Genomic DNA, 115,343 nt, shown 5'->3' with positions numbered 1-115,343 from the left:
TCGACGCCGTGTCCATGGCACTGCTCGTCCTGCTGGAACGGCTCACCCCGACCGAGCGGGCGGTGTACGTCCTGCGGGAGGCCTTCGCCTACGGCTACCGGGCGATCGCCGAGGTGCTCGACCTGACCGAGGCCAACTGCCGTCAGCTGCACCGCAGAGCGGTACGACGGGTGGGCGAGCCCGAGTCCCGCTTCGCCGCCGCACCCCGGCGCCGGGAGGAACTGCTCGCCTCCTTCGTCACCGCGGCCCGGGAAGGCGACCTCGCCGGGCTGGAGAAGCTCCTCGCCGCCGACGTCACCTGGTGGAGCGACGGCGGCGGCAAGGTCTCCGCGGCCCTGCGGCCCGTCCAGGGACGCGACAAGGTCATCCGCTTCGCCCTGGGCGCCTGGCAGAAGTGGGGCGCGGACCTGCGCTTCGCGACCGCCGAGGTCAACGGCGCGACCGGGGTCGCCCTGTGGGCCGGCGACACACTCGCCGCCGTACTCACCTTCGACGCACGGGACGGGCTGATCACCGACCTGCGGGCCGTGCTCAACCCCGACAAGCTGGAGTTCGTACGCGGTCAGCTCGCCGCCTCCTAGCCGACTGTCACATTTCCCGGGGGCTGCCCGGTCCCAGCTGACGAGGGGCGCCCCGACCGGGGGCGTCCGGCCTTCGAAGGGACTGACCAGCATGACCACGATCCTGGTGACCGGCGGCACCGGCACACTCGGCCGGCTCGTCACCGAGCGGCTGCGCGCGGACGGACACGAGGTGCGGGTGCTCAGCCGGCACGCACAGCCGTACGCCGTCGACCTGCGCGAGGGCGGTGCCGCGCTGGACGCCGCCGTCGCGGGCGTGGACACGATCGTGCACTGCGCGTCCTCGCAGACCGGCGGGGACGAGAAGGCGGCGGCACACCTGATCGCGGCGGCACAGCAGGCGGGGGTGCGGCACTTCCTCTACATCTCGATCGTCGGTGTCGACCAAGTGCCCTTCCCCTACTACCGGATCAAGCTCGCCGTGGAGAAGCAGATCGAGGAGTCGGGGCTGGGGTGGACCGTGCTGCGGGCGACCCAGTTCCACGATCTGGTGGTGCGGGTGCTGCGGGCGATGGCCAAGTCGCCGGTCATGCTGCTGCCCGCGGGAATGAGCGACCAGCCCATCGAGGTGGCCGAAGTCGCCGACCGGCTGGCCGAGTTGGCGGCGGCACCGCCCGCGGGACGGGTGACGGACATGGGCGGGCCCGAGGTGCGTTCCTTCGATTCGCTGGCTCGGGCCTATCTGAAGGCGAGCGGCCGCAAGCGGGCCGTGCTGAATGTGCGGCTGTTCGGCAAGGCGTACCGCGCGTTCCGGGCGGGCGGACATCTCGCGCCCGGACACGCGGTGGGCAAGGGCACGTTCGAGGAGTACCTGGCGCGCCGACACGGTTGAACGCCGAGCGGATCCGGCGGGGCCGCGACCAGCCGCGTCGGCACCGTGGCCGACCGACAGCCCCTCCCCGCGCTCCCAGTACTCCCAGCGGAGCGCTCAGCGAGGCGCGAACAGGTCGTCCTGTGCCCTGTCCCGCGCCGTCAGCAGCGCACCGCGCAACACCGCGCCACCGCCCAGCACGCTGTGGCGCACCTCGGTCGGCAGAGGTGACATACGGCGGACTCGCTGCTCCACGCGCGCGGCGAGACCGTCCCCGCCCGCCTGGCCGACCTCACCCCCGAGGACCACGCACCCGGGGTCCAGGACGGCCACGACCGAGGAGACACCCACGGCGAGCCGGTCCGCCAGGGCATCCAGGAAGCCGTCCGTGCCCGCCCTCACCAGCGCCGCCGCCACCGGTTCGGCCCCCTCGGCCGCTCCCGTCACCCCGTGCTCCCCCGCCAGCTCCGCGATCGCCGCCGAGCCCGCCAGCGAGTGGAACCCCCCGTCGCACCCCGTCGCCGAGGGCAGACCCCCCGTCCCCGGCACCGGCAGGAACCCGATCTCGCCGGTCCCACCGGAAGCGCCCCGCCGCAGCGCGCCGTCGAGCACCACCGCCGCCCCCGTGCCGTGCCCCAGCCACAGCAGGACGAAGGTGTCGCGGTCCGCCGCCGCCCCCTCCCGCTGTTCCGCCAGCGCCGCGAGGTTGGTCTCGTTCTCGACATGGACCCGGGCCTCCGGGAGACGTTCCTGGAGGGCGGCCACCAGGCGGCGGTGCCATGCGGGCAGGCCGGTCGAGTTACGCAGCTCGCCCGTGACCGGGTCGATCAGGCCGGGTGCCCCGATGGCCACGGTGTGCAGCCGGTCCACGCCGGCCTCCTTGGCGGTGCGCTCGACCAGTGCCACCGCCTGCTCCACCGCGGGCCCGGTGCCCGCGTCGTCGCCGATCGGCACCGACGCCTCGGACAGCACCCGGCCCAGCAGGTCGGAGACGACGACCGAGACACCCTCGGTGCGGATGTCCAGCGCCGCCAGATGCGCCAGGTCCGCGACGATGCCGTACACCTTCGCGTTCGGGCCGCGCCGCTGCTCGCCCGACTCCCCGACCACCTCGATCAGGTCGGCGGCGATGAGGCGTTCGACGAGATCGGCGACGGTGGGGCGGGACAGACCGGTCAGCTCCTTCAGCCGGCCTGCGGTCAACGGGCCTTCCCGCTGGAGCAGTCGCAGGGCGAGCCGGTCGTTGATGGCCCGGGCGGTGCTGGGGGAAGCAGGCATGCCGGGATCCTTCCAGATCAGCGTGGCCACAGGCCCGTGGCCCTTAATCCTCTATCTATCAGGCAGGCTCCCTGATAGTTTACGTCGGCGACAGGGGCCGCAGCGCGCGAAGGGGCGGGAGAATGAGCCAAGTGGTGTACGACCAGGGACAGGTGAGGCGGGCGCGGTACGCCGTGGCGGCCGTCTTCGCCGTGCACGGTGCCGTCACCGGTTCGTTCGCGACCCGGGTGCCCTGGATCCAGGACCACTCCTCGGTCAGCGCCGGCCAGCTCGGCCTCGCCCTCGCCTTCCCCGCACTCGGCGCCTCCGTGGCCATGCCGCTGGCCGGCAGCATCAGCCACCGCTTCGGCGCCCGGAACGCCCTGCGCGGCCTCATCTCCCTGTGGACCCTGGCCCTCGTCCTGCCCGCCCTCGCCCCCGACCTGCTCACCCTCTGCCTCGCCCTCTTCGTCTACGGCGCGACCGCGGGCATGGCGGACGTGGCCATGAACGCCCTCGGCGTCGAGATCGAGAACCGCCTCGGCCGCTCGATCATGTCCGGCCTGCACGGCATGTGGAGCGCCGGCGCCCTGGTCGGTTCGGCCGCCGGCACACTCGCCGCCCACCTGGGCTCGGACGCGCGTCTGCACCACGCGCTGGCGGCGGGCGTCCTGACGCTCCTCGGCCTGCTGGCCTGCCGCTGGGTGCTCGACCTGCAGCCCACCGAGGACGAGGAACCGCCGCCGCGGTTCGCGCTGCCGCCGAAGTCCGCGCTGCTCATCGGAGCCGTCGGATTCTGCGCGGTCTTCGCGGAGGGCGCGAGCCTCGACTGGTCCGCGGTCTATCTGCGGGACCAGCTGGAGACCTCGGCCGGGCTCGCCGCCGCCTGCACCACCGGCTTCACCCTCACGATGGCGATCGCCCGCATCGCCGGCGACCGGATCGTCGACCGCTACGGCGCGGTGCGCACGGTCCGCACCAGCGGGTTCCTCGCCGTGCTCGGCGGGCTGCTCATCGTCGTGGCGAACCATCCGGCGGTGGCCATGGGCGGGTTCGCGCTGATGGGGCTGGGCATCGCGGTGGTCGTCCCGCTGTGCTTCGCCGCCGCGGGCCGCAGCGGGTCCAACCCCAGCCTGGCGATCGCCGGTGTCGCCACGATCACGTACACCTCCGGGCTCATCGCGCCGAGCGCGATCGGCACCATCGCCCAGGCGACCAGTCTGCTGGTGTCGTTCGTGCTGGTGACGCTGCTGGCGAGCGGGCTCGTGGGCTTCGCCGGCGTCCTGCGCACCGCCGACCGCGACCGCCCGAGGATCAGTCCGCCGGCCGCAGCAGTTCCCGACCGGCAGCCCTGAACCGGTCGCTCCACGGCGCGGGACGCATCGTCGCGAAGTCCAGCCGGACAAGGACCCGGGCACCCCGCGCGTACGTCACCGAGCCGTCCCGCGAACAGAAACGGAAGCCGTACGTCAGACCGGTGTTGCCGAGCCGCTCCAGCCAGAGGTGGACGGCGTACGTGCCCGTCCTGGTCACCGGCGCCTCATAGCTGATCCGCAGCTCCTTGACCGCGTTGCAGGCATCCCCCGCCACCGCCCAGTCGCCGTCGAAGTGGATGCCGTGCTCCTGCCACAGCTCGGTCCAGGCCCGCTCCACCATGAGCGGATAGCGGGCGTTGTGGAGCAGGCCGAGGGCGTCCAGGTCGTCGAAGTGGACGGTGACGGGGATCAGCCGGCCGTAGGACGGGACGGGGGCGGCTGTCGGGGCTTCGGCGGTCACGGGTGGTGCTCCAGGGGCGTACGGCGGGGTCCGACCCATATTAAGCGGGCGCTCAGCATGATGTCGGACCCGGGCGGTGACCAGCGGGGAACCCGGGCCGGGGAGGGAGCGTTGTCGTGGGAAGAGCCGCGGGGCGAGCCCCCGCGGCGAAGGGAATGAGGACCACGTCATGAGCGAGAAGGCCCGGATCCTGTTCGAAGCCCTCGACCTGGACCGGAACGGCACCCTGACCCGGGACGAGGTGATCATCGCCCTGCGGTCCAAGGGACCCACCCTGGCCGCCTCGGGAGACCTGCCGTCCTGGGGTCTGGGAGACGCCGACGCCTCCTCCGCACTGTTCGACGCCGCCGACCGGAACGGGGACTCGGTGGTGACGCTGGAGGAGTTCACGGCGGTGGTGGACCGCCGGTTCGGCTGGAGCTGACACCATCCCGCGGGCTCCCCTTGCCGGCCGTCAGGACCGGGCGGTCTCGGCGTCGCTGTAGTGCTGGGTCACGTTATTTACAGAGCACATGGCCAAGGCGCTGTCGCGCACAAGGGCGGTGGGTCCCAGGAGTCGTTTGCGGCAGCGCCGCCAGAGGCGCCGGCCGCGTCGGCGTCGGATGTCGCTCAGCGCGCCAGGTCGTAGGCGTACGACGGGGTGAACGTGCCCGGCGCACCCTTGCAGCCGTCCGACTCCCCCGGCAGCTTCACCCACAGATAGCCGTCGATACGGGCCTCGCCGGTGTTCAGGGTCGGGGTCCGGCCGAGCTTGCGGCCGTCGGGGTCGCACCACTCGCCGTCGGCCGGTGCGCCGTTGCCGTTGCGGCTGGTGTCGATGACCGCGCCGAGGCTCGCGGGACCGCCGAGGGCGTCGAGGACCTGCCGGTCGTAGGCGATCTCGTCGGCGGTGCGGTGGAAGTTGGAGACATTGCTGAACACGCCGTCGGAGGCCGCGGCCGAGGCGGCGCCCGCCTGGCGCAGCAGGTCGGCCTGTTTGGCCGGGGGGTTCCAGCCGGAGTGGCCGGCGTCGAAGTAGACCCGGGCCTTGGGATTGGCGGCCTTCAGGACCCGGCCGGCGCGGGCCAGCGAGGCGAAGCGGTCGGCGCGTTGACGCCCCGACAGACACGCGGACTGGGCTATCGAGTCGGGCTCCAGGATCACCACGACGTCGTCCGAGCCGAGCCCGGCGGCGAACCTGTCGATCCAGGCGTCGTAGGCGTCCAGGTCCGGTGCCCCGCCCTGGGAGGCCCCGCCGCAGTCGCGGTCCGGGACCGCGTACGCCACCACCACCGGGACCCGGCCCAGCGCGGCACCGCCGGAGGTCACGGCACGCACGCGTGCCGTGATGGTGGACGGCGTGTAATCGGCGAACCAGACGGCGGCCGGCTGGTCGGCGATACGGGACGCTATGACGTTCTGACGCGGGTCGCCGGGGTGGTCACGGACCCAGTCGAGGACCCGGGACTGGGGGTGGCGGTAGAGGCGGGGGGAGACGGCGGCGGTCTCCTGCTTCGGCTCGGCCTTCGTCGGAGAGGGCGTCGGGCTCACGGACCTCTTCTTCGGAGAGGCGGACACGGAAGCCGACTCGGTGGCCGAGGGGGACGGCGACGGCGCGGGAAGCGGGACTTCCAGGGCCGGTGAGTCCGTCACCTCGGGGCGGGCCTCGTCGGAGCCGCGGCCGTCGTCGAGCGCGGACATCATCCCGGTCACGGTGCCCACGGCGACCACGACGGAGGCCGCCGCGACCATGCCGCCCCGCCGGGCGGCACGCCTGCGCTCGGCCCTGCGTTCGGCCAGGCGATGGGCACGTTGGCCTGGCACCTGCTCATCCCCTCCCCGTTCTCCCCTGCCGTCCGCCTCCCGGGCGCCGCTACGGCTCTCGCCACAGCGGGAGCGTTCCCCCGTTCTGGGGAAGCGTCGGGCCCGCCGGCACTCCGGCCACCCTAAGCCTGGGACCCTGCCTGCATGCCGCAGTTGGAGCAGTTCGTCACTTCTGTCGACTCCGTCGTCTCCCGGATGCGCGCCCTGGACGAGGCGCTTCCGGAACGGGACGGGATCGCGGTCTTCAACCGCGTCTACCTCGCCGTCACCGAGGCGGTCGACCGGGGCATCGACACGGGCCGGTTCGCGGACGCACAGGCGGCGATCACGCTGGACGTGCGGTTCGCCGAGCGGTATCTGCGGGCGGTCGGCACGGTGGCCGCCGAGCGCCGCCCGCCCGCCTGCTGGCGGCCGTTGTTCCAGTACCGCCGGCATCCCGGGGTACGCCCGCTGCAGTTCGCGCTCGCGGGCATCAATGCGCACATCGGGCACGACCTCGCGCTCGCCGTCGTGGACACCTGTCGTACGCTCGACTGCGAACCCGTCGACGTGGAGGACGAGTTCGACCGGGTGGGCGATCTCCTCGTCTCGCTGGAGGAGCGCATCCGCGAAGATCTGATGCCGGGTCCCGATCTCCTCCAGATCGCCGACCCGCTGACCCATCTGCTCGGCGCGTGGAGCCTGGAGCGCGCCCGGGACGCCACCTGGACGGCGGCGCGTGCGCTGTGGGCGCTGCGTGGACTGCCCGATGTCGCCGAGGAGTTCACGGAGCGGCTGGACACGGCGGTCGGGTTCGCGGGACGGATGCTGCTCACCCCGCTGCCGGACTGAACCGGCCCGATCGGGAACCGGACGCCCGCCGAGCCGCTCTGGGCACACGTGGCGGTTCTTCTCCTGCTGACCCTGACCTTCGCGCCGTTGGTGACCCCGTTCGTGGTCGTGGGCCTCGCCCTGGCCCTGGCCAAGCGGGCCTGGGACCGAGAGCTCGGCAGCGGGCTGCGCCTGCCCGACGCCGTGTCGTGCGCACTGCTGGCGGCGCTCGCCGGCACGGCCGCCCTCGGCGCCTACGCGTACGGCGTCATGCAGGGCTTCTACATCCTGGACCCGGACCAGATGTGTGCGGCCGCCGGTGCGCGCGGCGACGTCGTGGAGACGCGGATGGCCCTGCCGGTCAGCGTGCGGTGCGTCACCTCGGCCGGCGAGGGAACCGAACTCGTGCCGAGCTGGGTGAACCCGGTCGTCCACGGCGGCCTGGTGCTCTGTGTGCCGGCCGTCGGGACGGCGGTCCTTTCGGGAGTCCGCCGTCGACGGGCTCAGTCCTCCGGCAGTTCCACCGGTGCGATCTCGTCGTAGACGTCCCCCGGACCGGGGTTCGTCGCGTCGGTCGCCCCGCCGAAGTGGTGCATGACGCCCCAGACCGCGTTCAGCGCGGTCTGGATCGCGCCCTCGGCCCAGCCGGCCGTCCAGGAGATGTCGTCGCCCGCGAGGAATATGCCCCGCTTGTCCGCGGGCAGCCGGTCCTGCATGAAGTGGGTGAACAGGCGCCGCTGGTAGCGGTAGTGGCCGGGCAGGTTGGCCTTGAACGCGCCCATGAAGTAGGGCTCGTTCTCCCAGGACACCGTCACCGGGTTGCCGATGATGTGCTTGCGGATGTCGACCTTCGGATAGATCTCGCCGAGCGACTTCAGCATGACCTCCATCCGCTCGTTCGCGGACAGCGGCAGCCACTTCAGGCTGTCGTCGCACCAGGTGTAGGAGAGGCAGATGACGGCGGGCTTGTCCGGGCCGTCGTCGAGGAGGTAGGTCCCGCGCGTCATACGGTCGGTGAGGGTCATCGACATGACGTCACGGCCGGTCTCCTCGTCCTTGTCCAGCCAGAACGGCCGGTCCACAGGGACAAAGAGCTTGCTCGACTCCATGTAGTGGGTGCGCTCGATCGCCGTCCAGTGGTCGATCGGGAAGAGCGAGTCGTCGCAGGCGATCTTCGACAGCAGCATCCAGGACTGCGCGGTGAAGACGGCCGCCTTGTAGGTGCGGATGTCGCCGTTCGCGTCCGTCACGGTGATCTGGTTGTTCGCCGTGCGGTGCAGCCGGGTCACGGCCGGGCGGGGTTCGGCGTTCGGGTGCAGCTGGGCCAGCGAGGTGCCGTAGGGCCAGTGGACGATCTTCTCCGGCGTGCGCTCCCACAGCCGCAGCGGCAGCTGCTGGGAGCCGCCGATGATGCCGCGGTGGTGGTCGTCGGCCTCGGTGTAGACGACGCGGAGGATCTCCAGGATGGAGTTGGGGAAGTCGGTGTCCCAGCCGCCGGTGCCGAAGCCGACCTGGCCGAAGATCTCGCGGTGCCGGAAGGACTTGAAGGCCTCGGAGTCGCAGAGGAAGCCGTAGAAGGTCTGGTTGTCGAGCTTCTCGACGAGCTTGGCCCAGATCTCCCGGATGCGCGGGACGTCCCGCTCGCGCATGGCCTGGTTCATGTCGGAGAAGTCGGCGCCCTCTTCGAGGCACTTGTTCCAGGCGGCGGCGACGTCACGGTAGACCTGCGGCAGGTCCTCGATGGTCTCGGCGTAGTGCGACTCGCCCTTGAGGTCGACCACGGTCGAAGGGGTCGCTTCCGCAAGGGGGTTGGGGAACGGCCGGGTCTTAAGACCCACCAGGTCGATGTAGTGCTGGAGGGCGGTGGAGGACGGCGGGAAGCGCATCGCGCCCATCTCGGCCGTCAGGGAGCTGTCGCAGCCCTCGAAGCCGACGGTCCGCAGCCGGCCGCCGATCCGGTCGGCCTCGTAGACGACCGGCTTCAGGCCCATCTTCATCAGCTCGTAGGCGGCCACGATGCCGGACAGCCCGCCGCCGATCACCGCGACCTCGGTGCCGTGCTCGGTCGCCGGTATCTGGCCGAGGCCCGCCGGGTGGGCGAGGAAGTCGTCGTAGGCGTACGGGAAGTCCGGGCCGAACATGGTGATCGGCGGCTGCTGCTCGTCGGCGTGCTGGACGGCGTTGGGCACCGTGGACGTCATGGGGTACGGACTCCTTGCGAATGCTGCGAAGAATGCGGGGGTGTTCAGACGTAGAGCTCGGGCCGCCGGTCCCGCAGATACGGGTTGGCCTCGCGGGAGGCGGCGAGGAGGGCCGGGTCGGCGTCGGCGAACACCAGTTGCTCGCCGCGTCCGGCGCGGGCGCGGGCGATCCCGTCGGGGCCGGCGAGGACGGAGAGCCCGACGAACTCGAACTCCCCTTCCTGGCCGACCCGGTTGACGTACGCGACGTACATCTGGTTCTCGAAGGCCCGCACCGGGATCATCGACTCGGCGACGAACTGGAACGGGTGCATCTGGGCGGTCGGGACGACGAGGAGGTCCGTGCCGGCGAGGGCGTGGGCGCGGACGTTCTCCGGGAACTCGACGTCGTAGCAGATCAGCAGCCCGACCTTCAGTCCGTTCAGCTCGGCCTGCACCACGTGCTGCTCGCCCGGCGTGAAGTGGTCGCGCTCGAAGCAGCCGAAGAGGTGGGTCTTGCGGTAGTTGGCAAGACGGTCACCGGTGGCCGAGATCAGCTGGGCGGAGTTGAAGACGGAGCCCGAGGACGCCTCCGGGTAGCCGTAGGCGATGGCCACCCCGTGCCGCGCGGCGATCTCCGCGACGGCGTCCGCGCTGTCCCCGTCGGCCGGCTCGGCGAGGCGCGCGATGTCGTCGCCGATCGCGTACCCGGTCAGGAACATCTCCGGCGCGGCCAGCAGGGCGGCACCCGCGGCCGCGGCACGGTCCGCGGCCTCGTCGAGGACCTTGAGGTTCCCGTCGACCGAGCCGGGGCGGCCGGAGCTCTGGAGCAGGGCGGTGCGCATGCGTGATCCTCACCGGGCGGAAGGGGTGGTTGTGGAGGCCGTCCAAGAGGCCCTCTAGACGGTACGGGCGGCTGACCAGGCCGGACAAGAAGGAGCCGTTGCGCGCCGGTGAGCGGTTCATTGCGCACGAGGCGGCTTGGGCGGCGATTCGTTGCGTCGGCCGGTCAGGGCCAGGGCGGTGACCAGGTAGGGCACCGCGAGGATCACGAAGACGGTGCTGTGCGCGGCCCGCGCGCCGAGCAGGGCGTACGCCGCGAACGTGACGACCGTCAGGAGTTCGGTGCCCAGGCTCGCCACCGAGGTGAGCGTGGCCCGGCGGGCGTCGTCGATGCGGTGCTGAAGGCGCACGTCGGCGAGGACCTCCGCCAGCTGGAAGCCCCCGAAGGCGAGGCCCACGAGCGCGATCCCGGCCGGGGTGCGGACCGCGGCGCCTACGGCCATCGCCAGCGCGGAGCCTGCCAGCAGCCACGCCATGCCGGTGGTGCCGAGGCGTTCGGCAGGTCCGGCCAGCAGGCTCGCCGCGGTGACGAGCGTCCAGACGAGCAGGATCAGATAGGGCACGGTCGCCTCGGCCACGCCGGTGTCCCGGGCCAGCAGGGGCGTGTACTCGTCGAGCGCGCCCCACACCGCGGCGACGGCCGGGATCAGCAGCAGGGCACCACGGACGGAACGGTTCCCGCGCGCCTCCCAGAGCCCGGTCCGCAGGGTCGCCCACCAGCCGTCGCCGCCCGGCTCCCGCCCCGCGCGGTGCTCCGGGAGCCGGGTGGCCGCCAGGGCGGCCAGTACGCAGGCGAGGACGCTGGCCGCGCCCACGACCGGATAGCCGCCCAGCGCGAACACCGGCCCGGCGAGCCCGATCGACGCCATGGTGGCGGCCAGCCGTGCCGCCCTGACCCGCCCCATCACGCGTGCGTACCGGTCGGCGGCCCCGAGCCGCTCCAGCTCGTCGTAGGCCAGCGCCTCCAGCGAACCGGAGCAGAGCGCTCCGCCGACGCCCCACAGGACGAAACCGAGCGCGAAGGCCCAGTACGACGGGACGATCACCCACAGCGCGAAGCCGACGGCGTTGAACAGCGGGCCGACCCACAGCAGCAGCCGGCGGGAGACGGCGTCGGCCAGGGCGCCGGAGGGCACCTCCAGCACGACGGCGGTGATCGACCAGAGGGCGAACAGGGAGGAGATCTCCCAGAGCGACATACCGGTGTCCGCGAACAGCAGCGCGTACACCGGGTAGAACAGGACGAAGTCGTCGAGGAACGCGTAGCCGTACAGCGTGGTCGTCAGCCGGCGGATGCCGGTCGCAGGCACGCGTGTGCGTGAGAGTGACATGAGGCCTTCCCGGAGGGGCGGATTCGGACGTCGTCGGTACGGCGTCCGAGGCGGCCCTCGGGAGGCACGGCTGGTGGATCAATGTCGCCAGGTCATGACGCCGATGTTAGGCAGTTCCCGGCCCGCTGCCCAGTGAAAATGTGGTGATCACGGCGGCGTGGTCGGACGGCCAGTCGTTGTCCTCGACGTCCGGCCAGGTCCGGGGGGTGCCGCTGACGTGGGTCCGGGAATCGAGCACCCGCAGTCCCCGGTGCAGGACGAAGTCGATACGGTCCTGTGGCTCCGGGCCGTCGCCGCCGTCCTCGCGCCCGGCGTGGATCGGCGACCAGGTGTGTCCGGGCGCCCGCACGGGGTCGGGGTGGGCCTGGCGGTAGGAGTCGGCCAGGCCCGCGTCCTCGGCCGCCTTGGTGACCGGCCACTCGATGTCCGGCCAGTCCAGGTGGGAGGGGGTGTTGAAGTCCCCGACGAGGACGACGGGCCCGGAGTCGCCGAGCCGGCCCAGGGCGTCCCGCATCTGGGACAGCCGTACCCCCTCGTGCTCCGCCGACCTCACATAGGGCCCGTACTCCGCGTAGTCCAGGTGAACCGTCCATACGTCCACCTCGGCGCCCTCGGCCACCCGGATCCGGGCACCCGCCGCCCCGTAGAAGCCCACGTCCGGATCGCCGAAGGTCTCCGTGATCGGATGCCGGCTGATGACGCCGAGGTTCTCCCCGGCCCGGTGGTGGTGCCAGCCGAGCGCCTCGGCGAGCTCCTGCGCGGCAGTCCCGTACGTCTCCTGCAGCCCGACCACGTCCACCCCGGTCTCGGCGATGACCTTGAGCTGCTTGGCCCGGTGGTCGTCGACCTTGGTGCCGCCGCACCAGAGGTTCCAGGTCATGACCCGGAGGCGGTACGGCAGCAGGGCGCGCAGGGTCGAAGGGGTGACGTCCTCCAGGCTGGCCAGGACGGTCCGGCCCGGCGCCGCCCCGATCGGCGCGAGGGAAGGCACCGCGAGCACCGCGCAGCCCGCCGCCTCTGCGGAGGCGACGCCGGTCTCGGTGTCCTCCACGGCGACGCAGGCCGCGGGGTCGGCACCCAGCAGACGGCAGGCGGCGAGGTAGGGATCGGGCGCGGGTTTGGTGCTCTCGGTGTCGTCGGCCGTGACGGACACCGCGAAGCGGCTCGCACCGAGCGCTTCGAGCACCGTGTCGGCCACGGCCCGGGGTGAGGCGGTGACCAGTGCGACGGGTACGCCCTCGTGGGCCAGGGCGTCGAGGAGGGCGAGCGCGCCGGGGCGGGGCACGATGCCGGTGCGGACGCGCCCTTCGAACTCCGCGTGGAGCGCGTCGGCGAGTTCCGCGGCCGGGGTGCCCGTCGCCGCGGCCAGCCAGCCGGCGGTGTGCTCGACCGCGCGTCCCAGCACCTCCGGACGGTCCGCCTCGGTCAGGGTCCGCCCGGCCACCTGTTCCACCGCCGCCCACCACAGCCGCTCGGTGTCGACGAGCGTGCCGTCCATGTCGAACAGCACGGCCTGGAGCGGGAGTCGGCTCACAGCGAGCTCCGTTCGGCGACCAGCACCGGCCGCTCCGGCAGCGACACGCTCACCGCGGCCCCCGCGCCGAGTCCGGCGGCCTCGTGCGCGGGCAGATCGGCCTTGACCTCGGTGCCGTCGGCCAGCCGGACGGTGACCCGGACGGCCGCCCCGAGGAAGGACGTGGCGAGCACCCGCGCCTTGCCGTCGTCCTCGGCGCTCACCCGCACGGACTCGGGCCGCACCAGCACATCCACCTCGGTCGCCAAGGGCACGCTCCCGTCGGCGGGCAACCGCTGCCCGAGCACGTCGACCACTCCGTCGGACAGCCGCCCCGGGATCCGGCTCATCGTGCCCACGAACTCGGCGACGAAGGCGGTGGCGGGCCGGCCGTACAACTCCGCGGGAGCCGCGCACTGTTCGAGCCGCCCGGCATGCATCACGGCGACCCGGTCCGCCATCGACAGGGCCTCCTCCTGGTCATGGGTCACGAACAGGGTGGTGATCCCGAGCTCCTGCTGGAGCCGCCGGATCTCCTCGCGCAGGGTGAGCCGCACCTTGGCGTCGAGCGCCGACAACGGCTCGTCCAGCAGCAGCACCCGGGGCCGCAGGGCGAGTGCCCGGGCCAGGGCGACCCGCTGCTGCTGCCCGCCGGACAGCTGGTGCGGGTACCGCCCGCCCTTGTCGCCGAGACCGACCAGTTCCAGCAACTCCGCGGCGCGCGCCCGCCGTTCGGCCGCGCGCACCTTCCGCATCCGCAGTCCGAAGGCCACGTTGTCGACCGCGTCGAGATGCGGGAAGAGGCTGTACGACTGGAACACCATCCCGGCGTCCCGGCGATGGGCGGGCACGCCCGTGACGTCCTCGCCGTCCACCAGCACCTCCCCGGAGTCGGGGTGTTCGAACCCGGCGAGCATGCGCAGCGCGGTGGTCTTGCCGCAGCCGGAGGGGCCGAGCAGGGCGAGGAGTTCGCCCGGCGCGACGGTCAGGTCGAGTCCGTCGAGGGCGACGGTCGGCCCGAACTCCCTTCTGAGACCCCGGAATTCGACGGTGGCCGCATGGTCGAGCGTCTTCATTGGTTCATCCCCGGGAAGTAGTACGGGCGCGTCCGCCGAGGCCGGCCAGGACGAGGAGCAGCGCCCACGTCACCAGCAGGCTGAGCACGGACACGGCGACGGAGAGCTGGGCCTGCGAGCCGCTGACGTTCACGATCCACACGGCGAAGGGCTGGAAGCCGAGCAGCTGGGCGACCGTGAACTCACCGAGCACCAGCGCCAGCGTGAGGAAGGAGGAGTTGAGGAGAGCGCCGCGCAGATTGGGCAGCACTGCCTGGACCAGAGCCTGCGGCCAGCTCGCCCCGCAGCTCCGGGCGGCCTCGACGAGGGTGCGGACGTCGACGGCCCGGAGCCCGGCGTCCAGGGCGCGGTAGACGAAGGGCAGCGCCATCACGACGTAGGCCAGGACCAGTACGACGGGGAAATCGGGGTTCTGGATGGCCACGAAGGTCTGGAAGAGCGGGGTGCGCGAGAGATGCTCGGGGCCCCACTTCAGGACCGTGATGATCCCGGCGACGAACGCGATCGGCGGCACGACCAGCGGCAGTGAGCACACCACCTCGACGACCGGCCGCAGCCGGGGTGCCCCGAGCCGCAGGGCGACCGTGGCGGGCACCATCAGCAGCAGGACCACGACGATGGTGGCGAGGGCCAGTTCCAGCGAGAGCAGCAGGCTGGAGACGAAGCCGTCGGTGGAGAAGATCTGGGTGTAGGCGTCGAAGACGATCCCCTGCCCCGGCACGTCGACCGAGAAGACGATCGACGCGGCGAGCGGCACCAGGAAGTACAGCCCGGCGAGGCCGTACACGCCCCACCGCCACAGGTTCAGGCGAGCCATCGGGCGCTCCTTCGCTGAAGGGGCAGATACACGGCCATGACGAGGCCCGCGATGAGGACCATGTCGAGGCTGAGGGCGAGCGCCACGTTCTCCTGGCCCACCAGCACGTTGCCGGAGAGCGCGTCGGCGATCTGGAGGGTGATCAGCGGGATCGAGCTGCCCACGATCGCGGCGGCGGTGGCGTACGCGGCGAAGGCGGTGCCGAAGAGCAGCACGAGCCCGCCGAGCAGCGAGGGTGCGAGGACGGGAAGGGCCACGTGCCGCCAGTACTGCACGGAGGTGGCCCCGTTGTTCTGCGCCGCCTCGCGCCACTGGACGCGCAGCCCCTCCAGGGCCGGGGTGATGGTGAGGACCATCAGCGGGATGAGGAAGTACAGGTAGACGATCACCAGTCCCCAGAAGCTGTACAGGTCCCAGCCCTTGTCCGTCAGGCCCAGGTGGCGGGTCAGCACACCGGCGTTGCCGAGCGTGGCGACGAAGGCGAAGGCCAGGGGGACACCGCCGAAGTTGGCGAGGACGCCGGAGGCGGTGAGCACGGCCTCGCGGAAGGCACGGTGCCGGGAGGTCACCACGGCCTGGGCGAGCGGCAGTCCGAGGGCGGCCGCGAGGACGGCGGACACGGCGGACAGCTTGACGCTGCCGAGGAGGGCGGTGAGGTAGGCGCCCTGCACCGAGGCCGTCAGGTTGGCCGTGCTGAACGCGCCCGTGGCCTTCGCCGTGAACGCCCCGTCCAGGATGGCCCAGGCCGGCAGCCCGAAGGCGGCAGCGGTGAAGACGAGCAGCGGCAGCACGGGAAGCCAGCCGAGGGACCGGCGCCGCCGCTTCACCGCAGCGGTCGGCGCCGAGTCCACCCGTACGGCGGTGGCCGTCATCCGGAGACGGCCTTCGCCCAGCCCTCGCCGAGGACCGTCTTGGCCTTGTTCTGCTGGGCCTCGGTCGGGAAGGCCGGGGTGCCGGAGACCTCGGGCAGCTTGGCGGCGGCGGTCTTGTCGAGGGTGCCGGCCTTCTCCATGGCGGTCATCAGGGCCGGGCGGGCGTATCCCGCGAGCCACAGGTTCTGGCCCTCGGCGCTGTAGAGGTACTCCTGCCACAGGCGGGCGGCCGCCGGGTGCGGGGCGTCCTTGTTGATGGCCTGGGAGTAGTACTGGGAGAACTTGCCGTCGCCCGGCACCGACACCTTCCAGTCGACGCCCTTGGACTTGAACTCGTCGGCGTACCCGGCGTTGAGGTAGTCCCAGTCGATGGTGATGGGCGTCTCGCCCTTCTCGACGGTGGCCGGGGTCGCCTCGACGGGCGTGTAGTTGCCGTTCTTCTTCAGCTTCTTGAAGAAGTCGAGGCCGGGCTGGATGTCGTCGAAGGAGCCGCCGCTCGCGAGCGCGGCCGCCCAGACGCCGCCGAAGGCCGAACCGGACTTGGTGGGGTTGCCGTTGAGGGCGACCTGGCCCTTGTACTGCGGCTTGAGGAGGTCGGCGAAGGTGGTGGGGCAGGCCTTGACCCGCTTCGCGTCGCAGCCGATGGAGATGTAGCCGCCGTAGTCGTTGTACCAGCGGGCCTGTGCGTCCTTCTGCCCGTCGGGGATGTCCGCGAAGGACGCCACCTTGTAGGGCGCGAGCAGCCCCTGCTGGGCCGCGCTGATCGCGAACGAGCTGCCGAGGTCGAGCACGTCGGGGGCGCGGTCCTGCCCCTTCCGGGACGTCACGGCGTTGATCTCGTCCTGGCTGGAGCCGTCGGGGTTCTCGACGGCGACCTTGATGCCGTACTTCTTCTGGAAGCCGTCGATGAGGGCTCCGTAGTTGGCCCAGTCGCGGGGCAGCGCGATGGCGTTGAGCGTGCCCTCCGCCTTGGCGGCCTTCACCAGGGCGTCGAGTCCGCCGAGGTCGGCGGCGGAGGTGGCGGTGGCGGCGTTCTTGCCGTCGGCGGTGGTCGAGGAGGTCTCGGGGGCGGCGCCGCAGGCGCTCAGGGCAAGGGCGGCGATGACGCCGAGGGCGGCTGTTCTCGGCAGGGACACGGTCACGGCTTCTCCAGGGGACGCGCGAGGTGCAGGAGCCAAAGCAGAGAGAACTTGTCTGAACAAGTTGGCCTCAGTAAGTCCGCCGCTGGTGTCACGCTCGTAAACACTGGCGAAACGCTGACCCTTGAATTCCCGCACAATCCGGCTCGCCCTCGATACCTCTGAGATGTCGACTAGGCTGGTCACGCTGTGCACAGCAGTCGACTCAGAGGGGAACCATGCCGGCGCGACACGAGGAGATCGCCGACGAACTGCGCCGGGCGATCGACCGCGAGGAGTACACCGTCGGCAGCCGGCTGCCCGCCGAGACCGACCTCGCGGCGCACTACGGCGTCTCGCGCGGCACGGTCCGCCAGGCCGTCGCCGCGCTGACCGCCGAGGGCCTCATCGGTTCCCGCCAGGGCGCCCGCCGCGTGGTCCTGGCCAGCCGCCGCAGCCAGAGCTTCGCGGAGCTCCGCAGCTTCGCCCAGTGGGCGCGCGCGATGGGCCGGGAGGCGACCGGACAGGTGGTCGCCCAGGAGTACCGTCCGGCGACACAGGAGGACTCGGTACGTCTCCAACTGCGCGTCGGCACACCCGTGTTGCACGTCCTGCGGGTGCGCGGCCTGGACGGCGAGCCGGTGTTGCTGGAGCGGACGGTGTACGCCGGCTGGATCTCCCCCGCGGTGGAGTCCATCGAGCCCGACTGCCCGTCCGTCACCCAACGCCTGTACGACGACACGGGGTTGGTCTTCGCCTACGGCGAGCACGTCATCGACGCGGTCGCGGCGGGCGCACAGGACGCGGAGCTCCTGGAGATCCGCCGCACCAGCCCGCTGCTGCGGGTCCGCCGGGTGACGACGACCCGCGAGGGGCGCCCGGTGGAGTGGTCGGACGACCGCTACCGCTCGGACGCGGTGAGCTTCAGCGTGCACAACTCGATGGACAACAACGCGCTGGCCCGGAAGACGGCGGAGTGAACGCGGGCGGGCCGCGGTGAGGCCGGGTGCTCAGCCGGAGGCGGCGGCACCCACACAGAACTCGTTGCCCTCCGGGTCCGCCATCGTCACGTGGTGGCCGTCGAACTCCGCGACGATCCTGCCGCCCGCCCCGGCCAGCCGCTCGGCCTCCGCTCTGATCCGCGTCCACCGCTCCTGCGGGCTGCCGTGCCCCGGCACCCGGATGTCCATGTGCAGCCGGTTCTTGACTCTCTTGGGCTCCGGGACCTTGAGGACGGTCAGCCGCGGGCCGACGCCGTCGGGGTCGCACAGCCATGCCGCGTCGCCCTCGGATTCGTCCTCCGGCAGGTCGAACTGGGCGAGCCACTCCGCACGCGTGGCGAAGGGCGCAGGCGGCGGCTCGTCGATGTAGCCGAGGGCCGTCTTCCAGAACGCTGCGACCAGCTGCGCGTCCGCGCAGTCGAGGGTCAGATCGATACGGGCTGCCATGGGTCGAACCGTACTGCCGGCCACTGACAACCGGTCCGTGTCAGGCAGGCGGCCGCTCGGCTGAACGTCCCCTCAGGCGGGCGCCCCCGACGAGAACCTCCGCAGCAACGGCGACAGCACCAGCACCGACTTGGTCCGCTCCACGAACGGCTCCCCCGCGATCCGCTCCAGGACCCGTTCGAAGTGCCGCATGTCGGAGGCGAAGACCTGCACGACCGCGTCCGCGTCCCCGGTGACGGTGGACGCGGCCACGACCTCCTGGTACCGCTCCAGACCCCGCCGGATGGTGTCCGGCGAGGTGTTGTGCCGGCAGTAGATCTCGACGAACCCCTCGGTCTCCCAGCCGAGCGCCGACGGGTCGACCCGGACGGTGAAGCCGGTGATGGCCCCCGTGGCGCGCAGCCGGTCCACGCGCCGCTTCACGGCGGGCGCGGAGAGGCCGACGATCTGCCCGATGTCCGCGTAGGAGCGGCGGGCGTCCTCGGCGAGGGCGTGGACGATGCGTTCGTCGAGATCGTTGAGCACGGTGAGTGGATCAGCTCTCAGGTGTTGCGAGACGGGAGCGGCGACAGCCGTATACGAAGTAGAACACGAGCCCGGCGGCCATCCAGGCCCCAAGGACCACCCAGGTGACGGCGGACAGGCCGACCGTCATCCAGACGCAGAACCCGAGCCCCGGCGCGGGCAGGACCGGCGAGCGCGGCACCCGGAAGGTGCGGGGCATGTCCGGCCGGGTCCGGCGCAGCACCACGACGGCGATGTCGACCAGTCCGAAGGCGAACAGCGTGCCGATGCTGGTGGCGTCGGCGAGCTGCCCCAGCGGGACGGCGGCGAGGACACCGCAGAACAGCGACACGATCACCGGGTTGGCACGCGACGCACCGGTCTCCGCATCCACCCGCCCGAACACCTTGGGCACGAGCCCGTCCCGGGACATCGCGAAGAGGATGCACGTCTGCCCGTAGAACACGGTCGGCACCACGCCCGCGATGGCGACGACCGCGCAGGCGGCCGGCAACCTCCCCCAGAAGCCCTGACCGGTGACCTCCCGCATGATCTGCGCGAGCGCGGCCTCGGAGTCCCCGAACCGCTGCCACGGCTTCGCCCCGACGGCGACCGCGGCCACGAGCACGTACAGCGCGGTCACGATGACCAGCGACAGCATGATCGCGGTCGGCAGGTCCCGCTGCGCGTTCTTCGCCTCCTCGGACCCACGCGCGCCACCGAGCAGAAAGACCATGGCGAGGAGTACGACGATCAGCGCCGGCAGATCGAAGAGGCCACCGTCCCCGGGCGGCGCCGAGAGCGCGTCCGGGATGGTGACCCCGACGGTCCCGTCGAGCAGCTCGTTGAGGTACTCGCCCCAGCCGACGGCCACGGCGGCGACCGAGACCCCGTATTCGAGGACCAGACAGCATCCGCACACCCAGGCGAGGGTGACGGCGGGGCCGGCCTTGGGCACGGCCTCACCGAGCACCACGAGTATCCCGGTGCCGAGGGTGGCACCGATGCTGATCATGGTCAGCTGCCAGAGCCCGAGGGAGCCCCGGAGGCTGCCGCCCTCGCCCTGTCCCCCTTCGGCGACCAGTCGCGTATGCCGCACAAGGAGGGCCCGTTCATTGCGCCGGCGACCTGCACGCCGCGAGGGGCGCGGGGCGGTATCAACCTGCGGCTACCGCCGCGTGGGCGCGACCAGCCACAACCGCCCCGCAGTTTCCCCACGACCTCAGTCTCGGCTCCCCCGGCGGAGCGCCTAGCTCCAGCTGGCGTGCAGCGGCTTGCCCTCGGCGTAGCCGGCCGCGCTCTGGATGCCCACGACCGCCTTCTCGGCGAACTCCTCCAGGGAGCCCGCACCCGCGTACGTGCACGACGACCGCACGCCCGCGATGATCGAGTCGATCAGGTCCTCGACGCCCGGCCGGGCCGGGTCGAGGAACATCCGGGAGGTGGAGATGCCCTCCTCGAACAGCGCCTTGCGGGCCCGGTCGTACGAGGACTCCTCGGACGTGCGGTTGCGCACGGCACGCGCCGACGCCATGCCGAACGACTCCTTGTAGAGCCGCCCGTTGGCGTCCTGCTGCAGGTCGCCCGGGGACTCGTAGGTGCCCGCGAACCACGACCCGATCATCACGTTGGACGCCCCGGCGGCCAGCGCCATCGCGACATCGCGCGGGTGCCGGACACCGCCGTCGGCCCAGACGTGCTTGCCGTACTTCTTCGCCTCGGCGGCGCACTCCAGGACGGCCGAGAACTGCGGCCGGCCCACGCCGGTCATCATGCGGGTGGTGCACATCGCGCCCGGGCCCACACCGACCTTGATGATGTCGGCACCGGCCTCGATCAGATCCCGCACACCCTCGGCGGCCACGATGTTGCCCGCGACGATCGGCACCTGCGGGTCGAGCGCCCGCACGACCTTGATCGCGCTGATCATCGACTCCTGGTGGCCGTGGGCGGTGTCGATGACGAGGGTGTCGACGCCCGCGTCGAGCAGCTGCTTGGCCTTGCCGGCGACGTCCCCGTTGATCCCGACGGCGGCGGCGATCCGCAGCTTGCCCTGCGCGTCCACGGCCGGCGTGTAGAGGGTCGCCCGCAGCGCGCCCTTGCGGGTGAGGATGCCGGCGAGCCTGCCGTCGGCGTCGACGGCCGGTGCGTACCGCCGGTTGGCGGCGTCGAGCCGGTTGAACGCCTCGCGCGGGTCGATGCCGGCGTCCAGGAGCAGCAGGTCGCGCGACATGACGACCTCCAGCTGCGTGAAGCGGTCCACGCCGGTCAGGTCCTGGTCGGTGACGACACCGACAGGCCGCTGGTTCTCGTCGACGACGACACCGGCGTTGTGCGCCCGCTTCGGCAGCAGGGCGAGGGCGTCGGCGACGGTCTGGTGCGGGGCCAGCACGATCGGGGTGTCCAGGACGAGGTGGCGGCTCTTCACCCAGGAGACGACCTCGGTGACGACCTCGATCGGGATGTCCTGCGGAATGACCACCAGGCCACCGCGCCGGGCCAGCGTCTCGGCCATCCGGCGTCCCGCGATGGCGGTCATGTTGGCGACGACCAGCGGGATCGTGGTGCCGGTGCCGTCCGGCGAGCTGAGGTCCACACCCTGACGCGAGCCGACCGCACTGCGGCTCGGGACCATGAAGACGTCGTCGTACGTCAGGTCGTAGGGAACCGGAGGTGATTCTACGTGCTGACCCGTACCAGGCTCAAGGAAACGCATAAGTCTCACATTTTCACGCGAAACGGCGCAGGTCACTCCCACAAGGACACAGCAAAACGCCCCCGCGTTCGTATGTTCCTCCAGTGAGGTACGGGGGCTCCGGTGTCAGGCAGTGGAACCTGCCTTACCCCGAGAGCTTACCCGAAGGCGCCCGACGAGGGCCGACGCTCGCCGTACCGCACCTTGGGGTCCACGACCCCCGCTGGTGGAGAGTGCGACCAAGGGCCTCCCGATCCACCGTCGACGGTCATGCAATTCCCCCAGACCTGCTCCGTCGTCCCCGCTCGTTCGCGCGGTTCGGGTGCGTGGTGCGGAGTCGGGCCGCCAGGCCGTGAGGTGTCCGGTCCGAGGCGGGCTGCCCGGAAGAGCGCCGTCCGCCTGGCCGTCGCAGAGCAACTCAGCGTTCCCGATGGGGACGGCAATGAACTTCTGTCTGGGGAATTGCGCAACGTTCCACATCCCCACCTGGCGAACCTTCGGGGTGGGAGGTGGTGGCGCCGGTCAGCAAACGAGCGATCAGGCTCTTGCTCGACCAGTAGGCGTCCGAGAGCGAAGTTCGCGCAGCCGCGGCCGCCGCAACCCCTCCTACGCGAACGGGGCACACTCGTTGCCGCCATGAAGCTACGCCCTCTGGTATCACCAACGAGCTCGTTAGCCAATCGGGGCTCAGAACGGCCGCGGGCATGTTCAGGCCCACTGCGCCGTCGACTTGGCGGTCAACGGACGTCATGTCCGACTCTCCCGCGGCCACGGCCACTCGGCCAGGAATGGTCGCACCTCGACCTCGCGAATGCCGGCCCATGCCCCCCTCGGCGGCGCACTTGAGCGCCATGTCGAGGTCTGGGGTCTCGGTGATCCAGAAGCCAGCGAGAGGTGGTGCGGGGTCAGTCGGGGGTCGGGGGGTCCCCGGGCATCCGCCGGACCTCGTCGAGCACTGCCTCCAGGGACGAGACCACCCCGTCCGCTACTGCCCCGCGCAGCAGTTCGGTCTGCCGTTGGTTGCCGGCGTACGCAAGGCTGCGAACCCCGACCGCCCGGGCGGCCGCGAGGGCGACCGGGTTCGAGCTGAGCAGTAGCGCGTTCTCCGCTGAAACGTCCATGTCCTGCAAAGCACGCTCAATGGTGCTCCGGAATGCGTCGAGATACGGGGGGATCGACCGGCGGCCGTAGACGTGGCCAACCACCGACGCCAGGTCTCGCGAGTGGAGATAGCGCAGCACCGTCTGCTCCGAGCAGTTACCCAAGACGGCCAGCCGCGTTCCCAGCGCAGACCAGGTGCGCACCAGTAAATCGGCCCACGGCGTCGGAAACGCGAAGGCTGCCGCAGCCAGCTCCTCCCGCGTCAGGAGCTGTTCCAGTTCGTCCAACTCGGGTCTGTTGGAGTGGCTGAGGGCAAGAGTCCGGAGCACCTCATAGGGGTCGCTGATGTCGGTCAGCCGCGGCTCGAACAAACCTGCTTGTGCGGCACGCCTGTGGAGGCGGTCGGCGAGCGCTTCGGCAGGTTGGCCGGCGAAGAGCCTGCAGATGACGGGATCGAAATCAACGAGGACGGCTCGGGCACGGGTGACCACCCTGCGAAGGGAGAAGGTTTCGATCACGAGCGCGTTTAATGCGGCACGTTGGGCCGGGTCGTCAAAACGTGCGCCGCCGAAGGTAACCAGTCTCGCGAACGTGACCCCTTGGAGGCTCGCCCTGGCACGGAAGCGAGCGTCCTCGAAACTCAGATCGGAAGCGAAGGTCGAGCCGTTCAAGGAGACATCGTCGTCGAAGCGGGCTTCCTCGAAGTGCGCGGGTCCGAGGAAGGTCGTGCCGTCGAACGAACCCCTTGCCTCGAAGTGCGCGGTCTGCCACGACGCCTCTTCGAACGTGCTTCCGTTGAAGGACGTGTCCCCACGGAAGTTCGTTTCCTCGAAGTGCGCGGGTCCGAGGAAGGTCGTGCCGTCGAACGAACCCCTTGCCTCGAAGTGCGCGGTCTGCCACGACGCCTCTTTGAACGTGCTTCCGTTGAAGGACGTGTCTCCACGGAAGGCCGCCCCCTTGAAGGAAACGGATGCGTGGAAGGTCACGCCGGTCAGCGCGACGGAATCTTCGAAGCGGGACCGGGCGAAGTCCGCGCTTGCGTGGTAGGTAGCTTGATCCATCGACACGTCGCCGAGGACCGAGATCTCGTTGAAGGAGACCAGTCCGTGGAACACGGCCTGACCGAAATCACAGGCCCTGGTGAAAAACACCCTGGAGAATCGTGCGGCACCGTGAAACACCGCGCTGCGGAAATACGCATCATCGACGAACACGACCTCGCGGAAGTCGCAGTCCCCGGTGAACACGGCATCGCCGAAGTCCGCCTGCCCCAGACGCACATGCCCCTCCGAGTCCCGTACTGCGTCGAGGAGTTCGCCCAGCAAGGAATGGTCGAAGGTCGTGCCGCTGAAGTCGACCGGCGCGCCGGGAGCAAGGGTCCTAAGATAGGCCGATCGGGCCGCCGGAGGCAGGTGCTCCAGGCAGGTCTGGTGTCCCGGCACAACACGACCGCTGCAGCCCTCGGTGCTCCGGACGGAGACGTCGGCCGGACAGCGCAGCAACAGGGGCGCGAGGTCGGTTGGTTCAATGCGAACTTTCACCGACCGCGCCAGGTCCCAGCTCAGACGTTGAGGGTCGGCACTCCAGAACCAGCCTTCAGGCCCCCTGGATTTGGCAGTGTCGAGCGGACGGAACATCCGCTCGACATGCGGACCGAGCGTCTCGGTGATCTGGTGCAGCACACGGCGGGACACAGCCAGGGACAGCATTTCCTCGCCCTCTGCCGCTGCCATCTCGCCGAGTCGGTGCTGGAACTCCGGTGCGCGGACCATACGGGTCGCCGCGTCCTGCTCCCCGTCGCCCGGATAGTCGCTCGTGGTCGCGACCGCGGCGCCCAGGACGGCAGAGCTACCGAGCCCCCCGAAGTCGGTCACAGCGCCGGGAAGTTCGGAGAGTAGGCGGCCCAGGTCCCAGAGAGCGAAGCGGCCGTAAAACTCGAGGAGTAGGTCGGATTGGACCGGCCCGCGCTGTGCGAGGATTCGACCACGCTCGATTTCGTGGTGACGCATGATGTCGTCCAATACGTTCGCGACCCGGTTCACAGCTTGGCTGGACCGCTCCTGATGCTTCAGCTTCAGGTCGATGGCCATCCGTAGGGGTGCGTGCAGATGGGGCAGTGCCGTCAGGACGACCTCTTCCTCCTGATTCTGCGACGGCACGGTCATGTACCGGCTCAGCGTGATCCGGAAACTCTCGTCCTGGAGAAGTTCGTGTGCGGGTCGTGCCAGGAGTCGGCCGCGCTGACGGTGCTCCTCGACGATCAGTCCTTCGAAGCCGCCTGCCCGGGACAGTGGTGCCCCCAGCAGTTGTGGCCGTCCCTGCGGCGGGAAGGGGGCGTCGATCTCCACCTCAAAATTCTTCTGGCCTGGATGGGCATGTCCGCCGAGTCTTACCGGGTCGCCCATCCTGGAGAGGGCATCAATGTCCACAGCCAGCGTCCCGCCCGAGCCAGCAGCCCCCCAACGCAGCCGCCGCAGCCCCCGCGCCTCCCATGTCTGCGCGTCGACCAGGTCGTCAGTCGCCAGGAGCAGGCCGGCGCCAAATTTCCTGCCATCCTCCTTCCAGATACGCGCCGCGCCGACTCCCCTGCCATCGACGCGCACCAGGTGATTTGTCCGGTCGGCGATATGTGCCCCCAGGCAGGTCAGCACCAGCCGTGGAGTCAGCATCAGGCCGATAGCATCGAAGCCCGCAGCGGCCGTCACTACCGTGACCAGACGGCCTTCGAGCCCGGCACCACGAACAGCACCCCCGCTCGCCCTCCACCGCGCGGCGAACGCCTCCTTCGCTCCCACCCGACGCCGTCCGCCCGCCCCCCGAGCCACCCTGACCGCCGTGAACTCCCTGGTCGCTCCCTGCTGCCGCTCGAGGTAGTCCCACACCTTCTGTCGAACCAGTTCCCGTACGGCGGCCACCTCGCTGCGGCGTTGGGAGCCCAGGAGCGCCTCCCGTACACCAGGGAGGAAGTCGAAGGACAGGTCGGTGGCCGGGGCGGGTGCCGAAGCCGTGCCCCAGGGCTCGAAGAGCCCGCCGAGGGCGACTTCGGCGAGGTGGCCCTGTTCGGAGTCGGGGAGCAGGGACCGTCGCACCAGTGTCATGACCGGGAGGGTCAGCGGGACGGCCGCCAGATAGGCAGCGAGTTGTTGGGCGAGGGGTGAGGCGCCTGCGCGGAAGCGTTCGACTGCCTCCAGCCCGTCGGGCCCGGTGTCGGTCACCGGAGGCCGGGGCGAGGGATCGCAGAACGATCTGATGTCCAGCTGGAGGCAGGACATGAGCTGGCGGCTGGAGTCCCCGGCAACCACTCGAGCGAGACGCGTCAGGCTCTCGGGGGATGCCGAGACCATCGGTACGACCCCCGCCGGATTGCTGCGGCGACGGCGCAGGCGTGCGCGAGGGCCGGTGGCGGTGTGGTGCCAGGAACGGGTGGCCGACGCGGGCCGCTCCGCGCCAAACCGGAGCGGTACCGGGCGTACTGAGGTCCGGGGCCACAGGCGTTCAGGCAGGACGTTGAGGACGGCGACCGCATTGTGTCCGCTCCAATGGGCGAGTACCTCGTGCAGCGCTCCGCCGCGCCAGCCGTCAGCCACGGTGTCCGTCAGGACCAGGATCAGCCGATGCCCGGCGGGGTCGGCAAGCTCCGACGGGCCGCGGGGCGGGGCGCCCCGCCGGTGGGCAACCATCGGAGCGGCGTTGTTCTCCGTGCCGGACAGGTACCAGGTCCGTACGTCCCGGAAAACGCCACTGCGGGTCAGCGTCCGGCGCAGTTCCTCGGCAAGGTCCTGCCACAGCAGCATCGAGTGGTGGGTGTCGACGACCAAGGCCAGGTCCAGCCAGGCGCGCTCGGCCGACAGATGGACCGGGGTCGGCAACCGGCACTCAACGGTGCGTTCCACGGTCGCCTGTTCATCGAGTTGATCGCCGGTGCCGCCGATGGCGCGGCGTCCCACGGGCCTCAGGGCACGCATCAGGGCGAGGGGCTCTGGCAGCGTGTCCGCCCGTGGCACGCGCAAGGGTACGCCCCAGCGGCCGTCGCCCTCTGCGTCCTTCCCGGCCGGGGCCCGGCCGGGCGGGAACAGCTGCGCGTCGGGTTCCCGCCCGGACTCTGCCGATCGCTGGTTCAAGTCGGGCGGCTGCGTGGCGATGGGAACGGCCGGCTCGACGCCGGGCGGTTCCGTCGTGCGGCGGGGGCGGGAGGCGGCGTCCACGCGCGCCGCCAGCCACAGGATGTCCGCGACCTCCTCCACGCCGACTTCCGTCCGGTCCTCGGCGAACGCGGCCAGCAGCTCCTCGATCACGGCGCGCCCCGGATCCGGCCGGCCCGGCACAGTTTCCCGGTCATGCAGAGGGTCCTGTCAGGTGCTGCATCACGGTTTCGAGGAATCGCTTACGATCCTCCTCGGCCCCCCAGGTCCTGCTCAGCCGGAGCTGAATGGCGTTGAGGAGCTGGTCCGTCGCCAGGTCCCCGTCCGCGCTGCGCTCCAGGAAGTCCGTGAGGAGCCGGTCGTATTCGGATCCCTCCGGCACGTCCACGCCGAGCCGCTGACGGATGATCCGAGCCAGCTTGTCACGGCCGGGTGCTTCGAGATTGAGCCGGACGCAACGGCGCAGGAAGGCCGGGGGGAACTCGCGTTCGCCGTTGCTGGTGAGGACGACGATGGGGAAGTAGCGGCACTGCACGCGCCCGTCCCGGATGCGTACGAGGTCGTCCGGTGCGTCGGCGGTCGCGATGTCCACCTCGGGTGTGTCCGAGGACAGTCGGGCCAGTTCGGGGATCTCGAAGCCACCGTCCTCGAAGAGGGTGAGCAGGTCGCCGGGCAGGTCGATGTCGCTCTTGTCGATCTCGTCGATCAGCAGCACCCTCGGCTGGTCTTGGGGCAGCAGGGCTGTGCCGAGGGGGCCAAGACGCAGGAAACGGCCGATGGAGGACGCCGGGTCCGGGCTGCCGTCCGTGGAGGTGGTCTCGGTCGTGGTCACCGTCGCGGTGGTCGTCGTGGCGGTGGTGCGGGACGCCGCCCCCCGCACCAGCTGCTCCAGGTTGGCTTCCTGGAGGCGGCCGATGGCGTCGTACAGGTACAGGCCATCACGCCGGACGGTGCGGCTGGTGATGGGCCAGTGCAGTACAGGACCAAGGCCCAGATCGGCGGCGATGCTGTGGGCGAGCGTCGACTTGCCGACACCGGGCTTGCCGGTGACCAGAAGCGGGCGGCGCAGATACAGAGCGGTGTTCACGACGTCCGTCTCGGCCTCGTCCGGAACGTAACCCGCACCCCGTTCCAGCGTCCGGTCCCACGCCTGGCCCTCGCAGCCGGGCGGCCGATAGGCGGGGTCGGGTGTGCCGGGGTAGTCGCGCCACGGCGGCGGTGGTGTCTCCTGCAGGCGCGCGAGCCGCTCGGCCGGTTCGCCGGCCCCCCGGTAGAGCCACCAGTCTTTCGCCGTCGCCTCCATCGGGGCGCCCCCTGGTTCCTTCTTCGGTTCCTTCATCGCTGGGCCGCCGCCCGGGCCGGGTCCTTGGCCGGTGAGCCGCGCAGGGACTGTGTCTCCACCATGCAGTCGGGATCGTCCCACAGCAGGGTCAGACCGCTGTCGGCCGTGAGACGCTCGAGGCGCAGTTCGTGAACCCGTTGCGGTAGTGCCAGTACGTTCGCCGTCGGTCTGCCCTCGTCGTTCGGTTCCAGCAGACGGGTCAACTCTTCGCGCAGATCGGCGTCATCCGCCGCCGGTGTGCCGCCGCGCCACCACACGGCCGCCGGTACGCCGCTTTCCAGCACCGCGTCGAGCAGGTCCTCCGTCTGCGCGCCGGACAAGTCCGCCACCAGGCAGGCCGGTGTCCTGCCGCTGCGCAGGCGCACGCCTAGGTCGCCCCTCAGCTGTGCTTCCTTGACCAGGCGCACCGCCTCCGGGTACTTGCCGCCCTGGGTCCTCAGCCAACCCCACTTGCGTTCCCATGCCGCCTGGGCGTTCTCCCGCTCCTCCGGGCAGCGGACGACCACGTGGTGCAACACACCCAGCGGCCTCATCCGGCCGCCCCGTCCGGCGGGTACCTCCCACCGGTCGAAGGCGATGTCGAGCAGCTCGAAGGGCACATGGAACTCGACCCGTTCCACCTCGGAGCTCCGATCCCCCTCACCGATCGCTCCCAACTCTGCTTGCAGGAGCTTGAGCTGATGGCCGAGCGCCTCACGGACCTCATCGAAACGCAGCGGACACTCGCCGGACTCCCACACAAAGGTGACGGTCTCACGCCGCCGCCACATGCGAACCCGATAGGTCTCCTCGCCGACCGGATCCAGCCTCAGGTGCAGCACGGTGCTGCAAGGGGCAGGCGGGGGCGGCGGCAGAGCCGCTACATCAAGCCGGTCCCGGGTCTCCTCGACCCAGTTCAGCAGTCCCTGCGCCCACGCGCTGTCCGCCGGTCCGGCTCGGTCGGCGAGAAACCGTACGAACGGCACGGTCAACGGCATGCCCGAGTTCCGGCCCTGCCGTTCGTCAAGGTCCCGGGCGATGTCGATCAGACTGTCTCCCGGCAGTCCCTCCCGCACCGGCGTGGTGCAGCCAGCGGCCCGGAATGCCCAGGCGTAGGCATCATGGGTGTGCCGGGGCAGGGCGTGGCCCGCGAAAGCCTCACCCAGTCCATCCCAGGCCCGCTGGTCGAGCCGGGCGGCCTTCGGCGCGTGCGGCATGCCATCGTCGAGAAACGAACACGCGTCCCAGCCACGGTCCTTGATGAACTGCGGGAGCTGCCAGGCCTCACCGCGTCGGCGCAGTTCTTCGAACCGGCCGTGGACGGCACGCCCGATGTCCGCGAGGTCGCTGACACAGTCGGGCAACGAGCGACCGGCCAGTTCGTCAAGCAGGGCCTCGGTGAACTGGCCCGCCTGGCGTTCGGTGTCGTTCTTCGCCGCCTCGCCGGGGCGGGAGGCGTACAGCATGAACTGCCGTCGACCGACCTGGACGTTCCCGCTGCCGTAGTCGTTGCTGCCGAAATTCAGTCCGCTCTCGCGCGAGTCGATGCGGCAGGCGTCGACGAGGACCGCCTGGAGCGGAAAGCGTGGATATTGCACCTTGTCGGTGTCCCACCAATTGAGCGCCGAGTCGAGGTTGAGATGCCGGACCTGGCCCACGTCGGCATCGGCGCACGCCAGCATCATGTCGCGCCGAGGGCTGAGGAAGCCGTGGCCCGCCCAATAGATCCACAACATGTCGCCGTCGCACTGGGCCAGTTCGACGAGCAGCGCGTTCTTCACGTTCTCCTCGGTCGCGGGCCGCCACAGCCTGCTCAGAGCCGTCAGCTCGGGGGTGGCCGACCAGTCCAGTTCCTCGGCGGCCACCGGGGACAGCAGCAGCCGGACGTTGCCGGGCGGCACCTTGGCCGAGCCAGTGAGCCACTCGGCGAAGCGCAGGGCATCGCTCGCCGCTCCCCTCAGGTCCCAGGTCGGGTCGATCGCATACCGCTCCACTCCCACGACCAGCGCGAAGGTCCGCTCCGGGCACAGCGTCGTGGGAACCAGGTCATTCGGGGCGCTCACCTCAGCTCCGCCACGGCCCCGGCGATGCGGTCGTAGACGGCGTCGATCTTCCAGTACGCGCTGTGGCTCGGCGGGAAAGGCTGTCGACTGCTGACCTCGTGGTCGGTGACGCGGGGATCGTCCCGGAAGACGGGCTCGGCAACGAAGGAGAGGAGGTCCTGACGGTCGTAGATGTTCAGCCAGCGGGGGAATCCCTCCGGAAGCCGTACGGCGCCCGGCGACAGTCCCGCCAGGGCCCCGAGTTCATGCAGGAAGGGAGCCTGGGAGCCGACGGTGACCAGGAGCCGGGGGCCGGCCACCGGCTCCCCCCGCGCGGCACTCTGAGCCAGCAGATCGACGAGCGCGACCCCGCCGAGACTGTGCCCGATCAGCACGGACGGGCTGTCATCCTCGCTGATCCGGCCGCGCAGATGCTCTCTCAGCGCCTCACCCCTAGCCTGGTAGCGGAGAATGTCACCAAGGGCCGGCGTGGCCGACTCGGTGAGTCTGCCACGCCAGAGGTTGAGAGCCGGCTGGGTCGTCGCGCGCATCGCGAGCTTCGTCAAGACCGCCGCCGCCCTGCCGCCCGGCACCCTGGCATCACCGCCGAGCCGAGCCGTGAGCACGGCGACCATGCGGTCCCGTTCGGCGCCCGTGCAGTCGGCGTCGATGTCCGCGGCAGCGAGGGACGCACCTACCAGTGCCCTGGCCACGGCAACCGCCAACTCGCGAGCGGCGGGCTCCTGCACGGCCCGGGCGGCGGCCCGGGCGGCTTCCGTCGAAGCACCGATGTCGGCCAACGCCCCGGCGTAGTAAGGCTCCAGGCCGGTCACGCGCAGCAGATCGCCGAGCTCGTCGCCCTCGGCCAGGTCCGCCGGGAGTTTGACCAGCAGGTCCAGAACCTCGGCACCCGCCGGACGTACGCCCGGCATACTGAACCCCGCCCTGGTGTCAGCCTCCACGTAAGCCAGCACCCGCAGTTCGCAGCACGGATCAGCAAGCAGCAGCGCCCACTCCGCGGCCTCCCGATCAGGCGGCGAGACCGTGGAAAGCTCGTCGCCGGCGCCACGTGTACCACTCCGACCGGGTATGGAACGACCTCCCATACTCAGGGCCGCCCCGAACTCCTCACCCCAGAAACAGGAGGAGACGGCCGCCTCCGGGAAGCGTCCAGTGAGGCGTTCGCTGATCCTGGCGAAAAGCTTGTCATGTCGTTCCCGCCGCACACCGGTGCCGTGGACAAACAGAAATCGCATCGCGCGCCGTCCCCCTTGTACATCCCGCTCGTAGGGGACGATAGCGCCAAGGTAGTCAACAAGACCCAGGAAAGGGCAGGTTCAGGAGATCCCTAAAGGACCAGGCGCCCGAACCCGCCTGGAAGGGGCCACCGTTCCTGTCCGATGCACCCTGCCGGTCTGTGGGGGAGTGTCGAGTGGTGTGTCACGTTCACCAGTGCGAGACGTCGTCTCAACGCATCGTTCGCATGCCAACTAGCCACCGGCCAGAGTGTGTCCGAGCGGGCCGACCACGTCGGCTAGCGCACCCGGCGGCGTCAGCAGATCGGCCTCGCCAGCCCAACCAACCCGTCCACCGACAGGTCGTACGCGGGCTGGATGTCGTTGAGGAAACGCACGTGCTGCACATCCCAGTCGATCAGAGGTGGCCCCCGGACAGGTCAGCCAGGGGGAAGAGCACGTACTTCATTGTCCCATGTCAACCGGAATGCGATGCCCGGGCAAAACATCCAGGCAGGTCAGAGCCCTACTTGGAGGATCCTCCGAGAGCAAGCGCCACAGTGAGCGCCCCAGCCCCCGAGAACACCTCCCGCGCGACCGCCCATTCGTCCGGCCGCGCCTCGGCGTACCGCTCCCAGTTCCGTACGACGACGATCCGCTCCTCGGCGGCGCCCTCGGGCCACAGTCCCGGGTCGGAGAGGACGTCGGCGAGCGCGTCCCAGTTGCGGCCGAAGTAGTCCGGCAGTCGCAGGTCCCGGGCGCAGCGGTCCATCAGGCTCGCCTTGTCCGTGACTCCGTCGAGGTCCAGCGTGGCCACGACGTCCGTCATCTCAGTACCGCCCTGAACGAGTCGTAGTGATCATCGGTGTAGTAGATCTCGCCGCCCCGCCCCGTGACAATGCGCCGGGCCCCGCGATCGCGCGAGCCCGGCGTGGGGACGGTGTATTCGTGGTAGTAACCGCGCTTGTGCGCGGGCAGCAGCCCCTCGAAGTTCCCGAAGACGCTGCCGTCCTTGGCATAGGGGTAGGGGCCGCCCTCGTCGATGAGGGCGAGGGTCTCGCGGGCCTGGGCGGGCAGCCGCGCCTCCTGGACGGTGGCCATTCCGGCGGCCCAGGACGGATCGTCCCGGCCGGCCTCACCGGAGGCACACCCGGCGAGCAGTACGAGGAGACAGACCAGCACCCGGGGGACGAACCGCAGCAGCATGCCGTCCACGCTGCCACGGCCGCCCCCTCATGACCTTCCGTCAGGGTCCGTCCGGGTCGGAGCGGTTCAGCGCCGGCTTGGGCGTCGGCCCCGCCGTCATCAGCACATCCGCCGCGGAGGTGTCCGTCACCAGGCTGGTGACGAGTCCGGACCGCAGCACCGCGTCGATCGCCATCGCCTTGCGCGCCCCGCCCGCGATCGCCACGACCTCGGGGATCCGACGGAGCTGGTCCGCCTTGACGGTGATGCACCGCTCGCCCAGGTCCCGGCCCACCCGGCGACCGTCGGCGTCGAAGAGGTGCGCGGAGGTCTCCGCGGCGACGCCGAGGGTCGAGTAGTGCGCCCGCTCCTCCTCGCTGAGCATGTCGTACACCGTCGAGACACCCGGCCCCCAGGAGCCGATTGACACACAGGCGACCGTGACCTTGTCGAAGTACTCGAAGGCCCGGGCGATCCCCGTCTGGTTGCGCAGCGCGGCCGCGGTGGCCGCGTCCGGCAGCAGCATGGGCGCGTAGATCGGATGGGCGTCGCCGCCCGAGACCTGCGCGGCCCGCCGTACCGCCTCCACCGAGCCGCGCTCGGCGGTCCCGGCGTCGTACACACCCGTCAGCTGCACCACCGTGCACGGCGGCAGCCGGTCGAGAGCCGCCGCCATGTGGATGGTGGAACGGCCCCATGCGAGTCCCAGGACATCGCCCTCGTTCACGAGCTCGCCGAGCAGGTCGGCGGCCGTCTCGCCGAGGTTCTCGGGGTCGGGAGAGTCCTCCGCCTCGGCCGGGGACTCCACCACGACGGCATGCCTGAGGCCGTACCGGGCACGGAGCGCGTCCGAGCGCTCGGCGTCCAGTTCGGCCGGCACACGGATCTCGATGCGCACGAGATCCCGTTCGAGGGCGGTCTCCAGAACCCGGGCCACCTTGAAGCGGCTGACGCCGAACTCCTCGGCGATCTGGATCTTGGACTTGCCCTCGAGGTAGAAGCGGCGGGCCATCGCCGCCGCCTGCACCAGCTCAGCGGGTCCCATCCGCATGGCTGACCGGCCCGCCGACATACCCGACACGGCCATCTCCTCACTGCTGTTCACACTCTGGATTCGCCGTTCATCCTTGCAGATCCGGCGGACTTGATCAGCCCTGATGGGAGCCGTTCACGTTCCTGTGGCTCAGTGGCCGCATGCCCAGCTCGCCTTGGCGGTCGCCTCCTCGGCTCGGGTGCGCAGTGCACGTACCGCCTCGGCCGGGTCGGACGCGCTGTACACGGCCGAGCCGGCGACGAAGACATCGGCGCCCGCGTCCGCGCACTGCTCGATGGTGGCGGCCGAGACCCCGCCGTCGACCTGGAGCCACAGCTCAAGGCCGTGCTTGCTGATCAACTCGCGGGTGCGGCGAATCTTCGGGAGCATGATGTCGAGGAACGCCTGTCCCCCGAATCCCGGCTCGACCGTCATGATCAGCAGCATGTCGAGCTCGGGGAGCAGATCCTCGTAGGGCTCGATGGGCGTCGCGGGCTTCAGCGCCATGGAGGCACGGGCGCCCTTGGCCCGGATCTCCCGGGCGAGCCGGACCGGAGCGGCGGCCGCCTCGACGTGGAAGGTGACGGAACCCGCCCCCGCTTCGACGTACTGGGGCGCCCACCGATCGGGGGCCTCGATCATCAGATGGCAGTCCAGCGGAGTGTCCGTCGCACGGGCCAGGGACTCTACGACCGGCACACCGAGCGTGAGGTTCGGGACGAAATGGTTGTCCATGACGTCGACGTGGAGCCAGTCGGCTCCCTCCACCGCCTTCGCCTCGTCCGCGAGGCGGGCGAAGTCTGCGGACAGAATGCTGGGGTTGATCTGCGCGGCCATAGCCCAAGCCTGCCATGCCCTCCGGGGGTTGGCCGCATGGGTACCAGGTGGGTACGGTCATTTGTCCGGTGCGGGCCGTATATGGCTGGTCGCGCCCGCGCGGCCGAGCCGCAGATGTCACGGTCCCGCGCCCCTTACGGGGCGTGGTTGCGGGGGTTGGTATGAGTGACAAGCGTGGGATCGGGCACCTCGTGTGCGGACGGCGCGCCAAATGGGTCGTACTGGTGCTGTGGCTGGTCGCCCTGTTCCTGACGGCGCCCTTCGCCCAGAAACTCACCGACGCCCAGGACAACGACGCCGCCTCCTGGCTGCCCGGCTCGGCGGAGTCCACCCAGGTCCTGGAGATCTCCAAGGACTTCAGGCCCGAACAGATCCCCGCGGTCGTCGTCTACGCCCGTGAGGACGGCCTGACCGCCCAGGACCGGGCGCAGATCGCCGAGGACGCCCGGCAGCTCGAGGAACTGCGCGCACACGGCATCCGCGGCGCGGAGACCCAGGGCCCCGTCTACGACCGCGAGACGGACCCGCGCGCGGCCCAGATCTTCGTACCGATCACGATGGACGAGAAGGGCTGGGAGGAGATCGCTCCCGCGGTCGACTCCATCCGTGATGACGTCGGCGAGGGCGGCGACGGACTGGCCGTGCACATCACCGGCCCGGGCGGCACCTCGGCGGACTTCTCCGAGGCCTTCGAGGGCATCGACTCCACGCTGCTGCTGTCGGCCATGGGCGTGGTCATCGTGATGCTCCTGATCACCTACCGCAGCCCCAGTCTCCTGCTGGTCCCGCTGCTCTCGGTCATCGCCGCCCTGTTCACGGCGCAGGCCCTGATCTACCTCCTGGCGGAACACGCGGGCCTGACCGTCAACGGCCAGAGCGCGGGCATCCTGACCGTCCTGGTCTTCGGCGCGGGGACGGACTATGCCCTGCTCCTGGTCGCCCGCTACCGCGAGGAACTCCATCGTCACGAGGACCGCCACGAGGCGATGGCCCTGGCCCTGCACCGGGCGGGCCCGGCGGTGATCGCCTCCGGTGCGACGGTCGTCCTGAGCATGCTGGTACTGCTGGCCGCGGAGATGAACTCCACGCGTGGGCTGGGCCCGGTCGCGGCGATCGGCGTGGCGGTGGCCCTGCTGGCGATGCTGACCCTGTTCCCCGCCCTGCTGGTGATCTTCGGCCGCTGGATCTTCTGGCCGGTCGTCCCGCACCACGGCGACCCGGACCGCATCGAGACCGGCCTCTGGGCCCGCATGGGCCGCCGTATCGCCCGCCGCCCCCGCATGGTCTGGGCCGCCACCGCCCTGATCCTGGCCGTGTGTTCGCTCGGCCTGATCCAGCTCCGCGCCGAGGGCATCAGTAACGCGGACGCCTTCACCGGCAAACCGGACTCGATCGTCGGCCAGGAGGTCTCGGCCCGCTACTTCCCGGCCGGCGCCGGCGACCCCCTGGTCGTCATCAGCAACGAGGCCCAGGCCCGGCAGGTCGGCGAGGCGGTGGCCGCCACCCGGGGCGTGGTCCCCACCTCCCTCGGCCTGCCCCCGGGCACGAAACCGTCGAACGAAGGCAAGGTCCTCTTCGAAGCGACGATGACCGACCCGGCGGACAGCGAGGCGGCGAAACAGACCGTCGAACGCGTCCGTGACGCCGTCCACGCGATCCCGGACGCCGACGCCCAGGTCGGCGGCGGTACGGCCTCCCTGCTAGACATGGACAAGGCGACCACGCACGACAACATCCTGATCATCCCGCTGGTGCTCGTCGTCGTCATGCTGATCCTGTGCGCCCTGCTCCGCGCCCTGATCGCCCCGCTGCTCCTGATCGGAACGGTGATCCTGTCCTTCGCGGCGGCTCTGGGGATCAGCGCCCTGGCCTTCAGGTACCTCTTCGACTACGCGGGCGAGACAACGGACTTCCCGCTCTTCGTCTTCGTCTTCCTGGTCGCCCTGGGCATCGACTACAACATCTTCCTGACCACCCGGATCCGCGAGGAGGCGGCCCGCCAGGGAACGCGTCCGGGCGTGGTCACGGGGCTGGCGGCGACGGGCGCCGTCATCACCTCGGCGGGCCTGGTGCTGGCGGGCACCTTCGCCGCCCTCGGCACGCTCCCGATGGTCGGCTTCGCGGAGATCGGCTTCGCGGTGGCGCTGGGCGTGCTCCTGGACACGTTCATCGTGCGTTCGGTCCTGGTGACGTCGCTGTTCCTGGACGTGGGAGCGAAGGTGTGGTGGCCGAGCAAGCTGGCCGAGGAGGACGGCGACGCACCGGTGGTGACCGAAGCGGAAAGGGTCTCCCAGACCCCCTAGGGGCGCGGCGCCGTCAGGGGCGCGGCGCCGTCAGGGGCGCGGCGCCGTCAGGGGCGCGGCGCCGTCAGGGGCGCGGCGCCGTCAGGGGCGCGGCGCCGTCACCCCGTCCGACGGATCAGCGCCAGATACATCGCATCGGTCCCGTGCACATGCGGCCACAACTGCACATCAGGCCCTTCGCCGAGCCCGGGAACCCCCGGCAGCAACGGCCGCGCATCGATCAGCTCGGCGTCCGGCCACTGCTTGAGCACGTCCTCGACGACCGCCCGGGTCTCGGCCAGGTGCGGCGAACAGGTCGCGTACCCCACGACCCCACCGACCCGCACCGAATCGAGCGCGGTCTTCAGCAGGCTTCGCTGCAACGGCCCGAACCCTTCAAGGTCCTCCGGCCGCCGACGCCACCGCGCCTCGGGCCGCCGCCGCAACGCCCCAAGTCCGGTGCAGGGCACATCCATGAGCACCCGGTCGAAGCTCCCGGAACGCCACGGCGGCTTGGTCCCGTCCGCGGCGATGACCTGATACGGCCCCGGATTCCCGTCCAGCGCCTTGGCGACCAGCCCGGCCCGATGCGGCTGCTTCTCGGAGGCCAGCAGCACGGCCCCGCGCTCCGCGGCCAGCGCGGCGAGCAGCGCGGCCTTGCCCCCCGGTCCCGCACACCCGTCGAGCCACTTCTCGTCGCGCCCTTCGACAGGCGCGTTGGCGAGCGCGAGGGCCACCAACTGGCTGCCCTCGTCCTGCACCCCCGCACGCCCCTCCCGTACGGCGTCGATGGCCCCGGGCTCGCCGCCCTCCGCCAGCCGCACGGCATACGGCGACCACCGCCCGGAGACGGCGGCCTCCTCCCGCAGCAGCTCCTCGGTGGTGGCCCGGCCGGGCCGGGCGACGAGAGTCACCTCGGGCCGCTCGTTGTCGGCCTCGAGCAGCTCCTCGATCCCGGCCCGCGGCCCGCCGAGCGAGTCCCACAGCGCGGAGACGACCCAGCGGGGGTGGGAGTGCACGACGGCGAGATGGTCCTCGGGATCGTCCTCGTAGGGTGGCGCGACACGCGCGATCCACCCGTCGAGGTCGTCCTGCGCGACCTTGCGCAGCACGGCGTTCACGAACTTCGCCCGCCCGTCACCGAGCACCACGCGCGCGAGCTCGACGGAGGCGGAGACGGCGGCATGCGTCGGGATCCGCGTCCCGAGCAGCTGATGAACACCGAGGCTCAGCACATCGAGCACCGGCGGGTCGACCTCCCGCAGCGGCCGGTCGACACACGCGGCGATGACAGCGTCGTACGTCCCCTGGCGCCGCAGCGTCCCGTACACCAGCTCGGTGGCCAGCGCGGCGTCCCGCCCGTCGAACTTGTCGGGTCCCTCCTTCTCCCGCGCCTTCCGCAGCAGCGGCGGCAGCACGAGATTGGCGTACGCGTCCCGCTCGTCCACGGCCCGCAACGCCTCGAAGGCGAGGATACGGACGGGGTCCTTCTTGGGCCGACGGTAGGGCTTGCCGGACGGGCGGGGCCCACGGGACTGCTCACTCACGAAAAAGGTGCTCCGGATGTATCGACGGGACTGACACCAAGCGTACGTCCCACTCGTGCGCCGGTGACCAGGCGAGGGGCTCGGAGGGGGCGTCGGAGGGGCGGGGACGGACCGCCGGGGAGGTCGGACAGGGGCTGCCGGAAGGTCACTCACGGGGATGCCGGAGCCCCCTGGCCCGGCCCGGCCCACCACAAGGTCACGCACCGCCTGCCGGAGGCCCCCGCGCACGGCCTGTCGGGCAGAGCCGGTTGCGAAGGTCGGCCGCGAGCCATCCCGGAGGTCGACCGCGAGCCGTCGCAGGGGTCAGGCGCCCAGCGTCTCGCCCTCGCCGATCCGCACGCCACGCGCCCAGTCGGCGGCCTTCATCGGCTTCTTGCCCTGGGCCTGCACCCACAGCAGCTCGACCGCGTAGGAGCCGGTGCCGACGTGGACGTTGTTCTTGCCGACGGCCAGCTGCCCGGGGGCCAGGCCGGTGCGGTCGGGCACCGGCTGCACCTGGATGAGCTTGAGCCGTTCGCCGCGGAACACGGTCCAGGCACCCGGCGCAGGCGTGCACCCGCGCACGACCCGGTCGACCCGCAGCGCGGGCGTGGCCCAGTCGACCTGCGCGTCCTCGACGGTGATCTTCGGGGCGAGGGTGATGCCCTCGGCAGGCTGCGATACGGCCTTCAGGGTGCCGTCCTCGATCCCGTCCATGGTCGCCGCGAGCAGCCCGGCGCCGGCGAAGGCGAGCCGGGTGAGCAGGTCGCCGCTGGTGTCGGTGTGCCGGATCTCCTCGGTGACGGTGCCGTAGACGGGCCCGGAGTCGAGGCCCTCCTCGATCAGGAAGGTGGAGGCACCGGTGATCTCGTCGCCCGCCATGATGGAGTGCTGCACGGGTGCGGCCCCACGCCAGGCGGGCAGCAGCGAGAAGTGCAGATTGACCCATCCATGGGCGGGCACATCGAGCGCCACGCGCGGCAGCAACGCCCCGTAGGCGACGACGGGACAGCAGTCGGGCGCGATCTCCCGCAGCCGCTCCAGAAACTCCGGGTCCCGCGGCTTCACGGGCTTCAGCACCTCGATGCCCGCCTCCTCGGCCCGCTCGGCCACCGGACTCGCGATCAGCCTGCGTCCACGCCCGGCCGGCGCGTCGGGCCGCGTGACGACGGCGGCCACCTCGTGACGCCCGGAGGCGATCAGGGCGTCCAGTGCGGGAACGGCGACCTCGGGGGTACCGGCGAAGACGAGCTTCATGGGTGGGTTCGGGCCTCTCGGGCGGGGGCGGTGCGGGCAACGCACAAGTCTATGACCACGGAAGGAAATACCGCCGACGGCGAGCTCGGCCGAGGACGTCACCGGCACCGAGGCGCGCACTCGCCTCCCGGGGCGCACGCATATGCCGCTGCGCCCCCAATGCGTGACCCGTGGAGCGATCCCGCGTTGGTCAAGAAAGAGTTGACCACTTCGGGCCGCAGTCGCGGCCCGATCCTTTTCATCGCCGGTTCGAGAGGCTTGTTCATGGCCGACCACGCAACCCACGACGCCCAGGCTCGGGCCAGCCTGCACTTGCTGGTGCGGGACATCGAGCGGGTCCGCCGGCAGGTGGACGCGCTGCGCACACTCACCGCCCAGCTGGGGAACGTCTACCGCCCGCGCCGCTCCGGCCCCTCCACGGGCTTCGTCGTCTACGGACGCGCTCCTGCCCCGACGGTCCGTCTCGCGCAGGAGCTGCGGGACAGCGTCGAGACCCTGGTGACGGCCGCGGTCGACTTCGACCGCTCGCTCGGCTTCTCGTGGGACGCGGTGGGCTCGGCCCTCGGCGTCACCAAACAGGCGGTTCACCGCCGCTACGGCGCCCGCCGCGCCGCAGCCCAGGCCGCCGCCGAGGCCGAGCGCGCCACGGACCCGTCGGCCACCCGCACCGTCAGTGTCAACACCGGCATGCCCACCATGCCGACGGTCCCCGCGGCCCGCTCCATGCCGACCCAGCCCACAGCAGGCAGCCCCACCCTCCGGGACGAGGTCAGACCCACAGCCTTCCCGGGCCCCCGCAACGGCTGACACAAGGGGGGTTCCCCGCTCGCACTGCCCGCCGACGCCGACCGCCCCTCTTCGGCCTGCCATCCGGCAGCGGGCCTGCCCTCGGGGCTGCCACCCGATACCGGACCTGTCCCTCGGGTGCCGCCCGAAACCGGGCGCGCCCTTCCAGGCTGCCACTCGACGCCGGCCTTGCCCCCTTCGGGCCGTCCTGCAAGGTCGGCCCCTGCCCTCTCAGCTGTCCTGGGCCACCAGTTCCTGCCCTCCCGGGACGCCCTGGGAGGGCAGACGCATGCTGGGACGGCTCCGAGTGAGCAGTTGGTGATCCTGTCCTCCCCCGCCCAACCCACCCACCGCCAACGGCCCGCCGCCGACAGCGCTCCCCGCCACCCCACGGGAACCACCCGCACCTGACGACGAAGCAGCACGGGTGCTGCGGACGGGAAATCCAAACCCCAACCCGCCCACACCCGTCACCCGATGTCAGGCGGATCAATCCGCACCCGCACCGCAACCTCTCCACTCCCCCGGGCCATCCGCGCAGCCTGCGCAGCCTTCAACGCGGAAGCCAACGCCGCGCCCTTCCCCGGCGGCACCCGCACCAACGCCCGCTCCCACTGCTCCCCAGGCGGCGGCGCCCCCACTCGTCGCGGCCCCCGCACAGCCGTCACCGCCATGGGCACAGGCCCCAACACCTCCGCCTCCTCCGGAAGTTCCACCGCCCCGAGAAACGCAGCGACCGCCTCCCCCGTCCCCGACACCGCCGCCATCCGGGACACCGGCGGAAACCCCAGCTCCGCCCGCTCGGAGAGCTCCCGCACCGCATGCCCCACGGGATCCCACCGCACCAACGCCTGCACAGGCCGCAACGTGGGCTCGGCAACGACCACCACGGTCCCCCCGGCCCCCTGCGGCCGCACCAGCGCCGCCGCGGCGATCCACCGCCGCAGCGCATCCTCCCCGGCTCGCAGATCGGGCCGCCCCAGCATGGCCCACCCATCGAGCAGCAACGCCGCCGCGTACCCGCCCTCGGCCACCGGCTCGGCCCCCGGCGTACTCACCACCAGCGCAGGGGCCCCCGGCACGGTGTCCAGCACATGCTCCCGCCCGGACGTCCGCACCGGCACGGCCGGAAACGCCCGCCCCAGCTCCTCGGCGGTCCGCCGAGCCCCGACCACCTGAGCCCGCAGCCGGAACCCCCCGCACTCGGCACAGTGCCAGGAACCCTCCGCACGCCCGCACCACCCGCACTCAAGGGCGTCCACACCCTCCTGAGCCTCAAGCGGCCCAGAACAGTGCCGACACCGCGCAGGCGCCCGACAGTTGGCACAGGCCATCCGCGGCACGTACCCCCGCCGCGGCACCTGCACCAGCACCGGCCCGTGCTTCAGCCCCTCCCTGACGGCCTGCCAGGCAAGGGTCGGCAGCCGAGCGGCGCGTGCGGCTTCGTCCCGGGCCAGATCGCCGTCCCCGACGGTCCGTACGAGCGGCGCGGCCCCCCGCACCTGCTCCCGCGTGGCGACGAGCGGCAGAGCCCACCCGCTCTCCACGAGCTGCGCGGCCTCGACGGTGCAGCTCCAGCTCCCCAGCAGAAACCCGCACCTGTCCAGTGCGGCCCGCAACAGCAGCACCTCACGGGCATGGGGCTGCGGGGCGTGCGGCTCGCTGTGGCTGTCGTCGCCGTCGTCCCAGATGGCGACCAGCCCGAGATCCCGCACGGGCGCGAACATGGCGGCCCGAGTCCCCACGACGGCCCGCACGGTCCCCCGCCGCACGGCCAGCCATTCCCGATACCGCTTCTCGGGCCCGGCATCAGCGGTCAGAACGGCATGCCGCCCCTCCCCCAGCAGAGAGGTCAGCGCGGCGTCGACACGGGCCACGGCCCGCCCGTCCGGCACCACCACCAGCGCCCCCCGCCCGGACGCCAGCGTGGCGGCGACGGCCCGCGCCACCTCCTCGCTCCACTCGGGCCCGGGCAACGCATTCCAGACGGCCCGAGGCGCCCCTCCAGAGGCCAGCGCCTGCAGGAACGCTCCCCCGCGCTCGTACCGCCCCCAGGACCCGACCTCGGGCATCCCCGGCGGCGGCAGAGCCACACCCGAATCCCGCTGCTCGGCCCGTGCACTGCGCGGCGGCACGGCGAGCTGCAGCACATCGGCGAGACTCCCCGCGTACCGATCGGCGACAGCCCGGGCAAGCCCCAGAAGCTCCGCGCTGAGCACCGGCTCCGGCGACACGACCTGAGCCAGCGCGGCCAACGGCCCGGCGTAGTCGGACTCGGCGACGCGCTCGACGAGAAACCCGTCGATCAGCCCCCCACCCTCACGCCGCCCGTCCCGAACCCGCCCCCGCCCGGCCCCGAACCGGACCCGAACCCGCACCCCGGGCTGCGCCTCGGCATCGAGCTCCTCAGGCACGGCGTAATCGAAGTACCGGTCGAGATGCAGCACACCCTTGTCGACAAGCACCCGAGCAACCGGCAATTCCTTGGCCAGCGCGGCCCCCCGCCAGGTCCGCGGCTTGGCCCGCGGCACCTTCGCCTTCCGCACACTCTCCCGAATGAACGCAAGCTGCTCAGGCCCCGCCCCCTCACCCCCGCCAACCTGCTCGTCCTCGCTGCTCACCCTTGCATTCTTACCAAACAGCACTGACAACCAGCGCCGTCCGAACGCACCGAGGCCCGGCGCCCCCAAGGGGACACCGGGCCTCACAAAATCCGTGGCGCCGAGCCTTACAGCCCCGCCGCCTTGCGCAGCGCGTCCACGCGGTCCGTCTTCTCCCACGTGAAGTCGGGCAGCTCACGGCCGAAGTGGCCGTACGCGGCGGTCTGGGCGTAGATCGGGCGGAGCAGGTCGAGGTCGCGGATGATCGCGGCCGGGCGGAGGTCGAAGACCTCGTCGATGGCCTTCTCGATCTTGTCGGTGTCGACCTTGGCGGTGCCGAAGGTCTCGACGAAGAGACCGACGGGCTCGGCCTTGCCGATGGCGTAGGCGACCTGGACCTCGCAGCGGGAGGCAAGGCCCGCCGCGACGACGTTCTTCGCGACCCAGCGCATGGCGTACGCGGCCGAACGGTCCACCTTGGACGGGTCCTTGCCGGAGAAGGCACCGCCACCGTGACGGGCCATGCCGCCGTAGGTGTCGATGATGATCTTGCGGCCGGTGAGGCCGGCGTCGCCCATCGGACCGCCGATCTCGAAACGACCGGTCGGGTTGACCAGGAGACGGTAGCCGTCGGTGTCGAGCTTGATGCCCTCGTCGAGGAGCGCCTTGAGCTCCGGCTCCACGACGAACTCGCGGATGTCGGGAGCGAGCAGCGACTCCAGGTCGATGTCCGAGGCGTGCTGCGAGGAGACCACGACGGTGTCGAGGCGGACGGCCTTGTCGCCGTCGTACTCGATGGTGACCTGCGTCTTGCCGTCGGGACGCAGGTAGGGGATCGTGCCGTTCTTGCGGACCTCGGACAGACGGTTCGACAGACGGTGCGCCAGGAAGATCGGCAGCGGCATCAGCGTCGGCGTCTCGTCCGTCGCGTAACCGAACATCAGACCCTGGTCGCCCGCGCCCTGCTTGTCCAGCTCGTCCTCATCGCCCTCGACCCGGGACTCGTACGCCGTGTCGACACCCTGCGCGATGTCCGGCGACTGCGCGCCGATGGACACCGACACACCACAGGAGGCGCCGTCGAAGCCCTTCTTCGAGGAGTCGTAGCCGATCTCGAGGATCTTGTCCCGCACCAGCTGGGGGATCGGCGCGTACGCCTTGGTGGTGACCTCACCGGCCACGTGCACCAGACCGGTCGTGATCAGGGTCTCGACCGCGACCCGGGAGGCCGGGTCCTCCTTCAGCAGGGCGTCGAGGATGGTGTCGCTGATCTGGTCAGCGATCTTGTCGGGGTGACCCTCGGTCACGGACTCCGAGGTGAACAGACGACGGGACACAACGCTCCCTGGGGTTGCAGCGGCTGCTGGCTGATCATGGGCGGACGGGCTCGGGGGCTGCGCCCGGCATCGTCCGAGAACAGTTTATCGGTCGCGCTCGGCCACGGGCTCACCTGTCTCGACAGTCGGGAGCGCTGTGACCTGCGGCACGGGCATTCTGCCCAATCCCGAGCGGGCTTGGCCAGGGGCGCCACACCTCAATCTGCCCTGCTCGACCGGCGCTCCACCCGCCGAGAACCTTCACTTCAGGCGCTCGACCACCAGATCCCACACGATTTCGGCCAAGGCCTCCTTCGGACCGTGCGGAACCGGTGTCTCGGTGCCGTCGGCGCCCAGCACCACTGCTTCGTTCTCCTCCGCCCCGAAAGTCTTGCGCTCCCCCACCTCATTGACGACGAGGAGGTCGCAGCCCTTGCGGGCGAGCTTCGTGCGGCCGTTGGCCAGCACGTCGTCGGTCTCGGCGGCGAATCCGACGACGACCTGGCCGGCGCGGGCACGGTCGGCCGAGATCTCGGCCAGGATGTCCGGATTCCGCACCAGGACGATCGGGTCGGGGTCCTGGCCGTCCTTCTTCTTGATCTTTCCGGCCGCGTATGTCTCCGGCCGGAAGTCGGCGACCGCGGCGGCCATGACGACCGCGTCGGCGTCCGCGGCCGCCTTCAGGACGGCTTCCCGCAGCTGTACGGCCGTGCCGACCGGGACGACGTCCACTCCTGCGGGGTCCGGCAGCCCGGTGTTGGCGGAGATGAGCGTCACACGCGCCCCGCGCGCGGCGGCGGTACGGGCGAGGGCGTACCCCTGCTTGCCGGAGGAGCGGTTGCCGAGGAAGCGGACCGGGTCGAGGGGCTCACGGGTGCCGCCGGCGCTGACGACGACATGCCGGCCCCTGAGGTCGGGCTCGGTGACACCGCGGGCGAGGACCCGGCGGCAGACCTCGAAGATCTCTCCCGGGTCGGGCAGCCGGCCCTTGCCGGTGTCGACGCCGGTGAGACGCCCGACGGCCGGTTCGATGACGACCGCGCCCCGGCGGCGCAGGGTGGCCACGTTCTCCTGGGTGGCCGGGTGCTCCCACATCTCCGTGTGCATGGCGGGCGCGAACACGACCGGGCAGCGGGCGGTCAGGAGCGTGTTGGTGAGCAGGTCGTCCGCGAGACCGTGGGCCGCCTTGGCGAGCATGTCGGCGGTGGCGGGGGCGACGATCACCAGGTCGGCGTGCTGCCCGATCCGGACGTGCGGCACCTCGTGGACGTCGTCCCACACCTCGGTCGAGACGGGGTTGCCGGAGAGGGCGGACCAGGTCGCCGCGCCCACGAAGTGCAGCGCGGAAGCGGTGGGGACGACGCGCACGTCATGGCCCGACTCCGTCAGCCTCCGCAGCAGCTCACAGGCCTTGTACGCGGCGATGCCACCGCTGACCCCCAGCACGACCCTCGGCTTGTCCACCAGGTCTCCCATCCCTAGAACCTTGGACTCCATGCTGCATCACAGCGGGGGACGACCCCCGCACCCCCGCGCAGACCACAGGCCCGACAGTCGCGCTGCCGGGCCTGTGGAAAAGCCAGCTCAAAGCCGGAAATACTACTTACTGCGCCGGGCCCTCGACGGCCTCGGACGTCAGCAGACCCGCGTTGATCTCGCGGAGCGCGATCGACAGCGGCTTCTCGTGCACGTGGGTGTCGACGAGCGGACCGACGTACTCGAGGAGGCCCTCGCCGAGCTGCGAGTAGTACGCGTTGATCTGGCGCGCACGCTTGGCCGCGTAGATCACGAGGCTGTACTTCGAGTCGGTGGCCTCGAGGAGCTCGTCGATCGGAGGGTTGATGATGCCCTCGGGCGCGGTGATGGAAGAGGACACGCTCTGCCTTCCGATGGGTGGGAAAGATTCACAGTGGATGACCGGGCCTCGAACGATCAAGGATCGAACGATCAGGCACGATCACACAACGTCCATCAAGGCTAGCAGCTCGCGCGCCACGTCCTCGACGGAGGTGTTGACCAAGGTCACATCGAACTCGGGCTCGGCCGCCAGCTCGACCTTCGCCGCCTCAAGACGGCGCTCGATCACCTCGGGCGGCTCGGTGCCACGTCCCGTGAGCCTGCGCACGAGCTCCTCCCAGGAGGGAGGGGCCAGGAACACCAGCTGGGCGTCCGACATGGACTCGCGGACCTGCCGGGCACCCTGGAGGTCGATCTCCAGCAGGACCGGCTCACCCGCCTCCAGCCGCTCCAGCACCGCGTTGCGCGGAGTGCCGTAGCGGTTGCCGGCGAACTCGGCCCACTCGAGCAGCTCGCCGTTGGCGATCAGCTTGTCCATCTCCTCGTCGCTGACGAAGAAGTAGTGGACACCGTGCTTCTCGCCGGGGCGGGGCCCCCGGGTCGTCGCCGACACCGAGAGCCAGACCTCGGGGTGTTCCTTGCGCATATGGGCGACGACCGTGCTCTTGCCGACCCCTGAGGGGCCGGAGAGCACGGTCAGCCGCGGACGTTCACTCATGCAGCGATTATTCCAGCAATCCCGGAGTGCCCGGGACTCCCGGTCCGGACTGCGCCGGACTCAGGAACCGGTGCTGCCGAACTCACGCTCCAGAGAAGCGATCTGGTTCGAACCGAGACCCCGCACGCGGCGGCTCTCGGAGATGCCCAGACGCTCCATGATCTGCTTGGCGCGGACCTTGCCCACGCCCGGCAGGGACTCGAGCAGGGCGGAGACCTTCATCTTGCCGATGACGTCGTTCTCCTGGCCCTGCTTGATGACCTCGTGAAGAGAGGCGCCGGAGTGCTTGAGTCGATTCTTGACCTCGGCCCGCTCCCGGCGAGCCGCGGCGGCCTTTTCGAGCGCGGCTGCGCGCTGTTCAGGGGTAAGGGGCGGAAGAGCCACGCCTACGTCACCTCGGATGTTGAACTGTCGGATACGGACCGGTGAGGAACCTAGTCGCCCCACACCTGGCGAGCCACGAGCAACACGCTTGCCCGTTGACTCTGCTCGGAGACTAGCGGCCAAGTCCGCCAGAGTCAGCGAGAACAGCGGAAAAGTCCTGGTCAGCCTCCGTCAGGCCGGACATTTCAGACATACTGCCCCGGATTTGAGGATGTATTCAGCCTCAAGTCACCCTGGAAGTACTCATCGGAGGTCTCCCGAGCCCGTCTCGAACGCCCCGCACGACCGTCATGCGACCGTCATACGAGCGCCACGGCAGCCCTGGTCTCCTCCGCGAACCGTTCGGCGGCCCCCCGCAGCGCGCCGACGTCGGGCCCGTGCCGCAGAACGCCCCGGCTGACGTTGGGGACGACGTTGTGCACCACGGCGCCGAACACCTTGGGAAGGTCGGCCGGAGTGGCCCCCTGGGCGCCGATACCGGGCGCGAGGAGCGGACCGTTGATGTCGAGGTCGTAGGACGACAGATCGCCGAGCGTGGCCCCTACGACCGCGCCGAAGGACCCGAGCGGCTCCTCCCCCGTGTTCTCGGCCGCCAGGTGCCCTAGCATCGTCGCGCCGACGTTCCGGCCGTCCGCGCGGATCGCGTGCTGCACCTCGCCGCCCTCGGGGTTGGAGGTCAGCGCGAGCACGAACAGGCCCGCGCCGCTCTCCCGGGCCAGCGCGACCGCCGGCGACAGCGAGCCGTAGCCGAGGTACGGCGAGACGGTCAGCGCGTCCGAGAACAGCGGGGAGTCCTTGTGCAGGAAGGACTCGGCGTACGCGGCCATGGTGGAGCCGATGTCGCCGCGCTTGGCGTCCATGACGACCAGCGCGCCGGCCGCCCGCGCCTGCTCGACCGACTTCTCCAGGACGGCGACACCGCGCGAGCCGAAGCGCTCGAAGAACGCGCTCTGCGGCTTCAGTACGGCGACCCGGTCGGCCAGCGCCTCGACGACTGTGCGGCTGAACCGCTCCAGACCGGCCACGTCGTCGTTCAGACCCCACTCGCTGAGCAGGGAGGCGTGCGGGTCGATGCCGACGCACAGCGGCCCGCGCTCGTCCATGGCGCGACGGAGGCGTGCGCCGAAGGGTGCATGAGAGCTCATGCCGTCTTCCTTACGTCGGCGCCGACCGCGTCGGCGAGCGTGGCGTACGGGCTCGTGCGCAGGCGTGCGGCGAGCCCCTTGTGGATCGCGCGGCTCCAGAAGGGCCCCTCGTAGATGAACGCGCTGTAGCCCTGTACGAGCGTGGCACCGGCGAGGATGCGCTGCCAGACGTCCTCGGCGTCCTCGATGCCGCCGACGCCCACGAGGGTGATCCGGTCGCCCACGCGCGCGTAGAGGCGCCTGAGCACCTCCAGGGAGCGGGCCTTGAGCGGGGCGCCGGACAGGCCGCCGGTCTCCTTGACGAGCGAGGGTTCGGATGTCAGACCGAGGCCCTCGCGCGCGATGGTGGTGTTCGTCGCGATGATCCCGTCCAGACCGAGCTCGACGGCCAGGTCGGCGACGGCGTCGACGTCCTCGTCGGCGAGGTCGGGTGCGATCTTCACCAGGAGCGGGACGCGGCGCGAGGTGACCGTACGGTCGGCGGCCTCGCGGACGGCGCTCAGGAGCGGCCGCAGCGCCTCGGTGGCCTGCAGATTGCGCAGCCCGGGCGTGTTCGGCGAGGAGACGTTCACGACCAGGTAGTCGGCGTACGGCGCGAGCCGCTCGGTCGACTTCACGTAGTCCGCGGCGGCCTCGGCCTCGGGGACGACCTTGGTCTTGCCGATGTTGACGCCCACGACCGTCCTGAAGACGGGCGTACGGGACGCCAGGCGGGCCGCTACGGCCAGCGAGCCCTCGTTGTTGAAGCCCATGCGGTTGATGAGCGCGCGGTCCTTCACGAGCCGGAAGAGGCGCTGCTTGGGGTTGCCGGGCTGGGCCTCCCCGGTGACCGTGCCGATCTCGACGTGGTCGAAGCCGAGCATCGACATGCCGTCGACGGCGACCGCGTTCTTGTCGAAGCCGGCGGCGAGCCCGAAGGGACCGTGCATACGCAGCCCGAAGGCCTCGGTGCGCAGTTCCTCGTAGCGGGGCGCGAGCGCGGCGGCGACGAAGGTGCGCAGCACCGGGATGCGGGCGGCGAGGCGGATCCAGCGGAAGGCCAGGTAGTGAGCCTTCTCGGGGTCCATCCGTTTGAAAACCAGACGGAAGAAAAGCTTGTACATGTCGGTGTCCTCTTGAAGCCTTGTGAGCCCCACGAAGCGTGAGCCTCATGAAGAGGGGGACACCGTTTCCGGTGTCCCCCTCGTCGGCTGCTAGTCGCGGGCCGCGGTCAGGTGTTCCGCGTGTTCCTGGAGCGAGCGGACGCCCACGTCACCGTGGTTGAGGGCGTCGATGCCCTGGACGGCGGCGGCGAGCGCCTGGACCGTCGTCAGGCACGGGACCGACCGCGCCACGGCCGCCGTACGGATCTCGTAGCCGTCGAGGCGGCCGCCGGTGCCGTACGGGGTGTTGACGATGAGGTCGACCTCGCCGTCGTGGATGAGCTGGACGATGGTCTTCTCGCCGCCCGGGCCGGTGCCCTCGAACTGCTTGCGCACCACCGTGGCCTTGATGCCGTTGCGCTTCAGCACCTCGGCGGTGCCGGAGGTGGCGAGCAGCTCGAAGCCGTGGGCGACCAGCTCGCGCGCCGGGAAGATCATCGACCGCTTGTCGCGGTTGGCGACGGAGATGAACGCGCGGCCCTTGGTGGGCAGCGGGCCGTAGGCGCCGGCCTGCGACTTGGCGTACGCCGTGCCGAAGACGGCGTCGATGCCCATGACCTCGCCGGTGGAGCGCATCTCCGGGCCGAGGACCGTGTCGACCCCGCGGCCCTGGACGTCGCGGAAGCGCGACCACGGCATGACCGCCTCCTTGACGGAGATCGGCGCGTCGAACGGCAGCTCGCCGCCGTCGCCGTCGGCCGGGAGCAGCCCCTCGGCGCGCAGTTCGGCGATGGTCGCGCCGAGCGAGATCCGGGCGGCGGCCTTGGCCAGCGGCACCGCGGTCGCCTTCGAGGTGAAGGGGACGGTGCGGGAGGCGCGCGGGTTGGCTTCGAGGACGTAGAGGATGTCGCCGGCCATCGCGAACTGGATGTTGATCAGGCCGCGCACGCCGACGCCCTTGGCGATGGCCTCGGTCGAGGCCCGCAGCCGCTTGATGTCGAAGCCGCCGAGCGTGATCGGGGGCAGCGCGCACGCCGAGTCGCCGGAATGGATGCCGGCCTCCTCGATGTGCTCCATGACGCCGCCGAGGTAGAGCTCCTCGCCGTCGTAGAGGGCGTCGACGTCGATCTCGATCGCGTCGTCGAGGAAGCGGTCGACGAGGACCGGCCGGGAGGGGCTGATCTCCGTCGACTCGGCGATGTAGGAGGCGAGACGGGTCTCGTCGTAGACGATCTCCATGCCGCGGCCGCCGAGGACGTACGACGGCCGGACGAGGACCGGGTAGCCGATCTCGTCGGCGATGGCCTTGGCCTCGGCGAAGGTGGTCGCGGTGCCGTGCTTGGGGGCCGGGAGGCCCGCCTCGGCGAGGACCCGGCCGAAGGCACCGCGGTCCTCGGCGGCGTGGATCGCCTCCGGGGACGTACCGACGATCGGCACGCCGTTGTCCTTGAGCGCCTGCGACAGGCCCAGCGGGGTCTGGCCGCCGAGCTGGACGACCACGCCGGCGATCGGGCCCGCGAGGGACTCCGCGTGGACGATCTCCAGCACGTCTTCCAGCGTCAGCGGCTCGAAGTACAGGCGGTCGGAGGTGTCGTAGTCCGTGGAGACGGTCTCGGGGTTGCAGTTGACCATCACGGTCTCGTAGCCGGCGTCGCTCAGCGCGAAGGAGGCGTGGACGCAGGAGTAGTCGAACTCGATGCCCTGGCCGATGCGGTTGGGGCCGGAGCCGAGGATGATGACCGCGGGCTTCTCGCGGGGCGCGACCTCGGTCTCCTCGTCGTAGGAGGAGTAGAAGTACGGCGTCTTCGCGGCGAACTCGGCGGCGCAGGTGTCGACCGTCTTGTACACCGGGCGGATGCCGAGCGCGTGCCGCACCTCGCGGACGACGTCCTCGCGCAGACCGCGGATCTCGCCGATCTGCTGGTCGGAGAAGCCGTGGCGCTTGGCCTCGGCGATGAGGTCCCGGGTCAGCTCCGGCGCCTCGGCGAGCTCGTCGGCGATCTCCTTGATGAGGAAGAGCTGGTCGACGAACCAGGGGTCGATCTTCGTGTACTCGAAGACCTCCTCCTGCGTGGCGCCCGCGCGGATGGCCTGCATGACGGTGTTGATCCGGCCGTCGGTGGGCCGGACGGACTCCGCGAGCAGCGCCTGCTTGTCGCCGGGGTCGCCGACGAAGGTGAACTGGCTGCCCTTCTTCTCCAGCGAGCGCAGCGCCTTCTGGAAGGCCTCGGTGAAGTTGCGGCCGATGGCCATGGCCTCGCCGACCGACTTCATGGTCGTGGTCAGCGTGGAGTCGGCCTGCGGGAACTTCTCGAAGGCGAAACGCGGGGCCTTGACGACCACGTAGTCGAGCGTGGGCTCGAAGGAGGCCGGGGTCTCCTGCGTGATGTCGTTCGGGATCTCGTCGAGGGTGTAGCCGACGGCGAGCTTGGCGGCGATCTTGGCGATCGGGAAGCCGGTCGCCTTGGAGGCGAGGGCCGAGGAGCGCGACACGCGCGGGTTCATCTCGATGACGATCACGCGGCCGTCCTCGGGGTTCACCGCGAACTGGATGTTGCAGCCGCCGGTGTCGACGCCGACCTCGCGGATCACGGCGATGCCGATGTCGCGCAGGATCTGGTACTCGCGGTCGGTCAGCGTCATCGCCGGGGCGACGGTGATCGAGTCGCCGGTGTGCACGCCCATCGGGTCGAAGTTCTCGATGGAGCAGACGACCACGACGTTGTCGTGCTTGTCGCGCATCAGCTCCAGCTCGTACTCCTTCCAGCCGAGGATGGACTCCTCCAGGAGCACCTCGGTGGTCGGGGAGAGCGTGAGGCCCTGGCCCGCGATGCGGCGCAGCTCCTCCTCGTCGTGGGCGAAGCCGGAGCCGGCGCCGCCCATGGTGAAGGACGGGCGGACGACGACCGGGTAGCCGCCGAGGGTCTCGACGCCCTTGAGGACGTCGTCCATGGAGTGGCAGATGACCGAGCGGGCGGACTCGCCGTGCCCGATCTTCTTGCGGACCTCCTCGACGACGTCCTTGAACAGGTCGCGGTCCTCGCCCTTGTTGATGGCCTCGACGTTGGCGCCGATCAGCTCGACGCCGTACTTCTCCAGCGTGCCCGCCTGGTGCAGCGAGATCGCCGTGTTCAGGGCCGTCTGGCCGCCCAGGGTGGGCAGCAGGGCGTCGGGGCGCTCCTTGGCGATGATCTTCTCGACGAACTCCGGGGTGATCGGCTCGACGTAGGTGGCGTCGGCGATCTCCGGGTCGGTCATGATCGTCGCCGGGTTGGAGTTGACGAGGATGACCCGCAGGCCCTCGGCGCGCAGGATGCGGCACGCCTGGGTGCCGGAGTAGTCGAACTCGGCGGCCTGGCCGATGACGATCGGGCCGGAGCCGATGACCAGGACGGACTGGATATCGGTGCGCTTAGGCACGCTGGCCCTCCATGAGCTGTACGAAGCGGTCGAACAGGTAGGCGGCGTCGTGCGGGCCCGCTGCCGCTTCGGGGTGGTACTGGACGCTGAAGGCCGGGCGGTCGAGCAGTTGGAGGCCCTCCACCACGTTGTCGTTGAGGCACACGTGGGAGACCTCGGCGCGGCCGTAGGGGGTCTCGGAGACCTTGTCGGTCGGGGCGTCGACGGCGAAGCCGTGGTTGTGCGCGGTGACCTCGACCTTGCCGGTCGTACGGTCCTGCACCGGCTGGTTGATGCCGCGGTGGCCGTACTTCAGCTTGTAGGTGCCGAAGCCGAGCGCGCGGCCCAGGATCTGGTTGCCGAAGCAGATGCCGAAGAGCGGGGTGCCGCGCTCCAGGACCGCCTGCATGACGGCGACCGGGTGGTCGGCGGTGGCCGGGTCACCGGGGCCGTTGGAGAAGAAGACGCCGTCCGGGTTCACGGCGTAGATGTCCTCGGCGGTGGCCGTGGCGGGCAGGACGTGCACCTCGATGCCGCGCTCGGCCATGCGGTGCGGGGTCATGCCCTTGATGCCGAGGTCGACGGCGGCGACGGTGAACTTCTTCGTGCCGATCGCCGGGACGACGTACGCCTCCTTGGTGGCGACCTCGGCGGAGAGGTTCGCGCCCTTCATCTGGGGCTGCTCCTGCACCTTGGAGAGCAGGGCCTCGTCGCGGACGCCGGCCCACTGCTCGCCGGAGAAGATGCCGACGCGCATGGCGCCGCGCTCGCGCAGATGGCGGGTCAGGGCGCGGGTGTCGATGCCGGAGATGCCGACGACGCCCTGCCGCTCCAGTTCCTCGTCCAGCGAGCGCCGGGAGCGCCAGTTGGAGGGCACGCGCGCGGGGTCGCGCACGACGTAACCGCTCACCCAGATCCGCGCGGACTCGGGGTCCTCGTCGTTGACCCCGGTGTTGCCGACGTGCGGGGCGGTCATCACGACGACCTGGCGGTGGTACGACGGGTCGGTCAGGGTCTCCTGGTAGCCGGTCATGCCGGTGGAGAACACGGCCTCGCCGAAGGTCTCCCCCACGGCCCCGTAGGCGCGGCCGCGGAAGATCCGGCCGTCCTCCAGGACGAGTACCGCAGGAGCCTTCGAGGCTCCCCTAGTGGAGGTCGTCATCGTGCGCCTTCCGTTTCCGTCTTCTTGTTGATCATGGAGTTAATGACGTCGACCCACTCGTTGTGCTCGGCCGCGCGGTCGGAGCGGAACCCGGAGTCGATCAGCCGCTCCCCGTGCTGCCAGGTCACGACCAGCAGCCCGCCCTCGGTGAGGACCTTGCCGGCGATGCCCTTGTCGAGCCGGGCCTCGCGCAGCGCGGCGACGGGCACGAAGAAGTCGGCCGCACCGGGGCGTACGACGTCCAGTCCCGCATCCGTCAGCGTGAGCTCGACCCGGCTGCGGGTGCCGAGTCCGTGCGCCACGATGCGGTCGAGCCACTGCCCGGCGGTGGTGGAGCCGTGGTAGCGGCCGCTCATCGTCAGTTTCGCCGCACCGAGGTCTTCCGGCGCGTCGAGGAGCTCGGGCAGATCGCCCTGGAGCGTGCCGCGCCACTTCCAGCCCTCGCGCATCAGCCAGTAGATGAGCGCGACGAACAGCGCCAGCCCGACGAGCCAGCCGACACGGGCGGCCCAGTCGGTGACCTCAGCCGATTTCTGCTCGGCGGCGAGATCGGCGGCCAGCAGGATTACAGGTGCAGGTGTCACGTGAGCTTCCCGTCGACGAGCGTGGCCTTGCCCCGGAGCCACGTGTGCGTCACACGGCCCGGCAGCTCACGCCCCTCGTACGGGGTGTTCCGGCTGCGCGAGGCGAAGCCCGCGGGGTCCACGTCCCCACGGTATTCCGTGTCGACGAGCGTGAGGTTGGCGGGCTCACCTGCCGAGACGGGACGGCCGTGACCCTTGGCCTGCCCGATCCGGGCGGGCTTGAAGGACATGCGGTCGGCGACCCCGGCCCAGGTGAGGAGCCCGGTGTCCACCATGGTCTCCTGCACCACTGACAACGCGGTCTCCAGGCCCACCATCCCCATGGCGGCCGCGGCCCACTCGCAGTCCTTGTCCTCGTGCGGGTGCGGGGCGTGGTCGGTGGCGACGATGTCGATCGTGCCGTCGGCGAGCGCCTCGCGCAGGGCGAGCACGTCGCGCTCGGTGCGCAGCGGCGGGTTCACCTTGTAGACGGGGTTGTACGTCCGGACCAGCTCGTCGGTGAGGAGCAGGTGGTGCGGGGTGACCTCGGCGGTGACGTCGATGCCGCGGGACTTGGCCCAGCGGACGATCTCGACGGACCCGGCGGTCGACAGGTGGCAGATGTGGACCCGCGAACCCACGTGCTCGGCGAGCAGGACATCCCGGGCGATGATCGATTCTTCGGCCACCGCGGGCCAGCCCCCGAGCCCCAGCTCGGCGGAGACGATGCCCTCGTTCATCTGGGCGCCCTCGGTCAGCCGCGGCTCCTGCGCGTGCTGGGCGACGACCCCGCCGAAGGCCTTCACGTACTCCAGCGCGCGCCGCATGATCACGGCGTCGTCGACGCACTTGCCGTCGTCGGAGAAGACGGTGACACCGGCGGCCGACTCGTGCATGGCACCCAGCTCGGCGAGCTTCTTGCCCTCCAGACCGACGGTCACGGCGCCGATGGGCTGCACATCGCAGTACCCGTGCTCCTGGCCGAGCCGGTAGACCTGCTCGACGACACCGGCGGTGTCGGCGACCGGGAAGGTGTTGGCCATGGCGAAGACGGCCGTGTAGCCGCCGGAGGCCGCCGCGCGCGTGCCGGTCAGCACGGTCTCGGAGTCCTCACGCCCGGGCTCGCGCAGATGGGTGTGCAGGTCGACGAGCCCCGGCAGCAGCACCTTGCCTCCGGCCTCGACGACCTCGGCGCCCTCGTCGGACAGGCCGACGCCCACCTCGGCGATCGTCGAACCGTCGATCAGCACGTCCTGCGGCTCGCCGCCGAGCACCTTCGCACCACGGATCAGGATCTTGCTCATGGTCTTACTTCTCCTCGGTACGGGTGTGGCTGACGGCGGGCTCATTGCCACCCAGCAGCAGGTACAGAACGGCCATCCGGATGGAGACTCCGTTTGCGACCTGCTCCACGACGGTGCAGCGATCGGAGTCGGCGACCTCGGCGGTGATCTCCATGCCGCGGACCATCGGCCCCGGGTGCATCACGATGGCGTGCTCGGGCATCCGCGCCATGCGGTCGCCGTCGAGTCCGTAGCGCCGCGAGTACTCGCGCTCGGTCGGGAAGAACGCGGCGTTCATCCGCTCGCGCTGCACGCGCAGCATCATCACCGCGTCGGACTTGGCAAGCGTGCTGTCGAGGTCGTACGACACCTCGCACGGCCAGGTCTCGACGCCGACCGGCACCAGGGTCGGCGGGGCGACGAGGGTGACCTCGGCGCCGAGGGTGTGCAGCAGGTCGACGTTGGAGCGGGCGACGCGGCTGTGCAGGACGTCTCCGACGATCGTGATGCGCTTGCCGGACAGGTCCTGCCCGATCCCGGCGTCCCGGCCGATGAGCCGGCGGCGCATGGTGAAGGCGTCCAACAGGGCCTGCGTGGGGTGCTGGTGGGTGCCGTCACCGGCGTTGATGACGGCCGCGTCGATCCAGCCGGAGGTGGCCAGGCGGTACGGCGCTCCGGAGGCGCCGTGCCGGATGACGACGGCGTCGACGCCCATGGCCTCCAGGGTCTGGGCGGTGTCCTTGAGGGACTCGCCCTTGGAGACGCTCGACCCCTTGGCGGTGAAGTTGATGACGTCGGCGGAGAGACGCTTCTCCGCGGCCTCGAAGGAGATCCGCGTGCGCGTGGAGTCCTCGAAGAAGAGGTTGACGATCGTGCGGCCGCGCAGGGTCGGCAGTTTCTTGATCGGCCGGTCGGCGACCCGGGCCATCTCCTCGGCGGTGTCGAGGATCAGGACGGCGTCGTCGCGGGAGAGGTCGGCGGCCGAGATGAGATGACGCTGCATCTGTCAGGCTCCGTAGGGAAGTTCGGGAGATTACGGGCAAGTACGGGCATGCCGAAGGACGGCATGCCGCTCGGCTTGCTACGGGGTCTGCTTTGCGCCGAGCAGCACGGTGTCGCGACCGTCCTCCTCGGCGAGCTGGACCTTGACCGTCTCCCGCAGCGACGTGGGGAGGTTCTTGCCGACGTAGTCGGCGCGGATGGGCAGTTCGCGGTGGCCGCGGTCGACGAGGACCGCGAGCTGCACCGCGCGCGGACGCCCGATGTCGTTCAGGGCGTCGAGGGCGGCGCGGATGGTGCGGCCCGAGAAGAGCACGTCGTCGACGAGGACGACGAGCCGGCCGTCGATGCCGTCACCGGGGATCTCGGTGCGGGCCAGCGCGCGCGGCGGGTGCATGCGCAGGTCGTCCCGGTACATGGTGATGTCGAGCGAACCGACCGGAACCTTGCGGTCGGTGATCTCCTCCAGCTTGGCGGCGAGCCGCTGGGCGAGGAAGACGCCCCGGGTCGGAATGCCGAGGAGCACCACGTCGTCGGCGCCCTTGGCGCGTTCGACGATCTCGTGGGCGATGCGGGTCAGTACCCGCGCGATGTCAGGGGCCTCGAGAACGGGCCTGGCATCGGACTGCTGCGAGTCGTGCGTGTCCATAAGAAACGGACCTCCTTCTCCGCCTCACGGGACGGACCTTAAAGGACGTCGGAATTGCGCCATCCACGGTAGCAGGCCGGGTCGACCACCTCGATCACCCCCCTGGCCTAATCGGCCACCACCCGCACGGAAGCGTCGGTGTGGACCATTCGGCTTGACGCACCAGAGTCACGCTGCGTAACCTCACAGTGAGTTACCAGACGCGCGGCATGGAAACAAACCCAGTCGCGTAGATCCAGTGTCCGGGGAGCTATATGTCCAGCGAATACGCCAAACAGCTCGGGGCCAAGCTCCGGGCCATCCGCACCCAGCAGGGCCTTTCCCTCCACGGTGTCGAGGAGAAGTCCCAGGGACGCTGGAAGGCGGTCGTGGTCGGTTCGTACGAGCGTGGCGACCGTGCCGTGACCGTGCAGCGTCTCGCCGAGCTGGCGGATTTCTACGGCGTACCCGTCCAGGAACTGCTGCCGGGCACCACGCCGGGCGGCGCCGCCGAGCCGCCGCCGAAGCTGGTCCTCGACCTGGAGCGGCTGGCCCATGTACCGGCCGAGAAGGCGGGCCCCCTGCAGCGCTACGCGGCGACGATCCAGTCGCAGCGCGGTGACTACAACGGCAAGGTGCTCTCGATCCGCCAGGACGACCTGCGCACACTCGCCGTCATCTACGACCAGTCGCCCTCGGTCCTCACCGAGCAGCTGATCAGCTGGGGTGTGCTGGACGCCGACGCGCGTCGCGCGGTCTCCCACGAGGAGAGCTGAGCCGCCTCCCGCCTCAGCAGAAACGTGCCGCCGGGGTGGCCGGAACTTCACGGTTCCGGCCACCCCGGCGGCTTTCTGCGCGCTTCGGGGGCCGCGCGGGTACCGCAACGCCAGAGGGCCCGCAGCACTCACGCTGCGGGCCCTCTGGGCATGTCGTACCCCGGGTCGTACCTCTGGCGGCCTCTCAGGCCCCGCCGTGGCTCACGCCTCGTCGCGGCGCAGGGACGGCTTCAGGTCCTTGAGCCGGCCGAGGAGGCCGTTCACGAACGCCGGCGACTCGTCCGTGGAGAACTCCTTCGCCAGCTGCACCGCCTCGTCGAGGACCACGGCGTCCGGGGTCTCGTCGACCCAGATCAGCTCGTAGGCACCGAGCCGCAGGATGTTGCGGTCGACGACCGGCATCCGGTCGAGCGTCCAGCCGACGGAGTACTGCGAGATCAGCTCGTCGATGCGCTTGGCCTGTACGGCGTAGCCCTCGACCAGCTGCATCGTGTACTCACTGACCGGCGGCTGCCGGGTGTCGTCCCGGGAGAGCCGGATCCAGTCCGCGAGGACCGTGAGGACGTCGGCGCCGCGCTGGTCGCCCTCGAAGAGGATCTGGAAGGCGCGCTTGCGGGCCGTGTTGCGGGCAGCCACGGTTAGCTGTTCACCCGGCCGAGGTAGTCGCTGGTGCGGGTGTCGACCTTGATCTTCTCACCGGTGGTGATGAAGAGTGGGACCTGGATCTGGTGGCCGGTCTCCAGGGTGGCGGGCTTGGTGCCACCGGTGGAGCGGTCGCCCTGCAGGCCCGGCTCGGTCTCCTGGACGACGAGCTCGACCGCGGCGGGCAGCTCGACGAAGAGCACCTCGCCCTCGTGCTGCGCGACGGTCGCGGTGAAGCCCTCGATGAGGAAGTTCGCGGCGTCGGCGACCGTCTTGCGGTCGATCATCAGCTGGTCGTAGGTCTCCATGTCCATGAAGACGAAGTACTCGCCGTCCATGTACGAGAACTGCATGTCGCGCTTGTCGACAGTGGCCGTCTCGACCTTGACGCCGGCGTTGAACGTCTTGTCGACGACCTTGCCGGACAGCACGTTCTTGAGCTTGGTGCGCACGAAGGCGGGGCCCTTGCCGGGCTTGACGTGCTGGAACTCGACGACGGACCAGAGCTGGCCGCCTTCGAGCTTGAGCACCAGGCCGTTCTTGAGGTCGTTCGTGGAAGCCACGGTTGCGGAATCTCCTGGACTGACGTGGACGACCCCGGGGCAAGCGCTCCTACAGCGCGAGCAGCTCCTTGGTCGTGATGGTGAGTAGCTCGGGTCCGCCGTCCGCCTCGGGGCGTACGACGAGCGTGTCATCGATCCGGACACCGCCCCGGCCCGGGAGGTGGACCCCCGGTTCGACGGTGACCGGCACGCAAGCGTCCAGTTTACCCATGGCCGCGGGGGCCAGCTGCGGGTCCTCGTCGATTTCGAGCCCCACGCCGTGTCCGGTCAGCTCCAAAAGCCCCTCCGCGTATCCCGCGGAGTCCAGCACCTGCCGTGCGGCGCGGTCCACGTCGCGGTAGGCGGCGCCCGGCGCGAGGGCCTCACGGCCGGCCCGCTGGGCAGCGAAGACGAGGTCGTACAGCTCGATCTGCCAGTCCGCCGGGGACGTACCGATGACGAAGGTGCGGCCGATCTCGCAGCGGTAGCCGCGGTACCGCGCGCCCAGGCACACGGAGAGGAAGTCGCCCTCCTCGACGCGGCGGTCGGTGGGGCGGTGGGCGCGTCTGCCGGAGTTGGGGCCGGTGGCGACGGAGGTGGGGAAGGCGGGGCCGTCGGCGCCGTGGTCCACCAGGCGGCGTTCCAGTTCGAGGGCGAGGTGCCGCTCGGTGCGGCCGACCAGGATGGATTCGAGGAGCTCGCCCAGCGCCTGGTCGGCGATCTCGGCGCCGATGCGGAGACAGGAGATCTCCTCCTCGTCCTTGACGACCCTGAGCTGTTCGACGGCTTGTCCGAGGTCGCCGAGGCGGAGGCGGGGCGCGACCGAGCGGATGGCCCTGTGCCGGGTGACGGTGAGGTGATGCTCCTCCAGGGCGAGGGAGTCACCGCCCTGAGCTGCCGCGAGGTCGGCGGCGGCGACGGCGGGGTCGCCTGCGGAGCCGGGGAGCGTGTGGAGGCGGAGTGCCTCGTCCGGGCGGGATTCGGGCTGGCGGTCGTCGGGTGAGCCGACGCACACCAGGAGGTCCTCGGTCCTGCCGAGGAGCAGTACGGCGCCGGACGCTCCCGCCAGGTAGCGCACGTTGGCCGGGTTCGTGACCAGGGCCGACGTGCTGCCGACCGCGTTGCAGCGTTCCCTCAATCTGGCGCGGCGGGCCGCGTAGACCTCTGACATGACAGCAGCGTAGGAGTTCCGCAGGTGGGGCGCCGTTCGGGAGAGGCCGAGTGGGGCAGGGGTGCGTTGTCGTCTGCGGGCCGGTGGGGGCTGGTCGCGCCCACGCGGCGGTAGCCGTACATCGATACAGCCCCGCGCCCCCAGGTGTCTCCGGGCACGCCTGATCACCAGCTGGGCGGGCTTGCGATCGATCGTGCCAGTACGTCGTCCAGTACCCGTGCCGTCTGTGGGACATCGAGCTGCGAGTTGTCGATGATCGGCAGGCCCGAGCCGTACCAGCCCGCCATCCGGCCGTGGATCCGCGCGACCTCCTCGTCCGTGAGGCGGCGGTTTCCGGACCGCTCGGCGTTGCGCTCCAGGACGATCTCCAGGCCCGGCAGCAGGACCACCGGGAGCAGCCCAGGTCCCACATGCCGTTTCCAGCCGCCGAGGCCGACCACCGGGCGGTCCGGGAAGACCGCGTCGTCGAGGATGCAGGAGATGCCGTTGGCGAGGAAGTTGCGGGCGGCGAAGCCGCACGTGCGGCGGGCGAGGCGGTACTGGGCCTCGGAGTGGTCGTTCCAGCCGGACTGGGGGTCGGCGAAGCCGGAGCGGACCCATTCGCGTACGTCGTCGAGGCTGATGTGGGCCGTGGGGACCCGGCGGTGGTCGGCCCAGTACTTGGCGACGCTGGTCTTTCCGGCGCCCGCGGGGCCGATCAGCAGGACCGCGAGGGTCGTGCCGGCGGAGTCGGGGGCGACCGTGGTGGGCGGGGCGGAGGGGACACCCACGGGGCCGCCGGGCGGCAGGGGCACATGGCCGGTGGTGTCCGGGGCCGGCGGGGCCTGGGGAGGGGGCGGCTGCGGGGCGAAGCCCGGGGCCGGGGGCGGCGGGGGCACCGGGGCCGAGCCCTGGTGCGCGCCCGGGTGATGGGGACCCGGGTGGTGTGCGGCCGGTGACCAGCCGGTGGCCGGTCCGTGCCCCGGCTGGTGGGGCGGCGGCAGCGGAGAACCCACTGCGTGCTGCATCCGGTGCCACTCCATCTCGTACAGGCGATTGGCGCTGGCAGCGGGTACGAGCCCCGCTCCTTACCGAACGGTACCGTCCCCGGCCGCCGTTTGGTGAACGGCCGGGGAGGGCCCTAAGTGCCCGTGCTCGTAAGGCGAATGGGACGGATGGTTTCTCGGCGGACTACTCGCCCACTTCTCCGTACGCGGCCAGCAGCACGGCCGGGTCGGGGCCCTCCAGGACGGTGGGCTTGGCCAGGCCGTCGAGGACGATGAAGCGGAGCAGGTCGCCGCGGGACTTCTTGTCGACCTTCATGGTCTCCAGCAGCTTGGGCCACTGGTCGTAGCGGTAGCTCAGCGGCAGGCCCACCGACTCCAGGATCGTGCGGTGCCGGTCGGCCGTCGCGTCGTCCAACCGGCCTGCCACACGGCCGAGTTCGGCCGCGAAGTGCATGCCTACGGCGACGGCGGCGCCGTGCCGCCACTTGTACCGCTCGTTCTTCTCGATGGCGTGGGCGAGCGTGTGACCGTAGTTGAGGATCTCGCGCAGGCCCGACTCCTTCAGGTCGGACGAGACGACCTCGGCCTTGACCCGGATGGAGCGCTCGATGAGCTCGGCGGTGTGCGGGCCCGCCGGAGTGCGGGCGGCCTCGGGATCGGACTCGATGAGGTCCAGGATCACCGGGTCGGCGATGAAACCGGCCTTGATGATCTCGGCGAGCCCGGAGACGTAGTCGTTGACCGGCAGGGAGTCCAGCGCGGCCAGGTCGCACAGCACGCCGGCCGGCGGGTGGAAGGCGCCGACGAGGTTCTTGCCCTCGGCGGTGTTGATGCCGGTCTTGCCGCCGACGGCCGCGTCGACCATGGCCAGCACGGTCGTCGGGATCGCGATCCAGCGCACCCCGCGCAGCCAGCTCGCGGCCACGAATCCGGCCAGGTCGGTGGTCGAGCCGCCGCCCACGCCGACGACGACGTCGGTGCGCGTGAACCCGGACTGTCCGAGCGCCTTCCAGCAGTAGGCGGCGACCTCGGCGGTCTTGGCCTCCTCCGCGTTGGGCACCTGGATCGCGACGGCCTCGTACCCCTGCTCGGCCAGGTCGGCCCGCAGCGCGTCACCGGTGCCGGCGAGCGCCTCGGGGTGGATCACCGCGACCCGCCTGGCCTTGTCACCGACCAACCCGCCGAGCTCGCCCAGGAGTTGACGGCCCACCAGGACCTCGTACGGTTCACTGCCCGCGGTGCCGCCGACCTGGATGCGCGTCACTGCCTCGCTCATGCTTCCTTCAACTCCAGTGCGTCCAGCGCGATCTCGGTGACTTCTTCGGGGGTACGGCCGTCGGTGGCGACCACCGCCGTGGCGATCGACTCGTACAGGTGGCGGCGCGCCTCCATCAGCTCGCGCCACTGCTTGCGCGGGTTGACCGCGAGCAGCGGGCGGGCGGTGTTCAGGCCGGTGCGCTTGACGGCCTCCTCGACGTCCATCGAGAGGTACAGCACCCGATGTCCGGCCAGCAGGGCGCGGGTGTCCGCGTCGAGGATCGAACCGCCGCCGAGCGCCAGGACACCGTCGTACCCGGCGAGCGCCCGCTGCACGGCGGCCTTCTCGATCGCCCGGAAGGCGGACTCGCCCTCGTCGACGAAGATCTCCGCGATCGTGCGCCCCTGTTCGGCGACGATGTCGTCGTCGGTGTCCCGGTAGCCGACGCCGAGCCGCTCGGCCAGCAGCCGTCCGACGGTGGACTTCCCCACGCCCATCGGGCCGACCAGCACCACCTGCGGACGGGTCATCGGATGGCCAGGTTCTCGAGGTACGAGCGGACGTTGCGGCGGGTCTCCGGCACGCTGTCGCCGCCGAACTTCTCCGCGACCGCGTCCGCCAGGACCAGGGCCACCATCGCCTCGGCGACGATGCCGGCGGCCGGGACCGCGGAGACGTCGGAGCGCTGGTGGTGGGCCTGGGCGGCCTCGCCGGTGGTGACGTCGACGGTCTGCAGGGCGCGCGGGACGGTCGCGATCGGCTTCATCGCGGCCCGGACCCGCAGCAGCTCGCCGGTGGTCAGACCGCCCTCGGTGCCGCCGGAGCGGCCGGAGACACGGCGGATGCCCTCGGGCGTGTTCACGATCTCGTCGTGCGCCTTGGAGCCGGGCACGCGCGCGAGCTCGAAGCCGTCGCCGAGTTCGACCCCCTTGATGGCCTGGATGCCCATGAGGGCGCCGGCCAGCCGGGCGTCCAGCTTGCGGTCCCAGTGCACATGCGAGCCGAGGCCGACCGGGACGCCGTACGCCAGGATCTCGACCACGCCACCGAGGGTGTCGCCGTCCTTGTGGGCCTGGTCCACCTCGGCCACCATCGCCTTCGAGGTGTCGGCGTCGAGGCAGCGCAGCGGGTCGGCGTCCAGCTTCTCCACGTCGGCCGGGGTCGGGTACACACCCGCCGGGGCCTTGACCGAGCACAGCTCGACGACATGGCTGACGATCTCGATGCCGGCCGTCTCCTTGAGGTACGACCGGGCCACCGCGCCCAGCGCGACCCGGGCCGCCGTCTCCCTGGCGGAGGCGCGCTCCAGGATCGGGCGGGCCTCGTCGAAGCCGTACTTCTGCATACCGGCGAGGTCGGCGTGGCCGGGGCGCGGGCGGGTCAGCGGGGCGTTGCGGGCGAGGCCGGCGAGGATCTCGGGGTCGACGGGGTCGGCCGACATGACCTGCTCCCACTTGGGCCACTCGGTGTTGCCCACCATGATCGCGACCGGGGAACCGAGGGTGAGGCCGTGCCGGACGCCACCGAGGAAGGTGACCTCGTCCTGCTCGAACTTCATCCGGGCACCGCGTCCATAACCGAGGCGGCGCCGGGCCAGGTGGTCCGCCACCATCTCCGTGGTGATCGGCACGCCGGCGGGAAGGCCCTCCAGCGTCGCGACGAGTGCGGGACCGTGGGACTCCCCCGCGGTCAGCCAGCGCAACCTGCTCAACGGTGCTCCTCAGTGCTCGCGCCCTGGTACTGCCTCGCATACGCGCGTCCTCGCGTACGGCAATGGCGCGACCGGGTGCGCGGCGCCGGTCCGCCACCCTCGATCCTCCCATGTCCGGCAGACTGCGCCCGCCGCTGGTCCATCAGGCGGACGCACCCGCGCCGCAACGGCTCAGACGGAGCCGTTGCCCTGCCGGTGCTGCGACGCATAGGCACCCAGGAAATCGGCGCCGCTCGGCTGACCCTGGGCCGGAGCGTGGGCCGGTGCCTGGACCGGCGTCTGGACCGGCGCCTGCTGGGGCGCGTACGCACCGAGGAAGTCGGCACCCCTGCCCTGCCCGTACTGCGCCGCCGCGTGGATCGGCTGCCCGCTGCGCACGGCCCGCCGGTAGTCGATCTTGCGCTTGATCTTGATACCCCAGGACACGAGCACCGCGAGGACCACCAGCGCGAGCACCGTGATCTGCACCCAGTCGGGCATGAACTTCAGTACGGCCTCGAATATCTCGCTCTTGCCGGATGCCATCTGCATGCCTGCGGACACGCGTGTTCTCCCCTCCCGGTTCCGCCCCCTGCGAAACCCGGACAGACCCTAGCGGGCCGCCAGCGCCTGCTCGCCCGCTTTCCGCATGGCCGCCACCGGGGCCTTGGCGCACCCCGTCATCTGCTCGACCTGCAGCACCGCCTGGTGCACCAGCAGGTCGAGCCCGCTGACCACGGCTCCGCCGAACATCGACCAGCGGGCGGCGAGTTCGGTGGGCCAGGGCTCGTAGAGCACGTCGAAGAGGGTGGCGGGCCGCTCGGGGACGGCGGTGGCCAGCGCGTCCGTCGTACCGGCCGGGGTGGTGGCGATGACCAGCGGCCGGTTCAGCGCGTCGGCGGCGTCCGCCCAGTCCTCCGTACGCACGTCCACGTCGAGCCGCTCGCCCCACTCCCGCATCTCGGCGGCCCGGGCCGCGCTGCGGACGTACACGACGACCTCGCCGCTGCAGACCCGGGCCAGCGCGGCGAGCGCGGACGAGGCCGTGGCGCCGGCGCCGAGGATCGCGGCGGAGTCCACCTGCTCGACGCCGTGCTCGCGCAGGGCTGCGACCATGCCGGGGATGTCGGTGTTGTCGCCGACACGGCGGCCGTCCTCGGCGAGCACCAGCGTGTTGACCGCCTCGACCGAGGCGGCCGTCTCGCTGATCTCGTCGAGCAGCGGGATGACCGCCCGCTTGAGCGGCATGGTCAACGACAGCCCGGCCCACTCCGGCCCGAGCCCCGCGACGAAGCCCGGCAGTGCGGCCTCGTCGATCTCGAACCGGTCGTACGACCAGCCCTTGAGTCCCAGTTCCCCGTACGCGGCCCGGTGCAGCACCGGCGACAGGGAGTGGGCGATGGGCGAACCGAGCACGGCGGCCCGGCGGGCGTCAGTTGCCCCTGCTGGCATTGAACTTGTCCTTGAGTCTCTGGAATTCCTCGTGCGTCCTGGCGAACTCGGTCTTGCTCACGCCATCGGTCGCCACGAAGTAGTACCAACCCTCGTCGGTCGGATTCAGCGTCGACTTGATCGCGTCGTCACCCGGGTTCCCGATCGGGCCGGGCGGCAGACCCTTGTGGGTGTAGGTGTTGTACGGGTCCTCGTCCTTGCTGATCTCCGACTCGCTGATGTCGATGTTGCTCTCGTTCTTCGCGTAGTTGTACGTCGAGTCGAACTGCAGCGCCCCGTAGGTCTGCGGGTTCGCGTAGTCGAGGCGGTTGTAGGCCACTTCCGCCATCCTGCGGTAGTCGCTGGTGGTCTTGCCCTCCGCCTGGACGAGGCTCGCGATCGTGACGATGTCCATGGGGCTGTCCAGCTTCAGCGCCTTGGCCTTGGCCTCCAGGTCGAACGCGGCGTACTTTTTGGTGGCGGCGGCCACCATCTCCTTCAGGACCTCTTCGGGCTTCATGCCGTCGGCGGCAGGATAGGTGCCCGGATAGAGGAAGCCCTCCAACGGGTCCTTCATCTCGCTGTTCTTTTCCGCCCAGTCCGGAAGTCCGAGGCTGCTGTACTTGGCCTCGGCAGCCTTTCGGGTGGCGCCGGACTTCAGCCCGAGTTTGTCGTCGATGGCCTTGTAGACGGCGATGTTGCGCTGCCCCGGCGTGACCATCACGGCATTCCGGCTCTTCGGGTCGAGCATCAGCTCCACCGCGCTCTTGGCCGACATCTCCTTGTTCATCACATAGGCGCCGGCCTGGATACGGCCCGAGTCGTCGTTCTGCGTGAACGCGGCCACGAACGCGTCGACGCTCTTGACGACGCCGGCCTTGGCCAGCAGCCGCCCCATCTCCGCGCCGTTGGCGCCCTTCGGGATCACGACCGACACCGTCGTGCTCGTGCCGTCGCCCGCGTAGTCCGGAGCCGGAGAGAAACGATCCTGGTAGAACTGATAGCCGAAGTAGCCGACACCGGCCACGCCACCGCCGAACACCAGCAGGACGACCAGGCAGGCGCAGCCGCTGCGCCGCTTCTTCGGTTTCTTGCCGCCCCGGCCCCTGCGGTCCCCGCGGCCACCCTCTCCGTCGCCGTCGGCGTCCTCGGCGTCGCCCTCGTCGTCCCCGCCCCCCGCGAAGAAGGCGTGTTCACCCTGGTCGGGGCCGGGATCCCAATCCGTCTGCTGCGGTTCCGGCTCGGCGGCTCGGCGGCTCGGCGGCTCCGGCGGCGGGTAGGCGTCGGGGGTGCCGTAGAAGTCGGGCTGGTCGCCGACGCCGTACGCGGCGGCCTGCTGGCCGTACGGGTCCTGCGGGTCGGTGTACTGGACATGCGTGTGCGTGCCCGTGCCCCAGCCGTTGTTGTCGTAACTCTGCTGGTGGCCCTGGGTTCCGTAGTGCTGCTGGTCGTACCCGCCCTGATACGGGTCGTACTGCTGCTGCGCCTGACCGTAATCGGCCTGCTGGCCGGTGCCCCAGTCGCCGTACTCCGGCTGCTGCGGCTGCTGCGGATAGTGCTGCTGCTGGCCGCCGTAGGCAGCTTGATGGCCGGCGTGGCCCTGCTGCCCTTCCCATCCGCCGTCCCCGTAATACGGGTCCTGCGGATGCCACGGTTCGGAGCCTTCCTGGCCCCGGCCATACTCAGTCATCGATCCCCTAGAGCCGCGAGGCGGCGGTCGCGCGGCTTGTGGCTCGGCATCCGGTCCGCCTCTCTTCGTGCGGCACCTGTTCGAACAGCGCCGCAATCGCGCGGAACGTTACCGTATCGCGATCAGATGACCACTTCGACGCTCTCTCCGGGTGCTTTACCTGACACCCGTTCGGATTCGAGCGCCTGCTGGAGGATGATCACAGCGGCTGCCTGATCGATGACGGAGCGGCCCTTCTTGGATTTCACGCCCGAGGCACGCAGTCCCTGGCTGGCCGTCACGGTCGTCATCCGCTCGTCCACCAGGCGTACCGGTATCGGCGCGATCCCCTTGGCGAGCTCCTGGGCGAAGGCCCTGACCTTGACCGCCGCGGGGCCCTCGCCCCCCTTGAGGGAGCGAGGGAGTCCGACGACGACCTCGATCGGTTCGTACTCCTCCACCAGCTGCTTCAGCCGGCGGTGGGCGGCCGGGACGTCCCGGCCGGGGACCGTCTCCACCGGGGTGGCGAGGATCCCGTCGGGGTCGCACGAGGCGACCCCGATCCGGGCGTCCCCGACGTCGATCGCGAGTCGACGCCCTCTGCGCATCGTCACTTCGCGGTGTCCGTGACCAGTCGCTCGACGGCCTCGACGGCCTCGCCGATCGCGGCCGGGTTCTGGCCGCCGCCCTGGGCGACGTCCGGCTTGCCGCCACCGCCGCCGCCGAGGGTCTTGGCGGCCGTGCGGACCAGGTCACCGGCCTTGAGACCGCGCTCGCGGGCGGCCTCGTTGGTGGCGATGACCGTCAGCGGCTTGCCACCCGCCACCGTGAAGAGCGCGACCACGGCAGCGCGTCCGCCCTGGATACGGCCGCGCACGTCGAGGACCAGCCTGCGCAGGTCGTCGGCGGTGGTGCCGTCCGGGACCTGACCGGTGACGACGGCGATGCCACGGATGTCCTTGGCCGACTCGGCGAGACCGGCAGCGGCCTGCAGCACCTTCTCGGCGCGGAACTTCTCGATCTCCTTCTCGGCGTCCTTCAGCTTGCCGAGCATCGCGGAGACCTTCTCCGGGAGCTCCTCCGGGCGGCCCTTGATCAGTTCCTGGAGCTGGGCGACGACCGTGTGCTCACGGGCGAGGAAGTTGTAGGCGTCGACGCCTACGAGCGCCTCGATACGGCGGACACCGGAGCCGATCGACGACTCGCCGAGCAGCTTGACCAGGCCGAGCTGCGAGGTGTTGTGGACGTGCGTACCGCCGCACAGCTCCTTGGAGAAGTCGCCGATCGTCACGACACGGACCCGCTCGCCGTACTTCTCGCCGAACTCGGCGATGGCACCCTGCTTCTTCGCCTCGTCGAGGCTCAGGATCTCGGCGTGCACGTCGAGGTCGCGGGCGAGCACCTCGTTGATCTTCTGCTCCACGTCGGTCATCACGGCCGTCGGAACGGCGGACGGGGAGCCGAAGTCGAAGCGGAAACGGCCGGGCTGGTTCTCGGAACCCGCCTGGGCGGCCGTCGGGCCGAGCGCGTCACGCAGCGCCTGGTGGGTCAGGTGGGTGGCCGAGTGGGCGCGGGCGATGGCGGTGCGGCGGCGGGAGTCGATCGAGGCGTGCGCCTTGGCACCGACGGTGACCTCGCCGAACTGCACGACGCCCTTGTGGACGTAGACGCCCGGGACCGGCTTCTGGCAGTCGCGGATCTCGATGACGGCACCGGAGTCGACCTTGATCTTTCCGGTGTCGCCGATCTGGCCGCCGCCCTCGGCGTAGAACGGGGTGCGGTCGAGGACGATCTCGACCTCGTCGCCCTCGGTGGCGGCCGGGGAGGAGGCGCCGTCGACGAGGATGCCGACGATCGTGGACTCGCCCTCGGTGTCCGAGTAGCCGATGAACTCGGTCTCGCCGGTCTTGTCCGCGATCTCGCGGTAGGCACCGGCACCGGCGTGGCCGGTCTTCTTGGCCTGGGCGTCGGCCTTGGCGCGCTCCCGCTGCTCCTTCATCAGACGCCGGAAGCCGTCCTCGTCCACGGACAGGCCCTGCTCGGCGGCCATCTCCAGGGTGAGGTCGATCGGGAAGCCCCAGGTGTCGTGGAGCAGGAACGCCTTGTCGCCGGCGAGGACCGTGCCGCCGGAGGCCTTGGTCTCGGTGACGGCGGTGTCGAGGATGTTGGTGCCGGCCTTGAGCGTCTTGAGGAACGCGTTCTCCTCGGCGACGGCGACCTTCTCGATGCGCTCGCGGTCGGTGACCAGCTCGGGGTACTGCTGGCCCATCATGGCGATCACGGTGTCGATGAGGTCGAGGACGACCGGGCCGGTGGCGCCGAGCAGACGCATGTTGCGGATGGCACGGCGCATGATGCGGCGCAGGACGTAACCGCGGCCCTCGTTGCCAGGGGTCACGCCGTCGCCGATGAGCATCACCGACGTACGCATGTGGTCGGTGACCACGCGCAGGGAGACGTCCGACTCGTGGGCGTCGCCGTAGGCGACACCGGTCAGCTCGGTGGCCTTCTTGATGACGGCCATCGAGGTGTCGATCTCGTACATGTTCTGCACGCCCTGCAGAATCATGGCGAGACGCTCGAGTCCGAGACCGGTGTCGATGTTCTTGCTCGGCAGCTCGCCGAGGATCTCGAAGTTGTCCTTGCCGATGCCCTCGCCACGCTCGTACTGCATGAAGACGAGGTTCCAGATCTCCACGTACCGCTCGTCGTTGACGGCAGGGCCGCCCTCGACGCCGAACTCGGGGCCGCGGTCGTAGTTGATCTCGGAACAGGGGCCGCAGGGTCCGGGGACGCCCATGGACCAGTAGTTGTCCTTCATGCCGAGGCGCTGGATGCGCTCCTTCGGCACGCCGACGACCTCGTGCCAGATGCGCTCGGCCTCGTCGTCCTCCAGGTAGACGGTGATCCAGAGCTTCTCGGGCTCCAGGCCGTAACCACCCTTGTCCTGGGGCGTGGTGAGCAGCTCCCAGGCGTACTTGATGGCGCCTTCCTTGAAGTAGTCGCCGAAGGAGAAGTTGCCGCACATCTGGAAGAACGTGCCGTGCCGGGTGGTCTTGCCGACCTCTTCGATGTCGGGCGTGCGCACGCACTTCTGCACGCTGGTCGCCCGCGCCCACGGCGGCTTGACCTCACCGAGGAAGTAGGGCTTGAAGGGGACCATGCCGGCGGGGACCAGGAGCAGAGTCGGGTCGTCCGCGATGAGCGACGCCGAAGGGACGACGGTGTGACCGCGCTCCTCGTAGAAGCTCAGCCAGCGGCGGCGGATCTCAGCCGACTCCATCAGTGGTCCTCATTCCGGTTGTACGGGTAAGTCTGGTACGTCGATCCCTCGACGTACTTCGGGTTGTTGCGGTTCTCGATGGCGGCGTACCGCCGGGGCGCGGGGAGTTCGGGGTCGACGGGGGCGTTCAGCCCCAGTGCGTCGCCGAGTTCCTCCTCCCGCTGGGCCATGTTGTCGCGGACGTCGAGGGCGAAGCCCACCGCTCGGTCCTTGATGCGGTGACCGGCCTCGATCGCCTTGTTCGCCGCGCTGGCGGCGAGGCTCTCGGGGGTCAGCTGCTTCAGCTTGCGGTTGACCTTGGTGGTGGCCCACACACCGGCGGCGACGCCCGTGCTGAACCAGAAGGTACGGCGGAACATCGCTGGTCTCAGTCCTTCTTCCGCTTGCTCCGTCGTGACGCCGGAACGGTGCGGCCCACGATCACGGTACGCCGGGGTGCCTTCGCGGGCACGTCGTCCTTGCGGCCGCTGATCGCCCGGCGCACGCCGTACCCGAAGGCCGCGACCTTGACGAGGGGACCGCCGAACGTGGAGGCGACGGTGGTGGACAGTGCGGAGGCGTTGGAGGTGACCTCCTGGACGTCCGAGGCGATCGCGTCCACCCGGTCGATCTGGGTCTGTGCGGAGCGCACCGCCGAGGAGGCGTCCGCGAGCAGCGGGACGGCCTGGTCGGTCACGTCCGCCACCAGCTTGGTGGTCGCCCTGAGCGTCTGGGCCAGCCTCGCCAGCGCGACGGCGAGGAAGGAGACCAGGATCGCCCAGAAGACGGCCACCAGGATGCCGGCCACCTCTCCACCGGACACTGCGCACCCGCTCCCGTATACGTGCCTGAACATCGAAAAAGTCTGAGCCGAGCCTATCGCGCCCCGGGCGCGGCTCCGCACCGGATCACCGCCCCCGCGCGGGCCGCGTCCCACGGAGCGATCGCGCCGAGTTGCGCGGAGCGATTGTACGGACTGAATACGGTTCAGTACGCTCCGTGTTCTATGCGTGACGATCGGCTCTGCGACGGCAACCTGCCCCTCGAACCGGACGCGTTCGTGGGCCGCTCGGCCGAACTCGCCGCCCTCTGCGTGCTGCTGGACAGCTCGCGGCTGGTGACCGTGACCGGGCCCGCTGGTATCGGCAAGTCCCGGCTGGCGGCACGGGCGGTGTCGGGCAGAGGGGCCTGGCGCGTCGAGCTGGCGCCGGTGCGCGATCCGGAGTTCGTCGACTACGCGGTCGTGGACGCCCTCGGTCTGACGGACCACACCACACGGCTGCCGCGCGAGACGCTGCTCGCCCATCTGACCGGGCCGGGGCGTGAACTCCTGCTGGTTCTCGACGGGTTCGAGCATCTGGTGGCCGCCTGCGCCGAGCTGGTCGCCGATCTGCTGAGCCGGGTGCCGGGGCTCAGAGTGCTGGCCGTGGGACGCAGACCGCTGTCCCTGGCGGGCGAGCGGGTGTTCGCGCTGGGCCCCCTGGCCGAGGACGAGGCCGTGGAGCTCTTCGTCGACCGGGCGGCTCAGCAGGGTGTACCGGCCGCCGCCGATCCCGACGTACGAGAGCTGTGCCGGCGCCTCGACGGCATCCCGCTCGCCGTCGAGCTGGCCGCCGGCCGGTTGCGGGCCCTGTCCCCCGGTCAGTTGCTGGAACGGTTCGACGACCGGTTCGGGCTGCTGAGCGGCGGTGCGCGGGACGCTCTGCCGCGGCATCGGACGCTGCGTACGGCGATCGGCTGGAGCCATGAGCTGTGCACGCCCGAGGAGCGGCTGCTGTGGTCGCGGCTTTCGGTGTTCGCCGGGCCGTTCGACCTGGAGGCCGTGGAGTACGTGTGCGTCGGCGACGGGCTGGCCGAGGAGGACGTCCTCGACGTGCTGACGGAGCTGCTCGCGCAGTCGGTGGTCGGGCGCGAGGAGACCGCCACCGGGGTGCGCTACCGGATGCTCGACACGGTCCGCGCGTACGGCGCCGACTGGCTGGCGGCGACCGGGGACACGGACCGGCTGCGGCGGCGGCACCGCGACTGGTACCTGGGACTTGCGACCTGGTGCGAGCTGGACTGGTTCTCGCCGCGGCAGGCCGAGGTGGCCGCGCGGGTCGAGGCGGAACTGCCGAATCTGCGCCACGCCCTGGACCACTGCCTGGCCGATCCCGACGAGGCCCATCTGGGCCAGTACCTCGCGGGTTCCCTCTGGTTCTACTGGGCCGGCTGCGGGCGGCTCTCGGAGGGGCGGCACTGGCTGGAGCAGGCCGTGCGGCTGGAGTCCGACAACGAGCTGTCGCGGCTGAAGGCCCTGTGGGTGCTCGGCTATGTGGCGATCCTCCAGGGCGACAAGGTGCCCGCGCTGGCCGCGCTCCAGGAGTGCCGGGAGGAGGCGGAGCGCTCCGCGAACCCGACGGCGGTGGCGTACGCGGAGCATCGCACCGGCTGCCTCGCCCTGGTCACGGACGACATGCCCCGCGCGGAGAGGCTGCTGCGTTCGTCGCTGGCGCGCTACCAGGAGATCGGCGAGCTCAACAGCAATGTCCTGATGGGCCAGGTCGAGCTGGCGATGGCCCGCGCCTTCCAGGGCGACCTGCCGGAGGCGGTACGGCTGTGCGAGGACGTCCGGCGGATCTGCGAGGACCACGGCGAACGCTGGACCAGGACGTACGCGCTGTACGTCCTGGCGTACGCGGCCTGGAGCGCCGGCGAGCTGACGGACGCGCGCACGCTGCTCGCCGACTGCCTGGGCGCCGCCCACGCCTTCCACGACCTGCTCGGCTCGGTGCTGACCATCGAGCTGCTGGCCCTGGTCACGGCGGCTCAGGGCGATCCCGCCGAGGCCGCGGTGCTGCAGGGCGCGGCGGCCGCGATGTGGCCCTCGGTGGGGCTGCCGCTGTTCGGGTCGGCCCACTACAACGCCCCGCACGAGCTGTGCGAGGCGATGGCCCGTGAGCGGCTCGGGGACGAGCGGTACGAGGAGTCCGTACGGGCGGGGCGTCGGCTGGGCCGGGACGCGGCGGTGGCCCGCGCGCTGGGGCGGCCCCTGGATGCGCTGCCCGCGCCGCGCGGGACGGCACGGCATGCCCAGGGTGCGGCCGTCATGCAGCAACCCGCCGCCTCGCCCACCCGGAAGGGCGGGGAGACGGCGGGTTGAGGTGGTGCGTGTACTGCGTCCGGCTGGTGATCAGCGGGCGTAGTACTCGACGACGAGCTGCTCGTCGCAGATCACCGGGATCTCCTTGCGGTTCGGCTCACGGTCCAGGCGGAACGCCAGGGCCTTGAGGTTCACCTGGAGGTAGCGCGGGGTCTCACCCTCGGGGGCGAAGCCGCCCTCACGGGCGATGGAGAAGAGGGTCTTCTCACGGCTGCGCTCGCGGACCATCACGACGTCGTCGGGACGGACGCGGAAGGACGGCTTGTCGACCTTCTGACCGTTGACCTCGATGTGGCCGTGAACGACCATCTGGCGGGCCTGGTAGATCGTGCGGGCGATGCCCGAACGCAGGACCAGCGCGTCGAGACGACGCTCGAGCTCGATGATCAGGGCCTCACCGGTCTTGCCCTGCACCTTGGAGGCACGCTCGTAGGCGCGGACGAGCTGGCGCTCGGACACGTCGTACTGCGCACGCAGACGCTGCTTCTCGAGCAGACGGACCTTGTAGTCCGAGTTCTGCTTGCGGCCACGGCCGTGCTCACCCGGGGGGTAGGGACGGGCCTCGAAGTACTTGACGGCCTTCGGGGTCAGCGCGATGCCGAGGGCACGCGACTTCTTGACCTTGGGGCGGGACTGGTTCGCCACAATCTCTCATTTCTCAGTGTTCGGCTTGTCAGGGTTGTGGGAGGTCGCATCCGCAGCCGGGGAAACCCGCCGGGTCCGTCACCGGGCCTGGTGGGCAGCCGCTCCCCTGGTCTGGGCACATACGTGCAGCACGCGAGTGGCCCACCGACCGTTCTCACCATGCGATGAGTGGTGGTGGGCTGCCCGCGACACCAATCGAACGGTGCGCGACGCTCCTGGAGCCGGTCCGAGGACTGGGTCCTTTGACTGACTCCGGCTGACCGTCCCGTTCTGACAGCACGGGACACAGCACTTCGAGGGATTCTACAGGGCCCTCAGGACCGCTTGCGACCGAGGTGCTTCCTGGTCCACTCCACCGCGTCCGCGTACCGCGCCTCGGCGCCGTGCCTGGTCGGCGCGTAGTACTCGCGGTCCTTGAGGGCGTCCGGGGCGTACTGCTGCTCGGCGATGCCCTCGGGCAGGTCGTGCGGGTACACGTACCCCTGCGCGTGGCCGAGCTTGGCGGCGCCCTTGTAGTGCCCGTCGCGCAGATGCGGGGGTACGGAGCCGGCCAGTCCCTTGCGTACGTCCTCCATGGCGGCGCCGATCGCCATGGTCGCCGAGTTGGACTTGGGGGCGAGCGCGAGGGCGATGGTGGCGTGGCTGAGGGTGAGGGCGGCCTCGGGGAAGCCGATCATGGCGACGGCCTGGGCGGCGGCGACCGCTATCGGGAGGGCGCCCGGGTCGGCGAGGCCGATGTCCTCGCTGGCGGAGATCATCAGGCGGCGGGCGATGAAGCGGGGGTCCTCGCCGGCCTCGATCATGCGGGCCAGGTAGTGCAGGGCGGCGTCGACGTCGGAGCCCCTGATCGACTTGATGAGGGCGCTGGCGACGTCGTAGTGCTGGTCGCCGTCGCGGTCGTACTTCACGGCCGCGCGGTCGACCGTCTCCTCCAGTGTGGTGAGGGAGATCTCCGCCTCGCCCTTGTCGAGCGCGGCCCCGGCGGCGGCCTCCAGAGCGGTCAGGGCGCGCCGGGCGTCGCCGCCGGCGATCCGCAGGAGGTGGTCCTCGGTGTCCTCGGGGAGGGCGACGGCGTCCTTCAGGCCCCGCTCGTCGCTCAGTGCGCGCTTCAGCAGCCCTCGGACGTCGTCGTCCGTGAGGGGTTCGAGGGTGAGCAGCAGGGACCGGGAGAGCAACGGGGAGATCACCGAGAAGTAGGGGTTCTCGGTGGTCGCCGCGATCAGGGTCACCCAGCGGTTCTCGACGGCTGGGAGAAGGGAGTCCTGCTGGGCCTTGCTGAAGCGGTGGATCTCGTCGAGGAAGAGGACGGTCTCCTTGCCGTAGCCGCCGGTGGCGCGGCGGGCGCCGTCGATGACCGCGCGGACCTCCTTGACGCCCGCGGTGATCGCCGACAGTTCGACGAAGCGCTTGTTGGTGGCCTTGGAGACGACGTACGCCAGGGTGGTCTTGCCGGTGCCGGGCGGGCCCCACAGGATCACCGAGGACGGTCCGGCGGGGCCGCCCGCGCCCTCGCCGACGAGGCGGCGCAGGGGCGAGCCGGGCTTCAGCAGATGCTGCTGGCCCACCACCTCGTCGAGGGTGCGCGGGCGCATCCGCACCGCCAGGGGACTCCCCGCGGGGTCTTTCTCCTGGCGTTCTTCTGCGGCTGCGGTGAACAGGTCGGGCTCCACGCTCAAAACCCTAAATCACCGCACTGACAATCCCGTCGGGGCCTTGGAAAGCCCCGGGGGTCAGCTGGTCCAGAAGTCCCACCAGCGGGTCAGGATCAGCATGCCGATGATCCCGATGTGCAGGACCGGCAGGACCCAGGTGAACTCGCCGAAGAAGCTCTTCAGCCAGTGCGGGGCGGGGATGAAGCCGTTGCGCACGTTGAACGAGGTCACGTACCAGAACATGATGATCGTCGCGACCCAGGCCAGGGAGCACCACAGGCACAGGGCGTTGATGCGGTACAGCGACTGGAACATCAGCCAGGCGCAGAACGAGACACCGAAGAGGGTGCCGGCGTTGAAGGTCAGCCAGTACCAGCGCGGGAAGCGGGCGCGGGCCAGCAGGCTCATGCCGACGCAGATCACGATGCCGTAGGCGACGAGACCGAGCATCGGGTTGGGGAACCCGAAGACGGAGGCCTGGTCGGACTCCATCACGCTGCCGCAGGAGACGACGGGGTTCAGGCTGCAGCCGGGGGTGAAGGTCTTGCCCTCGACCTTGGCCTCGAGGAGCTTGAACTTGTCGATCGTGATGACCCACGCGGCGAGCAGGCCGGCCGCACCGGTCAGCAGCAGCATGATGGCGAAGGCGCGGCTGCCGCCCACCGACCTCGGCTCGGGGGCCGTGCGATCCGGCTCGGGCGAGGTGGAGACGCTCTTGACTGTGGTCTTGCTCATCACGCCGATTCCGTCTGCTTGAGAGTTGGACCTTCTTCGGGCAGGGGCCATTGTGCCGTACACGGGGCCGCGTCCACCGTTCGGTGGACATAAGGAAGTACGCCTGGTCGTCCCTGAGCGTTCGGTTCCGGCCGAGCCTCAAGGCATGACAACACACGCGAACGGACTCGCGGTGGACGTACGGGGGCTGCGCAAGCAGTACGGCGACGTGACCGCGGTCGACGGTATCGATCTCGGCATCGGCCGGGGCGAGGTGTTCGGCCTGCTCGGGCCCAATGGCGCGGGCAAGAGCACCACGGTGGAGATCCTCCAGGGCAACCGGAGCCGGGACGCGGGCGAGGTCCGTGTGCTCGGCTCGGACCCGGCGAGCGGCACGCGCGCGTGGCGTTCACGTGTCGGAATCGTCTGGCAGGACGAATCGGCGCCCGCCGAGTTGACCGTCCGCGAGACGGTGCGGCACTTCGCCCGCTACTACCCGAAGCCACGGGACCCCGAGGCGGTCATCGGCCTGGTGGGTCTGGAGGCGAAGGCGGACAGCCGCCTCAAGGCCCTCTCGGGCGGTCAGCGCCGCCGTCTGGACGTGGCGCTCGGGGTGATCGGCGACCCCGAACTCCTGCTCCTGGACGAGCCGACGACCGGCTTCGACCCGGCGGCCCGGCGCCAGTTCTGGGACCTGATCCGCACCCTGTCCGACGAGGGCACGACGATCCTCCTCACCACGCACTACCTGGAGGAGGCGGAGGCCCTGGCCGACCGCCTCGCCGTGGTCACCGCGGGCCGGATCGTCGCCGAGGGCACTCCGTCCGCCCTGCGGGAGCGGTACGGCACCGAGGCCACCGTCGAGTGGACCGAGCCGGACGGCTCCCCGCGCACCGAGCGCACGGCCACCCCGACCCGCACGGTCGCCGAGCTCATGCACCGCTTCGACGGCGAGATCCCGGGGCTGCGGGTGAGCCGCCCCACGCTGGAGGACGTCTACCTCCGGCTGACCGGACAGGAGGACGCACGATGACGACGACCGCCGTACGGCCAAGGGCCGACGCGCTCGCCGAGAAGCTGCCCGGTGCCTGGGGAATCGGCCTGCAGCGCGGCGCCCTGGAGATCAAACAGTTCTTCCGGCTCCGCGACCAGGTGGTGTTCACCTTCGCCTTCCCGGTCGTCTTCCTGTTCCTGTTCGCGTCGATCTTCGGCGACGACGTGGACGGCGCCGGCATCACGGCCTCACAGCTCTACGTCCCGGCGATGATGGCCGCGGGCATCATGTCGACGAGCTTCCAGTCCCTCGGCATCTCCATCGCCATCGAACGCGAGGAGAAGGTGCTGCGCCGGCTGCGCGGCACACCGATGCCGCCCGCCTCGTACTTCCTCGGCAAGATCTGGCTGGTTCTGGTGACGGGCCTGATGGAGACGGCGATCCTCCTCCTCGTGGGCACGACGCTCTACGACGTGGATCTGCCCTCGGACGCGACGCGCTGGTTCCACTTCGCCTGGATCTTCGTCCTCGGACTGACGGCCTGCGCCCTGCTCGGCATCGCGATCAGCTCGGTCCCCAAGTCCGGCAAGAGCGCGACCTCCGTGGTCGTACTGCCGTTCCTGGTCCTGCAGTTCATCTCCGGGGTGTACATCGCGATCGACACGATCCCCGACTGGATGCTGAACATCGGCGCCCTGTTCCCGCTGAAGTGGATGTGCCAGGGGCTGCGCGGGGTGTTCCTGCCGGACTCGGCGCAGATCCTCGAACAGACGGGCAGTTGGGAGTTCGGCCGTATCGCCCTGGTCCTGGCGGCCTGGTGCGTCGGAGGATTGGTGCTGTGTCTGCTGACCTTTCGGTGGAAGAACCGGCGCGAGGGATGAGGGACCGTTCCGGAGCCGGCGGCGGTGCCTACGCCTGGGAGCGCTCCTTCCGGCTCTGGGACACGTACTTCGCGCTGATCTGGGTGGCCACCCTGCTCTACGTGCTCGGCGCGGGAGAGCCGGGGTGGCCGGTCCGCGTGGCCGCCGCGGTGCTGCTGTCCCCGTTGATCCCGTTGTACGTGGTGGTGGGGCGCCCCATTCTCTGCGGTGATCCGCCGGACGAACGGCGGGCCCTCGCCTACCTGCTGACGATGCTGGCGCTGTTCCTGCCGTCGGCGATCCTCGTCGGCGAGACCCGTGTGATGACCTTCGCGCTGGTCCCGCAGTGCTTCATGACCCTGCGGATCCGGTGGGCACTGGCGACCGTCGCGGTGATCAACTTCCTGCCGGTGGCGGGCTGGGCGCTGCTGTGGTGGCCCAGCGGCCAGGACGTCTTCTTCAACGGGCTGTTCGCCGTGGTCTCGTTCATCTTCTCGGCGGCCATCGGAACCTGGATCATCCGCGTCATCGAGCAGAGCCAGGAGCGGGCCGAGCTGATCGCGGAGCTGGATGCGAGCCGGCACGAGGTGTCGCGGCTGTCGGCGGCCCACGGGGCGCTGGCCGAGCGCGAACGGATGGCGCGGGAGATCCACGACACGCTCGCCCAGGGCTTCACCAGTCTGCTGATGCTGGTCCAGGCGGTGGAGGCCGAGCTGGAGTGCGATGTTCCGCAGGCCCGCAGGCATCTCGCCCTGATGGACGAGACGGCTCGTCAGAACCTCGCCGAGGCCCGTGCGCTGGTCGCCGGGGCGGCGCCGGTCGACCTCGACGGTGCCTCGCTGCCGGACGCGTTCCGCCGCCTGGCCGCCCGCCACGAGGCGACGCTGGAGGTGACCGGGCCGGTGCGTCCCCTGTCGGCCGGTCCCGAGGTGGTGGCCCTGCGCTCCTGCCAGGAGGCGCTGTCGAACGCCCGCAAGCACGCGGGGAGTTCGGCCGCCGTCGGGATCGCCCTGGCGTACGCCGACTCGTCGCTCACCGTGTCCGTACGGGACGACGGCAACGGCTTCGACCCGTCCTCCGCGACCGACGGATACGGCCTGGCGGGGCTCCGCGCCCGGGCCGCGGAGGTCGGCGGGACTGCGATGATCCACAGCACGCCGGGAGACGGCACGACGGTGACCGTCCGGCTGCCAGTACCGCCTGTACCGCCCCTCGGGAGTTCCACATGATCCGGATCGTCCTGGCCGACGACCACCCCGTCGTACGGGAGGGGCTGCGGGCCATGCTGAGTGCCGAACCCGACCTCGACGTGATCGCCGACGCGGCCAGCGGACCGCAGGCCGAGGCCCTTGCGGCGGAGCTGCGGCCCGACATCTTGCTGATGGACCTGCGGATGCCGGGCGGCGGGGGTGTGGACTCGATCGAGCGGATGGCCGCGGCGGGACTGGGATGCCGGGTGATCGTCCTGACGACGTACGAGACCGACCGGGACATCCTGCGGGCCGTGGAGGCGGGGGCGGCGGGCTACCTGCTGAAGGACCTGCCCCGCGGTGAACTGGCGGACGCGGTACGGGCCGCCGCGCGTGGCGAGACCGTGCTGGCGCCGTCGGTGGCGGCCCGGCTGGTGGACCAGCTGCGGACCAGGCCGGAGCGGCCACGGCTGTCGGAGCGGGAGACGGCGGTGCTGCGGCTGGTGGCGGAGGGGTGCACCAACGCGGAGATCGGGCGACGGTTGTACATCGGGGAGTCGACGGTGAAGACGCACTTGCTGCGGGCGTTCGGGAAACTCGGCGTCGACGATCGGACCGCGGCGGTGACGAGTGCGATGCGGTTGGGGTTGCTGGACCGATGACGAAGGCGCCGGATACCTCGGAAGGCACCCGGCACCTCGCTCGCGCGTCGCACTCGTCGTACTAGCCGAGCCGGGCCTCCAGCTCCGCCACGATCTCGTTCACGCCGATCGCCGTCTGCTCGCCGGACTCCATGTCCTTGAGCTGGACCACACCCTCGGCGAGGTCGCGCTCACCGGCGACCACCGTGTAGCGGGCCCCGCTGCGGTTGGCGTTCTTCATCGCGCCCTTGAGCCCCTTGGCGCCGAAGGAGAAGTCGGCGGCGATACCGACCTTGCGGAGCTCGGTGACCTTGGCGAAGAGGACGCGGCGGGCCTCGTCGCCGAGCGGGACCGCGAAGACGCTGGTCGTGGAGGGGAGTTCGAGCTCGATGCCCTCCGCCTCCAGGGCCAGAACCGTGCGGTCGACACCCAGCGCCCAGCCCACCGACGGGAGTGCCGGGCCGCCGATCATCTCCGACAGGCCGTCGTAGCGGCCGCCGCCGCCCACCGCGGACTGGGAGCCCAGACCGTCGTGGACGAACTCGAAGGTCGTACGGGTGTAGTAGTCGAGGCCGCGGACCAGCTTGGGGTCGTCCTCGAAGGCGACGCCCGCCGCGGTGATCAGCTCGCGGACCTCCTCGTGGTACGCCTTGCAGGCGTCGCAGAGGTAGTCACGCAGGAGCGGGGCGTCGCCCAGCTGCTTCTGGACCGCCTCGCGCTTGTCGTCCAGGACCCGCAGCGGGTTGATCTCCGCGCGGCGCAGGGTCTCCTCGTCGAGGTCGAGCCCCCGGAGGAAGTTCTGCAGCGCCTCCCGGTACACCGGACGGCACTCCTTGTCGCCCAGGCTGTTCAGCAGGATGCGGAAGTCACGCAGGCCCAGCGAGCGGTACGCCTGGTCGGCGAGGATGATCAGCTCGGCGTCGATCGCCGGGTCCTCGGCACCGATCGCCTCGGCGCCGACCTGGGAGAAGTGCCGGTAACGGCCCTTCTGGGGGCGCTCGTAGCGGTAGTACGAGCCGGAGTACCAGAGCTTGACGGGGAGGTTGCCCGCCTTGTGCAGGTTCGCCTCCAGCGCCGCGCGCAGCACGGACGCCGTGCCCTCGGGGCGCAGGGCAAGCCTGTCGCCGCCCTTGGTCTCGAAGGCGTACATCTCCTTGGTCACGATGTCGGTGGACTCACCGACACCGCGCGCGAAGAGCTCCACGTTCTCGAAGCCGGGCGTCTCGATGTAGCCGTAGCCGGAGGTGCGCAGAGGCGAGGCGATCGCCTCGCGGACCGCCAGGAACTTGGCGCTGTCCGGCGGGATGAGGTCGTACGTGCCCTTGGGGGCCTTGAAGGTGCTCACGGAAGTCTCTCGTCACATTCCTCGTCGGGGAGGGGTGCTCGAACCCGCTCCCTGGCCGGCGGCCACCTGCCGCAGATACGGGTTGGTGGCGCGCTCCTGGCCGATGGTCGTCTGGGGGCCGTGGCCGGACAGCACCACGGTCGAGTCGTCGAGCGGCAGGCACACGCGGGCCAGCGAGTCGAGCATCTCGGCCATGTCACCGCCGGGCAGGTCGGTGCGTCCGATGGAGCCGGCGAAGAGCAGATCCCCGGAGAAGAAGACCGACGGGATGTCGGTCGTCTCGGGCATCTGGAAGGTCACCGACCCCTTGGTATGGCCCGGCGCGTGCGCGACGGAGAACTCCAGCCCGGCGAGCGCCAGCCGCGCGCCGTCGGTGAGCTCCTTCACGTCGTCCGGCTCCCCCACGGTCAGCTCGCCCATGAGCGGCATCCCGATGGAGCGGCCGAGCGCCTTCTCCGGGTCGGCCATCATGTACCGGTCCTCGGGGTGGATCCACGCCGGTACGTCGTGCGCACCGCAGACCGGGACGACCGAGGCCACATGGTCGATGTGGCCGTGGGTGAGGACGACGGCGACGGGCTTGAGCCGATGCTTCTTCAGCGCCTCTTCGACTCCCTGGGCGGCCTGATGGCCCGGGTCGATGATCACGCACTCCTCACCGGCGGCGGGGGCGACGAGATAACAGTTCGTCCCCCAGGCCCCGGCGGGGAACCCGGCAATGAGCACGATCGTCCTTCGTTGTGTCGATAAGTGCGGACTGAGGGCGGGCTTAAAAATCGGCTGCGCCTGTGGTCAGAGCCTACCGGCGCTGCCGTTTCCTCAGCGAACCCATATACGGTACGGGGCACACGCACGCGGTCGGCTCACAAGACGCAGGCGTCCCAGCAGGCGTACGAGACGCATGAGGAGAGAACCCGGTGGTCACCCAGGAACAGCGGAAGCGGCAGCTCGCCCGGGAGAAGTTTCTGCGGCAGCAGCAGCGGCGCACGGCCGCGCGGCGCAAGGCCCGCATGCGCAACTCCGTGATCGCGTCGGTGCTCGGCGTGATCCTGGTGGGCAGTCTCGCCCTCTACACGACCGGCGTCCTCAAGGACGACGGTGACGACAAGGCCAACGCGAGCGCCACCGCGGACACGACGCCCAGCGCCGTCGCGGATCCGTGCGAGAAGGCCGCGAAGGGCAAGGTCAAGACGGCGACGTGGAAGAAGGAGCCGTCGATGACCATCGACAAGGCGGCCTCCTACACGATGAAGCTCGCCACGACGTGCGGTGACATTGACATCGCGCTGAAGACGAAGGCGGCCCCGCACACCGTCAACTCGTTCAGTTTCCTCGCGTCGAAGGGCTACTTCGACCACACCAAGTGCCACCGGCTCACCACCAACGGCATCTACGTGCTGCAGTGCGGCGACCCGACGGGCAGCGGCAGCGGCGGTCCCGGCTACACGATCCCGGACGAGAACCTCAAGGACAAAAGCCTCAAGGACAACGTCTACCCGGCGGGCACCATCGCGATGGCGAACACCGGTCAGGCGCACACCGGCGGCAGCCAGTTCTTCCTCGTCTACCAGGACAGTCAGCTGCCGCCGAGCTACACACCGTTCGGTACCGTTTCCGAGTCCGGCATGACGGTCCTGAAGAAGATCGCCGCCGCGGGTGAGAGCACCGGAGCGGGCGACGGTGCCCCGAACGCGACGGTCGTGATCAACAAGGCGACTGTCACCAAATCCTGACCGCCAACTGCGAAATTTCGGTCGCGCGGGATGCGGACAGGCAACCCGCCGGTCGCCTATGTTGGCCGTGACGAAATTGTGGACGATGCCGGGGGCGCCGAAGCCCTTTGCAGGCATCATGTGGAGGAGGCGCTGTGAGCAGCGACCCGTGGGGCCGCGTCGACGAGACGGGGACCGTGTACGTGCGTACGGCCGACGGCGAGCAGGTCGTCGGATCCTGGCAGGCCGGCTCCCCTGAGGAGGCGCTGGCCTACTTCGAGCGCAAGTACGAGGGCCTGGTTGTCGAGATCGGCCTCCTCGAGAAGCGAGTGAAGACCACCGACCTGTCGGCGAAGGACGCGCAGGCCGCGATCGATCACATCCGTGAGCAGGTCGACGCCCATCACGCGGTCGGTGACCTGGACGCCCTCAAGGTGCGTCTGGACAAGCTCGTGGAGACCGTCGACAAGCGCCGCGAGGAGCGCAAGCAGCAGCGCGCGAAGCAGTCCGACGAGGCCCGGCACGCCAAGGAGGCACTGGTCGTCGAGGCCGAGGAGCTGGCGCAGTCCGACCAGTGGCGGGCGGCCGGTGAGCGGCTGCGGGCCCTGGTGGACACCTGGAAGGGTCTGCCGCGTCTGGACCGCAAGTCCGACGACGAGCTGTGGCACCGCTTCTCGCACGCCCGCTCGGCGTTCTCCAAGCGTCGCAAGGCGCACTTCGCGTCGCTGGACGCGCAGCGCGAGGAGGCCCGCAAGACCAAGGAACGGCTGGTCTCCGAGGCCGAGGCGCTGTCCGACTCCACCGACTGGGGGCCGACGGCCGCCCGCTACCGCGAGCTGATGGCGGAGTGGAAGGCCGCCGGCCGGGCCCAGCGCGAGCACGAGGACGACCTGTGGAACCGCTTCCGCGGCGCCCAGGACGTCTTCTTCGCCGCCCGCAGCTCGGTCTTCGCCGAGCGCGACGCCGAGCAGTCGGAGAACCTCAAGCTCAAGGAGGAGCTGGCCGAGGAGGCCGAGAAGATCCTCCCGGTCACCGACCTGAAGGCCGCGCGTGCCGCGTTCCGGCAGATCAACGAGCGCTGGGAGGCCATCGGCCACGTCCCGCGCGACGCGCGTCCCAAGGTCGAGGGCCGGATGCACGCCGTCGAGCGGGCGATCCAGGAGGCCGAGGAGGCCGAGTGGCGCCGGACGAACCCGGAGGCACGCGCGCGTGCCGCGGGTCTCACCGGTCAGCTCCAGGCCGCCGTGGACAAGCTCAAGGGCCAGATCGAGCAGGCCCGCGCCCAGGGCAACAACGCCCGCGCCGACAAGCTGGAGCGCGAGCTGGAGGGCCGCCAGGCCCTGCTGGACCAGGCTCTGAAGGGTCTGCAGGAGTTCGGCGGCTAGTGTCGCCTCTCCTACGACGAGAAGGGCCCCGTACATCACGTACGGGGCCCTTCTCGTCGTAGGACCTGCTAGGTGCGGTTGCGCGCCGACGTCACCCGGTAGACGTCGTAGACACCCTCCACGCCGCGTACCGCCTTCAGGACGTGGCCGAGGTGCTTCGGGTCGCCCATCTCGAAGGTGAAGCGGGAGGTGGCGACGCGGTCGCGGGAGGTCTGGACGGCCGCGGAGAGGATGTTGACGTGCTGGTCGGACAGGACGCGGGTGACGTCGGAGAGGAGCCGGGAGCGGTCCAGGGCCTCGACCTGGATGGCGACCAGGAAGACCGAGGACTGGGTGGGCGCCCACTCGACGTCGAGGATGCGCTCGGGTTCGCGGGACAGTGACTCCACGTTCACACAGTCACTGCGGTGAACCGATACGCCGCTACCGCGCGTGACGAAACCGATGATGGGGTCGCCGGGTACGGGGGTGCAGCAGCGGGCGAGCTTGACCCAGACGTCGTCGACGCCCTTGACCACGACGCCGGGGTCGGCGCTGGAGCGGCGCTTGCGGCCACGGCCGCGGGACGGCGGGACCGCCTCGTCGATCTCCTCGGTGGCCGCCTCCTCGCCGCCGAGCGCGGAGACCAGCTTCTGCACGACGTTCTGCGCGGAGACATGCCCCTCGCCGATCGCCGCGTACAGCGCGGAGATGTCGGGGTAGCGCATCTCGTGCGCGAGCGTGACCAGGGAGTCGCCGGTGAGGATGCGCTGGATCGGCAGGTTCTGCTTGCGCATCGCGCGGACGATGGCGTCCTTGCCCTGCTCGATGGCCTCGTCACGGCGCTCCTTGGAGAACCAGGCGCGGATCTTGTTGCGGGCCCGCGGGGACTTGACGAAGCCGAGCCAGTCGCGGGAGGGGCCTGCGCCGGCCGCCTTGGAGGTGAAGACCTCCACCAAGTCGCCGTTGTCCAGGGTGGATTCGAGCGGTACGAGGCGGCCGTTGACCCGCGCTCCTATCGTGCGGTGGCCGACCTCGGTGTGGACCGCGTAGCTGAAGTCGACCGGGGTGGCACCGGCGGGCAGCGCTATGACATCGCCCTTGGGGGTGAAGACGAAGACCTCGTTGCGTGACAGGTCGAAACGCAGGGACTCCAGGAACTCACCCGGGTCCTCGGTCTCCTTCTGCCAGTCGAGCAACTGGCGCAGCCACGCCATGTCGTTGAGGTGGTCGTCCTTGCCGGTGCTCTTGGGCGCGTCCGAGCGGACCTTGGAGGCACCGGCGACGGCCTCCTGCTTGTACTTCCAGTGCGCGGCGATGCCGTACTCGGCGCGGCGGTGCATGTCGAAGGTGCGGATCTGCAGTTCGACGGGCTTGCCGTTGGGGCCGATGACCGTGGTGTGCAGCGACTGGTACATGTTGAACTTGGGCATCGCGATGTAGTCCTTGAACCGCCCCGGAACCGGGTTCCAGCGGGCGTGGACGGTGCCCAGGGCCGCGTAGCAGTCCCTGACGGTGTCCACGAGGACTCGGATGCCGACCAGGTCGTAGATCTCCGCGAAGTCACGGCCGCGGACGATCATCTTCTGGTAGACGCTGTAGTAGTGCTTGGGGCGGCCGGTGACGGTCGCCTTGATGCGGGCCGCGCGCAGATCCTGCTGCACCTCGTCGGTCACTATGGCGAGGTACTCGTCGCGCTTCGGCGCCCGCTCGGCCACCAGACGCACGATCTCGTCGTACATCTTGGGGTAGAGGATCGCGAAGGCGAGGTCCTCCAGCTCCCACTTGATGGTGTTCATGCCCAGGCGGTGGGCGAGCGGCGCGTAGATCTCGAGGGTCTCGCGCGCCTTCTTCTCCTGCTTCTCGCGCTTGAGGTAGCGCATGGTGCGCATGTTGTGGAGGCGGTCGGCGAGCTTGATGACCAGGACGCGGGGGTCCTTGGCCATGGCGACGACCATCTTGCGCACGGTCTCGGCCTGGGCGGCCTCGCCGAACTTGACCTTGTCGAGCTTGGTGACGCCGTCGACGAGGAGGGCTACCGAGTCGCCGAAGTCACGGCGCAGCTGGTCGAGGCCGTACTCGGTGTCCTCGACCGTGTCGTGGAGGAGGCCCGCCATGAGGGTGGCCGGGTCCATGCCGAGCTCGGCGAGGATCGTGGTCACCGCGAGGGGGTGGGTGATGTACGGGTCGCCGCTCTTACGCTTCTGGCCGCGGTGCCAGCGCTCGGCGACCTGGTAGGCCGTCTCGATCTTGCGGAGGGTCGCGGTCTCGATCTTCGGGTCGTTGCTGCGCACTATCCGCAGCAGGGGCTCCAGGACCGGGTTGTACGGGTTGGAGCGCTGGACACCGAGGCGGGCGAGACGGGCGCGGACTCGGTTGGAGGAGCCGGAGCGGGCGGGCTGGCCCGCGGGCGGGCGGACCGCGGCGGGCGTGGACGCGGGTGCGGGGCGCTCGGGCGGGGCCGGCTTGGGACGCGGCTGCTCGGCCGCCCTGTCGACGGGCGCGGACTGGGCGTGCGCGTGCTCGACCGAGCCCTGCGCGGTGTTCTTCGCGCTCGGCGCGGGCGTGGCCGCGGCTCCCGAGGCGGGCTCGGGCTTGGCGGCGGTCAGTGGCTGGGCCTCGTCTGGCAAGAGGACTCCTCGTGCGCGAACCGGGTCCCCCGATCAGGCTCCGGAGACCCCATGGTAGCGATCCTGCGGCTCGGGATCCCCTTCAGGCCGGTGTGAGGGACGTCTACCGGTGAAACGTGAGGGGCTGCCTCCGGCATTCCGAGGGCCGTCCGTGGGCTGTCCGCGGGGGCGCGAAACGGCCGCCCCGGATGTACCGGGACGGCCGTTTCGGTAAGGCCTGTGTCGGTCTCAGACCACCAGCAGCGCTTCCAGCGGAGCGCCCTCCAGGGCCGGTTCCAGACGGGGGCGGCCCGCCAGGAAGCCGAGCTCCATGAGGACCGCGAGGCCGGACACCTGGGCGCCCGCCCTGCGGATCAGCTGGATCGCGGCCTCTGCCGTGCCGCCCGTGGCCAGGACGTCGTCGACGATCAGGACGCGGTCCTCGGCCGACAGGTCCTCCGCGTGGACCTCGATCTCCGCCGAGCCGTACTCCAGGTCGTACGCCTGGGCGAGGGTCGCTCCGGGGAGCTTGCCCGCCTTGCGGACGGGGATGAAGCCCAGGCCCGCGCGGACGGCGACCGGGGCGCCGAGGATGAAGCCGCGGGCCTCCAGGCCGACGACCTTGGTGGCGCCGGTGCGCTCGGCGATCTCCGCGAGGGCGTCCGTGAGCGCGGTGAACGCGGCCGGGTCCGCCAGGAGCGGGGTGATGTCCTTGAACATCACGCCCGGCTCCGGGTAGTCGGCCACATCGCGGATGCGGCTGAGCAGCAGCTCCTTGATGTCGGTCATCGACGCTTCCCCGAGGGTCGGCCACGGCCCCGGCTGCGCGAGGCGGGCTGGGAGCGCGGGCCGACGACCGCGTGGGCGTCCTCCGGCTCCTCGTCGTCGTGCGGGGTCTCGTCCCGGGCCTCCGCGAGCTCCTCCTCGGCGCCGGCCTGGGCGCGCTTGGCCAGGACCCGCTTCTTGAGGGCCTTCATCTGCGGCTCGAGTTCCTTGAGGTCGGCGACGAGCGGCGTGGCGATGAAGATCGAGGAGTACGCACCGGCGGCGAGACCGACGAACAGCGACAGCGAGATGTCGTTGAGCGTGCCCGCGCCGAGGAAGCCGCCACCGATGAACAGCAGGCCCGCCACCGGCAGCAGCGCGACCACCGTGGTGTTGATCGAGCGGACCAGGGTGCCGTTGATCGAGCGGTTGGCGATGTCGCTGTAGGTCCAGCGGTTCTGCTTGGTGATGTCCTTCGTCTGCTCCTTGAGGGAGTCGAAGACGACCACCGTGTCGTAGAGCGAGTAACCGAGGATGGTCAGCAGACCGATCACCGTGCCCGGCGTGACCTCGAAGCCCACCAGGGCGTAGATGCCGACGGTGATGGTGATGTCGTGGATCAGTGCGACGAGCGCCGCGACGGCCATGCGCCACTCGAAGGCGATCGCGAGATAGATCACCACCAGGATCATGAAGATCACCAGGCCCTGCCAGGCCTTGTTGGCGATCTGGTCACCCCAGGTGGCGCCGACGAGGTCGGCGGCGATCTTCTCCGGGTCGACCTTGAAGTCCTCGGCCAGCTGGTTCTTGATCTGGTCGGACTGGGCGGTGTCCATGCCGGCGATCTGAATGCGCAGCGTGCCGTTACCGAGCTTCTGCACGACCGCCGGGTGGCCGGAGGCCTCTTCCGCGTACGTCTCGGCCTGGGAGACGGAGACGGACGTCTTCTCGGTCGTGAAGACGGCACCGCCCTGGAAGTCGATGCCCATGTTCAGGCCGCGCACCGCCAGGCCGACGATGGCCGTGATGGTGATCAGGATCGAGATGCCGTACCAGAGCTTGCGGTGGCCGACGAAGTCGTAGCTGACCTCGCCTCGGTGCAGTCGGGCGCCGAGATTGCCGAGTTTCGACATGCTCACGCCTCCTTCGTCTGGGCGGGGGCGGCGGGACGGCGGGTGCGGCGCAGCGGCGGCTTGGCACCCAGGCTCTTCGGGTCGAGGCCGGACCACTTGCTGCCGCTCGCGAAGAACTTCCGGCGGGCCAGCAGCGTCATCAGCGGCTTGGTGAAGAAGAAGACCACGACGACGTCGAGGACGGTGGTCAGACCGAGCGTGAACGCGAAGCCCTGGACCTTGCCGACGGTGACGATGAAGAGCACCGCGGCGGCGAGGAACGACACGAAGTCGGAGACCAGGATGGTGCGTCGGGCCCGCGGCCAGGCCCGCTCGACGGCGGGACGCAGGGAGCGGCCCTCGCGGATCTCGTCCCGGATGCGTTCGAAGTACACGATGAACGAGTCCGCGGTGATACCGATGGCGACGATCGCACCGCACACGGCCGGCAGGTTCAGCGCGAAGCCGATGGCCGGGCCGAGCAGCGCCATGAGCACATAGGTCAGGATGCCGGAGACGAGCAGCGAGGCGATCGCGACGAGCGACAGACCACGGTAGTAGAACACCAGGTACAGGACGACGAGCGCGAGGCCGATCGCACCGGCGAGCAGACCGGCGTGCAGCTGGTCGGTGCCGAGCGCGGCGGTCACCGTGGTCACGCTCTGCTCCTGGAAGGAGAGCGGGAGCGCGCCGTACGACAGCATGTTGGCGAGGCCCTGGGCCTCATCCTGCGTGAAGCTGCCGGAGATCTGGGCCTGGCCGCCGGTGATGGACTGGCTGACGTACGGGCTGGAGACGACCTCACCGTCGAGGACGATGCCGAACTCGTTCTGCGGCTGGGTGTTCTGGGCCAGCTTGGCGGTGATGTCGGCGAACTTCTTGGCACCGCTCTTGTTGAAGTCCATCGTGACCTGCCAGCCGGCGGCGGTCTGCGTGTCGTAGACGGCCTGGGCCTTGTCGACCTCGGTGCCGGCGACGGCGGCCGGGCCGAGCAGGTACTTGTACCAGACGCCCTGGATCTCGCCGCAGCCCACGGTGGAGTCCTCGGGCTTGGCGCCCTCGCCGGCCTTGGTGCGCTGCGACTGCTTGGAGCAGTCGAGAGCGGTGAACGCGGCCTGGACCTCGGCGTCGGAGGAGGTGCCGGCGCTGCTGCTCGCGGACGGCGACGGGGAACCGGAGGCGCTCGCGGACGCGGAGGGCGACTCGGTGGCGTCCGCCTTCAGGGCGTCGGTGACGGCGCGGCCCTGCGAGGTGGCGGAGGACGACGGGCTCGCGGACGAGGAGGAGGTCGCCTTCTCACCGCCGACGGAGGCGCTCTCGGACGGGCTCGGCGAGCCACTGGGGGAACCGCTGGAGGAGGCGCTCGCGCTCGGCGAGGCCGTGCCGGCGGGGGCTCCGGTGGCCTCCTGGGCCAGCACCGGGCGGAAGTACAGCTTGGCGGTGGTGCCGACCTGGTCCCGGGCTTCCTTGGAGTTGGTGCCCTTGGGGATGTTGACGATGATGTTGCGATCGCCCTGGGTCTGCACCTCCGCCTCGGAGACGCCGAGGCCGTTGACACGGCGGTTCATGATCTCGACCGCGGTGTCCATGTTGGCCTTGTTGATCGCCGAGCCTTGGTCGGCCTTCGCCTCGAGCGTGATGCTCGTACCGCCGGCCAGGTCGATGCCCAGGCGCGGGGTGGTGTGCCCGGAGAGGAACATTCCCCCGGTGAGCGCCACGATGGCGATCAGGATCAGGGCCAGCGAGCGCCCTGGCTTGCTCTGGGCGCTCGCGCTCCGGCCCCTCTTAGGTGCTGCCACCTTCTCGTACTCCCTCTCGGGCCGCTGCGCGCCGGGTCTGCGGGCGGGCGGCCATGACATGGTGTCGATCCCGTGCGAGCTGCGTACGTCCGAGGGCGCGCAGGCGTGGCCCGCGCGCCCCGGGTACGACTACTTCGCGTCGGAGTCGCCGTCGGTCTTCTTCGGCTCGTCGTCCTTCTTCGCCTCGGCGGCCTCGTCGGCGTCGGCCTTCGCGGCCTCGTCGGCGGGCTCGTCCTTCTTGCCGAGGTCGACGGACTTCTCGTCGGAGGCGGCGGCAGCTTCGTCGTCGGACTCGTCGGTCTCGGTGAGGGAGGAGGCGTCGTCGGGGACGACGTCGGTCTTCAGGTCGTGCTCGATGCCGTGGACGATGCGGTTGTACTCGTCGTCCGTCAGGACGGCACCGATCGCGTTCTTCGCGAAGAGGAGCTCGACGCCCGGACCGGCGTCGACGAGGACCGTGTCGTCGTTGACCTCCTTGACCGTGGCGTACATGCCCCCGATGGTGCGGATACCACTGCCGGGCTGCATCTGGTTCCGCATGTCGGCGGCCTGCTGCTGCTTCTTCTTCGCCGACCGGGTCATCAGGAACATGGCCCCGATGAGCACGATGAACGGGAGGAGGGTCACGAGACTCACGGGTCGGTACTTCCTTCACGCGACCGCGGTGCTGAGCGGCCTGATGGTTGGGGGTATGTGCGCCGCCGACAAAGGCGGCATCGGCGGAGTCTAAGCGAGTCCGCGCGCATGGAACAACGCTCAGCATGGCACCGGGGTTCCTGCCCCCGCCAATGCCCGCGCCGTCACAAAGCCATCACGTCCCGAACAGGTCCTGTTGTCCGTTTCCGGTGGCCGCCGAGCGGGGCGGGGTGAGGCCGAGATGCGCCCATGCGGCGGGCGTGGCGACGCGTCCGCGGGGGGTGCGGGCGAGGAGTCCCTCTCTGACGAGGAAGGGCTCGGCGACCTCCTCGACGGTCTCGCGCTCCTCCCCCACCGCGACGGCGAGTGTGGACAGGCCGACCGGGCCGCCGCCGAACAGCTTCAGCAGGGCTTCCAGGACGCCGCGGTCGAGGCGGTCGAGGCCGCGGGCGTCGACCTCGTACACCTTCAGGGCGGCCGCCGCGATGTCGCGGGTGACGATCCCGTCGGCCTTGACCTGGGCGTAGTCGCGTACGCGGCGCAGCAGGCGGTTGGCGATACGGGGGGTGCCGCGGGAGCGGCCGGCGATCTCGGCGGCGCCGTCGGTGTCGATCTCGACGTCGAGGAGGTTCGCGGAGCGGTGGATGACGCGCTGCAGTTCGGCGGGCTCGTAGAACTCCATGTGCGCGGTGAAGCCGAAGCGGTCGCGCAGCGGGGGCGGCAGCAGGCCCGCGCGCGTGGTGGCGCCGACCAGGGTGAACGGGGGCAGTTCGAGCGGGATCGCGGTGGCGCCGGGGCCCTTGCCGACGATGACGTCGACGCGGAAGTCCTCCATCGCCATGTAGAGCATCTCCTCGGCGGGCCTCGACATGCGGTGGATCTCGTCGAGGAAGAGGACCTCGCCCTCCTGGAGGGAGGAGAGAATCGCGGCGAGGTCGCCGGCGTGCTGGATGGCGGGGCCCGAGGTGATGCGGATGGGGGCGCCCATCTCGGCGGCGATGATCATCGAGAGGGTGGTCTTGCCGAGGCCGGGGGCGCCGGAGAGCAGGACATGGTCGGCGGTGGCCCCACGCGCGCGTGCGGCGCGCAGGACGAGGTCGAGCTGTTCGCGGACCTTCTCCTGGCCGATGAACTCGTCCAGGTCCTTGGGGCGCAGGGCGGCCTCGACGGCCTGGTCCTCACGGTCGGCGACGGAGCCCACCAGGCGCTCGGGGGCGGTGTCGTCGGTCGTGTCGTCCCAGTTCACTGACGTTCTCCTAGCGGGCGCGGTTCAGAGTCTGCAGGGCGGCCTTGAGCAGCTGGCCCACCTGCGGTGTGCCGCCGGCGGCCTCGGCCTGGGGTGCCACGGCGGACACGGCCTCGTCGGCTTCGCGGGTGGCGTAGCCGAGGCCGATGAGGGCGGCGTGCAGCTGGTCGCGCCAGCCCTGGGTGACGGGCGCGCCGACGGCCGGGGCGCCGATGGGCTCGCCGAGGCGGTCCTTCAGCTCCAGGAGCAGCTTCTGGGCGCCCTTCTTGCCGATGCCGGGGACGGCGATCAGCGCCTTCTCGTCGCCGGTGGCCACTGCCCTGCGCAGGGCGTCCGGGGTGTGCACGGCGAGCATGGCCTGGGCGAGGCGGGGGCCGACGCCGCTCGCGGTCTGGAGCAGTTCGAAGACCTGGCGCTCGTCGTCGTCCACGAAGCCGTACAGGGTCAGTGAGTCCTCGCGGACGACGAGGGACGTGGCGAGCTTGGCCGGCTTGCCCAGGCGGAGCGTGGACAGCGTGTTCGGCGTGCACTGCACGGCCATGCCGACCCCGCCGACCTCGACGACGGCGGCGTCGGGGGCGAGTGCGGCGATCGTGCCGCTCACGAAGGCGATCATGCCGTTCGGCCTTTCGTTGCGTTGGCTGCGTGCAGGGCGACCGCCTGCTGGAGCCGGTTCTGTGCGGGGGCGCGCCAGATGTGGCAGATGGCGAGCGCGAGGGCGTCGGCGGCGTCGGCGGGCTTGGGCGGCGCGTCGAGCCGGAGGAGCCGGGTGACCATGGCACCGACCTGGGCCTTGTCGGCGCGGCCGCTGCCGGTGACGGCGGCCTTGACCTCGCTGGGGGTGTGCAGGGCGACGGGGATGCCGCGGCGGGCGGCGCAGAGCATGGCGACGGCACTGGCCTGGGCGGTGCCCATGACGGTCCGCACGTTGTGCTGGCTGAACACCCGCTCCACGGCGACGCATTCGGGCCGGTGCTCGTCCAGCCACTGCTCGATGCCCTGCTCTACGGCGACGAGCCGCTGCCCCAACTCGGCGTCGGCGGGCGTCCGTACGACTCCGACGCCGAGCATGGTCAGCGGCCGCCCCGCGACTCCCTCGACGACGCCCACACCGCACCGCGTCAGTCCGGGGTCAACCCCGAGTACGCGCACCGCCGCTCCCCTCCCGCTCGATCGCCTGTTTGTGCAGGCTATCGGGTGCCACCGACAATGCGACGGGCCGACGGGGTGTGTCCCGTCGGCCCGTTCGAATCCGGAGCGTCGGCTCAGGCGTCGACCTTCTCCATGACCTCGTCGCTGACGTCGAAGTTGGCGAAGACGTTCTGCACGTCGTCGCTGTCCTCGAGCGCGTCGATCAGCTTGAAGATCTTCTTGGCGCCCTCCTCGTCCAGCTCGACCTGCATGGTCGGGACGAAGTTGGCCTCGGCGGAGTCGTAGTCGATGCCCGCGTCCTGGAGGGAGGTGCGGACCGCGACCAGGTCGGTGGCCTCGCTGAGGACCTCGAAGGACTCACCGAGGTCGTTGACCTCCTCGGCGCCCGCGTCCAGGACGACCTCGAGGACGTCGTCCTCGCTGAGCTCGCCCTTGGGGACGATGACGACGCCCTTGCGGTTGAAGAGGTACGACACCGAGCCCGGGTCGGCCATGGAGCCGCCGTTGCGGGTCATGGCGACACGGACGTCGGAGGCGGCGCGGTTGCGGTTGTCGGTGAGGCACTCGATGAGCACCGCGACACCGTTCGGACCGTAGCCCTCGTACATGATCGTCTCGTAGTCGGCACCGCCGGCCTCGAGACCGCCGCCGCGCTTGACCGCGGAGTCGATGTTCTTGTTCGGGACCGACTGCTTCTTCGCCTTCTGGATGGCGTCGTAGAGGGTCGGGTTGCCCTCGATGTCGACGCCGCCCATGCGGGCCGCGACCTCGATGTTCTTGATCAGCTTCGCGAAGAGCTTGCCGCGCTTGGCGTCGATCACGGCCTTCTTGTGCTTCGTCGTAGCCCATTTAGAGTGGCCGGACATCTGCCTGTCTCCTTCGCGTAACCCATTCAAACAACGAACCCCAGAGATCCTACAAGGACTCGGCAGCCCGGTTCGCGCGCACCATGTCGACGAAGAGCGAGTGCACGCGGTGGTCGCCCGTCAGCTCCGGGTGGAACGACGTGGCGAGCGCGTTGCCCTGGCGGACCGCGACGATGTGGCCGTCGTGCTCGGCGAGCACCTCGGTCTCGGCGCCGACGGACTCGACCCAGGGGGCGCGGATGAAGACGCCCTCCACAGGATCGCCCGGAACGCCCTTCACGTCGAGCGCGGCTTCGAAGGACTCGTTCTGGCGTCCGAAGGCGTTGCGGCGCACGATCATGTCGATGCCGCCGATCGTCTCCTGGCCCGAGCGCGGGTCGAGGATCTTGTCGGCCAGCATGATCATGCCCGCGCAGGTGCCGTAGACAGGCATTCCGGCACGCACACGCGCGCGTAGCGGCTCCATCACGCCGAACAGGACGGCGAGCTTGGAGATCGTGGTGGACTCGCCGCCGGGGATGACCAGGCCGTCCACCTCGGCGAGCTCCTCGGGGCGCCTGACCGGCCTGGCCACGGCGTCGGCCGCGGCCAGGGCGATGAGGTGCTCCCGGACGTCACCCTGGAGTGCGAGCACTCCGATCACGGGGTCGGTCATCACCAGCCCCGGTTCGCGTAACGCTCGGCCTCGGGGAGGGTGTCGCAGTTGATGCCGACCATGGCTTCGCCCAGGTTGCGGGACGCGTCGGCGATGATCTTCGGGTCGTCGTAGAAGGTGGTGGCCTTCACGATGGCGGCGGCGCGCTTGGCCGGGTCGCCCGACTTGAAGATGCCGGAGCCGACGAAGACACCCTCGGCGCCGAGCTGACGCATCAGGGCGGCGTCGGCCGGGGTGGCGACGCCACCGGCGGAGAACAGCACGACCGGGAGCTTGCCGAGCTCGGAGACTTCCTTGACCAGCTCGTACGGGGCGCGCAGCTCCTTGGCGGCGGCGTACAGCTCGTTGTTGTCGAAGCCGCGCAGCTTGGCGATCTCGTTCTTGATCTGGCGCAGGTGGCGGACGGCCTCGACGACGTTGCCGGTGCCGGCCTCGCCCTTGGAGCGGATCATGGCCGCGCCCTCGGCGATCCGGCGCAGGGCCTCGCCCAGGTTGGTGGCGCCGCAGACGAAGGGGGTCGTGAAGGCCCACTTGTCGGAGTGGTTGACCTCGTCGGCCGGGGTGAGGACCTCGGACTCGTCGATGTAGTCGACGCCGAGGGACTGCAGGACCTGGGCCTCGACGAAGTGGCCGATGCGGGACTTGGCCATCACGGGGATGGAGACCGCCTCGATGATCTCCTCGATCATGTTGGGGTCCGACATACGGGCGACGCCGCCGTCCTTGCGGATGTCCGCGGGGACCCGCTCCAGGGCCATGACGGCCACGGCGCCGGCGTCTTCGGCGATCTTCGCCTGCTCGGCGTTGACCACGTCCATGATCACGCCGCCCTTGAGCTGCTCCGCCATGCCGCGCTTCACGCGCGCGGTGCCGGTCTCGGGGGCCTGGTTCTCGAAGCTGGACACGGGTTGACCTCGCTGATGTGAAAAGAGGATTTCTGCAGCACCGAGGAAACGTGAACGGACCAGTCCACTGCAAGGGCCAATAGGCAGCCGGTGGATCGTTTTCCGGCCAGGGACGGGCCAGGACGGCTAGGCGGCCCGCTCCACCAGCGCCACCGGAGGCTCGTCGTCCATCTCGAACGCCATCGGGAACGGGGCGTGGCCGGCCAGCCGGAACCAGCGCACCTTGCGGTGCCGGCGCAGGGCGCGGGCGGCCCGTACGGCGTCGTTGTGGAAACGGCGGGCCATCGGCACCCGGCGCACCGCCTCGGTCAGTTCGTGGATCGCGGCCTCTCCCCCGGGTGCCTCCCGCACCGTCTCCACCTGCGGTGTCTCGGCGAAGACGGCCCGCAGGGCCTGGCTCAGATCGCTCTCGGCGACCTCCCGCTGCTCCTCCTCGGCCTGCCGGGCGGCGTGCGCGGCCTCGTAGAGGACCATCGAGGCGGCCGGGTCCAGGACACCTGCGGTGGCGAGTTCCTGGGTCACCGAGGCGCGGCGCAGCAGCTGTGCGTCCAGGGCGGCCCGGGCGGCGTCGATCCGGGAGTGCAGCCGGTCCAGTCGCCCTGCGGTCCAGCTCAGGTAGAGGCCGATCGCGATCAGGGCGACGAGGATCCAGATGAGGGTTGGGGTCACGGACGCACAGGTTACCGACGTACGGGCCGGACGCTGCGAGCCCCTCGGCCCCCGGCCCGCCTATGTGCCGCGCCCTGTGCGGGCCCTCAGTCCCGGGCCAGCCCGAACCGGGACAGCAGCCCCGGGTTCCGGTCGTCCTCGGCCGCCGCGACGGCCGCAGCGCCCGCGGTCACCGTCTCGTACACGGACAGGATGTCCGCGCCGACCGTCGACCAGTCGAACCGCCGTACATGGGCGCTCCCGCGTTCCCGGAGCTCCTTGCGCCGCTCGGGGTCGGCGAGCAGGCGCAGGGCCGCCTCCGCCAGCGCGTCCGCGTCCTCGTTGGCGAAGAGTTCGCCCGCCGCGCCCTGGTCGAGCACCTGGGCGAAGGCGTCCAGGTCCGAGGCGAGCACGGGGGCCCCGGCCGACATGGCCTCGACCAGGATGATCCCGAAGCTCTCGCCGCCGGTGTTGGGAGCGACGTACACGTCGACACTGCGCAGGAAGCGCGCCTTGTCCTCGTCGCTGACCATGCCGAGGAACTCCACGCGCGAGCGGAGTTCCGCGGGCAGCGACTCCACCGCCTCCTCCTCGTCACCGCGTCCGGCCACCAGGAGCCGGGTCTGCGGGCGCTCGGCGAGGATCTTCGGCAGGGCCTTCATGAGGACCGGCAGGCCCTTGCGGGGCTCGTCGATGCGGCCGATGAAGCCGAGGGTGTCGCCCTGCCACTCGGGGTTGGGCTCGGCCTTGGCGAAGAAGTCGACGTCGACGCCGTTGGGGATGACGACCGCGTCGCCGCCGAGGTGTTCCACCAGCGTGCGCCGGGCGTACTCGCTCACCGCGATCCGCGCGCTGATCTTCTCCAGGGCGGCCTGGAGGATCGAGTACGCGGCGATCATCGCCTTGGAGCGCGGGTTGGAGGTGTGGAAGGTCGCCACCAGCGGGCCCTGTGCCGCCCAGCAGGCCAGCAGGCCTAGCGAGGGCGAGGACGGCTCGTGGATGTGGACGACGTCGAACTCGCCGTCGTGCAGCCAGCGTCGCACGCGTGCCGCGCTCAGGAAGCCGAAGTTCAGCCGGGCCACCGAGCCGTTGTAGGGCACCGGCACCGCGCGGCCCGCCGAGACGACGTACGGGGGCAGCGGGGTGTCGTCGTCGGCCGGGGCGAGGACGGAGACGTCGTGGCCGAGGCCGATGAAGTACTCGGCGAGGTCGCGGATGTGGAACTGGACGCCGCCCGGCACGTCCCAGGAGTACGGGCAGACGATGCCGATTCTCACGCGGTCCCCCCGGAGGGCGTGTGCGCGGGGTCGAGATCCTTGAGCCACAAGCGCTGCAGCATGTGCCAGTCCTCCGGATGGTCGGCGATGCCCGAGGCGAAGGCATCGGCCAGCGCCTGTGCCATGACAGACGTCTTTTCGGCCCGGGTGCCTGTCTCGGGCACCTCGACCGGTGGATGCACCCTGCCCCGCATCACGGGCGAGTCGTCGTACCAGAGCGTCACCGGCAGCAGCAGCGCGCCGGTCTGCTGGGCGAGGAGTGCGGGGCCCGCGGGGATCCGGGTGGCCTCGCCGAAGAACCGGACCTCCACGCCGGAGGAGGACAGGTCGCGCTCGGCGACCAGGCAGACCAGGCCGCCGTCGCGCAGCCGCCGGGCCAGGGTGCCGAAGGCGGTGCCGCCGCTGTGCGGCAGGACCTCCATACCGAGGCCCTCGCGGTAGGCGACGAAACGGTCGTACAGGGTCTCGGGCTTGAGCCGTTCCGCCACGGTCGTGAAGGGGGTTTCGAGCTTGGTGGTGACCCAGGCGCCGGCGAGGTCCCAGTTGGCCATGTGCGGCAGCGCCAGGATGACGCCCCGGCCGGAGGCGAGGCCCTCCGTGAGGTGGTGCAGGTCCTTGGGGTCGAAGCCGCCCTTGATGCGTTCCTTGCTCCAGGCGGGGAGCCGGAAGGACTCCATCCAGTAGCGCAGGTACGAGCGCATGCCCGCGCGGGACAGCTCCCGGAGTCGCTCGGGGCTCGCGTCGGGCATCACGCGCGCGTAGTTGCTCTCCAGGCGGCGCACGCCCTTGCCGCGCTGCTTCCAGGCGAGGTCGGCGATGGTCCGGCCCAGCCGCACGGCGACCGGCTCGGGGAGCTTCTTCACCGCTCCCCAGCCGAGGCCGTACAACGCGTCGGTGAGCCGGTCCTGGGCACTCACTTGGCCGCCTCGCTCCCCTGGGTCTCCTGCGCGGTGGCCGCGTCGGCCTCCGCCGCCTCGCGACGGACCGTGACGACCCGCTGGATCAGCGTCACCAGGCTGCCCACGGCGACGATCCACAGGGCGATCGGCAGCAGGTACTGGATGCCCGGCACACCGAACTTGTGCAGTCCGGCGAGACCGGCCGCGACCAGCGAGATCACCAGTCGCTCGGCCCGCTCGACGAGCCCGTTGACCGCGACCGGCAGCCCGATCGACTCACCCCTGGCCTTGGTGTACGACACCACCTGGCCGCTCGCCAGACAGAAGATCGAGACCGCGCACAGCACGAGGTCGTCGCCGTCACCGGCGTACCAGAGGATGAAGCCGCCGAAGATCGCGCCGTCGGCGACCCGGTCGAGGGTGGAGTCCAGGAAGGCACCCCAGCGGCTGGAGCGGCCGAGCTGACGGGCCATGTTGCCGTCGACCAGGTCGGAGAACACGAACAGCGTGATCACGATCGTGCCCCAGAAGAACTCGCCCATGGGGAAGAAGACCAGGGCCCCCGCGACCACCCCGGCGGTGCCGAGCAGCGTCACCGTGTCGGGGCTGACGCCCCTTCTGATGAGGAATGAGGCGAACGGTGTGAGGACACGCGTGAAGAATGCACGCGCGTACTTGTTCAGCATGGCCTTCCCGAGGGTCGGTGTGGCCGCGCGGCCCCTGCTGGCCACCGGCTGGCCCATCGTAGCCACGCGCGCGCGTGTGCGAACGCCGGGCACTCGCGCCCCGTGTCACGGCCCTATGGCATACGGGTAACGGCGCGATCGCGTCCGCTGTATGGACGCACCGTGACGGGAGTGGAAAGCTCGAAGAACCGCGGGCGTCACCGGAGCCGCCAACGCGGATCCGCACGTCCGCGCCCACAGTGACCTCACCGTGCACGGGAGGCAAGGCCATGGGCGACAAGGCGAACGCACACCCCGGAGCCGCCGGAAGGGCAACAGCGGCCGACCACCCCGCGTCCGTACGGAATGTGGTGCTGGTCGGCCACTCCGGATCGGGCAAGACGACATTGGTGGAAGCTCTCGCGCTCACCGCGGGAGCAGTGAACAGGGCGGGCCGTGTGGAGGACGGCGGCACCGTCTCCGACTACGACGAGATCGAGCACCGGCAGAACCGTTCGGTGCAGCTCTCCCTGGTGCCCGTCGAATGGGACGGCATCAAGGTCAATCTTCTCGACACCCCCGGATACGCCGACTTCGTCGGGGAACTCAGGGCCGGTCTGCGAGCGGCGGACGCGGCCCTTTTCGTTGTCTCCGCCTCCGACGGCGTGGACGGCTCGACCCGGATGGTGTGGGAGGAGTGCGCGGCCGTCGGCATGCCGCGCGCGATCGTCATCACACACCTGGAGGCCGCGCGGGCAGACTTCGAGGAGATGACCCGGACCTGCGCGGAGGCGTTCGGCGGGGACGACCCCGACGCCGTGCTCCCGCTGTATCTGCCGCTGCACGGCCCGCAGGGGCCGGACGGGCACGCGCCCGTGACCGGTCTGACCGGCCTGCTGTCGCAGAAGCTGTTCGACTACTCCTCCGGAGAGCGCAAGGAGTCCGAGCCGGGCGAGGACCAGCTGCCCCAGATCGAGGACGCCCGCAACCGGCTGATCGAGGGGATCATCGCCGAGAGCGAGGACGAGACCCTCATGGACCGCTATCTCGGCGGTGAGCAGGTCGACGTCAAGACGCTGATCGAGGACCTGGAGCGGGCCGTCGCGCGCGGGGTCTTCTTCCCCGTCCTGGCCGCCGCCCCCGCGGCGGAGGGCGCCAAGCAGGGGCTCGGCACGGTCGAGGTGCTTGAGCTCATCACACGCGGCTTCCCGACGCCGTTCGAGCACCCCACGCCGGGCGTCACGACCATCGACGGCAAGCCGCGCGAGATCAAGGCATGCGACACGGACGGTCCGCTGGTGGCGGAGGTCGTGAAGACGTCCTCCGACCCCTATGTCGGCCGGATCTCCCTGGTCCGCATCTTCTCCGGCACCCTGCGCCCCGACGAGACGGTGCATGTCTCCGGGCACGGCCTGTCCGACCGCGGGCACGAGGACCACGACGTCGACGAACGCGTCGGCGCGCTGTCCACCCCCTTCGGCAAGCAGCAGCGCCCGGTGACGCACGCCATCGCCGGCGATCTGGTGTGCGTGGCCAAGCTCAGCCGCGCGGAGACCGGCGACACCCTCTCGGCCAAGGACGACCCGCTCCTGATGGAGCCCTGGGAGATGCCCGACCCGCTGCTGCCGCTCGCCATCCAGGCGCACAGCAAGGCGGACGAGGACAAGCTCTCGCAGGGCCTCGCCCGGCTGGTCGCCGAGGATCCGACGATGCGGCTCGAACAGAACCAGGACACCCACCAGGTCGTCCTGTGGTGCCTGGGCGAGGCCCACGCCGACGTGGCGCTGGAGCGGCTGCGCAGCCGGTACGGCGTCCAGGTCGACGTCATCCCGCACAAGGTCTCCCTGCGGGAGACGTTCGCCGCGAAGTCGGGCGGCCGCGGCCGGCATGTGAAGCAGTCCGGCGGGCACGGGCAGTACGCCATCTGCGAGATCGAGGTGGAGCCGCTGCCGGGCGGTTCGGGCATCGAGTTCGTGGACAAGGTCGTCGGCGGCGCGGTGCCGCGGCAGTTCATCCCGTCGGTCGAGAAGGGCGTACGTGCCCAGGCGGCCAAGGGAGTCGCCGCCGGGTACGCGCTCATCGACGTACGGATCACGCTGCTGGACGGCAAGGCGCACTCGGTGGACTCCTCCGACGCCGCGTTCCAGACGGCCGGGGCGCTGGCGCTGCGGGAGGCGGCGGCCGACGCGAAGATCCATCTCCTGGAGCCGGTGGCCGAGGTGAGCGTCCTGGTCGGCGACGACTACGTGGGCGCCGTGATGAGCGACCTGTCCGGGCGGCGCGGCCGGGTGCTCGGCACCGAGCAGACCAGCGGGAACCGCACGGTGGTCAAGGCGGAGGTGCCGGAGATCGAGATCGGCCGGTACGCCGTCGATCTGCGCTCCCTGTCGCACGGCACGGCCCGCTTCAACCGCTCCTACGCACGGCACGAACCGATGCCGCCGCAGATCGCGGAGCGGATCCGGGAGGAGGCGCGGGACTCCTAGCACGGGAAGGCGACTCCCGTCGTGTGAAAAGGCACGCGACTGACGGCAGTTGGCACCGGGAACACTACAAGTGGCTTTTGTGGAACGCTCCCCTCCGAGTCGGCGGGCGGCTTCGGCCGTCCGCCGACGAATGTCGGTGGCGGCGGATACGCTGAGGGCAGTGATCAAGTCGTCCCCGCAATACGGGGCGGCCTGATCAACAGGTGTGCGGGGCAGGGAAGTCGGGAAGGCCGCAGGAGCGGGAACGGCGGCGATCGGGGGCGGGAATGACCGTTGAGGCCGGTTACGAGAGTGTCTTCGGACCTCAGGTGCCGCGCTCGGGTGACGAGAGCCAGACGGCGACGTTCGCCCTGGCTTCCGCGGCCTACCGGGACAACCCGGTCGAGGAGATAACCAAGGCCAACAGCGAGTGGCACGAGACGACCGTCAAGGACGGCAAGATCAAGCTGTTCAAGCCCAACCTCGGCGAGGCCTTCTCCCGGGCCGTGATCGAGCGCATGATCGGCACCGGCCGCAAGCCCCTCATCCAGTCCTTCGGCACCGAGCCCCAGGTCGTGGTCGACCACTGCCTGGCCGCCTACCGGCTGCGCCGTGAGCGCGACAAGAAGCTGTCGGCCGTCATGGTGCTGTGCGGCCTGCTGTTCCTGCCCGGGCTCCTGGTGGGGCTCCTGGTCTTCCAGATCCGCGCCACCATCGACAAGAACCCCAACAAGCGGGCCTCCGCGCTCGCCACGGCCCTGCTCGTCGGCGTCGGGGCGCTCGGCGTGCTCTTCCTCGTCAAGATGCCGTTCACGGGCTTCTGGGCCTGGTACGCACGCGCGTGCGTGGTGGCGCCCGTTCTCGGCTGGTTCTGGGCCAAGCAGATCTGCGACAGCGCGGCGAAGGACCTGCGGGCGCGCTGGGACGGCCTGATCGCGGGCAGCAGCGTCGGCGCCCGGGTCCCCGAGGCGGTGCCGACCAGCCCCGGCGAGACCCAGGCCGAGCAGATGCGCCAGTCACTGGCCAAGCTGAGCGCCGAGCAGCAGTCCAACCACATCTTCTACGCCGGCCCCAAGGGCATCCTGGGCATGGGCACCCGCTGGGGCAGCTGGCAGCTCGCCGAGGACCTGACCCCGGCCGACCCGGACCGGGAGATCCATCCGTTCCGCAGCTGGGACGTCATCCGCGCCATCCACGACCGGCTGCGGATGCTGGAGCGGAACACCATCAACACGGGCGGCTTCCCGAAGGCGTCGATACGGCACTGGATCGTCACGCCGATCGCGGAGGGCGCCAAGGCGGTGGCCCGGACCGAGCAGTCCGCGGACATCGAGGCCTTCCAGCACCGGTCCCACTCGATACAGGACATCTGCAACAAGCAGCAGTTCGGCAGCGGGGACCGGCACTACCTCGGGGTGCAGTGGACGCTGTGGGACGGCCAGTTGATCCTCACGATGATGATCACCGTGACCGTGCTGCACGAGACGCTGCGCATCGAGGTGACCGGCCACGCACTGGGCCCGGTGAACTCCCTGTTCATGGGTGGGCCCGAGGCGCCGACGAAGGACGTCCCGAAGTCGCTGAAACCGTGGGAGACCCGCAAGGTGAGCCTCCCGCTGGTCCCCACCAACGAGGTCGTGCGCCTCGCCGTCCGCGCGCCCCTGTCCTGGTATCCGCCTCTGCTGAACTGGCTCGGGGGCACGATCGCCCTGCCCGAACCCTTCGGCCTGCGGCACGTGTGGGCGGACAAGCCCTGGCGTCACCGGTTCATGGCCGACGACGCGATGCGCGCCGCGACACCGGTGCTGCGGGTGGTGCACGCCGCGGCGATCAAGGTCCTTGAGGACAACGGCGTCGACACGGAGAAGTTCGGCACCAGGTCGGCGTTCCTCAGCACGGCGATCCAGGACCCCGCGCCCAGGAAGGCCGACCTGTACGACGCGTAACCGCCTACGCGGGCCAGGCGTCCGCCAGCATCTTCCGTGTATCGGCGAGCAGTTGCGGCAGCACCCGGGTGTGCCCCACGACCGGCATGAAGTTGGTGTCCCCTCCCCAGCGCGGCACGATGTGCTGGTGGAGGTGGGCGGCGATCCCGGCGCCCGCCACCGACCCCTGGTTCATGCCGATGTTGAAGCCGTGGGCGCCGGACGCGCTGCGCAGCGCGGTCATGGCCTGCTTGGTCAGGGCCGCGAGCTCGACCGTCTCCGGCTCGGTGAGGTCCGTGTAGTCGGCGACATGACGGTAGGGCACGACCATCAGATGGCCGCCGTTGTACGGGTACAGGTTCAGCACCGCGTACACCTGCTCGCCGCGCCGGACGATCAGGCCGTCCTCGTCGGACTTGGCCGGGATCGAGCAGAAGGGGCAACCGTCGTCGGCACCCGGGCCGGTCGGCTTGTTCTCGCCCTGGATGTAGGCCATCCGGTGGGGCGTCCACAGACGCTGGAACGCGTCCTGGGTCCCCACTCCCCACTGCTGCTCCGGCTCACTCGTCATGCAGGGAAGCATATGGCTTCGCCCGTTCGCGGCGTGTCGCCGGGGTTGCGTGACCAGCCCCGCGGGCGAAGCTGGGCCGGTGGACGACGACAGCACCGAGGCCCGCTGGGAGCGGCGCACCGAGCTCCCCCTCGCCGTGGCGTCGCTGGCGTTCCTGGCCTCGTACGCGATCCGCGTCCTGGCCGAGGAACTGCCGGACGTCTGGCTCGACCTGTGCCTCGCGGTGACCCTGGCCGCCTGGCTGCTGTTCGCGCTCGACTACGCGGTGCGCTGGCGGCTCAGCGGCCGGCGGCTGGGCTTCGTACGGACGCACTGGCTGGACACCTTGGTGCTGCTCCTGCCGCTCCTGCGTCCGCTGCGGGTCGTGAAGGTGTACGAGGCCGTCCAGCGGCGGCACGGGCGGCCCCGGCTCGCGCTGCACGCGCGCGTGATGGTGTACGCCGGGCTGTCGACGCTGCTGCTCGGCTTCGCGGGCTCCCTCGCCGTCTACCAGCAGGAGCGGGACGCCGACGGAGCGACCATGCGGACCTTCGGGGACGCCGTGTGGTGGACGTCCGCCACGCTCGCGACCGTCGCCTACGGCGACATCGCGCCGGTGACCCCCGTGGGACGCCTGATCGCGATCGGCGTGATGGCCGTCGGCCTGGCCCTGCTGGGCGCGGTCACCGGCACGTTCGCCTCCTGGCTGCTGCAGGTGTTCGCGCGCGAGGACGACGAGAGGCCCCCGGGAAGCTGAGCCTCCCGAGGGCCTCCGTGTGCCACAGGGCGATCAGACCTGCGCCCGCTCCTCGACGACCTTCGCGATCTTGGCGATGGCCTCGTCGAACGGGATGCCGTTCTCCTGCGAGCCGTCGCGGTAGCGGAAGGACACCGAGCCGGCCGACATGTCCTCGTCGCCCGCGATGACCATGAAGGGCACCTTCTGCTTCTGGGCGTTGCGGATCTTCTTCTGCATCCGGTCCGAGGAGGCGTCCACCTCGACCCGCAGCCCCTGCTTCTTCGCGGCGGCGGCGAACTTCTCCAGGTACTCCACGTGCGCGTCGCCGATCGGGATGCCGATCGCCTGGACCGGGGCCAGCCACGCCGGGAAGGCGCCCGCGTAGTGCTCCAGGAGCACCGCGAAGAACCGCTCGATGGAGCCGAACAGCGCGCGGTGGATCATGACCGGGCGCTGCTTGGAGCCGTCCGGGCCCGTGTACTCCAGGTCGAAACGCTCGGGGAGGTTGAAGTCGAGCTGGATGGTCGACATCTGCCAGGTGCGGCCGATGGCGTCCTTGGTCTGCACGGAGATCTTCGGGCCGTAGAAGGCGGCGCCGCCCGGGTCCGGGACCAGCGGGAGACCCTGCTTCTCGGCGACCTGGCGGAGCGTCTCGGTCGCCTCCTCCCAGACCTCGTCGGTGCCGACGAACTTCTCCGGGTCCTTGGTGGACAGCTCCAGGTAGAAGTCGGTCAGACCGTAGTCCCGCAGCAGGCCGAGGACGAAGGTGAGCGTCTTGTCGAGCTCCTCCGACATCTGCTCACGGGTGCAGTAGATGTGCGCGTCGTCCTGCGTGAAGCCACGCGCGCGGGTGAGGCCGTGCACGACGCCCGACTTCTCGTACCGGTACACGGTCCCGAACTCGAACAGGCGCAGCGGCAGTTCACGGTAGGAGCGGCCGCGCGCGTCGAAGATCAGGTTGTGCATCGGGCAGTTCATGGGCTTGAGGTAGTAGTCCACGCCCTCGTCGAGCTGCATGGGCGGGTACATGCCGTCGGCGTACCAGTCCAGGTGCCCGGACTGCTCGAAGAGCTTCCCCTTCGTCGCGTGCGGGGTGTAGACGAACTCGTAGCCCTCCTCCTCGTGGCGGCGGCGCGAGTAGTCCTCCATGACCCGGCGGATGATGCCGCCCTTGGGGTGGAAGACGGCGAGGCCGGAGCCGATCTGCTCGGGGATCGAGAACAGGTCGAGCTCGGAGCCCAGCTTGCGGTGGTCGCGCTTCTCGGCCTCGGCGAGGAAGTCGAGGTAGCCCTTGAGCTCGTCCTTGGTCGGCCACGCGGTGCCGTAGATGCGCTGGAGCATGGGGTTCTTCTCGCTGCCGCGCCAGTAGGCGGCCGCGTTGCGCATCAGCTTGAACGCCGGGATGTTGCGGGTGGAGGGCAGGTGGGGACCGCGGCAGAGGTCCTTCCAGCACAGCTCGCCGGTCTTGGCGTCGAGGTTGTCGTAGATCGTCAGCTCACCGGCGCCGACCTCGACGTCCGCGCCGTCGTCGGAGGAAGCCGAGCCCTTGAGGCCGATCAGCTCCAGCTTGTACGGCTCGGAAGCGAGCTCCTCGCGAGCCGCCTCGTCGGTCACCGCACGGCGGGAGAACTTCTGCCCGCGCTTCTGGATCTCCTGCATCTTCTTCTCGATGGCCTTGAGATCCTCGGGCGTGAACGGCTTCTCCACGTCGAAGTCGTAGTAGAAGCCGTCCTTGACCGGCGGGCCGATGCCCAGCTTGGCCTCGGGGAAGAGCTCCTGCACGGCCTGCGCCATGACGTGCGCGGTGGAGTGGCGCAGGATGTTCAGACCGTCCTCGGAGGAGATCTCGACGCCCTCGACGGTCTCGCCGTCCTGGACCACGTACGCCAGGTCCTTCAGCTCACCGGCCACGCGCGCGGCGATGATCGAGCGCTCGCCGGCGAAGAGCTCGGCGGCCGTGGTGCCCGTCGTCACCGTGCGCTCTTCCCGCTCGGAATCGCGTTGGATGATCACACGGACGTCTGACACCGGTCTCTCCTGACTGAAGGTGGATGCGGGCGCCGTACCGTGAGCGCGCGCAATAGGGGATCGTACCGACCCCGCACCCTCCTCCGCGAAATCAGTCCCCTCCGGGGGCCTCTCCGCAGGCTTCCTCGAAGAAGTCGAGATTCTCCTGGAGGGACTTCATCAGCCGGTCCCGCTCCGCCTCGTCGACCTGCACGGGTACGACGCCGGAGGCGCCGGTGAGCCGACGGAACCCGCCCCGGCTCTCCAGCCGCCCGTGCACCCGCACCGGCAGCCCGACGAGGTGCGCGTGCCCGGCGATCCGGTACGACTCCTCGTCCAGGGTGAGGCGGACGTGCGGCACCTCGGCGCCGGCGAGCACCCGCAGCCGTACGCTGCCCTCGCCGCGTGGCCCCGACCTGCGCATCCGCACCACGGCACCGGTGATCCGCACCGCGACGGACGGCTCCTCGCGCAGATAGCGGGCCCCGGCCTCGCGCAGCACGGACAGGTCGCCCGGCGAGAACTCGACCGGCTCCACCCCTGCCGCGCAGTCCGCGGGCACCCCGGCGGCCGGTGCCCACTCGACGGCGATGCGCGCCCCCTCCGTACCGCGCACGAGCGCGATCAGCGCCTCGGTGAGCTCACGGCTGACGCCCGCCTCGACAGCCGCGTCGAAGGCGTCCATGCCACCGGTGGCCCGCTGGTAGTCGATGGCCTCGCGGGCGGCGTACAGCGCCTGGTGGAGGCGTACGGCGAGGGGGCGTCCGGTGCCGACGGGCACGAAGGCGGTCAGGCCGCCGCCGGTGGCGGAACCGACGAGGGTGCTGTCCAGGAGCGCGGCCGCGGCGCGGCGGTGGCGGGCGCCGTAGTAGCCGGCACGCGCGCGCGTGGCGAGGGCGCCCGCGAGCAGCATCTGGCGGGCGGCGGCCCGCAGCTGTTCCTCCACCATCCAGGGCGCGGTCCCCGCGGGCCCGGTCGGTACGTCCCGCCACCAGCGGATCTCGTCGCTGGGCACGGCAAGGCCGACGAGGACCTCGCGGGCGGAGGGCGTGCCGCTGCGGGCGAGCGCGACGAGCGCCTCGCCGAGCAGGTCGTCGCTGTCGGGGAAGGCCCGGTTCTCGGGCACCAGCAGGCTCGTTCCGCCGGTGCCCGGTCCCGGCGGGGTCCAGCGTCCGTAGCGTCCGGGGGCGCCGCCGCGCCGCTGCCAGCCGTGCCGGTGCAGCAGGGCGCCGAGGACGGCGGGGTCGACCTCGTCGGGCTCGGGGGCGCGGTCCCATGCGGCATCGGCGGGGTGCGGGCGCACGGGCCGCAACACCTCTTCCATGGGCCGGTGGGTCATGGTCTGCCTCCCGTCCCGACCCGCGTCATGATCTCGCACAGCGCCCGGTCGTCGAAGATGCGTGAGGTCGGTATCCGCACGGTGGTCCGGGTCCGGCCGGTGATCGGGTGGCCGGCCAGGTTGACCCAGTAGCAGCAGTGCCGCAGGTCCAGGCGGTCGTGGCTGGCGCGCAGCCACTCGTCCTGGGATCTCGGCACGAGCATGACGACGAGGATCTTGTGCACCGAGACGGGGGTGCGCGCGAGCTTGCGCAGGTGGTCGTTGTCGAGCGTGAAGGAGAAGAACCGGCCCGGCGGGTTCGGCGGTACCTGGTAGGTGCACTTGAGCTGCACCTTGATGGTGACCTCGTCGTCCACCGTGTGCCCCGGCGAGCCGTGACTGACGTGCCAGTCGATGCCGTTGTCCGGAAAGGGCTGCGACAACGAGCAGCCGGCCGCCGCCGCGACGGCGTGCAGATAGCCCACCTGCAAGGTCTCCATGCAGGCGGTGGTGGCGAGTGTGCCGCGAAGGGGGCCCGTGCGCTCGGGCAGCAGCCCGCCCCGCTCGGGCTGCGCTATCGCCATGACCAACAGCCTTCCACGTTCAGTGAATCCGCACCGCGGGTCGCTGAACTGCAAAGACCCGTATTCCTGTTGTGTCCTTCCGGCGTACGGCGCAAACAGCCCGGGTATCACCAAAATGGCAGAAGACGGTGCGTCAGCTGCCGTGGGTGAACGAGGGGTTGTGTAGGTATGACGTGCTGGTACGAGGGGCCCCTGGCCGCCTTCGACACGGAGACCACGGGTGTCGACGTCGAGACCGACCGGATCGTGTCGGCCGCCGTCGTCGTCCAGGACGCCCCGGGGACCCGGCCGCGGGTGACCCGATGGCTGGTGAACCCGGGTGTGCCGGTGCCGGAGGCGGCGACGGCGGTGCACGGACTGACGGACGACCATCTCCAGCGCAACGGCCGCTGGCCGGCGCCGGTGATGTACGAGATAGCGGAACAGCTGGCCGAACAGGCCGCCGCGGGCCGCCCGTTGGTGGTCATGAACGCGCCGTTCGATCTGACCATCCTGGACCGGGAGTTGCGCCGGCATCGCGCCTCGTCCCTGGACCATTGGTTCCGGTCGTCACCGCTGCTGGTGCTGGACCCGAGGGTCCTGGACAAACACCTGGACCGCTACCGCAAGGGCCGCCGCACCCTGACGGACCTGTGCGCGCACTACGAGGTCACCCTGGACGGCGCGCACGACGCGGGCGCGGACGCGCTGGCGGCCCTGGACGTCGTACGGGCGGTGGGGCGCCGTTTCGCGGCGCGGCTCGAGCGGTTGTCACCGAACGAACTGCACCACCTGCAGACGGGCTGGCACGCGGCGCAGGCGCGGGGGCTGCAGGCGTGGTTCGCGCGCAGTGGCACCCCGGAGGCGGTGGACCCGGCGTGGCCGCTGCGCCCGGACGTGCCGGCTGAGGCCGCCTGAGCGGGAGCCGGAACAAAAAGAAGCCGGTCCGTGTGATACGGACCGGCTTTCTCCCGGTGGGCGATACTGGGTTCGAACCAGTGACCTCTTCGGTGTGAACGAAGCGCTCTCCCACTGAGCTAATCGCCCGGGAACGCACTGAACAATACAGGTCCCCGCGCCTTTCCTTCAAACCGCTTCCAAGTACGCGGCCAGCCCCCGCCGTCCGGCCCGCATCATCAGCCAGTGGTTGGCCCGGAACACCGGCCGCCCGGGCACGGCGAGCCGTCTGAGGAGCGGCTTGTGCACGTGGACCTCCTGTGCGTAGCGGGCAAGGCTCCCGGTGCCGTCCCCGACGATCGTCCAGCGTGCCCACCCCTCCAGATCCCCGGTCATGGCGATCTCCAGCACCCCGGCCGCCCGGTCGCGCCGCACCTCGCGCGCGGTGAACACCAGGTCGTACGGCAGGGTGGCGCGGATCGTGATGACGCCGGTGGTGTCGTCGAGACGGTCCACCTCGCGGACCTGGGGCCACCAGCGGGGGTAGTCCTCGGCCTGTTCCAGCACGTCGTAGACGGTGGCGGGCGTCGCGGGCAGGGCCCATTGCGTGCGGAAGCGGTAATGGCTCCAGTCCATGCACAGAGTCTGCCCGGAGGGATCTGAGTACGTTCTGAGTACGCGCACTCATGCCCTGTGGCGTGACCCGGACCACACTCCAGGGCATGACGCAGATCCCGCCCCCGGCCGAGGAGCTCCGGCTCCTCGATGCCGAGTTGTGGCAACTCGACCGCCGCCGGGCCCAGTTGCTGGCCCGACGGGCGTGGCTGGTCGCCACGCTGCAGCCGCGGCCGACGAAGCCGGCCCCCGTGACATCGCCCCGCCCGGAGACCAGCGCACCCGGCGTGCAGAACGCCCTGCTGCTGCTCGGCGGTGTCCTGCTGACCATTGCCGCGATGGTGTTCACGCTGGTCAGCTGGGGTCACCTGGGGATCGCCGGCCGGGGCACGGTGCTCGGCGCGGTCACGCTGGCCGTCCTTTCCGCCCCGCTGCTCCTGGTGAAGCGGGGGCTGCGTTCGACGGCCGAGTCGGTGGCGGGCCTGGGTCTGGTGCTGACGGTGCTCGACGCGTACGCCCTGTACGCCGTGGCCTTCCCGGACACGGACGGCGAGGGTTACACGGCCGTCGCGTCGGCCCTGCTGGCGGCGGTGTGGACGGCGTACGGCCGGCTGCCCGGGGCGTCCGAGCTGCGCCTTCCCCTCCCGGCCGCGCTGACCGCGGCCCAACTCCCGCTGCTCCTCTGGGCGACCGCGGCCTCCGCGGGCGCTCACGGAGTCGCGGCCGCGCTGCTGGTGACGGCCGCGTTCGACACAGTTGTCGCGCTCCGGGTGACCCTGAACTCCGTACGTGCCGTCGCCGTTGTGGGCGCGTACGGTCTGGGCGCCTCGGGCGCGCTGACGGCCGGTGCGCTCTCCTGGGCGGCCACCGGTCCGAGCGCCGCCGCCCGTGCGGCGGCGCTCGTCCTCCTCGGGGCGGCGATCGCCCTGGGCGCGGCGTGGCGCGGCGGCCTGAGCAAGGGCCACGCCGCCGGCCTCGCCGCGGCCTTTGGCCTCCTCACGGTCGCCGCCCTGGCCGGCACGGCCCGCCCCGCGATGCCGGACACCTGGACGGTTCCGGCCCATCTCGCCTGCGGAATCGCCCTGTTGGCGGCCGTACGCCTCGACCGGCTGCCGCAGCCGGTACGGACCGGTCTGACCTGGGCCTCCGCCGCCGTCCAGGCGCTCGCGGTGCTGTGGGCGCTGCCGCTCGTGGCGATCACCCTGCTGGGCCCGGTCGCCTGGACGTCCCGGGCCTGGTCCGGAGCGCCGGCGGACATCCGTGACGCGGTGACCCTGGACGCCCCCTGGCCGCCGGACACGGCGACGGCCCCGCTGGTCCTGGTGGCCGTGGCGGCGGTCCTGGCCCTGACCGTGCGGAACACCGACCGGCGCCCCCGGGCCGTGAGCGGCGCGCTGGTCCTCACCTGGGCGGCGGCCCTGACCCTCCCGGCGGTCCTGGAACTCCCCTACACGACAGGCCTGTTGACTCTCGGCGCCCTGACGGCGGTCACCCTCGCAGCCCCGTACACCCAACCGACCACGACGATCCTCGCCCTGGCCACCTCCGTGGGCCTCTCCTTCACCGCCCTGGCGTCCCAGACGGCGACCCTGACCACGCTCACCGCCCTCACCGCGTTCTTCGCGGCGGTCTCCTGGCGGCACACGTCGCTCACGGCCCCGGCCGCCCTGTCGTACGCCACCGCGCTCGCCTGCGCGACAGGAGCGGCCGCGGACTGGCCGCCGCACCACACCGCCCTGCTGGTCCTGGCGGTCCCGGTGGCCGCGGCGCTGATCGCACCACGGGTGCACGACCGCGTCCCCATCGAGGTGACCGGAGCCGCGGCCGCGCTCCTGGCCATCGGCCTGGCGGTCACCGACCTGCCGATGCTCGCCCTGGTCCTGGCCGTGTGCGCAGTGATCGCCGCGGGCACGGCGATCCGCCCGGACCGCCACCCCGTCGGCTACGCGGCCGCCGTCCTGTTCGTCCTGGCGACCTGGGTGCGCCTGGCCGCCTGGGACGTGACGATGCCCGAGGCGTACACGGTCCCGGTGACGATCCCGGCCCTGCTCATCGGCCACCTGCGCAGGCTCCGCGCCCCCGAGACCTCGTCCTGGACGGCGTACGCCCCCGGTCTGGCCGCCACCCTCCTCCCGAGCCTGGCGACGGCCTGGACCGACCCCGACTGGACCCGCCCCTTGCTCCTGGGCCTGGCGGCCCTGTCCCTCACCCTGTTGGGCGCAGGCCACAACCTCAAGGCCCCGCTGGTACTGGGGGGTTCCGTCCTGACTTTGGACGCCCTGCACGAGTTGGCCCCGTACATCGCCCAGGTGACCGATGCACTCCCCCGCTGGGTACCGCCGGCCTTGGCGGGCCTCCTGCTGCTGACACTGGGGGCGACGTACGAGCAGCGCATCAGGGATGTCCGGAGGGTGCGAGATGCCCTAGGGAAGATGCACTGACCTGTTTGGGGGCGCGGGGCCGCATCAATGTGCGGCTACCGCCGCGTGGGCGCGCCCAGCCACAAACGGCCCGCAGTTCCCCACAACCGAAGCCCTACGAAGGCATCTTGTCCCCGAGCAGCGCCAGATTCTCAATGGCGGCAAGCCCGTACAACGCAGTGTCATTCGTAGACACCCACGCCGCCTCACTACCCGCTACCAACGCCACGGGCCCGCTCAACTCCTCCGTCTTCCAGGGCGAGGACTCCTTGTACCCGTCGGAGTTGTAGAACTTCTGCCACGCCCGCGCAGCGAGCTTCTCGTCCCCGGTCCGCACCGCCGCATACGCGTCGAGCCGCGAGTGCCCCTGGAACAGCAGCAGCGTCCCGAAGTTGGACCCGTAGCGAGCCGCCTGCTCGGCCTTCGTGGCGTTGAAGTACCGGCAGTAGTCGTAGTACGCCTCGTTGAACTCCGGGATGTCGACGAGGTCGATGAGTTCGGCACACAGCTCGTTGAGCCCGAACACGGCGGACAGATGCGAGACCCCGACCACCGGCGCCGAGGCGATCGCGAACTTACCGGTGTCGAGGTCGTACAGCCCGCTCCCCTGCACGAACCCGTTCGGCTGGGCGCCGATCGTCTCCATGGTCGACAGCACCCGCGCCTTGGCCTTCTCCCACTTCGGCCCCTTGCGCTCCCACTCGGTCAGCCACGCCGACACGAGCCCGCTCCAGTCCGTGCCGAACCCGATCGACAGGGCGTGCCGGTCGGGCGTGTAGGGCTCGGTGCGGATCTTGCGGATCGGGTCGAGGACGAGGAACGTCTCGTCGGAGTCGACGTTGGCGTGCATGAGGTCGCCGACGCGCTCGTCCGCGGTGAGGAAGTAGTAGTAGCGGCGGTACGTCGTGTTGGCGATGCGCTGCTGCTTGGCGCTGTCGGCGTAGTGCTGGACGCCGTGCCGGGTGCCGAGCCCCGCCCACTTGCCGAGGTGGTAGACGTCGACCTCGCCGGTGTGCCGGGTCATCGCCTCGGCGAACCGGAAGATGTCCGAGCGGCCGGAGCGCAGATACGCGAACCACAGCCAGAGGTCCGGCGAGAGCTCGGAGTTGTCCCACGCGTAGCCGCCGATGTCGTACCGCCACTGGTGCCTGACGGTGTCATAGGTGTGCATGATGTCGCCGTAGTCCCAGAAGCCGTACCAACGGCGCTGCTCCACCTGGTCCTTGTAGTAGGTGAAGAGGAAGTCGAGGTGGTCCTCGATCTTCGCCTTGGCCGGGGTGGACCGGTCCGGCTCGGAGTACAGCCCCGGCCCGAAGACCTTCGCCTTGATGAGCTGCCTGGGCGGCGCGGCGAGCTGCGGCAACACCCGTACGGCTTCGACCTGTTCGGCGAGCCTCGCCGGGGTGGGGGTCGACTCGTTGGCCCAGAACAGCAGTTCCGAGGTGCGGGCGATGCCGTACGGCGTGCCGAACTCCGGTTCGTAGTCCTCGTAGGTGATGTTGAGGCCTTCGAGCTGTTCGGCGAAGGTGTCCTGCCCCATGCCGTCGTGGTAGAAGCGCAGGTCCATGGGCTGTGCCTCGGGCGACCAGAGCCAGAGGGTGACCTCGGCCTCGTCGGTGTGGGCGTCGCGGATGTCGAGCTGGGCCGGGAACTTCTCCCAGAAGTC

101 protein-coding genes and 1 tRNA gene (2 of these 102 cut by a window edge) are annotated in these 115,343 nt (G+C 70.6%); 22 read left to right on the top strand and 80 right to left on the bottom strand.

The features are described 5' to 3' along the window. Both PH203_RS11195 and PH203_RS11190 read left to right on the top strand, forming a co-directional pair. Positions 1-581: the 3' portion of an RNA polymerase sigma-70 factor gene (locus tag PH203_RS11195; protein ID WP_289919287.1), read on the top strand. The gene continues 307 nt to the left of window position 1, outside the view; 581 of the gene's 888 nt are visible here — the last part of the coding sequence; the start codon falls outside the window, past its left edge; the stop codon is at positions 579-581. Between the two features lie 91 nt (positions 582-672). Continuing rightward, a complete protein-coding gene (locus tag PH203_RS11190; protein WP_289919284.1) occupies positions 673-1,413 on the top strand; it encodes an SDR family oxidoreductase in 741 nt (246 codons plus the stop codon). Positions 1,414-1,509: 96 nt separating this feature from the next. Here the strand turns inward: PH203_RS11190 and PH203_RS11185 are convergent, their stop codons facing one another. Beyond that, positions 1,510-2,670 carry an ROK family transcriptional regulator gene (locus PH203_RS11185; protein WP_289919281.1) on the bottom strand — a complete coding sequence of 387 codons (1,161 nt, stop codon included), beginning with the start codon at positions 2,668-2,670 and terminating at the stop codon, positions 1,510-1,512. 122 nt (positions 2,671-2,792) lie between these two features. Between PH203_RS11185 and PH203_RS11180 the strand changes: the two genes are divergently transcribed. Next, positions 2,793-4,004, top strand: coding sequence for an MFS transporter (locus PH203_RS11180; RefSeq protein ID WP_289919280.1), 1,212 nt, complete (start codon positions 2,793-2,795; stop codon positions 4,002-4,004). Here PH203_RS11180 and PH203_RS11175 read toward each other — a convergent pair. Continuing rightward, entirely contained in the window at positions 3,964-4,425 is a 462-nt protein-coding gene (locus tag PH203_RS11175; RefSeq protein WP_289919278.1) for a thioesterase family protein, read from the bottom strand. The genes PH203_RS11180 and PH203_RS11175 overlap by 41 nt on opposite strands. A gap of 169 nt (positions 4,426-4,594) precedes the next feature. Between PH203_RS11175 and PH203_RS11170 the strand changes: the two genes are divergently transcribed. Beyond that, positions 4,595-4,849 (top strand): EF-hand domain-containing protein, encoded by a 255-nt coding sequence (locus PH203_RS11170; RefSeq protein WP_289919276.1) that lies wholly within the window; start codon positions 4,595-4,597, stop codon positions 4,847-4,849. A gap of 185 nt (positions 4,850-5,034) precedes the next feature. Here PH203_RS11170 and PH203_RS11165 read toward each other — a convergent pair whose 3' ends face one another. Continuing rightward, positions 5,035-6,156: a glycoside hydrolase family 6 protein gene (locus tag PH203_RS11165; protein ID WP_289919458.1), complete on the bottom strand. Its 1,122-nt coding sequence runs from the start codon at positions 6,154-6,156 to the stop codon at positions 5,035-5,037. Between the two features lie 216 nt (positions 6,157-6,372). Between PH203_RS11165 and PH203_RS11160 the strand changes: the two genes are divergently transcribed. After that, positions 6,373-7,059, top strand: a complete 687-nt coding sequence (locus tag PH203_RS11160; RefSeq protein WP_289919274.1) for a DUF5995 family protein — start codon at positions 6,373-6,375, stop codon at positions 7,057-7,059. Positions 7,060-7,107: 48 nt separating this feature from the next. Continuing rightward, complete coding sequence (locus tag PH203_RS11155) at positions 7,108-7,581, top strand: hypothetical protein (protein WP_289919271.1); 474 nt, start codon at positions 7,108-7,110, stop codon at positions 7,579-7,581. Here the strand turns inward: PH203_RS11155 and PH203_RS11150 are convergent. From PH203_RS11150 to PH203_RS11115, 8 genes are all read right to left on the bottom strand, one after another. After that, positions 7,542-9,239: an NAD(P)/FAD-dependent oxidoreductase gene (locus PH203_RS11150; RefSeq protein WP_289919268.1), complete on the bottom strand. Its 1,698-nt coding sequence runs from the start codon at positions 9,237-9,239 to the stop codon at positions 7,542-7,544. The two genes, PH203_RS11155 and PH203_RS11150, sit on opposite strands and share 40 nt — an antisense overlap. Before the next feature lie 44 nt (positions 9,240-9,283). Then, entirely contained in the window at positions 9,284-10,063 is a 780-nt protein-coding gene (locus PH203_RS11145) for a carbon-nitrogen hydrolase family protein (protein ID WP_289919266.1), read from the bottom strand. Positions 10,064-10,180: 117 nt separating this feature from the next. Then, the gene (locus PH203_RS11140; protein WP_289919264.1) at positions 10,181-11,392 is read right to left on the bottom strand and encodes an MFS transporter; all 1,212 of its coding nucleotides are present in this window, start codon (positions 11,390-11,392) and stop codon (positions 10,181-10,183) included. Between the two features lie 106 nt (positions 11,393-11,498). Next, the gene (locus PH203_RS11135; protein WP_289919262.1) at positions 11,499-12,926 is read right to left on the bottom strand and encodes an HAD-IA family hydrolase; all 1,428 of its coding nucleotides are present in this window, start codon (positions 12,924-12,926) and stop codon (positions 11,499-11,501) included. Then, positions 12,923-13,981 (bottom strand): ABC transporter ATP-binding protein, encoded by a 1,059-nt coding sequence (locus PH203_RS11130; protein WP_289919261.1) that lies wholly within the window; start codon positions 13,979-13,981, stop codon positions 12,923-12,925. Before PH203_RS11130 ends, PH203_RS11135 begins: the two co-directional genes overlap by 4 nt. A 4-nt stretch (positions 13,982-13,985) precedes the next feature. Further along, entirely contained in the window at positions 13,986-14,798 is an 813-nt protein-coding gene (locus tag PH203_RS11125; RefSeq protein ID WP_289919258.1) for an ABC transporter permease subunit, read from the bottom strand. Next, the gene (locus PH203_RS11120) at positions 14,786-15,670 is read right to left on the bottom strand and encodes an ABC transporter permease subunit (protein WP_289919256.1); all 885 of its coding nucleotides are present in this window, start codon (positions 15,668-15,670) and stop codon (positions 14,786-14,788) included. The genes PH203_RS11125 and PH203_RS11120 overlap by 13 nt, the downstream gene beginning before the upstream one ends. After that, a complete protein-coding gene (locus PH203_RS11115) occupies positions 15,667-16,812 on the bottom strand; it encodes an extracellular solute-binding protein (RefSeq protein ID WP_289919255.1) in 1,146 nt (381 codons plus the stop codon). Before PH203_RS11115 ends, PH203_RS11120 begins: the two co-directional genes overlap by 4 nt. Positions 16,813-17,027: 215 nt before the next feature. Here PH203_RS11115 and PH203_RS11110 point away from each other — a divergent pair, with 215 nt between their 5' ends. Next, positions 17,028-17,768, top strand: coding sequence for a GntR family transcriptional regulator (locus tag PH203_RS11110; RefSeq protein WP_289919253.1), 741 nt, complete (start codon positions 17,028-17,030; stop codon positions 17,766-17,768). Between the two features lie 30 nt (positions 17,769-17,798). Here the strand turns inward: PH203_RS11110 and PH203_RS11105 are convergent, their stop codons facing one another. The 12 genes from PH203_RS11105 to rpe form a co-directional block, all read right to left on the bottom strand. After that, positions 17,799-18,236, bottom strand: a complete 438-nt coding sequence (locus PH203_RS11105; RefSeq protein WP_289919252.1) for a VOC family protein — start codon at positions 18,234-18,236, stop codon at positions 17,799-17,801. Positions 18,237-18,308: 72 nt separating this feature from the next. Beyond that, a complete protein-coding gene (locus PH203_RS11100) occupies positions 18,309-18,761 on the bottom strand; it encodes an Lrp/AsnC family transcriptional regulator (RefSeq protein ID WP_289919250.1) in 453 nt (150 codons plus the stop codon). 10 nt (positions 18,762-18,771) lie between these two features. After that, positions 18,772-19,839, bottom strand: coding sequence for an amino acid permease (locus PH203_RS11095; protein ID WP_289919249.1), 1,068 nt, complete (start codon positions 19,837-19,839; stop codon positions 18,772-18,774). Between the two features lie 150 nt (positions 19,840-19,989). Then, positions 19,990-21,456: a GuaB1 family IMP dehydrogenase-related protein gene (locus PH203_RS11090; RefSeq protein ID WP_289919247.1), complete on the bottom strand. Its 1,467-nt coding sequence runs from the start codon at positions 21,454-21,456 to the stop codon at positions 19,990-19,992. Positions 21,457-22,340: 884 nt separating this feature from the next. Beyond that, positions 22,341-26,831 (bottom strand): SAV_2336 N-terminal domain-related protein, encoded by a 4,491-nt coding sequence (locus tag PH203_RS11085; RefSeq protein WP_289919245.1) that lies wholly within the window; start codon positions 26,829-26,831, stop codon positions 22,341-22,343. Between the two features lie 40 nt (positions 26,832-26,871). Next, positions 26,872-28,017 carry a MoxR family ATPase gene (locus PH203_RS11080; protein WP_289919244.1) on the bottom strand — a complete coding sequence of 382 codons (1,146 nt, stop codon included), beginning with the start codon at positions 28,015-28,017 and terminating at the stop codon, positions 26,872-26,874. Next, positions 28,014-30,062 (bottom strand): caspase family protein, encoded by a 2,049-nt coding sequence (locus PH203_RS11075; RefSeq protein ID WP_289919243.1) that lies wholly within the window; start codon positions 30,060-30,062, stop codon positions 28,014-28,016. The genes PH203_RS11080 and PH203_RS11075 overlap by 4 nt, the downstream gene beginning before the upstream one ends. Next, positions 30,059-30,973, bottom strand: a complete 915-nt coding sequence (locus PH203_RS11070; protein ID WP_289919240.1) for a hypothetical protein — start codon at positions 30,971-30,973, stop codon at positions 30,059-30,061. Before PH203_RS11070 ends, PH203_RS11075 begins: the two co-directional genes overlap by 4 nt. Positions 30,974-31,802: 829 nt before the next feature. Further along, positions 31,803-32,105: a barstar family protein gene (locus PH203_RS11065; RefSeq protein WP_289919238.1), complete on the bottom strand. Its 303-nt coding sequence runs from the start codon at positions 32,103-32,105 to the stop codon at positions 31,803-31,805. Next, complete coding sequence (locus tag PH203_RS11060) at positions 32,102-32,482, bottom strand: ribonuclease domain-containing protein (RefSeq protein WP_289919234.1); 381 nt, start codon at positions 32,480-32,482, stop codon at positions 32,102-32,104. Before PH203_RS11060 ends, PH203_RS11065 begins: the two co-directional genes overlap by 4 nt. A 40-nt stretch (positions 32,483-32,522) precedes the next feature. Continuing rightward, a complete protein-coding gene (locus tag PH203_RS11055; protein ID WP_289919232.1) occupies positions 32,523-33,566 on the bottom strand; it encodes a sugar-binding domain-containing protein in 1,044 nt (347 codons plus the stop codon). A gap of 78 nt (positions 33,567-33,644) precedes the next feature. Next, on the bottom strand, positions 33,645-34,331 hold the full coding sequence (rpe, locus tag PH203_RS11050) for a ribulose-phosphate 3-epimerase (protein ID WP_289919231.1): 687 nt from the start codon (positions 34,329-34,331) through the stop codon (positions 33,645-33,647). Positions 34,332-34,492: 161 nt separating this feature from the next. On the opposite strand from rpe, the gene PH203_RS11045 reads away from it, so the two are divergent. Then, positions 34,493-36,634 (top strand): MMPL family transporter, encoded by a 2,142-nt coding sequence (locus tag PH203_RS11045; RefSeq protein ID WP_289919229.1) that lies wholly within the window; start codon positions 34,493-34,495, stop codon positions 36,632-36,634. A 98-nt stretch (positions 36,635-36,732) separates the two neighbouring features. Here the strand turns inward: PH203_RS11045 and PH203_RS11040 are convergent, their stop codons facing one another. Both PH203_RS11040 and fmt read right to left on the bottom strand, forming a co-directional pair. Next, a complete protein-coding gene (locus PH203_RS11040) occupies positions 36,733-38,160 on the bottom strand; it encodes a transcription antitermination factor NusB (protein ID WP_289919227.1) in 1,428 nt (475 codons plus the stop codon). Positions 38,161-38,463: 303 nt separating this feature from the next. Then, on the bottom strand, positions 38,464-39,396 hold the full coding sequence (gene fmt / locus PH203_RS11035; protein ID WP_289919226.1) for a methionyl-tRNA formyltransferase: 933 nt from the start codon (positions 39,394-39,396) through the stop codon (positions 38,464-38,466). Positions 39,397-39,660: 264 nt separating this feature from the next. On the opposite strand from fmt, the gene PH203_RS11030 reads away from it, so the two are divergent. Further along, positions 39,661-40,203 (top strand): hypothetical protein, encoded by a 543-nt coding sequence (locus tag PH203_RS11030; protein WP_289919225.1) that lies wholly within the window; start codon positions 39,661-39,663, stop codon positions 40,201-40,203. 449 nt (positions 40,204-40,652) lie between these two features. Here PH203_RS11030 and PH203_RS11025 read toward each other — a convergent pair whose 3' ends face one another. The 14 genes from PH203_RS11025 to pyrR all read right to left on the bottom strand — a co-directional run bounded on the left by PH203_RS11025 (position 40,653) and on the right by pyrR (position 57,279). Next, positions 40,653-42,803 carry a primosomal protein N' gene (locus PH203_RS11025; RefSeq protein WP_289919224.1) on the bottom strand — a complete coding sequence of 717 codons (2,151 nt, stop codon included), beginning with the start codon at positions 42,801-42,803 and terminating at the stop codon, positions 40,653-40,655. Positions 42,804-42,910: 107 nt separating this feature from the next. Continuing rightward, positions 42,911-44,119 (bottom strand): methionine adenosyltransferase, encoded by a 1,209-nt coding sequence (gene metK, locus PH203_RS11020; RefSeq protein ID WP_289919223.1) that lies wholly within the window; start codon positions 44,117-44,119, stop codon positions 42,911-42,913. A gap of 240 nt (positions 44,120-44,359) precedes the next feature. Next, positions 44,360-45,562, bottom strand: a complete 1,203-nt coding sequence (gene coaBC / locus PH203_RS11015) for a bifunctional phosphopantothenoylcysteine decarboxylase/phosphopantothenate--cysteine ligase CoaBC (protein ID WP_289919456.1) — start codon at positions 45,560-45,562, stop codon at positions 44,360-44,362. A gap of 139 nt (positions 45,563-45,701) precedes the next feature. After that, complete coding sequence (rpoZ, locus tag PH203_RS11010) at positions 45,702-45,974, bottom strand: DNA-directed RNA polymerase subunit omega (protein WP_003982715.1); 273 nt, start codon at positions 45,972-45,974, stop codon at positions 45,702-45,704. Between the two features lie 81 nt (positions 45,975-46,055). After that, entirely contained in the window at positions 46,056-46,613 is a 558-nt protein-coding gene (gene gmk / locus PH203_RS11005) for a guanylate kinase (protein WP_289919172.1), read from the bottom strand. 60 nt (positions 46,614-46,673) lie between these two features. Further along, on the bottom strand, positions 46,674-46,997 hold the full coding sequence (locus PH203_RS11000; RefSeq protein ID WP_003977346.1) for an integration host factor: 324 nt from the start codon (positions 46,995-46,997) through the stop codon (positions 46,674-46,676). A 299-nt stretch (positions 46,998-47,296) separates the two neighbouring features. After that, a complete protein-coding gene (pyrF, locus tag PH203_RS10995; protein WP_289919170.1) occupies positions 47,297-48,142 on the bottom strand; it encodes an orotidine-5'-phosphate decarboxylase in 846 nt (281 codons plus the stop codon). Then, on the bottom strand, positions 48,139-49,245 hold the full coding sequence (locus tag PH203_RS10990) for a quinone-dependent dihydroorotate dehydrogenase (RefSeq protein WP_289919167.1): 1,107 nt from the start codon (positions 49,243-49,245) through the stop codon (positions 48,139-48,141). Before PH203_RS10990 ends, pyrF begins: the two co-directional genes overlap by 4 nt. Before the next feature lie 90 nt (positions 49,246-49,335). Then, the gene (gene carB / locus PH203_RS10985) at positions 49,336-52,644 is read right to left on the bottom strand and encodes a carbamoyl-phosphate synthase large subunit (RefSeq protein ID WP_289919166.1); all 3,309 of its coding nucleotides are present in this window, start codon (positions 52,642-52,644) and stop codon (positions 49,336-49,338) included. Continuing rightward, the gene (carA, locus tag PH203_RS10980) at positions 52,637-53,785 is read right to left on the bottom strand and encodes a glutamine-hydrolyzing carbamoyl-phosphate synthase small subunit (protein ID WP_289919164.1); all 1,149 of its coding nucleotides are present in this window, start codon (positions 53,783-53,785) and stop codon (positions 52,637-52,639) included. The genes carB and carA overlap by 8 nt, the downstream gene beginning before the upstream one ends. Then, the gene (locus PH203_RS10975) at positions 53,782-54,369 is read right to left on the bottom strand and encodes a hypothetical protein (protein WP_289919163.1); all 588 of its coding nucleotides are present in this window, start codon (positions 54,367-54,369) and stop codon (positions 53,782-53,784) included. Before PH203_RS10975 ends, carA begins: the two co-directional genes overlap by 4 nt. Beyond that, a complete protein-coding gene (locus tag PH203_RS10970; RefSeq protein ID WP_289919162.1) occupies positions 54,366-55,652 on the bottom strand; it encodes a dihydroorotase in 1,287 nt (428 codons plus the stop codon). Before PH203_RS10970 ends, PH203_RS10975 begins: the two co-directional genes overlap by 4 nt. A gap of 4 nt (positions 55,653-55,656) precedes the next feature. After that, the gene (locus PH203_RS10965; protein ID WP_289919160.1) at positions 55,657-56,634 is read right to left on the bottom strand and encodes an aspartate carbamoyltransferase catalytic subunit; all 978 of its coding nucleotides are present in this window, start codon (positions 56,632-56,634) and stop codon (positions 55,657-55,659) included. Positions 56,635-56,712: 78 nt separating this feature from the next. Continuing rightward, positions 56,713-57,279, bottom strand: coding sequence for a bifunctional pyr operon transcriptional regulator/uracil phosphoribosyltransferase PyrR (gene pyrR / locus PH203_RS10960; RefSeq protein ID WP_289919158.1), 567 nt, complete (start codon positions 57,277-57,279; stop codon positions 56,713-56,715). A gap of 254 nt (positions 57,280-57,533) precedes the next feature. Here pyrR and bldD point away from each other — a divergent pair, with 254 nt between their 5' ends. Continuing rightward, entirely contained in the window at positions 57,534-58,034 is a 501-nt protein-coding gene (bldD, locus tag PH203_RS10955) for a transcriptional regulator BldD (RefSeq protein WP_003956405.1), read from the top strand. A gap of 201 nt (positions 58,035-58,235) precedes the next feature. On the opposite strand, the gene nusB is transcribed toward bldD, so the two are convergent. The 14 genes from nusB to PH203_RS10885 form a co-directional block, all read right to left on the bottom strand. Then, positions 58,236-58,670, bottom strand: a complete 435-nt coding sequence (gene nusB / locus PH203_RS10950) for a transcription antitermination factor NusB (protein WP_289919138.1) — start codon at positions 58,668-58,670, stop codon at positions 58,236-58,238. A 2-nt stretch (positions 58,671-58,672) separates the two neighbouring features. Continuing rightward, a complete protein-coding gene (gene efp, locus PH203_RS10945; protein WP_289919136.1) occupies positions 58,673-59,239 on the bottom strand; it encodes an elongation factor P in 567 nt (188 codons plus the stop codon). 49 nt (positions 59,240-59,288) lie between these two features. Next, entirely contained in the window at positions 59,289-60,389 is a 1,101-nt protein-coding gene (locus PH203_RS10940) for an aminopeptidase P family protein (RefSeq protein ID WP_289919134.1), read from the bottom strand. A 164-nt stretch (positions 60,390-60,553) separates the two neighbouring features. Next, positions 60,554-61,396, bottom strand: coding sequence for a Pro-rich N-terminal domain-containing protein (locus tag PH203_RS10935; RefSeq protein ID WP_289919132.1), 843 nt, complete (start codon positions 61,394-61,396; stop codon positions 60,554-60,556). Between the two features lie 163 nt (positions 61,397-61,559). Then, positions 61,560-62,651, bottom strand: a complete 1,092-nt coding sequence (gene aroB, locus PH203_RS10930) for a 3-dehydroquinate synthase (protein WP_289919131.1) — start codon at positions 62,649-62,651, stop codon at positions 61,560-61,562. Then, the gene (locus tag PH203_RS10925; protein ID WP_289919129.1) at positions 62,648-63,163 is read right to left on the bottom strand and encodes a shikimate kinase; all 516 of its coding nucleotides are present in this window, start codon (positions 63,161-63,163) and stop codon (positions 62,648-62,650) included. Before PH203_RS10925 ends, aroB begins: the two co-directional genes overlap by 4 nt. Then, on the bottom strand, positions 63,160-64,344 hold the full coding sequence (gene aroC, locus PH203_RS10920) for a chorismate synthase (protein ID WP_289919127.1): 1,185 nt from the start codon (positions 64,342-64,344) through the stop codon (positions 63,160-63,162). The genes PH203_RS10925 and aroC overlap by 4 nt, the downstream gene beginning before the upstream one ends. 171 nt (positions 64,345-64,515) lie before the next feature. Further along, positions 64,516-64,887, bottom strand: coding sequence for a hypothetical protein (locus tag PH203_RS10915; protein ID WP_289919126.1), 372 nt, complete (start codon positions 64,885-64,887; stop codon positions 64,516-64,518). A gap of 48 nt (positions 64,888-64,935) precedes the next feature. After that, the gene (locus PH203_RS10910; RefSeq protein WP_289919123.1) at positions 64,936-65,775 is read right to left on the bottom strand and encodes a shikimate dehydrogenase; all 840 of its coding nucleotides are present in this window, start codon (positions 65,773-65,775) and stop codon (positions 64,936-64,938) included. After that, positions 65,756-67,444 carry an endolytic transglycosylase MltG gene (gene mltG / locus PH203_RS10905; protein ID WP_289919121.1) on the bottom strand — a complete coding sequence of 563 codons (1,689 nt, stop codon included), beginning with the start codon at positions 67,442-67,444 and terminating at the stop codon, positions 65,756-65,758. The genes PH203_RS10910 and mltG overlap by 20 nt, the downstream gene beginning before the upstream one ends. A gap of 122 nt (positions 67,445-67,566) precedes the next feature. Next, positions 67,567-68,031 (bottom strand): Holliday junction resolvase RuvX, encoded by a 465-nt coding sequence (gene ruvX, locus PH203_RS10900; protein ID WP_289919455.1) that lies wholly within the window; start codon positions 68,029-68,031, stop codon positions 67,567-67,569. 2 nt (positions 68,032-68,033) lie between these two features. After that, entirely contained in the window at positions 68,034-70,706 is a 2,673-nt protein-coding gene (gene alaS / locus PH203_RS10895) for an alanine--tRNA ligase (protein WP_289919118.1), read from the bottom strand. Continuing rightward, positions 70,706-71,065 carry a hypothetical protein gene (locus tag PH203_RS10890; protein ID WP_289919116.1) on the bottom strand — a complete coding sequence of 120 codons (360 nt, stop codon included), beginning with the start codon at positions 71,063-71,065 and terminating at the stop codon, positions 70,706-70,708. The genes alaS and PH203_RS10890 overlap by 1 nt, the downstream gene beginning before the upstream one ends. Positions 71,066-71,073: 8 nt before the next feature. Further along, a complete protein-coding gene (locus tag PH203_RS10885; protein WP_289919115.1) occupies positions 71,074-71,541 on the bottom strand; it encodes a DUF948 domain-containing protein in 468 nt (155 codons plus the stop codon). A 150-nt stretch (positions 71,542-71,691) separates the two neighbouring features. Between PH203_RS10885 and PH203_RS10880 the strand changes: the two genes are divergently transcribed. Continuing rightward, entirely contained in the window at positions 71,692-73,827 is a 2,136-nt protein-coding gene (locus PH203_RS10880) for a regulator (RefSeq protein WP_289919112.1), read from the top strand. A 30-nt stretch (positions 73,828-73,857) separates the two neighbouring features. On the opposite strand, the gene rpsD is transcribed toward PH203_RS10880, so the two are convergent. The 3 genes from rpsD to PH203_RS10865 form a co-directional block, all read right to left on the bottom strand. Then, the gene (gene rpsD, locus PH203_RS10875) at positions 73,858-74,472 is read right to left on the bottom strand and encodes a 30S ribosomal protein S4 (RefSeq protein ID WP_015661793.1); all 615 of its coding nucleotides are present in this window, start codon (positions 74,470-74,472) and stop codon (positions 73,858-73,860) included. A gap of 314 nt (positions 74,473-74,786) precedes the next feature. Further along, entirely contained in the window at positions 74,787-76,142 is a 1,356-nt protein-coding gene (locus PH203_RS10870; protein ID WP_289919104.1) for a replication-associated recombination protein A, read from the bottom strand. Between the two features lie 60 nt (positions 76,143-76,202). Continuing rightward, a complete protein-coding gene (locus PH203_RS10865; RefSeq protein WP_289919103.1) occupies positions 76,203-76,859 on the bottom strand; it encodes a vitamin K epoxide reductase family protein in 657 nt (218 codons plus the stop codon). Positions 76,860-77,004: 145 nt separating this feature from the next. On the opposite strand from PH203_RS10865, the gene PH203_RS10860 reads away from it, so the two are divergent. Genes PH203_RS10860 through PH203_RS10845 form a run of 4 tightly spaced genes read left to right on the top strand, consistent with a single transcriptional unit; the run spans position 77,005 to position 80,544 of the window. Further along, entirely contained in the window at positions 77,005-77,871 is an 867-nt protein-coding gene (locus tag PH203_RS10860) for an ABC transporter ATP-binding protein (RefSeq protein ID WP_289919101.1), read from the top strand. After that, the gene (locus PH203_RS10855; RefSeq protein WP_289919098.1) at positions 77,868-78,713 is read left to right on the top strand and encodes an ABC transporter permease; all 846 of its coding nucleotides are present in this window, start codon (positions 77,868-77,870) and stop codon (positions 78,711-78,713) included. Before PH203_RS10860 ends, PH203_RS10855 begins: the two co-directional genes overlap by 4 nt. Continuing rightward, positions 78,710-79,921: a sensor histidine kinase gene (locus tag PH203_RS10850; RefSeq protein WP_289919097.1), complete on the top strand. Its 1,212-nt coding sequence runs from the start codon at positions 78,710-78,712 to the stop codon at positions 79,919-79,921. Before PH203_RS10855 ends, PH203_RS10850 begins: the two co-directional genes overlap by 4 nt. Continuing rightward, positions 79,918-80,544, top strand: coding sequence for a response regulator transcription factor (locus PH203_RS10845; protein WP_289919095.1), 627 nt, complete (start codon positions 79,918-79,920; stop codon positions 80,542-80,544). Before PH203_RS10850 ends, PH203_RS10845 begins: the two co-directional genes overlap by 4 nt. A 61-nt stretch (positions 80,545-80,605) precedes the next feature. Here the strand turns inward: PH203_RS10845 and hisS are convergent, their stop codons facing one another. Continuing rightward, on the bottom strand, positions 80,606-81,868 hold the full coding sequence (gene hisS, locus PH203_RS10840; protein ID WP_289919094.1) for a histidine--tRNA ligase: 1,263 nt from the start codon (positions 81,866-81,868) through the stop codon (positions 80,606-80,608). Between the two features lie 12 nt (positions 81,869-81,880). Next, the gene (locus PH203_RS10835; protein WP_289919090.1) at positions 81,881-82,594 is read right to left on the bottom strand and encodes an MBL fold metallo-hydrolase; all 714 of its coding nucleotides are present in this window, start codon (positions 82,592-82,594) and stop codon (positions 81,881-81,883) included. A gap of 191 nt (positions 82,595-82,785) precedes the next feature. Here PH203_RS10835 and PH203_RS10830 point away from each other — a divergent pair, with 191 nt between their 5' ends. Together PH203_RS10830 and PH203_RS10825 are read left to right on the top strand one after the other, a co-directional pair. Further along, a complete protein-coding gene (locus PH203_RS10830; protein WP_289919087.1) occupies positions 82,786-83,601 on the top strand; it encodes a peptidylprolyl isomerase in 816 nt (271 codons plus the stop codon). Between the two features lie 134 nt (positions 83,602-83,735). Beyond that, complete coding sequence (locus PH203_RS10825; protein ID WP_289919085.1) at positions 83,736-84,965, top strand: DUF349 domain-containing protein; 1,230 nt, start codon at positions 83,736-83,738, stop codon at positions 84,963-84,965. A gap of 68 nt (positions 84,966-85,033) precedes the next feature. On the opposite strand, the gene PH203_RS10820 is transcribed toward PH203_RS10825, so the two are convergent. From PH203_RS10820 to pgsA, 15 genes are all read right to left on the bottom strand, one after another. Further along, positions 85,034-87,574 carry a bifunctional (p)ppGpp synthetase/guanosine-3',5'-bis(diphosphate) 3'-pyrophosphohydrolase gene (locus PH203_RS10820; RefSeq protein WP_289919084.1) on the bottom strand — a complete coding sequence of 847 codons (2,541 nt, stop codon included), beginning with the start codon at positions 87,572-87,574 and terminating at the stop codon, positions 85,034-85,036. A gap of 228 nt (positions 87,575-87,802) precedes the next feature. After that, positions 87,803-88,342, bottom strand: a complete 540-nt coding sequence (locus PH203_RS10815; RefSeq protein WP_289919082.1) for an adenine phosphoribosyltransferase — start codon at positions 88,340-88,342, stop codon at positions 87,803-87,805. Next, entirely contained in the window at positions 88,339-89,451 is a 1,113-nt protein-coding gene (secF, locus tag PH203_RS10810; protein WP_289919081.1) for a protein translocase subunit SecF, read from the bottom strand. The genes PH203_RS10815 and secF overlap by 4 nt, the downstream gene beginning before the upstream one ends. A 2-nt stretch (positions 89,452-89,453) precedes the next feature. Beyond that, positions 89,454-91,229: a protein translocase subunit SecD gene (gene secD / locus PH203_RS10805; protein ID WP_289919454.1), complete on the bottom strand. Its 1,776-nt coding sequence runs from the start codon at positions 91,227-91,229 to the stop codon at positions 89,454-89,456. 129 nt (positions 91,230-91,358) lie between these two features. Next, the gene (gene yajC, locus PH203_RS10800; RefSeq protein WP_289919079.1) at positions 91,359-91,865 is read right to left on the bottom strand and encodes a preprotein translocase subunit YajC; all 507 of its coding nucleotides are present in this window, start codon (positions 91,863-91,865) and stop codon (positions 91,359-91,361) included. Between the two features lie 175 nt (positions 91,866-92,040). Further along, positions 92,041-93,111, bottom strand: coding sequence for a Holliday junction branch migration DNA helicase RuvB (gene ruvB / locus PH203_RS10795; protein ID WP_289919076.1), 1,071 nt, complete (start codon positions 93,109-93,111; stop codon positions 92,041-92,043). A 10-nt stretch (positions 93,112-93,121) separates the two neighbouring features. Beyond that, positions 93,122-93,727, bottom strand: coding sequence for a Holliday junction branch migration protein RuvA (gene ruvA, locus PH203_RS10790; RefSeq protein WP_289919073.1), 606 nt, complete (start codon positions 93,725-93,727; stop codon positions 93,122-93,124). After that, entirely contained in the window at positions 93,724-94,263 is a 540-nt protein-coding gene (ruvC, locus tag PH203_RS10785; RefSeq protein WP_289919070.1) for a crossover junction endodeoxyribonuclease RuvC, read from the bottom strand. Before ruvC ends, ruvA begins: the two co-directional genes overlap by 4 nt. A 113-nt stretch (positions 94,264-94,376) precedes the next feature. After that, on the bottom strand, positions 94,377-95,129 hold the full coding sequence (locus PH203_RS10780) for a YebC/PmpR family DNA-binding transcriptional regulator (RefSeq protein WP_289919068.1): 753 nt from the start codon (positions 95,127-95,129) through the stop codon (positions 94,377-94,379). 49 nt (positions 95,130-95,178) lie between these two features. Further along, a complete protein-coding gene (pdxT, locus tag PH203_RS10775; protein WP_289919066.1) occupies positions 95,179-95,784 on the bottom strand; it encodes a pyridoxal 5'-phosphate synthase glutaminase subunit PdxT in 606 nt (201 codons plus the stop codon). Continuing rightward, complete coding sequence (pdxS, locus tag PH203_RS10770; RefSeq protein ID WP_289919065.1) at positions 95,784-96,689, bottom strand: pyridoxal 5'-phosphate synthase lyase subunit PdxS; 906 nt, start codon at positions 96,687-96,689, stop codon at positions 95,784-95,786. Before pdxS ends, pdxT begins: the two co-directional genes overlap by 1 nt. A gap of 126 nt (positions 96,690-96,815) precedes the next feature. Beyond that, a complete protein-coding gene (locus PH203_RS10765; RefSeq protein ID WP_289919062.1) occupies positions 96,816-97,358 on the bottom strand; it encodes a hypothetical protein in 543 nt (180 codons plus the stop codon). Positions 97,359-97,444: 86 nt separating this feature from the next. Then, positions 97,445-98,614, bottom strand: a complete 1,170-nt coding sequence (locus PH203_RS10760) for a glycosyltransferase family 4 protein (RefSeq protein ID WP_289919060.1) — start codon at positions 98,612-98,614, stop codon at positions 97,445-97,447. Next, positions 98,611-99,531: a phosphatidylinositol mannoside acyltransferase gene (locus PH203_RS10755; protein ID WP_289919058.1), complete on the bottom strand. Its 921-nt coding sequence runs from the start codon at positions 99,529-99,531 to the stop codon at positions 98,611-98,613. The genes PH203_RS10760 and PH203_RS10755 overlap by 4 nt, the downstream gene beginning before the upstream one ends. Then, complete coding sequence (gene pgsA, locus PH203_RS10750; RefSeq protein ID WP_289919452.1) at positions 99,528-100,256, bottom strand: phosphatidylinositol phosphate synthase; 729 nt, start codon at positions 100,254-100,256, stop codon at positions 99,528-99,530. The genes PH203_RS10755 and pgsA overlap by 4 nt, the downstream gene beginning before the upstream one ends. A 212-nt stretch (positions 100,257-100,468) precedes the next feature. Here pgsA and PH203_RS10745 point away from each other — a divergent pair, with 212 nt between their 5' ends. Beyond that, the gene (locus tag PH203_RS10745) at positions 100,469-102,664 is read left to right on the top strand and encodes an elongation factor G-like protein EF-G2 (RefSeq protein ID WP_289919054.1); all 2,196 of its coding nucleotides are present in this window, start codon (positions 100,469-100,471) and stop codon (positions 102,662-102,664) included. 266 nt (positions 102,665-102,930) lie between these two features. Then, entirely contained in the window at positions 102,931-104,589 is a 1,659-nt protein-coding gene (locus tag PH203_RS10740) for a hypothetical protein (protein ID WP_289919052.1), read from the top strand. A gap of 4 nt (positions 104,590-104,593) precedes the next feature. Here the strand turns inward: PH203_RS10740 and PH203_RS10735 are convergent, their stop codons facing one another. Then, positions 104,594-105,151 (bottom strand): HIT domain-containing protein, encoded by a 558-nt coding sequence (locus PH203_RS10735; RefSeq protein WP_289919051.1) that lies wholly within the window; start codon positions 105,149-105,151, stop codon positions 104,594-104,596. Positions 105,152-105,218: 67 nt separating this feature from the next. Between PH203_RS10735 and PH203_RS10730 the strand changes: the two genes are divergently transcribed. Further along, the gene (locus PH203_RS10730) at positions 105,219-105,875 is read left to right on the top strand and encodes a potassium channel family protein (protein WP_289919049.1); all 657 of its coding nucleotides are present in this window, start codon (positions 105,219-105,221) and stop codon (positions 105,873-105,875) included. Between the two features lie 33 nt (positions 105,876-105,908). Here PH203_RS10730 and thrS read toward each other — a convergent pair whose 3' ends face one another. From thrS to PH203_RS10715, 3 genes are all read right to left on the bottom strand, one after another. Further along, positions 105,909-107,885: a threonine--tRNA ligase gene (gene thrS, locus PH203_RS10725; protein ID WP_289919047.1), complete on the bottom strand. Its 1,977-nt coding sequence runs from the start codon at positions 107,883-107,885 to the stop codon at positions 105,909-105,911. A 91-nt stretch (positions 107,886-107,976) separates the two neighbouring features. Further along, positions 107,977-109,203: a hypothetical protein gene (locus PH203_RS10720; protein ID WP_289919045.1), complete on the bottom strand. Its 1,227-nt coding sequence runs from the start codon at positions 109,201-109,203 to the stop codon at positions 107,977-107,979. Further along, positions 109,200-109,766: a DUF4365 domain-containing protein gene (locus PH203_RS10715; RefSeq protein WP_289919042.1), complete on the bottom strand. Its 567-nt coding sequence runs from the start codon at positions 109,764-109,766 to the stop codon at positions 109,200-109,202. The genes PH203_RS10720 and PH203_RS10715 overlap by 4 nt, the downstream gene beginning before the upstream one ends. A 168-nt stretch (positions 109,767-109,934) precedes the next feature. Between PH203_RS10715 and PH203_RS10710 the strand changes: the two genes are divergently transcribed. Continuing rightward, positions 109,935-110,663 carry a 3'-5' exonuclease gene (locus PH203_RS10710; protein ID WP_289919041.1) on the top strand — a complete coding sequence of 243 codons (729 nt, stop codon included), beginning with the start codon at positions 109,935-109,937 and terminating at the stop codon, positions 110,661-110,663. A gap of 57 nt (positions 110,664-110,720) precedes the next feature. On the opposite strand, the gene PH203_RS10705 is transcribed toward PH203_RS10710, so the two are convergent. Next, a tRNA-Val gene (locus PH203_RS10705) sits at positions 110,721-110,792 on the bottom strand. 39 nt (positions 110,793-110,831) lie between these two features. Continuing rightward, the gene (locus PH203_RS10700) at positions 110,832-111,278 is read right to left on the bottom strand and encodes an SRPBCC family protein (RefSeq protein ID WP_289919036.1); all 447 of its coding nucleotides are present in this window, start codon (positions 111,276-111,278) and stop codon (positions 110,832-110,834) included. A 50-nt stretch (positions 111,279-111,328) separates the two neighbouring features. Between PH203_RS10700 and PH203_RS10695 the strand changes: the two genes are divergently transcribed. Then, positions 111,329-113,698 carry a hypothetical protein gene (locus PH203_RS10695; RefSeq protein ID WP_289919034.1) on the top strand — a complete coding sequence of 790 codons (2,370 nt, stop codon included), beginning with the start codon at positions 111,329-111,331 and terminating at the stop codon, positions 113,696-113,698. A gap of 94 nt (positions 113,699-113,792) precedes the next feature. On the opposite strand, the gene PH203_RS10690 is transcribed toward PH203_RS10695, so the two are convergent. Next, positions 113,793-115,343, bottom strand: the 3' portion of a protein-coding gene (locus PH203_RS10690; RefSeq protein WP_289919032.1) for a Tat pathway signal sequence domain protein. It continues 1,188 nt past the right edge of the window; 1,551 of the gene's 2,739 nt are visible here — the last part of the coding sequence; the start codon falls outside the window, past its right edge; the stop codon is at positions 113,793-113,795.

This window comes from Streptomyces sp. S.PB5, from assembly GCF_030403745.1.
In the GTDB taxonomy this organism is placed as follows: domain Bacteria; phylum Actinomycetota; class Actinomycetes; order Streptomycetales; family Streptomycetaceae; genus Streptomyces.
This window is presented reverse-complemented; position numbering and strand designations above follow the sequence as displayed.

Excerpts from the sequence above, each read along its gene's own strand:
- carA (WP_289919164.1), bottom strand. The coding sequence starts at position 53,785 with ATGACGACCTCCACTAGGGGAGCCTCGAAGGCTCCTGCGGTACTCGTC.
- PH203_RS11090 (WP_289919247.1), bottom strand. The coding sequence starts at position 21,456 with ATGCGTTTCCTTGAGCCTGGTACGGGTCAGCACGTAGAATCACCTCCG.
- PH203_RS11190 (WP_289919284.1), top strand. The coding sequence starts at position 673 with ATGACCACGATCCTGGTGACCGGCGGCACCGGCACACTCGGCCGGCTC.
- PH203_RS11165 (WP_289919458.1), bottom strand. The coding sequence starts at position 6,156 with ATGGTCGCGGCGGCCTCCGTCGTGGTCGCCGTGGGCACCGTGACCGGG.
- PH203_RS11145 (WP_289919266.1), bottom strand. The coding sequence starts at position 10,063 with ATGCGCACCGCCCTGCTCCAGAGCTCCGGCCGCCCCGGCTCGGTCGAC.
- PH203_RS10745 (WP_289919054.1), top strand. The coding sequence starts at position 100,469 with ATGGGCGACAAGGCGAACGCACACCCCGGAGCCGCCGGAAGGGCAACA.
- PH203_RS11180 (WP_289919280.1), top strand. The coding sequence starts at position 2,793 with ATGAGCCAAGTGGTGTACGACCAGGGACAGGTGAGGCGGGCGCGGTAC.
- PH203_RS10925 (WP_289919129.1), bottom strand. The coding sequence starts at position 63,163 with ATGACCCGTCCGCAGGTGGTGCTGGTCGGCCCGATGGGCGTGGGGAAG.
- PH203_RS10710 (WP_289919041.1), top strand. The coding sequence starts at position 109,935 with ATGACGTGCTGGTACGAGGGGCCCCTGGCCGCCTTCGACACGGAGACC.
- PH203_RS11110 (WP_289919253.1), top strand. The coding sequence starts at position 17,028 with ATGCCGGCGCGACACGAGGAGATCGCCGACGAACTGCGCCGGGCGATC.
- PH203_RS10885 (WP_289919115.1), bottom strand. The coding sequence starts at position 71,541 with ATGTTCAGGCACGTATACGGGAGCGGGTGCGCAGTGTCCGGTGGAGAG.
- pgsA (WP_289919452.1), bottom strand. The coding sequence starts at position 100,256 with ATGGGCCAGCCGGTGGCCAGCAGGGGCCGCGCGGCCACACCGACCCTC.
- PH203_RS11080 (WP_289919244.1), bottom strand. The coding sequence starts at position 28,017 with ATGAAGGAACCGAAGAAGGAACCAGGGGGCGCCCCGATGGAGGCGACG.
- PH203_RS10855 (WP_289919098.1), top strand. The coding sequence starts at position 77,868 with ATGACGACGACCGCCGTACGGCCAAGGGCCGACGCGCTCGCCGAGAAG.
- aroB (WP_289919131.1), bottom strand. The coding sequence starts at position 62,651 with ATGAGCGAGGCAGTGACGCGCATCCAGGTCGGCGGCACCGCGGGCAGT.
- PH203_RS11030 (WP_289919225.1), top strand. The coding sequence starts at position 39,661 with ATGGCCGACCACGCAACCCACGACGCCCAGGCTCGGGCCAGCCTGCAC.
- PH203_RS10735 (WP_289919051.1), bottom strand. The coding sequence starts at position 105,151 with ATGCTTCCCTGCATGACGAGTGAGCCGGAGCAGCAGTGGGGAGTGGGG.
- pyrF (WP_289919170.1), bottom strand. The coding sequence starts at position 48,142 with ATGAGCTCTCATGCACCCTTCGGCGCACGCCTCCGTCGCGCCATGGAC.
- PH203_RS11160 (WP_289919274.1), top strand. The coding sequence starts at position 6,373 with ATGCCGCAGTTGGAGCAGTTCGTCACTTCTGTCGACTCCGTCGTCTCC.
- PH203_RS10845 (WP_289919095.1), top strand. The coding sequence starts at position 79,918 with ATGATCCGGATCGTCCTGGCCGACGACCACCCCGTCGTACGGGAGGGG.
- PH203_RS10970 (WP_289919162.1), bottom strand. The coding sequence starts at position 55,652 with ATGAGCAAGATCCTGATCCGTGGTGCGAAGGTGCTCGGCGGCGAGCCG.
- PH203_RS10815 (WP_289919082.1), bottom strand. The coding sequence starts at position 88,342 with ATGACCGACATCAAGGAGCTGCTGCTCAGCCGCATCCGCGATGTGGCC.
- PH203_RS10695 (WP_289919034.1), top strand. The coding sequence starts at position 111,329 with ATGCCCTGTGGCGTGACCCGGACCACACTCCAGGGCATGACGCAGATC.
- PH203_RS11060 (WP_289919234.1), bottom strand. The coding sequence starts at position 32,482 with ATGCTGCTGCGGTTCGTCCCCCGGGTGCTGGTCTGTCTCCTCGTACTG.
- PH203_RS11120 (WP_289919256.1), bottom strand. The coding sequence starts at position 15,670 with ATGACGGCCACCGCCGTACGGGTGGACTCGGCGCCGACCGCTGCGGTG.
- PH203_RS11140 (WP_289919264.1), bottom strand. The coding sequence starts at position 11,392 with ATGTCACTCTCACGCACACGCGTGCCTGCGACCGGCATCCGCCGGCTG.
- PH203_RS10860 (WP_289919101.1), top strand. The coding sequence starts at position 77,005 with ATGACAACACACGCGAACGGACTCGCGGTGGACGTACGGGGGCTGCGC.
- PH203_RS10990 (WP_289919167.1), bottom strand. The coding sequence starts at position 49,245 with ATGTACAAGCTTTTCTTCCGTCTGGTTTTCAAACGGATGGACCCCGAG.
- PH203_RS10940 (WP_289919134.1), bottom strand. The coding sequence starts at position 60,389 with ATGTCAGAGGTCTACGCGGCCCGCCGCGCCAGATTGAGGGAACGCTGC.
- PH203_RS11130 (WP_289919261.1), bottom strand. The coding sequence starts at position 13,981 with ATGAAGACGCTCGACCATGCGGCCACCGTCGAATTCCGGGGTCTCAGA.
- ruvA (WP_289919073.1), bottom strand. The coding sequence starts at position 93,727 with ATGATCGCCTTCGTGAGCGGCACGATCGCCGCACTCGCCCCCGACGCC.
- PH203_RS11065 (WP_289919238.1), bottom strand. The coding sequence starts at position 32,105 with ATGACGGACGTCGTGGCCACGCTGGACCTCGACGGAGTCACGGACAAG.
- PH203_RS10700 (WP_289919036.1), bottom strand. The coding sequence starts at position 111,278 with ATGGACTGGAGCCATTACCGCTTCCGCACGCAATGGGCCCTGCCCGCG.
- ruvX (WP_289919455.1), bottom strand. The coding sequence starts at position 68,031 with ATGCGCAGAGGGCGTCGACTCGCGATCGACGTCGGGGACGCCCGGATC.
- mltG (WP_289919121.1), bottom strand. The coding sequence starts at position 67,444 with ATGACTGAGTATGGCCGGGGCCAGGAAGGCTCCGAACCGTGGCATCCG.
- secF (WP_289919081.1), bottom strand. The coding sequence starts at position 89,451 with ATGTCGAAACTCGGCAATCTCGGCGCCCGACTGCACCGAGGCGAGGTC.
- PH203_RS10720 (WP_289919045.1), bottom strand. The coding sequence starts at position 109,203 with ATGACCCACCGGCCCATGGAAGAGGTGTTGCGGCCCGTGCGCCCGCAC.
- pdxT (WP_289919066.1), bottom strand. The coding sequence starts at position 95,784 with ATGACCGACCCCGTGATCGGAGTGCTCGCACTCCAGGGTGACGTCCGG.
- PH203_RS10935 (WP_289919132.1), bottom strand. The coding sequence starts at position 61,396 with ATGCAGCACGCAGTGGGTTCTCCGCTGCCGCCGCCCCACCAGCCGGGG.
- PH203_RS10740 (WP_289919052.1), top strand. The coding sequence starts at position 102,931 with ATGACCGTTGAGGCCGGTTACGAGAGTGTCTTCGGACCTCAGGTGCCG.
- PH203_RS10780 (WP_289919068.1), bottom strand. The coding sequence starts at position 95,129 with ATGTCCGGCCACTCTAAATGGGCTACGACGAAGCACAAGAAGGCCGTG.
- PH203_RS10890 (WP_289919116.1), bottom strand. The coding sequence starts at position 71,065 with ATGTTCCGCCGTACCTTCTGGTTCAGCACGGGCGTCGCCGCCGGTGTG.
- PH203_RS11185 (WP_289919281.1), bottom strand. The coding sequence starts at position 2,670 with ATGCCTGCTTCCCCCAGCACCGCCCGGGCCATCAACGACCGGCTCGCC.
- PH203_RS11150 (WP_289919268.1), bottom strand. The coding sequence starts at position 9,239 with ATGACGTCCACGGTGCCCAACGCCGTCCAGCACGCCGACGAGCAGCAG.
- PH203_RS10850 (WP_289919097.1), top strand. The coding sequence starts at position 78,710 with ATGAGGGACCGTTCCGGAGCCGGCGGCGGTGCCTACGCCTGGGAGCGC.
- PH203_RS10880 (WP_289919112.1), top strand. The coding sequence starts at position 71,692 with ATGCGTGACGATCGGCTCTGCGACGGCAACCTGCCCCTCGAACCGGAC.
- pyrR (WP_289919158.1), bottom strand. The coding sequence starts at position 57,279 with ATGGACACGCACGACTCGCAGCAGTCCGATGCCAGGCCCGTTCTCGAG.
- PH203_RS11045 (WP_289919229.1), top strand. The coding sequence starts at position 34,493 with ATGAGTGACAAGCGTGGGATCGGGCACCTCGTGTGCGGACGGCGCGCC.
- PH203_RS11125 (WP_289919258.1), bottom strand. The coding sequence starts at position 14,798 with ATGGCTCGCCTGAACCTGTGGCGGTGGGGCGTGTACGGCCTCGCCGGG.
- alaS (WP_289919118.1), bottom strand. The coding sequence starts at position 70,706 with ATGGAGTCGGCTGAGATCCGCCGCCGCTGGCTGAGCTTCTACGAGGAG.
- rpe (WP_289919231.1), bottom strand. The coding sequence starts at position 34,331 with ATGGCCGCGCAGATCAACCCCAGCATTCTGTCCGCAGACTTCGCCCGC.
- PH203_RS11170 (WP_289919276.1), top strand. The coding sequence starts at position 4,595 with ATGAGCGAGAAGGCCCGGATCCTGTTCGAAGCCCTCGACCTGGACCGG.
- gmk (WP_289919172.1), bottom strand. The coding sequence starts at position 46,613 with ATGAGTGAACGTCCGCGGCTGACCGTGCTCTCCGGCCCCTCAGGGGTC.
- fmt (WP_289919226.1), bottom strand. The coding sequence starts at position 39,396 with ATGAAGCTCGTCTTCGCCGGTACCCCCGAGGTCGCCGTTCCCGCACTG.
- PH203_RS11105 (WP_289919252.1), bottom strand. The coding sequence starts at position 18,236 with ATGGCAGCCCGTATCGATCTGACCCTCGACTGCGCGGACGCGCAGCTG.
- PH203_RS10910 (WP_289919123.1), bottom strand. The coding sequence starts at position 65,775 with ATGCCAGCAGGGGCAACTGACGCCCGCCGGGCCGCCGTGCTCGGTTCG.
- PH203_RS10965 (WP_289919160.1), bottom strand. The coding sequence starts at position 56,634 with ATGCAGCGTCATCTCATCTCGGCCGCCGACCTCTCCCGCGACGACGCC.
- PH203_RS11070 (WP_289919240.1), bottom strand. The coding sequence starts at position 30,973 with ATGCCGGGCGTACGTCCGGCGGGTGCCGAGGTTCTGGACCTGCTGGTC.
- bldD (WP_003956405.1), top strand. The coding sequence starts at position 57,534 with ATGTCCAGCGAATACGCCAAACAGCTCGGGGCCAAGCTCCGGGCCATC.
- PH203_RS10865 (WP_289919103.1), bottom strand. The coding sequence starts at position 76,859 with ATGAGCAAGACCACAGTCAAGAGCGTCTCCACCTCGCCCGAGCCGGAT.
- PH203_RS10715 (WP_289919042.1), bottom strand. The coding sequence starts at position 109,766 with ATGGCGATAGCGCAGCCCGAGCGGGGCGGGCTGCTGCCCGAGCGCACG.